Source organism: Clostridium sp. RTP31139st1_H3_RTP31139_211217 (assembly GCF_040227035.1).
In the GTDB taxonomy this organism is placed as follows: domain Bacteria; phylum Bacillota; class Clostridia; order Clostridiales; family Clostridiaceae; genus Clostridium; species Clostridium saudiense.
The window spans coordinates 1-95832 of the sequence record NZ_JBCOAB010000010.1 but is presented as its reverse complement, the minus strand read 5'-3'; the positions used below and the strand labels follow the sequence as shown (position 1 = coordinate 95832).

At 28.7% G+C, this 95832-nt stretch carries 102 protein-coding genes, 4 tRNA genes, 6 riboswitches and 1 other annotated feature; of the genes, 93 read left to right on the top strand and 13 right to left on the bottom strand.

All coding sequences use genetic code 11. The features are described 5' to 3' along the window. Positions 1-460: 460 nt before the first annotated feature. Positions 461-1483 carry an IS6 family transposase gene (locus ABUA17_RS06645; RefSeq protein WP_349824095.1) on the bottom strand — a complete coding sequence of 341 codons (1023 nt, stop codon included), beginning with the start codon at positions 1481-1483 and terminating at the stop codon, positions 461-463. 123 nt (positions 1484-1606) lie between these two features. Here ABUA17_RS06645 and fliN point away from each other — a divergent pair, with 123 nt between their 5' ends. The 16 genes from fliN to ABUA17_RS06565 all read left to right on the top strand — a co-directional run bounded on the left by fliN (position 1607) and on the right by ABUA17_RS06565 (position 19526). Beyond that, positions 1607-1870: a flagellar motor switch protein FliN gene (gene fliN, locus ABUA17_RS06640; RefSeq protein ID WP_042400531.1), complete on the top strand. Its 264-nt coding sequence runs from the start codon at positions 1607-1609 to the stop codon at positions 1868-1870. A gap of 173 nt (positions 1871-2043) precedes the next feature. Next, positions 2044-2817: an AIM24 family protein gene (locus ABUA17_RS06635; RefSeq protein ID WP_042400534.1), complete on the top strand. Its 774-nt coding sequence runs from the start codon at positions 2044-2046 to the stop codon at positions 2815-2817. An 88-nt stretch (positions 2818-2905) separates the two neighbouring features. After that, positions 2906-3214: a YerC/YecD family TrpR-related protein gene (locus ABUA17_RS06630; RefSeq protein ID WP_042400537.1), complete on the top strand. Its 309-nt coding sequence runs from the start codon at positions 2906-2908 to the stop codon at positions 3212-3214. 107 nt (positions 3215-3321) lie between these two features. Further along, complete coding sequence (gene glmM, locus ABUA17_RS06625) at positions 3322-4665, top strand: phosphoglucosamine mutase (protein WP_042400540.1); 1344 nt, start codon at positions 3322-3324, stop codon at positions 4663-4665. Positions 4666-5454: 789 nt separating this feature from the next. Beyond that, positions 5455-5967, top strand: a complete 513-nt coding sequence (gene ilvN, locus ABUA17_RS06620; RefSeq protein WP_042400543.1) for an acetolactate synthase small subunit — start codon at positions 5455-5457, stop codon at positions 5965-5967. 336 nt (positions 5968-6303) lie between these two features. Beyond that, on the top strand, positions 6304-7896 hold the full coding sequence (gene cimA / locus ABUA17_RS06615; protein ID WP_055275547.1) for a citramalate synthase: 1593 nt from the start codon (positions 6304-6306) through the stop codon (positions 7894-7896). 14 nt (positions 7897-7910) lie between these two features. Then, positions 7911-9170 carry a 3-isopropylmalate dehydratase large subunit gene (gene leuC, locus ABUA17_RS06610; protein WP_042400549.1) on the top strand — a complete coding sequence of 420 codons (1260 nt, stop codon included), beginning with the start codon at positions 7911-7913 and terminating at the stop codon, positions 9168-9170. Between the two features lie 14 nt (positions 9171-9184). Further along, a complete protein-coding gene (leuD, locus tag ABUA17_RS06605) occupies positions 9185-9676 on the top strand; it encodes a 3-isopropylmalate dehydratase small subunit (protein WP_042400553.1) in 492 nt (163 codons plus the stop codon). Between the two features lie 38 nt (positions 9677-9714). After that, positions 9715-10785 carry a 3-isopropylmalate dehydrogenase gene (gene leuB, locus ABUA17_RS06600; RefSeq protein ID WP_195951419.1) on the top strand — a complete coding sequence of 357 codons (1071 nt, stop codon included), beginning with the start codon at positions 9715-9717 and terminating at the stop codon, positions 10783-10785. Between the two features lie 125 nt (positions 10786-10910). Beyond that, positions 10911-12569: a dihydroxy-acid dehydratase gene (gene ilvD, locus ABUA17_RS06595; protein WP_195951418.1), complete on the top strand. Its 1659-nt coding sequence runs from the start codon at positions 10911-10913 to the stop codon at positions 12567-12569. Positions 12570-12604: 35 nt separating this feature from the next. Next, positions 12605-14290, top strand: a complete 1686-nt coding sequence (gene ilvB, locus ABUA17_RS06590; protein ID WP_042400562.1) for a biosynthetic-type acetolactate synthase large subunit — start codon at positions 12605-12607, stop codon at positions 14288-14290. Between the two features lie 160 nt (positions 14291-14450). After that, positions 14451-15455 (top strand): ketol-acid reductoisomerase, encoded by a 1005-nt coding sequence (ilvC, locus tag ABUA17_RS06585; protein ID WP_042400566.1) that lies wholly within the window; start codon positions 14451-14453, stop codon positions 15453-15455. 202 nt (positions 15456-15657) lie between these two features. Further along, positions 15658-16581 carry a CPBP family intramembrane glutamic endopeptidase gene (locus ABUA17_RS06580; RefSeq protein WP_055275551.1) on the top strand — a complete coding sequence of 308 codons (924 nt, stop codon included), beginning with the start codon at positions 15658-15660 and terminating at the stop codon, positions 16579-16581. Between the two features lie 452 nt (positions 16582-17033). Continuing rightward, the gene (gltX, locus tag ABUA17_RS06575; protein WP_042400572.1) at positions 17034-18695 is read left to right on the top strand and encodes a glutamate--tRNA ligase; all 1662 of its coding nucleotides are present in this window, start codon (positions 17034-17036) and stop codon (positions 18693-18695) included. 177 nt (positions 18696-18872) lie between these two features. After that, positions 18873-19067: a hypothetical protein gene (locus ABUA17_RS06570; RefSeq protein WP_042400574.1), complete on the top strand. Its 195-nt coding sequence runs from the start codon at positions 18873-18875 to the stop codon at positions 19065-19067. A gap of 255 nt (positions 19068-19322) precedes the next feature. Next, positions 19323-19526: a hypothetical protein gene (locus tag ABUA17_RS06565; RefSeq protein WP_042400576.1), complete on the top strand. Its 204-nt coding sequence runs from the start codon at positions 19323-19325 to the stop codon at positions 19524-19526. Positions 19527-19827: 301 nt separating this feature from the next. Here ABUA17_RS06565 and ABUA17_RS06560 read toward each other — a convergent pair whose 3' ends face one another. Further along, positions 19828-21489, bottom strand: coding sequence for a glutamine--tRNA ligase/YqeY domain fusion protein (locus ABUA17_RS06560; protein ID WP_042400578.1), 1662 nt, complete (start codon positions 21487-21489; stop codon positions 19828-19830). Between the two features lie 265 nt (positions 21490-21754). Here ABUA17_RS06560 and ABUA17_RS06555 point away from each other — a divergent pair, with 265 nt between their 5' ends. The 8 genes from ABUA17_RS06555 to rpsD all read left to right on the top strand — a co-directional run bounded on the left by ABUA17_RS06555 (position 21755) and on the right by rpsD (position 29199). After that, positions 21755-22075 (top strand): DUF1540 domain-containing protein, encoded by a 321-nt coding sequence (locus ABUA17_RS06555; RefSeq protein ID WP_042400581.1) that lies wholly within the window; start codon positions 21755-21757, stop codon positions 22073-22075. A 121-nt stretch (positions 22076-22196) separates the two neighbouring features. Beyond that, positions 22197-23099, top strand: coding sequence for a CPBP family intramembrane glutamic endopeptidase (locus ABUA17_RS06550; RefSeq protein ID WP_078061372.1), 903 nt, complete (start codon positions 22197-22199; stop codon positions 23097-23099). A gap of 75 nt (positions 23100-23174) precedes the next feature. Further along, positions 23175-24194 (top strand): homoserine dehydrogenase, encoded by a 1020-nt coding sequence (locus tag ABUA17_RS06545; RefSeq protein WP_195951417.1) that lies wholly within the window; start codon positions 23175-23177, stop codon positions 24192-24194. A gap of 200 nt (positions 24195-24394) precedes the next feature. After that, the gene (locus tag ABUA17_RS06540; RefSeq protein WP_042400586.1) at positions 24395-24547 is read left to right on the top strand and encodes a zinc-ribbon domain-containing protein; all 153 of its coding nucleotides are present in this window, start codon (positions 24395-24397) and stop codon (positions 24545-24547) included. A 185-nt stretch (positions 24548-24732) separates the two neighbouring features. Further along, positions 24733-25296 carry a 5-formyltetrahydrofolate cyclo-ligase gene (locus tag ABUA17_RS06535; RefSeq protein ID WP_195951416.1) on the top strand — a complete coding sequence of 188 codons (564 nt, stop codon included), beginning with the start codon at positions 24733-24735 and terminating at the stop codon, positions 25294-25296. Positions 25297-25367: 71 nt separating this feature from the next. Continuing rightward, a riboswitch (SAM riboswitch) is annotated at positions 25368-25540 on the top strand. 248 nt (positions 25541-25788) lie between these two features. Beyond that, positions 25789-27066, top strand: coding sequence for an O-acetylhomoserine aminocarboxypropyltransferase/cysteine synthase family protein (locus tag ABUA17_RS06530; RefSeq protein ID WP_042400590.1), 1278 nt, complete (start codon positions 25789-25791; stop codon positions 27064-27066). 22 nt (positions 27067-27088) lie between these two features. Beyond that, positions 27089-28309, top strand: a complete 1221-nt coding sequence (locus tag ABUA17_RS06525; RefSeq protein WP_195951415.1) for a homoserine dehydrogenase — start codon at positions 27089-27091, stop codon at positions 28307-28309. Positions 28310-28602: 293 nt separating this feature from the next. Beyond that, positions 28603-29199, top strand: coding sequence for a 30S ribosomal protein S4 (gene rpsD / locus ABUA17_RS06520; RefSeq protein WP_042400595.1), 597 nt, complete (start codon positions 28603-28605; stop codon positions 29197-29199). 155 nt (positions 29200-29354) lie between these two features. Here rpsD and ABUA17_RS06515 read toward each other — a convergent pair whose 3' ends face one another. Together ABUA17_RS06515 and thrS are read right to left on the bottom strand one after the other, a co-directional pair. Then, complete coding sequence (locus ABUA17_RS06515) at positions 29355-30281, bottom strand: M48 family metallopeptidase (protein ID WP_055275561.1); 927 nt, start codon at positions 30279-30281, stop codon at positions 29355-29357. Positions 30282-30418: 137 nt separating this feature from the next. Then, the gene (gene thrS, locus ABUA17_RS06510) at positions 30419-32350 is read right to left on the bottom strand and encodes a threonine--tRNA ligase (protein ID WP_042400598.1); all 1932 of its coding nucleotides are present in this window, start codon (positions 32348-32350) and stop codon (positions 30419-30421) included. Positions 32351-32601: 251 nt separating this feature from the next. Continuing rightward, positions 32602-32810 (bottom strand) — a binding site (T-box leader). A 322-nt stretch (positions 32811-33132) separates the two neighbouring features. Between thrS and ABUA17_RS06505 the strand changes: the two genes are divergently transcribed. From ABUA17_RS06505 to ABUA17_RS06495, 3 genes are all read left to right on the top strand, one after another. Then, the gene (locus ABUA17_RS06505) at positions 33133-33369 is read left to right on the top strand and encodes a hypothetical protein (RefSeq protein WP_042400600.1); all 237 of its coding nucleotides are present in this window, start codon (positions 33133-33135) and stop codon (positions 33367-33369) included. Between the two features lie 56 nt (positions 33370-33425). Further along, positions 33426-33509, top strand: a tRNA-Leu gene (locus ABUA17_RS06500). Positions 33510-33629: 120 nt separating this feature from the next. After that, a tRNA-Gly gene (locus ABUA17_RS06495) sits at positions 33630-33703 on the top strand. A gap of 196 nt (positions 33704-33899) precedes the next feature. Here ABUA17_RS06495 and ABUA17_RS06490 read toward each other — a convergent pair. Further along, positions 33900-34301 carry an HNH endonuclease signature motif containing protein gene (locus ABUA17_RS06490; RefSeq protein ID WP_042400602.1) on the bottom strand — a complete coding sequence of 134 codons (402 nt, stop codon included), beginning with the start codon at positions 34299-34301 and terminating at the stop codon, positions 33900-33902. 176 nt (positions 34302-34477) lie between these two features. Between ABUA17_RS06490 and ABUA17_RS06485 the strand changes: the two genes are divergently transcribed. The 4 genes from ABUA17_RS06485 (at position 34478) to ABUA17_RS06470 (ending at position 37117) form a co-directional block, all read left to right on the top strand. After that, complete coding sequence (locus tag ABUA17_RS06485) at positions 34478-35170, top strand: hypothetical protein (protein ID WP_349818007.1); 693 nt, start codon at positions 34478-34480, stop codon at positions 35168-35170. A gap of 50 nt (positions 35171-35220) precedes the next feature. Continuing rightward, positions 35221-35294: transfer RNA gene (locus ABUA17_RS06480), tRNA-Gly, on the top strand. Positions 35295-35300: 6 nt separating this feature from the next. Beyond that, a tRNA-Lys gene (locus tag ABUA17_RS06475) sits at positions 35301-35376 on the top strand. A gap of 186 nt (positions 35377-35562) precedes the next feature. Continuing rightward, positions 35563-35750: riboswitch (SAM riboswitch) on the top strand. An 83-nt stretch (positions 35751-35833) separates the two neighbouring features. After that, positions 35834-37117 (top strand): Na+/H+ antiporter NhaC family protein, encoded by a 1284-nt coding sequence (locus ABUA17_RS06470; RefSeq protein WP_042400605.1) that lies wholly within the window; start codon positions 35834-35836, stop codon positions 37115-37117. Between the two features lie 129 nt (positions 37118-37246). Here ABUA17_RS06470 and ispF read toward each other — a convergent pair whose 3' ends face one another. Then, positions 37247-37723 carry a 2-C-methyl-D-erythritol 2,4-cyclodiphosphate synthase gene (ispF, locus tag ABUA17_RS06465; protein WP_042400607.1) on the bottom strand — a complete coding sequence of 159 codons (477 nt, stop codon included), beginning with the start codon at positions 37721-37723 and terminating at the stop codon, positions 37247-37249. Between the two features lie 475 nt (positions 37724-38198). Between ispF and ABUA17_RS06460 the strand changes: the two genes are divergently transcribed. The 6 genes from ABUA17_RS06460 (at position 38199) to ABUA17_RS06435 (ending at position 44657) form a co-directional block, all read left to right on the top strand. Continuing rightward, positions 38199-38798: a class D sortase gene (locus ABUA17_RS06460; protein WP_242833263.1), complete on the top strand. Its 600-nt coding sequence runs from the start codon at positions 38199-38201 to the stop codon at positions 38796-38798. 15 nt (positions 38799-38813) lie between these two features. Further along, on the top strand, positions 38814-39818 hold the full coding sequence (locus tag ABUA17_RS06455; protein WP_042400610.1) for an anti-sigma factor domain-containing protein: 1005 nt from the start codon (positions 38814-38816) through the stop codon (positions 39816-39818). An 87-nt stretch (positions 39819-39905) separates the two neighbouring features. Continuing rightward, entirely contained in the window at positions 39906-40691 is a 786-nt protein-coding gene (gene rluF / locus ABUA17_RS06450) for a 23S rRNA pseudouridine(2604) synthase RluF (protein ID WP_195951414.1), read from the top strand. 685 nt (positions 40692-41376) lie between these two features. Beyond that, positions 41377-42105 carry a DUF3298 and DUF4163 domain-containing protein gene (locus ABUA17_RS06445; RefSeq protein ID WP_052330724.1) on the top strand — a complete coding sequence of 243 codons (729 nt, stop codon included), beginning with the start codon at positions 41377-41379 and terminating at the stop codon, positions 42103-42105. A gap of 32 nt (positions 42106-42137) precedes the next feature. Further along, complete coding sequence (locus tag ABUA17_RS06440) at positions 42138-43514, top strand: aldehyde dehydrogenase (protein ID WP_195951413.1); 1377 nt, start codon at positions 42138-42140, stop codon at positions 43512-43514. A gap of 69 nt (positions 43515-43583) precedes the next feature. Then, a complete protein-coding gene (locus ABUA17_RS06435; RefSeq protein WP_055275580.1) occupies positions 43584-44657 on the top strand; it encodes a mannose-1-phosphate guanylyltransferase in 1074 nt (357 codons plus the stop codon). A gap of 76 nt (positions 44658-44733) precedes the next feature. On the opposite strand, the gene ABUA17_RS06430 is transcribed toward ABUA17_RS06435, so the two are convergent. Then, positions 44734-45966, bottom strand: a complete 1233-nt coding sequence (locus tag ABUA17_RS06430) for a cation:proton antiporter domain-containing protein (RefSeq protein WP_172676142.1) — start codon at positions 45964-45966, stop codon at positions 44734-44736. 110 nt (positions 45967-46076) lie between these two features. Further along, positions 46077-46151: riboswitch (Fluoride riboswitch) on the bottom strand. Between the two features lie 152 nt (positions 46152-46303). Between ABUA17_RS06430 and ABUA17_RS06425 the strand changes: the two genes are divergently transcribed. The 6 genes from ABUA17_RS06425 (at position 46304) to mgtE (ending at position 55278) form a co-directional block, all read left to right on the top strand. Beyond that, complete coding sequence (locus tag ABUA17_RS06425; protein WP_042399145.1) at positions 46304-47488, top strand: chloride channel protein; 1185 nt, start codon at positions 46304-46306, stop codon at positions 47486-47488. Between the two features lie 49 nt (positions 47489-47537). Next, a riboswitch (purine riboswitch) is annotated at positions 47538-47639 on the top strand. 107 nt (positions 47640-47746) lie between these two features. Continuing rightward, the gene (locus ABUA17_RS06420; protein WP_042399147.1) at positions 47747-49099 is read left to right on the top strand and encodes a uracil-xanthine permease family protein; all 1353 of its coding nucleotides are present in this window, start codon (positions 47747-47749) and stop codon (positions 49097-49099) included. A 252-nt stretch (positions 49100-49351) separates the two neighbouring features. After that, the gene (locus tag ABUA17_RS06415) at positions 49352-49822 is read left to right on the top strand and encodes a DedA family protein (RefSeq protein ID WP_243276509.1); all 471 of its coding nucleotides are present in this window, start codon (positions 49352-49354) and stop codon (positions 49820-49822) included. 160 nt (positions 49823-49982) lie between these two features. Continuing rightward, the gene (locus tag ABUA17_RS06410; RefSeq protein ID WP_055291592.1) at positions 49983-52400 is read left to right on the top strand and encodes a L,D-transpeptidase family protein; all 2418 of its coding nucleotides are present in this window, start codon (positions 49983-49985) and stop codon (positions 52398-52400) included. A gap of 255 nt (positions 52401-52655) precedes the next feature. Then, positions 52656-52757: riboswitch (purine riboswitch) on the top strand. Between the two features lie 85 nt (positions 52758-52842). Continuing rightward, positions 52843-53412, top strand: a complete 570-nt coding sequence (locus tag ABUA17_RS06405) for a xanthine phosphoribosyltransferase (RefSeq protein ID WP_042399150.1) — start codon at positions 52843-52845, stop codon at positions 53410-53412. Positions 53413-53503: 91 nt separating this feature from the next. Then, a riboswitch (M-box (ykoK) riboswitch) is annotated at positions 53504-53667 on the top strand. A 267-nt stretch (positions 53668-53934) separates the two neighbouring features. Further along, a complete protein-coding gene (gene mgtE / locus ABUA17_RS06400) occupies positions 53935-55278 on the top strand; it encodes a magnesium transporter (RefSeq protein WP_042399153.1) in 1344 nt (447 codons plus the stop codon). Between the two features lie 64 nt (positions 55279-55342). Here mgtE and ABUA17_RS06395 read toward each other — a convergent pair whose 3' ends face one another. Next, positions 55343-55645: a hypothetical protein gene (locus tag ABUA17_RS06395; RefSeq protein ID WP_195951412.1), complete on the bottom strand. Its 303-nt coding sequence runs from the start codon at positions 55643-55645 to the stop codon at positions 55343-55345. A gap of 604 nt (positions 55646-56249) precedes the next feature. Between ABUA17_RS06395 and ABUA17_RS06390 the strand changes: the two genes are divergently transcribed. From ABUA17_RS06390 to ABUA17_RS06335, 12 genes are all read left to right on the top strand, one after another. Then, a complete protein-coding gene (locus ABUA17_RS06390) occupies positions 56250-58916 on the top strand; it encodes a cation-translocating P-type ATPase (RefSeq protein ID WP_042399157.1) in 2667 nt (888 codons plus the stop codon). A 251-nt stretch (positions 58917-59167) separates the two neighbouring features. Then, positions 59168-59527: an ArsR/SmtB family transcription factor gene (locus tag ABUA17_RS06385; RefSeq protein WP_394805632.1), complete on the top strand. Its 360-nt coding sequence runs from the start codon at positions 59168-59170 to the stop codon at positions 59525-59527. Positions 59528-59587: 60 nt separating this feature from the next. After that, on the top strand, positions 59588-61783 hold the full coding sequence (locus tag ABUA17_RS06380) for a heavy metal translocating P-type ATPase (RefSeq protein ID WP_195951735.1): 2196 nt from the start codon (positions 59588-59590) through the stop codon (positions 61781-61783). Between the two features lie 396 nt (positions 61784-62179). Beyond that, complete coding sequence (locus ABUA17_RS06375; RefSeq protein WP_042399163.1) at positions 62180-62809, top strand: redox-sensing transcriptional repressor Rex; 630 nt, start codon at positions 62180-62182, stop codon at positions 62807-62809. Positions 62810-63223: 414 nt separating this feature from the next. Then, positions 63224-64033, top strand: a complete 810-nt coding sequence (locus ABUA17_RS06370) for a short-chain-enoyl-CoA hydratase (protein ID WP_242833252.1) — start codon at positions 63224-63226, stop codon at positions 64031-64033. Positions 64034-64249: 216 nt separating this feature from the next. Next, positions 64250-65389, top strand: a complete 1140-nt coding sequence (locus ABUA17_RS06365) for an acyl-CoA dehydrogenase (RefSeq protein ID WP_042399166.1) — start codon at positions 64250-64252, stop codon at positions 65387-65389. 16 nt (positions 65390-65405) lie between these two features. Further along, a complete protein-coding gene (locus ABUA17_RS06360) occupies positions 65406-66185 on the top strand; it encodes an electron transfer flavoprotein subunit beta/FixA family protein (RefSeq protein ID WP_195951734.1) in 780 nt (259 codons plus the stop codon). 22 nt (positions 66186-66207) lie between these two features. Continuing rightward, positions 66208-67236, top strand: a complete 1029-nt coding sequence (locus tag ABUA17_RS06355) for an electron transfer flavoprotein subunit alpha/FixB family protein (protein ID WP_055275588.1) — start codon at positions 66208-66210, stop codon at positions 67234-67236. Positions 67237-67512: 276 nt separating this feature from the next. Next, complete coding sequence (locus ABUA17_RS06350; RefSeq protein WP_055275590.1) at positions 67513-68361, top strand: 3-hydroxybutyryl-CoA dehydrogenase; 849 nt, start codon at positions 67513-67515, stop codon at positions 68359-68361. A 230-nt stretch (positions 68362-68591) separates the two neighbouring features. Beyond that, positions 68592-68990 carry a PH domain-containing protein gene (locus ABUA17_RS06345; protein WP_195951733.1) on the top strand — a complete coding sequence of 133 codons (399 nt, stop codon included), beginning with the start codon at positions 68592-68594 and terminating at the stop codon, positions 68988-68990. A gap of 113 nt (positions 68991-69103) precedes the next feature. After that, positions 69104-69526: a C-GCAxxG-C-C family (seleno)protein gene (locus tag ABUA17_RS06340; protein ID WP_042399180.1), complete on the top strand. Its 423-nt coding sequence runs from the start codon at positions 69104-69106 to the stop codon at positions 69524-69526. A gap of 306 nt (positions 69527-69832) precedes the next feature. After that, positions 69833-70753, top strand: coding sequence for a DNA-3-methyladenine glycosylase family protein (locus ABUA17_RS06335; RefSeq protein WP_288160994.1), 921 nt, complete (start codon positions 69833-69835; stop codon positions 70751-70753). A 68-nt stretch (positions 70754-70821) separates the two neighbouring features. Here the strand turns inward: ABUA17_RS06335 and ABUA17_RS06330 are convergent, their stop codons facing one another. Genes ABUA17_RS06330 through ABUA17_RS06315 form a run of 4 tightly spaced genes read right to left on the bottom strand, consistent with a single transcriptional unit; the run spans position 70822 to position 73104 of the window. Further along, positions 70822-71889 (bottom strand): site-specific integrase, encoded by a 1068-nt coding sequence (locus tag ABUA17_RS06330; protein WP_133015374.1) that lies wholly within the window; start codon positions 71887-71889, stop codon positions 70822-70824. A gap of 33 nt (positions 71890-71922) precedes the next feature. Further along, positions 71923-72171: a hypothetical protein gene (locus ABUA17_RS06325; protein ID WP_133015373.1), complete on the bottom strand. Its 249-nt coding sequence runs from the start codon at positions 72169-72171 to the stop codon at positions 71923-71925. Positions 72172-72221: 50 nt separating this feature from the next. Next, entirely contained in the window at positions 72222-72647 is a 426-nt protein-coding gene (locus ABUA17_RS06320) for an ImmA/IrrE family metallo-endopeptidase (protein ID WP_243124864.1), read from the bottom strand. A 22-nt stretch (positions 72648-72669) separates the two neighbouring features. After that, complete coding sequence (locus ABUA17_RS06315; protein ID WP_133015372.1) at positions 72670-73104, bottom strand: helix-turn-helix domain-containing protein; 435 nt, start codon at positions 73102-73104, stop codon at positions 72670-72672. Positions 73105-73327: 223 nt separating this feature from the next. Here ABUA17_RS06315 and ABUA17_RS06310 point away from each other — a divergent pair, with 223 nt between their 5' ends. The 4 genes from ABUA17_RS06310 (at position 73328) to ABUA17_RS06295 (ending at position 75338) form a co-directional block, all read left to right on the top strand. Beyond that, complete coding sequence (locus tag ABUA17_RS06310) at positions 73328-73546, top strand: helix-turn-helix transcriptional regulator (RefSeq protein ID WP_133015371.1); 219 nt, start codon at positions 73328-73330, stop codon at positions 73544-73546. A 31-nt stretch (positions 73547-73577) separates the two neighbouring features. Then, positions 73578-73895, top strand: coding sequence for a transcription factor (locus ABUA17_RS06305; protein ID WP_243124863.1), 318 nt, complete (start codon positions 73578-73580; stop codon positions 73893-73895). Between the two features lie 16 nt (positions 73896-73911). After that, positions 73912-74751: an ORF6C domain-containing protein gene (locus tag ABUA17_RS06300; protein WP_349818006.1), complete on the top strand. Its 840-nt coding sequence runs from the start codon at positions 73912-73914 to the stop codon at positions 74749-74751. 137 nt (positions 74752-74888) lie between these two features. Next, positions 74889-75338, top strand: coding sequence for a zinc ribbon domain-containing protein (locus ABUA17_RS06295; RefSeq protein ID WP_349818005.1), 450 nt, complete (start codon positions 74889-74891; stop codon positions 75336-75338). 15 nt (positions 75339-75353) lie between these two features. Here the strand turns inward: ABUA17_RS06295 and ABUA17_RS06290 are convergent, their stop codons facing one another. Continuing rightward, entirely contained in the window at positions 75354-75671 is a 318-nt protein-coding gene (locus ABUA17_RS06290; protein WP_349818004.1) for a hypothetical protein, read from the bottom strand. A 64-nt stretch (positions 75672-75735) separates the two neighbouring features. Between ABUA17_RS06290 and ABUA17_RS06285 the strand changes: the two genes are divergently transcribed. From ABUA17_RS06285 to ABUA17_RS06120, 34 genes are all read left to right on the top strand, one after another. After that, complete coding sequence (locus ABUA17_RS06285; RefSeq protein WP_349818003.1) at positions 75736-75900, top strand: AbrB/MazE/SpoVT family DNA-binding domain-containing protein; 165 nt, start codon at positions 75736-75738, stop codon at positions 75898-75900. Positions 75901-76044: 144 nt separating this feature from the next. Further along, positions 76045-76173, top strand: coding sequence for an aspartyl-phosphate phosphatase Spo0E family protein (locus tag ABUA17_RS06280; RefSeq protein WP_349818002.1), 129 nt, complete (start codon positions 76045-76047; stop codon positions 76171-76173). Positions 76174-76186: 13 nt separating this feature from the next. Continuing rightward, positions 76187-76372 carry a hypothetical protein gene (locus tag ABUA17_RS06275; RefSeq protein ID WP_288218720.1) on the top strand — a complete coding sequence of 62 codons (186 nt, stop codon included), beginning with the start codon at positions 76187-76189 and terminating at the stop codon, positions 76370-76372. 3 nt (positions 76373-76375) lie between these two features. Further along, the gene (locus ABUA17_RS06270) at positions 76376-76528 is read left to right on the top strand and encodes a DUF6906 family protein (protein ID WP_288218719.1); all 153 of its coding nucleotides are present in this window, start codon (positions 76376-76378) and stop codon (positions 76526-76528) included. An 86-nt stretch (positions 76529-76614) separates the two neighbouring features. Beyond that, complete coding sequence (locus ABUA17_RS06265; protein ID WP_349818001.1) at positions 76615-77400, top strand: conserved phage C-terminal domain-containing protein; 786 nt, start codon at positions 76615-76617, stop codon at positions 77398-77400. After that, the gene (locus tag ABUA17_RS06260; protein ID WP_349818008.1) at positions 77288-78070 is read left to right on the top strand and encodes an ATP-binding protein; all 783 of its coding nucleotides are present in this window, start codon (positions 77288-77290) and stop codon (positions 78068-78070) included. The genes ABUA17_RS06265 and ABUA17_RS06260 overlap by 113 nt, the downstream gene beginning before the upstream one ends. A 240-nt stretch (positions 78071-78310) precedes the next feature. Continuing rightward, positions 78311-78454, top strand: coding sequence for a hypothetical protein (locus ABUA17_RS06255; protein ID WP_349818000.1), 144 nt, complete (start codon positions 78311-78313; stop codon positions 78452-78454). Then, positions 78433-78723: a hypothetical protein gene (locus tag ABUA17_RS06250; RefSeq protein WP_349824094.1), complete on the top strand. Its 291-nt coding sequence runs from the start codon at positions 78433-78435 to the stop codon at positions 78721-78723. Before ABUA17_RS06255 ends, ABUA17_RS06250 begins: the two co-directional genes overlap by 22 nt. A gap of 16 nt (positions 78724-78739) precedes the next feature. After that, positions 78740-78979: a hypothetical protein gene (locus ABUA17_RS06245; protein ID WP_288218714.1), complete on the top strand. Its 240-nt coding sequence runs from the start codon at positions 78740-78742 to the stop codon at positions 78977-78979. A gap of 116 nt (positions 78980-79095) precedes the next feature. After that, positions 79096-79299 carry a hypothetical protein gene (locus tag ABUA17_RS06240; RefSeq protein WP_055291720.1) on the top strand — a complete coding sequence of 68 codons (204 nt, stop codon included), beginning with the start codon at positions 79096-79098 and terminating at the stop codon, positions 79297-79299. 120 nt (positions 79300-79419) lie between these two features. Further along, positions 79420-79662 (top strand): DUF3850 domain-containing protein, encoded by a 243-nt coding sequence (locus ABUA17_RS06235; protein ID WP_288218708.1) that lies wholly within the window; start codon positions 79420-79422, stop codon positions 79660-79662. 242 nt (positions 79663-79904) lie between these two features. Continuing rightward, a complete protein-coding gene (locus ABUA17_RS06230) occupies positions 79905-80465 on the top strand; it encodes a hypothetical protein (protein WP_288218707.1) in 561 nt (186 codons plus the stop codon). A gap of 170 nt (positions 80466-80635) precedes the next feature. Beyond that, on the top strand, positions 80636-81115 hold the full coding sequence (locus ABUA17_RS06225; protein ID WP_288218706.1) for a helix-turn-helix domain-containing protein: 480 nt from the start codon (positions 80636-80638) through the stop codon (positions 81113-81115). Between the two features lie 85 nt (positions 81116-81200). Continuing rightward, positions 81201-81368 carry a hypothetical protein gene (locus ABUA17_RS06220; protein ID WP_288218705.1) on the top strand — a complete coding sequence of 56 codons (168 nt, stop codon included), beginning with the start codon at positions 81201-81203 and terminating at the stop codon, positions 81366-81368. Positions 81369-81422: 54 nt separating this feature from the next. Beyond that, complete coding sequence (locus ABUA17_RS06215; RefSeq protein WP_288218704.1) at positions 81423-81647, top strand: hypothetical protein; 225 nt, start codon at positions 81423-81425, stop codon at positions 81645-81647. Further along, the gene (locus tag ABUA17_RS06210; RefSeq protein ID WP_288218703.1) at positions 81647-82456 is read left to right on the top strand and encodes a tyrosine-type recombinase/integrase; all 810 of its coding nucleotides are present in this window, start codon (positions 81647-81649) and stop codon (positions 82454-82456) included. The genes ABUA17_RS06215 and ABUA17_RS06210 overlap by 1 nt, the downstream gene beginning before the upstream one ends. Before the next feature lie 304 nt (positions 82457-82760). Next, complete coding sequence (gene terS, locus ABUA17_RS06205) at positions 82761-83483, top strand: phage terminase small subunit (RefSeq protein WP_288218702.1); 723 nt, start codon at positions 82761-82763, stop codon at positions 83481-83483. 166 nt (positions 83484-83649) lie between these two features. Continuing rightward, positions 83650-85026 (top strand): terminase large subunit domain-containing protein, encoded by a 1377-nt coding sequence (locus ABUA17_RS06200; protein ID WP_349817999.1) that lies wholly within the window; start codon positions 83650-83652, stop codon positions 85024-85026. 322 nt (positions 85027-85348) lie between these two features. Then, positions 85349-86860, top strand: coding sequence for a capsid protein (locus ABUA17_RS06195; RefSeq protein WP_349821162.1), 1512 nt, complete (start codon positions 85349-85351; stop codon positions 86858-86860). Continuing rightward, positions 86841-87026, top strand: a complete 186-nt coding sequence (locus tag ABUA17_RS06190) for a hypothetical protein (RefSeq protein ID WP_288161205.1) — start codon at positions 86841-86843, stop codon at positions 87024-87026. The genes ABUA17_RS06195 and ABUA17_RS06190 overlap by 20 nt, the downstream gene beginning before the upstream one ends. Continuing rightward, positions 87019-88080, top strand: coding sequence for a phage minor capsid protein (locus ABUA17_RS06185; protein ID WP_349817997.1), 1062 nt, complete (start codon positions 87019-87021; stop codon positions 88078-88080). Before ABUA17_RS06190 ends, ABUA17_RS06185 begins: the two co-directional genes overlap by 8 nt. A 31-nt stretch (positions 88081-88111) precedes the next feature. Continuing rightward, positions 88112-88258, top strand: coding sequence for a hypothetical protein (locus ABUA17_RS06180; RefSeq protein WP_288218697.1), 147 nt, complete (start codon positions 88112-88114; stop codon positions 88256-88258). A gap of 39 nt (positions 88259-88297) precedes the next feature. Then, entirely contained in the window at positions 88298-88786 is a 489-nt protein-coding gene (locus ABUA17_RS06175) for a crAss001_48 related protein (RefSeq protein ID WP_288218696.1), read from the top strand. Positions 88787-88880: 94 nt separating this feature from the next. Next, positions 88881-89504, top strand: coding sequence for a hypothetical protein (locus ABUA17_RS06170; protein ID WP_349817996.1), 624 nt, complete (start codon positions 88881-88883; stop codon positions 89502-89504). A 31-nt stretch (positions 89505-89535) separates the two neighbouring features. Further along, complete coding sequence (locus ABUA17_RS06165) at positions 89536-90444, top strand: capsid protein (protein ID WP_349817995.1); 909 nt, start codon at positions 89536-89538, stop codon at positions 90442-90444. Between the two features lie 12 nt (positions 90445-90456). After that, positions 90457-90741, top strand: coding sequence for a hypothetical protein (locus ABUA17_RS06160; RefSeq protein ID WP_288218693.1), 285 nt, complete (start codon positions 90457-90459; stop codon positions 90739-90741). Between the two features lie 31 nt (positions 90742-90772). Next, entirely contained in the window at positions 90773-91156 is a 384-nt protein-coding gene (locus tag ABUA17_RS06155; RefSeq protein WP_288218692.1) for a head-tail connector protein, read from the top strand. 2 nt (positions 91157-91158) lie between these two features. Next, positions 91159-91497: a hypothetical protein gene (locus tag ABUA17_RS06150; RefSeq protein WP_288218691.1), complete on the top strand. Its 339-nt coding sequence runs from the start codon at positions 91159-91161 to the stop codon at positions 91495-91497. 4 nt (positions 91498-91501) lie between these two features. Beyond that, on the top strand, positions 91502-91984 hold the full coding sequence (locus tag ABUA17_RS06145; RefSeq protein ID WP_288218690.1) for a hypothetical protein: 483 nt from the start codon (positions 91502-91504) through the stop codon (positions 91982-91984). After that, positions 91984-92391: a phage tail terminator protein gene (locus tag ABUA17_RS06140; RefSeq protein ID WP_288218689.1), complete on the top strand. Its 408-nt coding sequence runs from the start codon at positions 91984-91986 to the stop codon at positions 92389-92391. The genes ABUA17_RS06145 and ABUA17_RS06140 overlap by 1 nt, the downstream gene beginning before the upstream one ends. Then, positions 92391-92843, top strand: a complete 453-nt coding sequence (locus tag ABUA17_RS06135) for a phage tail tube protein (protein WP_349817994.1) — start codon at positions 92391-92393, stop codon at positions 92841-92843. The genes ABUA17_RS06140 and ABUA17_RS06135 overlap by 1 nt, the downstream gene beginning before the upstream one ends. 3 nt (positions 92844-92846) lie before the next feature. After that, complete coding sequence (locus ABUA17_RS06130) at positions 92847-93161, top strand: hypothetical protein (protein WP_288218687.1); 315 nt, start codon at positions 92847-92849, stop codon at positions 93159-93161. After that, the gene (locus tag ABUA17_RS06125; protein ID WP_288218752.1) at positions 93148-93501 is read left to right on the top strand and encodes a Gp15 family bacteriophage protein; all 354 of its coding nucleotides are present in this window, start codon (positions 93148-93150) and stop codon (positions 93499-93501) included. The genes ABUA17_RS06130 and ABUA17_RS06125 overlap by 14 nt, the downstream gene beginning before the upstream one ends. A gap of 49 nt (positions 93502-93550) precedes the next feature. Continuing rightward, positions 93551-95832 (top strand): phage tail protein (locus ABUA17_RS06120; RefSeq protein ID WP_349821163.1); only part of this gene is annotated, 2282 nt, incomplete at its 3' end.

The following is a 95832-nucleotide window of genomic DNA, read 5'->3' as shown; positions in this document are numbered from 1 at the left end:
TACTTTAACATGAACGTACCCGTATGGGTTATTTTTTTTGCAATTAATTAGTGTTGCACTTGATATTGTAATTTATCTAAAATAAAAGTATACATAAGTAATTACAAATATGAATATAGTATAATACCTCAGTATAATAAACTTTAATTTATATGGCCAGATAAGAATATTACATAATTAATTTAGGGTTAATGGTAAAATAAGAGGATAACTTTATTTAGACTATGTAAATTATAATATTTATTATATTGGATAATTAAAAATTAGATAGATTAATTAATATAAATATTGTAAATTAACAATAAGGTGGAATCTGTTAAGTTGATATGAAAAAATAGCTTGATTTTTCATAGAATTGCTCGCTCTTTGAAAATTATATAAGTTTGAATTTTTTATTGTATGGTAAACAAACCTACAATAAAATTGATTTTTGCAGGTTAAATAAAGGTATTAAATTTAATTAAGCTGCTGAAAACCAAGAGTTTTTAGCTAAGCTATCGCTAGCGAAGCCAGCAACTTCTGCTGGAGTACAGTTATTTAATGAGCCATGTGGTCTAATAAAATTATAGTGAAAGATAAATAAATATATTAAGTTATTCGCCTTTTCAAAAGAGTTAAAACCTTTTTTAGCTTTATACCAAGCTTTAAAAGTCTTATTGAATGACTCAATTAAGTTGTTATTTATATCACTAGACATAGGTGCTACAGGAACGTGTTTGGTATTAGGTAATACCGTAGCGGAAGCTTCGTTATACGAAGGTAGTCTATCGGTTATGAAGTAAGTTGGTTCACCATAATTTTTAGCTTCATTTATTAAGGTATAAGCAGAATCAGAACTTCTAGACTTAGTTAGATGAAATGCTAGAATAAATCTAGTTTCAGAATCAATAGCTAACCATAGATAGTATCTTTCACCATTGATAAATACTACTGTTTCATCAGCGTGCCAATCGTCAGATTGTAAGTTTAAACTAGCTTTGAATTTATTAGCTTTCTGTTTAAAGAAAGGTGCAAATTTATTAGTCCAACTTGCTATAGTAACATGGGATACCTTAATACCAGAGTTAATCATCAAGAATTGAGAAATAGCTCTTGTTGATGAATTATTTAAAAAGTATAGTGTTAATGCAGTTAGTATTACATGTAGCGGAAAACGCATTCCTTTCATTGAAAGGGAACCACTAACTAATTCACTAGAAGCTGTATCAATATTGGTGGTGTGATGTTTTACTATTATGTGATTACACTTCTTGTTATTGCACTTATAGCGATTGTAATGTTTATATGCATGATGTAAGTAAGTTCCCTTACCGCATCTAGGACATTTAGGATTATTTAGTTTAGGACGTCCGTCACCGTCGCCTATGGCGAATTGACACTTACACTGCTTACATTGATACTTTTGTTTAGCCTGCTTATTCATACCAAACTTGTATAGTTTATCAGAATTACAGCGTGGGCATTTTATATTAGTTTTGCTCATTGTTCTTCTCTCCTTTTCGAATGGGGTATTATTTAGTATCGCAAACCTATTGTATTTCCTTGGGCTGAGAAGAGCAATGTTCATATAACTTAACAGATCGTAATTAGGTAAGGGGAGAGATTAATGAATGAGAAGATATCTAGAATTTTAGATATACCAATAGAGATAACTGCTGTTTTAGGTAAAACTAGAATGCCTTTGAATGAAATTTTAGAGCTTGGTAAAGGTTCCTTAGTTGAGCTTGATACTTTAGAAAATCAAGAGGTAGAAATACTTGTTAATGGTAAAAAAATAGCATATGGACAAGTTGTTATTTCTCAACAAAATTTTGGAATTAAAATTACAAGTGTTTTAGAGTCAGAAGAATTAGTAAATAGCTTGAAATAAGAAAAAATTTGATATAAGAGTAAAAAGTAAGAAGTAAGAGTTAGGAAAACAACTTAACTATTAATTCTTACTTTTTATTTACTCATCATCAAACATGAAGTGTTTAATGAATATTAAATTTGGATAGAATTAAGGTATAATATTTATGGAATATAAAGGTGTGGGTAGTTAAGATGAGAAGCAATATAGAAGTTAAAAATAAGCTTACTTTAGTTTCGCAAATGGGTAATGAATCTTGTTTTCAAATTTTGAAATATGCATCTCTTAATGGCGCAAGTGAGTTAAATGTAGCTAGCGCTATTAGGACGATTGAAGGTAATGGTAAAAGATTAAAGCAGGTCAGAATATTACTTAATGACAGCGCTGTTAAGATTCAACAAAATGCTCTAAGCTATATGAAAGGCTTTATCGAAAGAAGTGATGTAGTAAACGACTACAAAGGAATTAAAAAGGTTATTTTTGGTGCTACTCATATGAGGCATTTTGGATTGAAAACTGTTTTTAGTGGAAGTGGTGAAATATTATTAGAGCCTAGCTTTAATGATTTTACATTAATTGAATTAGTTGATGAAGAAATAATAATAAACGAAGATATGTTTTATGCTTGTGACAATGAGATTGATATTTCTTTAATTCCAAATGATAATAATAAAATAAAATTAAGTGGATCTGGAGTTGTTGCATTGAAGTTACCTGTACCCGAAGAAGAGATTATAAGGTGTAAATTATATAAGGATAGATTAGTAGTTAATGGTGATTTTATAGTACTAAGAAGTGCTAATATAAAATTATCTCAAGAGAAGTATGAAAGAATAATTGACGAAGAACTTGTAGAAGAAGTAAATAATGTTTATATTGGTATAGGTGAAGTATGGATTTTACCAACAAAAAGCATTTATGATAAATATATAGAAACTAATTGTTTTGAAAATGATGAAGAAAATTAATTAGCTAAAGAAAAATTTAAAGTATATCTTAAATTTATCACACTAAAGTGTTAAAATTATGATGTAGAGAGATAATAGGAGTGATAATATGAGCCTACAGAATTTAGAATTTAAAAAAGATTTAGATATGCTATTTAAAGCTGTTTTAGAGTTAAATAATATAGATGAGTGCTATAAGTTTTTTGAAGATATTGCAACAATAAATGAATTAAGGGCAATTTCTCAAAGAATATATGTTGCAAAAATGCTTACAGATAAAAAGGTATATACAGAAATAGCTGATGCAACAGGGGCAAGTACAGCAACTATTAGTAGAGTAAATAAATGTCTTAATTATGGACAGGGAGGATATAATTTAGTATTAGAAAGAATGTATCCTAAAGATAAACAAGATTAATGAATATATAGATATAAAGTACGATATATTGTAAAAAATCGGAATAAGTAATATACTATAAAAGATAATGTCTATAATTAATTATTTATATAAGCGAGGTATTATATATGAGTAGAATGTTTGGAACAGATGGTGTTAGAGGGATAGCAAATACTGAATTAACTGCAGAATTAGCTTATAGCTTAGGAAGAGCAGGAGCTTTTGTATTAACTGAGGGTACTCATAAGCCAAAGATTTTAGTAGCAAAAGATACTAGAATATCAGGAGATATGCTTGAAGCTGCTTTAGTTGCAGGTATACTTTCAGTAGGGGCAGAAGCAGTAATTTTAGGAGTAGTACCAACACCAGCAGTAGCTCATTTAACTAGAGAATATAAAGCAGATGCAGGAGTAATGATTTCAGCATCTCATAATCCAGTAGAATATAACGGAATTAAATTTTTTGATGGAAAAGGATACAAATTATCAGATAGTTTAGAAGATCAAATACAAGCTGTAATAGAGGGAGGATTCGAAGGCGTACCTAGTCCAATAGGTGGGAATGTTGGTAGATCGTACACTGAAGAAACAGCATTAAGAGAATATATTGATTATGCATTAAGTACTATAAATACAGATTTAAAGGGATTAAGAGTTGCTTTAGACTGTGCAAATGGTGCTGCATATAAAGCTGCAGTAAAAGCTTTCAGATCTTTAGGTGCAAGAGTATATGTAATAAATGATAATCCAGATGGAAATAACATAAATGAAAATTGTGGCTCAACTCATATGGAAGAGTTAATGGATTATGTTGTAAGAAAAAATTGTGATATTGGTTTTGCATTTGATGGTGATGCTGATAGATGTTTAGCTGTAGATGAAAAAGGAAACATGATTAATGGAGACTTCTTATTAACAATATGTGCTAAGGCATTAAAAGAATCAGGACAATTAAAAGATGATACTTTAGTAGTAACTGTAATGAGTAACTTAGGATTAGATATTGCTGCTAAAAGAGAAGGAATTAACTTAGTTAAAACTAAAGTTGGAGATAGATATGTTCTTGAAGAAATGCTTAAGGATAATTATGTATTAGGTGGAGAGCAATCAGGACATATAATATTTTTAGATCATAATACTACAGGAGATGGATTAGTAACAGCACTTCAAGTAGCTGCTATTCTTAAAGAAAGTGGAAAAACTTTCAGTGAACTAGCTGGAGTTATGAAAGAATTACCACAGGTATTAGTTAATGCTAAAGTACCAAATGAAAAGAAGAATATATATTTAGAGGATGCAGAAATAATTGCTGCCATACAAGAAGTTGAAGCTAAGCTAAATGGAGTTGGAAGGGTGCTTATAAGACCATCTGGAACTGAACCATTAGTTAGAGTTATGCTTGAAGGTGAAAATCAAGAAGAAATAAATGAAATGGCAAATAGAATTGCAAATTTAATATTAAGTAAAGTATAAGTATTAAATTATAATGGCGTATTAAAATTAAGAGTAAAATTAATTTTAATACGCCAAATTTTTTTGTAATAAATTAATAAAAACAAGATTAAAAATAAAGAGAAGTGTTAAAAACAAGGGATTTAAATTGTAAACATAAAAAATAGATAACTTATTAATAAATTAATAAGTTTGAAATAAATCTATTAAATTACTAAGAAAATAATAAAAATATTAACTATATGTTAAAAGTAAATGAAGTAAAATCCTAATTATAATTAATTTGGTAAATTTTAAGAGATTCTATTGACAGTGTATTAAAGTAAAGAGTAATATATTAACAATAGAATATTTTGGAAGGTCCTTTTTAAGGAATAAAAGCTGTGATAGAGACATTTATTTAGAATAAAAAAGTTTCAGAGAGTCCATGTTAGGTGTGAATGGATACTTTTACTAAATAATAATCACTCTTGAGCTGTATCCTGAACATTAGTAAATTTATCTGATGGCTAGTTTTTGGAACACTCCAACTCTTTTGTGGTGGATAACAACGGACATGCCTCTAGATAATGAATTATAACCTTAAGGTGTAGTTAAAACTAAACCTTAAACTAAGAATTCAATTTATAAGTAGGGAATTACCGGTAAGCACCGTTATATGCAAGGGTTTGTTGGAGCCTAGTGATATTTAATGATGAGGAATGTTATCCCACCGTTATGATTTTATCATTAAGGGTGGGATTTTTTTAACCTAAATTCATTCCGTTTTATTCAATAATTTGAAATTATTTGATTTTGGGGGTTATATAAATGGAAAGACATGTTTTGTCGGTTTTAGTTAGAAATTCTTCAGGAGTATTAACAAGAGTTTCGGGTTTATTTGCAAGAAGGGGATTTAACATTGATAGTTTAACAGTTGGAAGAACAGAAAATCCAGAAATATCAAGAATGACTATTGCGTTAAATGGAAGCGAAGAAGTATTAGAGCAATTTATGAAGCAATTAAATAAATTAGAAGATGTTCTAAGGGTATTAAGATTAAAACCAGAAAACTCTGTTTATAGAGAATTAGTACTAATTAAAGTTAAGGCAGATTCAGAGCAAAGAGCAGCAATTAATGAAGTTGTTAGAATTTTTAGAAGTAAGATAGTGGATATTTCGCCTGAAACACTAACGATTGAACTTACTGGAGATGAAAGTAAAATTAATGCTCATATAAAACTAATGGAAGAGTATGAAATTAAAGAACTAGTTAGAACAGGGGTCTGTGCATTAGAAAGGGGCTCTAATGATATTACAGATTACTGCGAAATCTTTAATTAGGTAATAGCGATTAATTAGTTAAAAGTTAAAAGTTAATAGTTAAGAGTTTAATGAGGAAACTTTTATGAGTTTCTAAAAATATATTTTTAAAATTCAGATCAGCTGAAATTTTTCCTTAACTATTAACTTAAAACTCGTAACTAATAAAGCTCGTAACTAACAAAGCGGTAATAAGCATTTAAATTATGACAAGCTATAGTGGCTAGTATAAGTAAGAAAGTTAATTTATAACTTTAAGATTATTGGAGTTAAGGGTTCTTCAATAAATCAAATAACAGGCAATGATTTGTCACTTACCACTTGAAACTTGTCACTTGCAAAATTGGGGGTGGAAGTTTGAATAGAACCATTGAAATTTTTGATTCTACTTTAAGAGATGGTGCTCAGGGTCAGGGAATATCATTTTCTTTAGAGGATAAGACAAAAATAGTTAAGGTATTGGATGACATAGGGATTGACTATATTGAAGCTGGTAATCCAGGATCTAATCCTAAGGATATGGAGTTCTTTAAGGTAGTAAAAGAAATAGAACTTAAAAATTCGAAGTTAGTTGCTTTTGGATCAACAAGAAAGCCAAATTCAAAGATTGGTGATGATGTTAATATAAAAAGCTTATTGGATGCAGAAACAAGTGTTGTATCTATATTTGGTAAGTCATGGACATTTCAAGTAACAGATATATTAAAGACAACCTTAGATGAAAATCTACTTATGATAAAAGAAACTATAGAATATTTAACTAAAAAAAATAAACAAGTAATTTTTGATGCAGAACATTTTTTTGATGGTTATAAAGAAAATAAAGAATATTCTATGTTAACTTTAAAAGCTGCTAGAGAGGCTGGAGCAAAAACACTAGTTTTATGCGATACAAATGGTGGAACATTACCAAGCGAAATTAAAGAAATAACTAGTGAAGTAGTTAAGAATTTTGATTGTAAAATAGGAATTCATTGTCATAACGATATAGGTATGGCAGTAGCAAACTCTATTATGGCAATAGAGTCAGGGGCGATACATATTCAAGGCACATTTATAGGAGTTGGAGAAAGATGTGGGAATACTAACTTAAGTACAATAATTCCAACTATAGCCTTAAAAATGGATTGCAATTTAAAAGCAGAAAATTACTTGCAAGAGTTGACTGCAAAGGCTAGATATATTTCAGAAATATCTAATATTCAATTAGAGGATTCAACTCCTTATGTGGGTAAATCAGCATTTGCTCATAAAGGAGGAATGCATATAGATGCAATTTGTAAAACACCACAATCTTATGAGCATATAAATCCAGAAATAGTTGGGAATAAGAGAAGATTTTTATTATCAGAGGTAAGTGGTAAAAGTACAGTTTTGCAAGAGATACACAAGATTTTTCCTAATGTCAAAAAAGATGGAGATGAAGTTAAAAAGGTAACTAAAAGATTAAAAGAATTGGAATATGAAGGTTATCAATTTGAAGGAGCAGAAGGAACTGTAGAACTATTAATAAGAAAGACAATTGGAAAGTATAAACCTTTCTTCAAATTAAATCATTTTAAAACTATGGGAGAAACTCCTTGGAACAATGGTGAATTTAGCTCAACAGCTTTAATTAATATAACAGTTGATGGAATGACAGAAATGACAGCAGCAGAAGGTGATGGACCAGTAAATGCATTAGATAAAGCATTAAGAAAAGCAGTAGAAGTTTTTTATCCTGAGATAAAAAATGTAAAGTTAGTTGATTATAAGGTTAGAGTTTTAGATTCAGAAAGCACAACAGGTGCAAAAGTTAGAGTTTTAATTGAAAGTACTGATGGTAATGAAAGCTGGAGTACAGTTGGGGTCTCTAGGGACGTAATTCAAGCAAGCTGGATTGCATTAGTTGATTCGATTGAATATAAACTTATTAAAGATATTGAAAGAAAAGCAAAAGCATATTTTTAAAGGGGGAAAAAACAATGGCAATGACAATGACTCAAAAAATATTAGCTGCTCATGCAGGATTAGAAAGTGTAAAGGCAGGGCAATTAATTGAAGCAAATTTAGATTTGGTGCTAGGTAATGATATTACTTCACCAGTTGCAGTAAAGGAATTTGAAAAGTTTGGAGTTAAAAAAGTTTTTGATAAGGAAAAAATAGCAATAGTACCTGATCACTTTACTCCAAATAAAGATATAAAAGCAGCAGAACAATGTAAATTTATAAGAGAATTCTCAAGAGAAAAAGGAATAGTTAATTTTTTTGAAATAGGAGAAATGGGAATTGAACATTGTCTATTACCTGAAAAAGGATTAGTAGTTGCAGGTGATGTTGTTATAGGGGCAGACTCGCATACTTGCACATATGGAGCATTAGGAGCTTTTTCAACAGGAATTGGTTCAACAGATATGGCAGCAGGAATGGCTACAGGGAAATGTTGGTTTAAGGTTCCATCAGCATTAAAATTCGTATTAAAGGGAAAACCTTCAAAATGGGTAAGTGGTAAAGACGTTATACTTCATATCATTGGAATGATAGGGGTTGATGGAGCTTTATATAAATCAATGGAATTTGTTGGTGAAGGATTAAAGTACTTATCAATGGATGATAGATTCACAATGGCAAATATGGCTATTGAAGCTGGTGGAAAGAATGGTATTTTCCCAGTGGATGAAAAAACTATTGAATACTTAAAAGAGCATGGAAAGAAAGAATGGAAAGTATACGAAGCAGATGAAGATGCAGAGTATGATGAGGTCTATGAAATAGATTTATCTACTTTAAGACCAACAGTATCATTCCCACATTTACCTGATAATACAAGAACTATAGATGAGGTTGGAGAAATTGAAATTGATCAAGCGGTTATAGGTTCATGTACAAATGGAAGAATATCAGATTTGAGAGTAGCAAGAGATATTCTTAAGGGTAAAAAAGTAAATAAGAGAGTTAGATGTATAGTATTCCCAGGAACTCAAAAAATTTATTTACAGGCGTTAGAAGAAGGAATAATTAAGGATTTAGTAGAAGCAGGGGCAGTTGTTTCAACTCCAACTTGTGGACCATGCTTAGGTGGACATATGGGTATATTAGCTAAAGGTGAAAGAGCTATTTCAACTACAAATAGAAACTTCGTTGGAAGAATGGGGCATGTTGAATCAGAAGTTTATTTAGCTAGTCCAGCAGTTGCAGCAGCTTCAGCAATAACAGGAAAAATAACTAATCCGGAAACACTTTAAGGGGGTAAATAAATATGAAATCAACGGGAAAAGTTTTTAAATATGGAGATAACGTAGATACAGATGTAATTATACCAGCAAGATACTTAAATACATCAGATCCAAAGGAACTAGCAAGTCATTGTATGGAGGATATTGATTTAAATTTTGCTAATAATGTTAAACCGGGAGATATAATTGTTGCAAATAAGAATTTTGGATGTGGTTCATCTAGAGAACATGCACCAATAGCAATAAAAGAAAGTGGAATTAGCTGTGTTATAGCATCAACTTTTGCAAGAATATTTTATAGAAATGCAATTAATATTGGATTACCAATATTAGAATGTGATGAAGCAGTTAAATCTATTGAAGCAGGGGATGAGTTAGAGGTTAATTTTGATACAGGGGTTATTAAAAATTTAACTAAGGATGAAGAATATCAAGGAGAAGCGTTCCCAGAGTTTATGCAAAATATTATAAATAATAATGGACTTATAGGTTATATAAAAAATAAGAATAAATAAAATAAAAGGCAATGGGCAAATTTTAAGGGGGAAGAATCATGAATTTTAATATAGCAGTTATACCAGGAGATGGAATAGGACCAGAAGTTATCGATGAATCAATAAAAGTCTTAAATAAAATTGGGGAAAAATACAATCATACATTTGAATTTGAGTTTTTACAAGCTGGAGGATGTGCAATAGATTCAATGGGAACGTCACTTCCTGAAAAAACTTTAGAAGCTTGCAAGAAAAGTGATGCAGTTCTTTTAGGTGCTGTTGGAGGACCTAAATGGGATGATCCTAATGCAAAAGTAAGACCTGAACAGGCCTTATTAGGATTAAGGGGAGGTTTAAATTTATATTGTAATTTAAGACCTGCACTTTTATATAAACCACTAAAAGAAGCATCTCCATTAAAGGATAGCATAATTGGTGATGGAATTGATATTTGTGTTGTAAGAGAGCTTACTGGGGGAATTTACTTTGGTGAAAGAGGAAGAGAAGTAATTGATGGAGTTATTTCAGCTTACGATACAGAAAGATATAATATGGAAGAAATTGAAAGGATAGTAAGAATAGGCTTTGATACTGCAATGAAGAGAAGTAAGAAGCTTACTAGTGTTGATAAAGCTAATATATTAGAAAGTTCAAGACTTTGGAGAAGCGTTGTTGAAGAAATGTCTAAAGATTATCCAGAGGTTGAAGTAAATCATTTATATATTGATAATGCTTCGATGCAATTAGTAAGAGATCCAAGACAATTTGACGTAATTGTTACTTCAAATATGTTTGGTGATATTTTATCAGATGAGGCTTCAATGATAACAGGATCAATTGGTATGCTTCCATCTGCATCATTAGGAGAAGGAACTTTAGGGATGTACGAGCCAATTCATGGTTCTGCACCTGATATTGCTGGAAAGGGAATAGCAAACCCATTAGCAACAATTCTTTCAACTGCAATGATGTTAAGATATAGCTTTAACTTAGAAAATGAAGCAAAAGATATTGAAGATGCAGTAGTTAAAGTATTAGAAGAAGGATATAGAACTGGTGATATAACAAGTGAAGGAACTACACTTGTTGGAACCAAAGAAATGGGACAACTTGTTTTAGAAAGAATTTAGATAGTTAGAAGTTATAAGTTAGGAGTTAAGCTTGAAACTCCTTAGGGAGTTTATTGAATTATATATTCTTAGTAACTACTAACTAAAAACTAAGAACTACTAACTAATTTAATGGGGTGATATAAATGAGAAGTGATGTAGTTAAAAAGGGAGTAGCAAAGGCTCCTCATAGATCGTTGTTTAAAGCATCAGGATTAACTGATGAGGAAATAAATAAACCATTAATAGGAATTGTAACATCTCAAAATGATATAATTCCTGGTCATGTTAACTTAGATAAAATTGTTGAAGGTGTTAAAAAAGGAGTATTAATGTCTGGAGGAACACCATTAGTATTTCCAACAATAGGTGTATGTGATGGAATTGCAATGGGACATCAAGGAATGAAATATTCTTTAGTAACTAGAGAACTTATTGCTGATTCTGTTGAATGTATGGCAAATGCTCATGCATTTGATGCTTTAGTATTTATACCAAACTGTGACAAGATAGTTCCAGGAATGGTCATGGCTGCATTAAGAGTAAATGTTCCATCAGTAATAGTTAGTGGTGGACCAATGCTAGCTGGTAAATTTAAAGGTAAGGAAGTATCTTTATCTACAATGTTTGAAGCTGTTGGATCAGTTGAAAGTGGATTAATGCTTGAATCAGATTTAGCAGAATTAGAAGAAAAAGTATGTCCGACTTGTGGATCATGTTCAGGTATGTTTACTGCAAATTCTATGAATTGTCTATGTGAAGTTTTAGGATTAGCATTACCAGGCAATGGAACAATACCAGCTGTTTATTCCGAAAGAATAAGACTTGCTAAGTATGCAGGGATGGCTGTAATGAAGCTTTTAGAAAAAGATATTAAGCCAAGAGATATAGTAACAGAAGATGCCATTAAAAATGCATTAACAGTAGATATGGCACTTGGATGCTCAACAAATAGTGTTCTTCATTTAACAGCAATTGCAAATGAAGCTAAATTACCTATAAATCTTGATATTATAAATGGGATGTCAGCAAAGGTGCCGAACTTATGTAAACTAGCTCCAGCATCTGATACTCATATAGAAGATTTATATGCAGCTGGTGGAATTAGAGCTGTAATGAGTGAATTAAATAAGAAGAATTTATTAAATTTAAATTGTATTACTGCAACTGGTAAAACTGTTGGAGAAAATATTGAAAATGCAAAAGTTTTAGATTATTCAGTAATAAAACATATAGAAGAACCATATAGTCAAACTGGTGGAATTGCAGTTTTAAAAGGAAATTTAGCACCAGATGGAGCTGTTGTTAAGAGATCAGCAGTTTTAAAAGAAATGTTAGTTCATAAAGGGCCAGCTAAAGTTTTTAACTCTGAAGAAGAGGCTATTGAAGCAATTATGGGTAAGAAAATTGTTGAAGGCGATGTTGTAGTTATTAGATATGAAGGTCCAAAAGGTGGACCAGGAATGAGAGAAATGTTATCACCTACATCTGCAATATGTGGAATGAGACTTGATACATCTGTTGCACTTATTACAGATGGAAGATTTAGTGGGGCAACTAAAGGTGCAGCAATAGGACATGTTTCTCCTGAAGCAGCTGAAGGTGGAAATATTGCGTTAGTAGAAGATGGAGATATTATTTCTATTGATATTACAAATGGTAATTTAGATTTGCTTGTTAGCGATGAAGAACTAGCAAAGCGTAGATCAAATTTAAAGCCAGTTGAGCCAAAAGTTAAAGAGGGATATTTAGCAAGATATGCTAAATTAGTTAGCTCAGCAAGCTCAGGGGCAGTATTTAAATAGTTATAAGTTAACTAATATAAAGGGGGTTATTTTCAATGTTATTAACAGGTGCTGAGATTCTTGTTAAGACTTTATTAAATGAAGGTGTTGACACTGTTTTTGGATATCCTGGAGGAGCTGTATTAAATATTTATGACTATTTGTATAAATACAGAGATCAGCTTAAACATTATTTGACTTGCCATGAACAAGGTGCAGCTCATGCAGCTGATGGTTATGCAAGGTCATCAGGAAAAGTTGGGGTATGTATTGCTACATCAGGTCCAGGAGCAACAAATCTTGTAACGGGAATTGCAACTGCATATATGGATTCTGTTCCATTAGTTGCAATAACAGGTAATGTTCAAAAAAGTCTGCTTGGAAGAGATAGCTTTCAAGAGGTTGATATTACTGGAATAACAATGCCAATAACAAAACATAATTTTATTGTTAAAGATGTTAATGAGTTAGAGGAAACTGTTAGAAAGGCATTTTATATTGCTAGAGAAGGAAGACCAGGGCCGGTATTAATTGATATTCCAAAGGATATTACATCTGATAAAACAGAATATAAAAATTTAAAGCCATTACCAGTGGAACCAAAAAGTAAGCATATTACTGTTGATTCATTAAATGAAGTAGCTAAATATATTAATGATTCAGAACAACCACTTATTTATGCAGGTGGAGGAGTTATTAATTCAGGTGCTACTGAAGAACTAGTTAATTTTGCAGAAAAAATTAATGCACCAGTTGCAACAACATTAATGTGTAGAGGTGCAATTCCTTCAGAACATAGGTTAAATACTGGAATGATAGGGATGCATGGAAGTAATGCATCAAATATTTTAGCAACTAAGTGCGATTTAATAATTGCATTAGGTGCAAGGTTTAGTGACAGGGTAATTAGCGATAGAGAATTTATTAATAATGCTAAGGTAATTCAAATAGATGTGGATCCGGCAGAAGTAAATAAGAATGTTAAAGTAGATTCATTTATTATAGGTGATATTAAGGTAGCATTACAAAGATTAATGCCTTTAATAGATTATAAGAAAAATGATAAGTGGTTAAAAAAAGTAGATGAATTAAAGCTTTTAGCTATTACAAAAAATAATAAGGATGATGGTGAGCAATTAACACCAAGATTTTTATTTGAAAAGCTTAGTGAATTAGATAAAGGTGATTTTATTATGACGACTGAAGTTGGACAGCATCAAATGTGGACAGCACAGTATTTTAATTTTAAAACACCAAGAACTTTAATTTCATCTGGAGGACTTGGAACTATGGGATTTGGTTTAGGTGCGGCAATTGGAGTTAAAGTTGCTAATCCTGATAAAACTGTATTTAACATTGCTGGTGATGGAAGCTTTGGAATGAACTGCAATGAATTTGCAACAGCTGTTAAATATAATATTCCAATTAAAATTATTGTAATGAATAACAATGCATTAGGAATGGTTAGACAATGGCAAAGTTTATTTTATGAGGCTAGATATTCTCAAACTACTTTAGATAGAGCTACTGATTTTGTTAAGCTTGCTGAAGCTTTTGGAGGCGTTGGATTTAGGGTAGAAAAAAGAGAAGAACTTGATTCTGTATTAGAAGAGGCTTTAGCTGTAGATAGACCAGTAATAATTGATTATAGAATTGATAGTGATAAAAAAGTATTCCCTATGGTTGCTCCGGGAGCACCAATTCATCAAATAATTAATGAAGAAGATGTTGTAGAGGAATAGGCAATAAGTAATAGATAAAAATGAATAGATAAAAAGCAAAAGCGAAAAGTTTTTACTTTACATCTATTAGTTAATAATAAAAAGTTAATTTAAATTTCTATCATAAGAATTTGGTAGTGAATTTTTATAAATAAAAATAAATAAGTCGGGGGTATAAAAAATGGCAAAGATGTTTTATGAAAAGGACACAAATCTAGGTTTATTAAAGGGAAAGAAGGTTGCAGTTATCGGTTATGGTAGCCAAGGACATGCTCACGCATTAAACCTTCATGAAAGTGGAATTGATGTAGTTGTTGGATTATATGAAGGAAGTAAATCATGGAATAGAGTTAAGGAAGCCGGATTAGAAGTTGCTACAGTTGCAAATGCTGTTAAGGCTGCTGATGTTGTTATGGTTTTAGTACCAGATGAGAAACAAGCTAAATTATATAGAGAAGAAATCGCTCCATATTTAGAAGAAGGAAATGCTTTAGTATTTGCTCATGGATTTAACATTCATTATGGACAAATAGTTCCTCCTGCAGATGTTGATGTATTCATGGTTGCTCCAAAAGGACCAGGACATATGGTAAGAAGAACTTATACTGAAGGTTCAGGAGTTCCTTGCTTAATAGCAGTTCAACAAGATTACACAGGAAAAGCTAAAGAATTTGCATTAGCTTATGCCAATGGAATTGGTGGAGCTAGAGCTGGTGTATTAGAAACTACATTCAAAGATGAAACTGAAACAGATTTATTTGGTGAACAAGCAGTCCTTTGTGGAGGTGTTACAGCACTTATCAAAGCTGGATTTGAAACTTTAGTAGAAGGTGGATATGCCCCAGAAAATGCTTATTTTGAATGTTTACATGAAATGAAGCTTATTGTTGATTTAATATACCAAGGTGGTATGGCTGCAATGAGATATTCTATATCTGATACTGCTGAATATGGTGATTACATGATTGGTAACAGAATAGTTACTGATGAAACTAAGAAAGAAATGAAAAAAGTATTAACTGAAATTCAAGATGGTACTTTTGCAAGAAATTGGTTAATGGAAAACCAAGTTGGAAGACCACAATTTAATGCTATGAGAAGAATGGAAGCAGAACATCCAATTGAAAAGGTTGGTAAAGAGTTAAGAGAAATGATGTCTTGGATTGATACTAAGAACTTAGATTAATAATCACAACTTTTTGAATTAAACAGATTTAATAAAAGGAATTACAGCTAATAATTGAGATGTAATTCCTTATTTTTGTATAAGTTCACAAAAGTAATAAGTTATGAAATGGTATATTTTTAAAATAATGATATAAATGTTAAAATTTAATAGATAAACTTAGTTTTCAAAGTATATTTAATTATTGATTGGAGGAGAAAAAATGGAATTAAAGACTAAGGTAAATGACAAAAAAGTATTTGCTAAAATTGGATTAGCTATCTTAGTTTGTATGATAGTAGTAAATGTTATACAAACAATTTATTATTCAGCTATTAATGTAATTAGGCCATCATTGTTAGAACAACCTTGGGTAAATTATATAGCTATTGCAATTAGTTTTTACTTTATAGGCTTTCCTATATTTTATGTAATGGTTAGAAAGCTTCCTGATGGTGAGAAAAAGGAAAGTAAAAGTTTAAGTGTAGGAAAAATGATTTTACTATTTTTTATGTCTTATGCAATATTATATGTGGTTAACTTTTTAACTACTATTTTACTAATGATAATTGCTGCAATAAAGGGTAGCGAGATAATGAATCCAATAGCTAATGTAGTAGGGACAAGCAATTGGATTTGGAGTTTGATTTTTGCAGGAATATTATCTCCTATTGTTGAAGAAATGTTATTTAGGGGGATAATGCTTAATAAGATAAGAATGTATGGTGATAAAGTAGCTATAATTACAACAGCAATTATGTTTGGATTATTTCATGCAAATTTTTCTCAGTTTTTTTATGCAGTCGGATTAGGAGTTATATTTGCTTATGTAACATTAAAGACTGGTACTATAAAATATTCAATAATATTACATATAGCAATTAACATTGTTGGAAGTGTAATTATGCCATCTATAGTTGGAGATGGTAGTAATATAGCGTTAATTGGAGTAGCAGGATTAGTTTTAATAGCAATTACTATTATAGGAATAGTTTTATTAATCAATAATAGAAAGAATATACATTTATCAGAAGGTGAAATAAAACTAGAAAAAGGTACAGTTGCTAAAACTATTTATTTGAATGTAGGGATGATTTTATATATAGTTCTCTGTGTAATATCAATGATATCAGTAGTATTGATGTAAAGTATAAATTAAATTTCAGGTCGATATTGTATTTATAACTATAAAGTTGCTTATTTAAGATATACTTATTAGAAGTAAAAAAATATAAATGAGGCGGTATAGAAGTTGAATTATTTTTTTATATATTCACTTTAGTATAAATACTTTACAATAATAATTGTAATCTGTATAATTAATCTGTAATTTGAAAATAATAGTTAATATAATTGTGTTGATTAGGAGCAGTAAATAGAATTCTAATTTAAAGCGATTTAGGAAGTGGTGTAAGCCTAAAATTTAGAACTATTGAAGGAAACCAGGGAGCAATAAAATTAAATAAGTATTTGAGTGGGTTAATTTATATTAACCAATTTAGGTGGTAACGCGGAAATACAGTCTTTCGTCCTAAAAGTTTAGGGTGAAAGACTTTTTATTTTGTAAAAAATAAATAAAATTAAAAGGAGAAAAATAAGATGGCATTTGAAAAGTTAGCTGAAATGATATTCCCAAATGTAGAACATGATAGAGAATATTATATAGCAAAATACCCAAAGAGAAATTTAAAAGAAGGTGCTAGGGTAACTAGATACGCACCATCACCAACAGGATTCCAACATATAGGTGGAGTTTTTGCTGCATTAATAAATGAAAGATTAGCAAGTCAAAGTGAAGGTGTTTTCTATTTAAGAATAGAAGATACAGACCAAAAAAGAGAAGTTGAAGGTGCTATAGAAGATACAATTGCAACTATGCATAACTTTGGAATGGACTTCAGTGAAGGAATGACTGGTCAAGAAACTTCAAAAGGTGAATATGGTCCATACAGACAAAGTGAAAGAGCTGAAATATACAGAACTTTTGCTAAGGACTTATTATTAAAAGGATTAGCATACCCAGATTTCTGTACTCCAGAAGAATTAGCAGCATTAAGAGAAGAACAAATTGCTAATAAGATAACTCCTGGATACTATGGAGAATATGCTAAATACAGAAATATTACTGAAGAAGAAGCTATTGAAAGAATAAACAATGGTGAAGCTTATATATTAAGATTAAAATCACCAGGAAATATTGAAAATAGAGTAGAATTCCACGACTTAATAAAAGGAGATATATCTTTCCCAGAAAACAATCAAGATGTTGTTTTAATAAAAGGTGATGGACTTCCAACTTATCATTTTGCACATGCAATTGATGATTATTTAATGAGAACTACAGATGTAATAAGAGGAGAAGAATGGTTATCATCTCTTCCAATACATGTTCAATTATTTGAAGTATTAGGATTTGAAAGACCAAACTATGCTCATATTCCAACAATAATGAAACAAGAAGGTGGATCTAAGAGAAAGCTTTCTAAGAGAAAAGATGCTGAAGCAGCTGTATCTTACTACAACGAAGTTGGATATCCAGTAGTTTGTGTTATTGAATACTTATTAAACATAGTAAACTCAAGCTATGAAGAATGGAGAGCAGAAAATCCTACTGCTGATTACCATGAATTCCATGTTGCTTTAGAAAAAATGAGTAAGAGTGGAGCATTATTTGACTTAGTTAAGTTAAATGATGTTTCTAAAGATGTTATTGCTAGAATGCCAGCAAATAAAGTATATGAACAATATACAGCATGGGCTAAGCAATATGATGAAGAAATGTATAACTTAGTAACTGCAAATGAAGCTATGTCTAAGGAAATATTCAACATAGATAAAGAAGGTCCAAAGCCAAGAAAAGATTTTGCTAAATGGGATGAAGTTAAAGATAAGATTTTCTATTTCTTCGATGAGTTATTCTATAATGAAACAGCAGATCAAGTGGAATTACCAAAGACTTTATCATTAGAAAATGCTAAAGCTATAATTGAAGAATATGCTAAGAAGTTTAACTTCAATGCTGGAAGCCAAGAAAATTGGTTTGAAGATTTAAAAGTAATTGGAGCAGAACTTGGATATTGTGCAAACAGAAAAGAATATAAAGCTAATCCAGATCAATATAAGGGAATGATTTCTGATGTTGCTGGAGCAGTAAGAAGTGCATTATCACACAGAACAAACACTCCTGACCTTTATACTATAATGCAAATTATGGGTGAAGATAAGGTTAGAGAAAGATTTAATAGATTTTTAGAGTTATAAAATAGTATTGAAAGCAGCTATATTTAAAATAGTATAGTTGCTTTTTTATTTTATATTTTAAATATAAAATAAAAAATATTTATGTTTAGCTAATAATATAACTTGGAAAAATTTAATGTGTATTATATTAACAGAACTTCATAAAATAATATCGAAATGTAAAAGGAGGTGTTTTTTATGAATAAACAAAGTCAAAATAGTTCGACTATGAGCAATAATACTCAACAAAGTATGAATAGTAGTGCACAACAACAAAGCAATATGCAAAGTAATGCAAATTCTCAAAGTGCAATGAGTAGTGCTCAAATTGATTCAAACATAGAAGCTTATAAAAAAGCACAACAAAATGCTAACCAAAATTCAATGCAATAAAATATTTACAAAATAAAAACTCCTTATAAGTAGGGGTTTTTATTTTTTATAAAAAAACTAAAGTTTTATATATTAACTACTTAATATATAATTTTTCAATATTTTAATTTAACTTCACAACTTGGACTGAAATGAAATTAATACAAGGTATCAAAGAAAATAAAATGTACAAACTATTACTGTAGCGGTGGTAGAACTAAGTTAAGACTTGGCTGTATCAGGGCTAAATTTAATAAGACACTGGAGGTAAATGTTATGGATAAACATTCAAAGTGTGGATGTCATACAAAAGAAAAAAGTAGTTGTGAATCAAGTTGTGGATGTGGATGTAATAGTGGTGCACCAAAATCTGCAGTAAATAATCAATGGGCATCACCAGCTGGTGTAAAAGTAGAAAATTATAAGAATTGTACATGTGAAAAACAAGAAAAAACAGCAACAAATAATCAATGGTCATAATTTAAAAGCTGTTTATAGAAATAAATTCTAGTATTAAATTAATAATACGGAGCAAAATAATATTGATAAGAGTGTTGGAGGAAGACTGATGGGATGAATATTAAAAAAGAAGTAAACCCTAAACAATTTAACTGGTGTTTATAGTTTTTGCATCGAAAGAAAGCTATAGAAAAATGATTATATAAGTGGCGACTCAGTGTGAATCCGATTATAAAGTATTACTGTGTATGAAACCTCAAGAACACTCACTATACCTAATTTAAATAAGAGAAAGGCATTTGCCTTTCTCTTATTTTTTCTTTTATTTTAATTTAAATGAAGATTTTAAAGATACAATTCTGTTAAATACTAATTTATCAGCAGTTGTATACTTAGTATCAACATTAAAGAATCCATTTCTAACTAATTGGAATTTATCTTGAGGTTTAGCATCCTTAGCAGCAGTTGGCTCAATAAATCCTTGTAAAACTTCCATAGAGTTCGGATTTATTTGTTCTAAGAAATTCTTACCTTCATTTTCAGGAGCATCATCTAAGATTAATGGTTCGTATAATCTAAATTCAGCAGGTACACAATTATTTGCATCTACCCAGTGAATAGTTCCTTTAACTTTTCTTCCTGTAAATCCAGAACCACTCTTAGTTTCAGGATCATAAGTACAGTGAATTTCAGTAACATTACCATTTTCATCTTTGATAACTTCATTACATTTAACAAAGTAAGCACCCATTAATCTAACTTCATTACCAGGGAATAATCTAAAGTATTTTTTTATTGGAACTTCCATGAAGTCTTCTTGTTCAACATATAATTCTCTTGAGAATGGAACAAGTCTTTTACCAAAAGATTCATCTTTAGCATTGTTGCTAACTTCAAGCATTTCAGTTTGCCCTTCTGGATAGTTAGTAATAACTAATTTTAAAGGTCTTAAGACTGCCATAGCATTAGGAGCTTTCATTTGTAAATCTTCTCTTACGAAATAATCAAGCATTTGAGAATCTACTGTAGAGTTAGCTTTAGCAACACCAATTGCAGCACAGAAATTCTTTAAAGCTTCTGGTGTACAACCTCTTCTTCTTAAACCAGAAATAGTAGGCATTCTTGGATCATCCCATCCATCAACAACACCTTCATCAACTAGTTGTTTAAGTTTTCTTTTACTCATAACAGTATTAGTCATATTTAATCTAGCAAATTCAATTTGTCTAGGTTGGCAATCCATTTCACATTCTCTTACAACCCAATCATATAGAGGTCTATGGTCTTCAAATTCTAAAGTACAAATAGAATGAGTTACTTTTTCTATAGCATCTTCTAATGGGTGTGCAAAGTCATACATTGGATATATGCACCATTTATCACCTGTATTATGATGATGTGCATGAGCAATTCTATAGATAATAGGATCTCTCATGTTCATATTTGGAGAAGCCATATCAATTTTTGCTCTTAAAACTTTTTCTCCATCTGCAAATTCTCCATTTTTCATTCTTTCGAATAAATCTAGGTTTTCTTCAACAGTTCTGTTTCTATAAGGGCTTTCTTTACCAGGTTCAGTTAAAGTACCTCTATATTCTTTAGCTTCTTCTGGAGTTAAATCACAAACATAAGCTAATCCTTTTTTTATTAATAAAACAGCTCTGTTATACATTTCATCAAAGTAATTTGATGCAAAGTAAAGTTCATCCCATTTTCCACCAAGCCATTCTACATCTTCTTTAATTGATTGAACATATTCTGTATCTTCTTTTACAGGGTTAGTATCATCGAATCTAAGATGTGTTCTACCATGGAATTCTTCAGCTAATCCAAAGTTTAAAAGAATAGATTTTGCATGACCTATATGTAGGTATCCATTTGGTTCTGGTGGGAAACGTGTAATTATTTCCTTATGTTTTCCGCTTTCTAAATCGTCAATTATTATGTTTCTTATAAAATTAGAAGAATTAATTTCACTTGACATATTTTACCTCTCCTATTAACGCTTAATTATTTAAGTTAAAAATATTCTTAAAGGAATTTAAAATTATTCTATAAAGAATAATTATGTCCTAAGTAAATAACATTTATAACATATATTTTAACTATTACTAATAATTTTAATCGAATATAACTAAAAAATAAAGTAACTTATAGAAAAAGTTAGATAATTACTTAATGAAAGTATAAAAAAGTAAGCTTATAACAATAATATATAGAGAATTATGCACTAAAGAGGAGGTATAAGAATGAATAATTTATCATGTAATGTTACTACATGTGTATATAATTCACAAAACTTGTGTAGCAAAGAAAGTATTAAAATTGCAGGTAAAAATACCATTACAGCTAATTTTACAAGTTGTGAAGATTTTAGAAGAAAAACTGGTGAACTTACTAGTAGTGTGAAATCAGCTAATACAATGTTAGATGTAACTTGTGAAGCTATAAATTGTGAACATAATAAAGATAATAAATGTGATGCATCCAATATAACAATTGGAGGAGATTATGCTTTATCTGAAATACAAACAGAATGTTCAACTTTTGTATCAAAGATTGATAAATAGATAATTAATATAAGGCTAGCTATAATATATTCTTAAGGTTTAAGAATATTAATATCAAATAAGCTAGCTTTTTTTGTATAACATTGTTTACATTAATTGGTTTTTAAAATAGAATAGATATATGAATCAATTAGAAAAGAAAAGGATTAATTTAATGAAGATTAATTATATAAAAGAATTAAATAGTAGCAAAATAAATTTAAGCCCATTAAACTTTTGGCAGGCTATAGGAATAACAATTTTATTTGATATAATAACTTTATTTTTAAATAAACCTACAGATATTTTTTATATTATATTAAATAGTTTAGGAGTTGTAACATATAGTGGATTTTGGATGTGGATATCGACAGCATTATCGGCAGCATATGAGTTTGGTGCAATATTAATATTAATTATTTTTCTAAACAATAGAAACAATAAAGTAAATAATATAAATACTGGATTTAAATTAAGAAAAAGAGATTGGGTATTAGTTCCGCTACTAATAGTTTCATATATTTTATTAACTTATGGATGGTTCGATTATATTTTATATTTCTTTCCAACAGGTAATACATATGAATATGTTATTGAATATTTAAACTCAATTCCTATAGTTATATTATTAGTAGAAACTTGCATAATGGCACCATTTTTTGAAGAACTATTATATAGAGGAATTATATTAAATGGATTAATTAATAGATATAGTAGGAAAAAAGCTATTATTTATTCAGCATTAATATTTGGAATAGCACATCTAAATTTTCCACAAGGAATTAATGCGTTTTTATTAGGATTAATAATAGGAACTGTATATTATTATACAAGATCAATATATTTATGTATGATAATGCATTTTGCTAATAACTTCTTAGTTAATTTTGTTTATTATCCAACTTCACAGTTATGGACAAACATCTTATTTGTATTACTTCCTATATTAGGCTTAGTGTTAATGATTTACTTATTTAAGACATTAAATTTAAAAGAGAGAAGTAAAGAAGCTATTAATTATATAATAAATAACGATTTTAAATAAAATGAGTGATGAAATAATTAGCATTTATCTTTAAATAGATAAGTGCTTTTATAATATAAAATTGGGGTGAATACTATGGATATTGGGTTAATTGGATTTGGAGGAGTAGGACAAGCATTAATAAAATTGTTAATAGATAAAGAAAGTTATTTATTGCAACAATACAATTTAAAAATAAACGTAAAATACATAATAAAAAGCAATGGAGGAATATACAATGCTTCTGGAATAAATTTAAGTGAGATATTAAAAGTAATTGATGAAAATATAAATATTACATGCCACAATGAGTGGAAAGATAATTTGAATATTAATGATATTATTGGTAATAATGATATAGATACTTTGGTAGAGTTAACTTCAACTAATATAGAAACTGGCGAACCAGGGCTTACTCATATTAGAAAATCATTGGAAAATAATATAAATGTTGTTACAGGGAATAAAGGTCCTATTTTATTAGATTATAAAAAATTAAAAGTTTTAGCTGATAATAATAATGTAGAGCTTAAGGTTGGATGTACAACAGGTGGAGCATTACCTTCAATTAATGGAGGAATATATGATATTGCAGGGAGTAAAATTCAAAGTATTGAAGGAGTACTAAATGGCACTACTAATTATATATTAAGTAAAATGGCTAATGATAATGTAGATTATAAAGAAGCCTTATTAGAAGCACAAAAGGTTGGTATAGCAGAATCCGATCCTAGTTTAGATGTTTTAGGATATGATACAGCAAGTAAAATAATTATTTTATCAAATGTACTTATGAATTCAGATTTAAAACTAGAAGATTTAAAAATTAATGGGATTGAAGAAGTTAGATTAGATAATATAGAAAAAGCTAAAGTAAGGGGAAATAAGATAAAGTTAATTGGTAAGGTATATAAGAAAGATAATTTAGTCAAAGGTTATGTAACACCAATAGAAATTGATGAAAATCATCCATTATATTGCGTAGATTATAAAAATAAGGGGATATATTATAAAACAGATACTTTAGGGGATATAAGTATAATTGGTGGCGCTTCAGGAACCATGAATGCTGCAGCTTCAATATTAAGAGATATAATATTACTTAGAGGTGTTTAGATAATAATATAGAAAATATTGTATGAATTTTAATTATTTATAAAAAATAATTAAAAAAGGTTGTAATTTAATAAATACTATGTTATTATAAATGAGTAGCAAAGTTGCTAACAAAAAAAAGTTTCATTTAGGTAAATAGTTTCTCGAAAATTAGAGATTATTATATCAATTTAGAATCTTTAATTTCAGGAGGAATATTTATGACAGATAAGACATTAGTATGTAGAGATTGTGGAAGTGAATTCGTATTTTCAGTAGGAGAACAAGAATTCTACAAGGAAAAAGGATTTACAAATGAGCCAACAAGATGTGTAGCTTGTAGAAGAGCTAAAAAAGAACAAAATAGAAGATAATTATAGATTATTATAGGTTGTAGTTTAAACTACAACCTTTTTTGATTATATTAAAATATAAAAATTAACTAATAAAATATGTAGTAGGGTTATAGTATAATGATAAATGAGAATATCACTTAATATAGAGATGTATAAAAGCAGGATACAGATAGATAGAAAGTAATTTGGGGAGAGTGAGACTTATGGATAAGAATTATATAAGAAAAGAAATATTGAAGACAAGAGATGATATAGAAGTAGTTTTAAAAAAAGAATATGATAGTATAATCTTTAAAAGGTTGATTAATAGTGATACTTATAAGAATGCCAATAAAATATTTACTTATATAAGCTTTGGTTCGGAAGTTGATACTAAGGAGTTTATAAAATATGCATTAAGTGATAATAAAGAAATTTATGTGCCAAAAACCGATAAAGGTAAAAGGGAAATGGTAGCTATGAAAATTAACAGTTTAGATAACATGGGTGTGGATAAGTGGGGAATACTTGAACCTAAAACTGTGAAAGAAGACAAAATTGGAGAAGAGTTTGATTTAATAATTATGCCAGGAGTAGCTTTTGATAAATTTGGAAATAGGATTGGCTATGGTGGAGGATATTATGATAAATATATTTCTAGAAAAAATATTAAATGTCCTAAAATTGCATTGGCATATGATTTGCAGATCATTGATAAAATACAGTGTGAGGAACATGATATAAAGGCAGATGGTATAATATCAAATAAAGAGTTTATAAAAATGTAAAAAATTTATAAAAAAACTATTGAAAAAATATTCCATATATGTATAATAAAGATAACAAGTTAATAGAAAATCTTTTATTAAGAACGGTGGAGGGACTGGCCCTGAGAAACCTAGCAACCTGTTATCAGTAACAAGTGATAAGTTGTAAGTGACAAGTTATATAAATTAACTGTGACTTATAGTTATAAATTTTGCTGATGTACGTTGGTGCTAAATCCTGCAGGTTTAACCTGAGAAATGAGAGTATATATTAGTAAAATAGAGTTTTATGCTATTTCTCATTATCTATAAGGATAATAAGAAATAGCTTTTTTTGTATAAAAATTTTAAATTGGAATTTATAACAATTAAGAACAAGGCTAATATTTTTCCATTAATAATTAATAAAAGAGCAATAAGTATCAAAATTTAAATGAATATAGGATTAGAGTTGAAGTTAATTATTAACTAAAAACTACGAACTCCTAATTATAAAAAAAGGGGGCTTTATTTATGTCAAATAATTTAGGAAAAGGAACAATAGGAATTCATGGGGGGTATTCACCAAAGTCAGGTGAACCAAGAGTATTACCAATTTATCAAAGTGCAACCTACAAATATGATGATCCAGATACACTAGAAGCTTTATTTGCTTTAAAAGCAGAAGGACACTTATACAGTAGAATTTCTAATCCAACAGTTGGGGCGCTAGAGGATAAATACACAAAATTAGAAGGAGGAGTTGGAGCAGTAGCAACAGCTTCAGGACAATCAGCAATACTTTATGCAGTTTTAAATCTTTGTAAAGCAGGAGATCATATTATTTCAGTAACATCTTTGTATGGAGGAACAGTTAATTTATTTAATGTTCATTTAAAAAATTTAGGAATAGAAGTTAGTTTTGTTGAACCAGATGCATCTGAAGAAGAAATATTATCACTAGCAAAAGAAAATACAAAGGCTATATATGGTGAAACAATAGGAAATCCAGGATTAAATATTTTAGACTTTGATAAGTTCTCTTCAGTTGCTAAAAAAATTCAAGTGCCACTTATAATAGATAATACGGTAGCAACACCATATCATTGCAATCCATTTGAACATGGTGCAAACATAGTTGTACATTCAACAACAAAGTATTCAGAAGGACATGCTCAAACAATTGGTGGAATAGTAGTAGATGGAGGAAATTTTGATTGGACTAATGGTAAGTTTAATGACTTTACAACACCAGATCCAAGCTATCATGGACTTAAGTATGTTGAAAGCTTTGGACAAGCTGCATATATAGTAAAGCTTAGAGTAACTTTATTAAGGGATTTAGGCGCTTGTATGAGTCCATTTAATGCTTACTTAACTAACTTAGGATTAGAAACTTTACATTTAAGAATGGAAAGACATTCAAAAAATGCTTTAGAAATAGCTCAGTGGTTAACTACTGAAGAAAAGGTTTCGTGGGTTAACTATCCATTACTTGAAGGAAGTAAATATTATGATTTGGCAAAGAAATATCTTAAAGGTGGGGCTAGTGGGCTTTTAACATTTGGAGTTAAAGGCGGAATTGAAAATGCCAAGGAATTTAGTAGAGGATTAAATGTAATTGCTTTAGCAGTAACTTTAGGAGATGCAAGAAGCTGTCTTTTACATCCAGCAACTACAAGTCATAGTCAATTAAATGAAGAAGAACTATTAGCAAGTGGAGTTACACCAGATTTATTAAGACTTTCTGTAGGAATAGAAGATGCTAAAGATTTAATTAATGATATTAGTGAAGCATTAAAAGCTATATAGGTATTTGATTGGAGGAATAGTAATGACTAAAGTAGCTATTATGGGGTATGGAGTAGTAGGCAGTGGGCTTATTGAATTAATAGATAAGAATAGAGAATACAACAGGGAAGATGATATAAAAATAACTAGTATATTGGTTAGAAATAAAGAAAAACATCTTAATTCCAGTCACAATGAGGTTATAACTACTGATGTAGAGGAGTTCTTTTCTATTAAAAGCGATGTTGTAATAGAAGTAATCGGTGGGTTACATCCTGCTTATGATTATGTAAAAAGAGCATTAGTTTTAGGAAAGCATGTTGTTACAGCTAACAAAGACTTAATAGCTACTTTTGGACATGAACTTTTCCAATTGGCGCAGGAAAATAATGTCTCATTAAAGTTTGAAGCAGCTGTAGCAGGGGGAATACCAATAATAAAGCCATTAACTGAAAGTCTTTATGGTAATGGAATTAGTAGTATAAAAGCAATATTAAATGGAACTACAAATTTCATATTAACTAAGATGGATGGTGAAAATTTATCCTATGAAGAGGCTTTAAGTGAAGCGCAACAGCTTGGTTTTGCAGAAGCTAATCCAGAATCAGATGTTATGGGATATGACTCAGCAAGAAAGCTTGCAATATTATCAAGTTTAGCATTTGATAAAAAGTTTAAGTGGGATGATATATCAATAGAGGGTATTACTAATATAGATACTAATGATTTTAAATATGCTAATAAGTTAAACTGTAAAATAAAGCTTGTAGCAGAAGCTTTTAAGTGTAAAAGTGGAGTTTATACTTCAGTAAAACCTATATTAGTAGATAATGAAAGTATATTAGCGCAAATTAATAATGAAGTAAATGCTGTTATTTTAAATGGGGATGAAATAGGAGAACTATTATTTGTAGGTAAGGGAGCAGGTAAACTTCCTACAGGAAGTGCTGTTTATAGTGATTTAAATGATATTATAAATAATAGATTTACTAAAGTTGATAGTTTTAATAAAGAAGAGGCAAATGTAATAAAGTTTGCTAGTAAAACTTGCAATTGTATATTAAGAATAAAGGCTTTGGATAAAGAAGAAGTAATAAATAGATGTAGAGAAGCTTTTAATAATATAAAAGTTATTGATAAGTCTATTGATGATGAGGTTGCAATTTTCATTGAATGTACTTCAGAAGCATATGTTGAAAAATTTATTGAAGAGATAGAAGATGAGACTTATTATGAAGGGGCTAAAAAGTTAATAGTGGCTTAAATTAATTACGATAAAATTTATAAGTAGTAGTATAGATAGTGATAAGTTGTAAGTAACAAGTTTATGACAAAATTTCGTTGAGAGATTTAAAATTGAATTTATTCAGTTAGTATAAATTTGTAATCTTAAATTCTTATCGCTATTTTTATTGCAATTAAATATTATATATTTTTTTATTATTGAAAAAGATAGGCAGAAAAATAAAATGATAATGATAATTATTATCATTTACAAAAGGTAAAATGTATGATATATTGTATTTAGGCTTAGAAATAATTTAAGGAGATGATTATATGGCAAAGATGATGGGCCCAAGGTTTAAGCAGTGCAGACGATTAGGCTTAAATGTTTGTGGACACCCAAAAGCAATGAATAGAGCTACTAAAGGCACAGCAAGAAATGATAAAAAGCTTTCTGACTATGGTACTCAATTATTAGAAAAACAAAGATTAAGAGCTTATTATGGGGTTATGGAAAAGCAATTTGCTAATTACTTTGAAAAAGCATCTAAATCAAGAGAATTAACAGGGCATGCCTTAATTAATTTATTAGAATGCAGATTAGATAATTTAGTTTATAGATTAGGATTTGCAAATTCAATAAGACAGGCAAGACAAATGGTTGTACATGGTCATTTTTTAGTTAATGGTAAAAAAGTTGATATTCCATCATTCAATGTTTCTGTTGGAGATGAAATAAAATTAAGAGAAAAGTCTCAAAAGAATGTTATGTTTAAAGAAAATTTTGAATCAAATATTCTTAATGTTTTACCATATTTAAGTAAAGATGAAGCTAATTTCTCAGGAGTTTTACAAAGATATCCTGAAAGAACAGAGGTTCCAATAGAAATTAATGAAGTTTTAGTTGTAGAGTATTATTCTAAAAACTAGTTAGTATCATCTTTCCTTTAAGGAATAAAATTTTCTCTAAAAATTATATCTTATGTTATTTATAAGCCACTATTGAATTTAAATAAGTTGTGTGAAAATGAAAATAGTTAATGTAATGTGCAGATTACATTAACTATTTTTCATTTTATATATTATCAATAAAGGTCTCCACTTCCTTCGCCTTTTACTAAAGCTCTGATTCTTTTTGGTAATATTGGATGACTGCTAACTAAATTATTACACCATACAAAAAAGCCTTTTATGTCATTACTATTATTAATATAATCATGGACATCTATTTTTTTATAAAGATGTTTCCCTGCAAATAAAGAAAACATAGCTTCAACACCGTTGTTTCCTGTAACTTTTTGAGCTAATCGATCGCAACTATATTCTCTAGCTCTTGAAGCAGTGCTTCCTATAATAGGAAGTACAGTTGAAAACATTATAAATAAATTATAATAAAAAGTAGCATGCTTATATTTAATGTGAGCTAATTCATGAGCTATTATAAAATTAATAGATTCTAAATCATTATATTCTCTATAAGCAATTTCAAATAAATCACTATCAATTTCAATGTACTGTTTACGAACTATAAAAGCAGAAAATGCATTCATAACACCATTTTGTTGAATTAAAAATGCTTCAGGAACCCTTTTTAGTCCTAACTTATGAGAATATTTAGCTATATTATAATAAACTTCTGGAAAGTTGTTTTCGGTAATTTTTATAGCTCTTGATCTGTATTTAGCATAATAAAGATTTACTCCAAAAGGAAAAGCAATTATTGTTACAATACCTGCTAGTAATAGTTGAAGTTCGGTTGGAAAACTACTTAAAGCAGAAGTAGGAGATATTACTACATTTGCATATGAAGAAGGATCTGAAAAAGATTCTTTTAATGTATCAGGTAATGTATTATAGTTATGTATATTTATAATACAAAATGCTATAACTGTGATTATTATAGCAAAATTAATAAATAGTAATATCCCATACCATTTCTTTTCAGATTTATGTCTACAGTTTTCAATTTCTTCTTTAGTTAATTCAATATTATCCTGTTCATAAAAACTCAAAATTCTCAATCCCTTTCAAAAATATATTAAAAAGTATATCATTAATATACATATATTTTACAATTTTTATGTTGTTTATAATATAAATTCATGAAAAAAACATGGTAAACTAATTTGTTTACCATGTTTAAATAAAATTATCTTTCTTTATTAGCTATTTCATTAGTTATTCTAGAAACAAAAGCATCTAAAGCCATTGCACCTTCATCATCATTCCTTCTGCTTCTTACAGATACTTCGTTGTTAGCAGCTTCTTTTTCACCAACAACTAGGATATAAGGAACTCTTTCAAGTCTAGCTTCTCTGATTTTGTAACCAATCTTTTCAGTTCTGTGGTCAACTTCAACTCTAACACCATTTTTTCTTAAAGTTCTAACTACATCATCAGCATAGTCAGCATACTTATCAGAAAGTGGAAGAACTTTAGCTTGAACAGGTGACATCCATGTTGGGAAAGCTCCAGCATACTTTTCAATTAAAGTAGCGATAGTTCTTTCATAACATCCAATTGAAGATCTATGGATAACGAATGGTACTTTCTTTTCACCATCTTTATCGATGTAAGTCATACCAAGTCTTTCACCTAAAGCAAAGTCAATTTGAACAGTAATTATTGTATCTTCTTTTCCATGAACATTTTTAGATTGAATATCAAGTTTTGGTCCGTAGAATGCTGCTTCACCTTCAGCTTCAACATAATCAATTCCAAGGTGATCTAATATAGTTCTCATTTGGTTTTGAGTAGCTTCCCAAGCTTCTGGGTTATTTATATACTTTTCAGTATTTGTTGGATCCCACTTAGAGAATCTGTAAGAAATATCTTCAGATATTCCTAAAGTTTCCATAACGTAATTTATTAAATCAACAACTTCTTTGAATTCATCTTCTAATTGTTCTGGAGTACAGATTATGTGACCTTCAGATAAAGTGAATTGTCTAACTCTAGTAAGACCGTGCATTTCTCCTGAAGCTTCTTTTCTGAATAGAGTAGAAGTTTCAGCATATCTTATTGGAAGATCTCTGTAGCTATGTTGTTCTGCATTATAAACAGTGAATTGGAATGGGCAAGTCATTGGTCTTAAAGCCATAACTTCAGCATCTTTTTCTTCATCACCTAATACGAACATACCATCTTTATAATGGCTCCAGTGTCCAGAAGCTACAAATAAATCATTCTTAGACATGAAAGGAGTCTTAGTTAAAACATAGCCTCTTTTTTCTTCCTCATCTTCAATCCATCTTTGAAGAGTTTGGAATAATTTAGCTCCTTTAGGCATAAATAATGGAAGTCCTTGACCTACTTTTTCATCAGTAGTAAATAGTCCAAGTTCTCTACCTAATTTATTATGATCTCTCTTTTTAGCTTCTTCTAAAGCTTCTAAATGAGCATCTAAATCAGCTTTCTTTAAGAATGCAGTTCCGTAAATTCTAGAAAGCATTTTATTCTTTTCGTCACCTTTCCAATAAGCACCAGCGCTTCTTAAAAGTTTGATAGCTTTAATATTCTTTAATGACATTACGTGTGGTCCAGCGCAAAGGTCTGTAAAATCACCAATTTTATAGAATGATATTATTTCATCTTCTGGAAGGTCATTTATTAATTCAACTTTATAAGGTTCATCCTTCATAAGCTCTAAAGCTTCGTTTCTTGGAAGTTCGAATCTTTCTATTGAAGGATTTTCCTTTATTATTTTTTTCATTTCAGCTTCGATTTTATCTAAATCTTCAGATGCAAAAGCTTTTTCTACATCGAAATCATAGTAGAAGCCATTAGCAATTGCAGGTCCTATAGCAATTTTAGCTTCAGGGAATAATCTTTTAACTGCAGCAGCAAGTACATGAGAAACGCTATGTCTTACAGCATCTTTTCCTTCTTGAGAGTCAAAAGTACAAATTTCTAATTCACAATCTTCATTTAAAGTTGTTCTTAAGTCAACAACTTTTCCATTAACTATTCCACATTGAGCAACTCTTGCTAAACCTTCACTAATAGCTTTAGCAACATCTAAAACTGATGATCCATTTTCAACTTCTTTAATAGACCCATCTTTTAAAGTAACTTTAATCATTTTAGTATCTCCCTTCATTTTAAGTGAAATTCAAAATATTTGATTTTTACTCATCAAATTTAATATGGTGATGAGTTCTCTTTAATATTAATTTAGAATTAAGTTTTAATTTTAAGTACGAGTTAAATATGTATGTGTAGCGTCTTATTGTTAACCCAAAATTAAATTTAAACTCAATTTTAATATAATAATAAATAAATTTATGTATAAAAAAAGCTCGTCATCACTTTTCTTATACAAATCTAGTATAGAAAAGGGACGAGAGCATTATATTCCCGCGGTTCCACCCTTAATTGCCTAAAATAGGCCTCTTAAGTAAACATCGTAACGTGATGCGACGGACTGGATTAGAGTCTCTCAGAGGTAGTCTTCAATTAATTTCATTTAAAAATACTTTCAGCTACTGTATTTTCTCTCTGAAAATGAAGGTTTAATTTACTCGTCTCTTCATCGATTTAAATTTTTAAATAATTATAAAGTTATAAATATAATTTAAAAGTAATATAAATTATATCACTCCGATTTTATAGACTTACTATAAGTCGAAATTGGAGTTTCATTTAAGAATAATTATAATTATCCGAATTAATTATGTCAATAAACTGTTTTTTTTATAATTTAGATTCTAAATTTTAATTTAGTCAATCAAGCTTACTAGGTGATAAGAAAAGTCAATTTTATTTTAAAATATAAAAATTTTAGAAACAGTTATTTTATTACGTAAAGGTGAATATAAATATATTAATTATAGATATAACAATTTAATTAGGGGAGTGAAGTTTATGGCTAAATATATAAATAATGAGTTTTCGTCTAGTGATTGGCTTCGATACTTTTCAAATAAATCTAATCATTGGATTTTAAAATATTGGCGTAATAATAAAGATATATTTTTTAATAGATTTATGATAATAGGAGATAAAAGACTATTAATAATAGGAGATAAGGAGAGAGGAAATACCTATGAATTTTTAAAACCACAAGGGGAATCTTTCATTCAATTAGACATGGAAATTTAGTATAAAAAATATATTGAAAATATTTTACAAAAGTTGTAAAATTTATTTGTGGGTATGCAGATGTGGCGAAATTGGCAGACGCACTAGACTTAGGATCTAGCGCCATCGGCGTATGGGTTCGACTCCCTTCATCTGCACCATTTTTAAATATATATTAAAAATTTATAAAAAAATTTAAAAAATAGTTGACAAGCTTTTAATGAGGGTATATAATATTAATTGTTAAAAGGAGCTCGGATGAATCGAGCAAAAATAATTATGCGGGTATCGTATATCGGTAATACTCCAGCCTTCCAAGCTGGAAAGGTGGGTTCGATTCCCACTACCCGCTCCATGTGAGACTGTGTTTACACAGTCTTTTTTGTTATATAATTATTAAACTATGTTTATGAGTTTCACATGGGAAATGAGATCAAGATAGAGTATTCGTAAATAGAAAATATAAAAAATTGCCTGCAAAATTATCACATATAATAATTTTGCAGGCAATTCTATATACTTAAATAGGTTTTGTTATATTCAATATAGTTTTATAGTACTTCAGTTAAACGATCTAAAGCAAGCTCTTCTAAAGTTTCTATGCTATATTTAACGCAACCCATAAGTGTATAGATTATATCGTCACGCTTATATCCTTCTTTATATCTCTTTAAGTTCTTTAATAATCTTTTTAAGGAATTATTATGAATACCTAAAATTTGAGAAATCTCCTTTGGAGAGTAATATTCCTTTTGAAGAGTATTGTACAATTTATTTTGCATTTCGATTTTGTATTGAAGATCTACAAATTGGTTTTGATGTGGACCATTTTTCCCACGGTGATGATAAGCGCATAAATACTTATAATTTAACTCAATATCAAAACCACCCTCGCTTCTATGAACTATATGATGAACATCAGCTTTGTTTCCACATATCTCACAATTGTACAATAGATTGCCCCCTTTATTTTTTTTCGAATATTATATGATATAATATAATATATTTATATTCATATTATATTCTAAATAATGTGAAATATCAAATTTACATAATGAAAAACGTTTACTGTTGATTGTTTTTACCATAAAGTGGTATATTAAATATATACTATATTATATTTAAATTTATGAAAGAAGGTGATTATATGAGACAAAAATATAATTCTTTTGAGTATTGGAAAAATATTATTGTTGAGAATAGAACTATTAGAGGTCATGTGTTTATGAATGAATTACCAACAGAAAAGAGTGTTTATATGCATACTTTAATTTATTCTAGGGGAAATGGGTTAAATAATATATGGAGTTATTTCCCAAATATTAAGGCGTTTATAGGATATATACAATATTCATTTTTACAAGAGGCCTTCTATATATGGATAAATTGCAAAGATGATTCTGTTTCTTATATACCATTAAAGCCTGTTGAAGAAGTAATAAGAGATGGTGAGGTTAGTAAAAAAATTACTAAAGAAGAAGCAGATAAGATGAAAAAATATATAAATAGAGTAAAAAAGTGTTGGGATTTACCTTCTAATAAAGCAGTGATAGAGATGAAAAAAATTATAAGAGAGTTTAATAGAGATTGGTATGGAGATAGTAAAGAGTTTTTATATATAAAGTTATTTGATAAACCAGAGGACTTAGGTAAATTTGTTTTAGAATCTAATTATATGGCAAGTAGCGAGGAGGAGTTTAAAAGTAAGACTCATGAGGATTTAACAACATGGATGGATTTATGTTGCCGTGCTACTAAGGATAAAAAAGCAGGTGAAATCTTTAGGAAAATATTACAAAAGAGTCTTACAGAAGTTATTTAAAATTTATTGACAGTATAATTTGTATTAGTTATAATTATATTGTCAAGTATGCGGGTATCGTATATCGGTAATACTCCAGCCTTCCAAGCTGGAAAGGTGGGTTCGATTCCCACTACCCGCTCCATTTTATGCGCTATTAGCTCAGTTGGTAGAGCACCTGACTCTTAATCAGGGTGTCCCCGGTTCGAACCCGTGATGGCGCACCAAAAAAGAAGTAACTTTTGTTACTTCTTTTTTTATTAATCTTAATTGGATTTTGTTTACAGTTGACAGTGATATATCAACTTGTTAATATGAATAAGGAAATATATTTTTAAAATATAAAGTTTCAATTTGCGAGTAATAAAGTTATATTATTTAAATAAAACTTTAGAATCACATTTTAAATTAATATCTTATCAAGAGTGGTGGAGGGACTGGCCCTATGAAGCCCGGCAACCTATTAGCAGTTAAGAGCTATTAGTTAGTAGTTGATATAAAAACTTAAATAGTTTTTATATTTTAGAAATTCAGTAGAATTTCATCAATAACTATTAATTATTAACTATTAATGATGGTGCTAAATCCTGATAGATGAGAAATTATATGTAGTTTTGATATTTAAGCTCCTGAGTTTCTCGGGGGCTTTTTTTATTTGAGTAAAATACCAAGGAGGAGAGAAAGATGAACAAAAAAGGAAATGGATGGGCGTTGTTACCATTATTAGTTTTTATAATAGTTTATGTATCGTCAGCTTTATTAGCAAAAGACTTTTATGCAGTTTCGGTAATAGTACCATTTTTAGCTGCAACACTAGTTGCATTATTAATGAATAGAAAAGTTAAATTTGATGAAAAAGTTGAAATTTTTTGTAGGGGTGCTGGGAATACCAATATAATATTGATGGTATTAATATTTATATTAGCTGGTGCATTTGCACAAGTAGCTAAATCTATGGGAGCTGTTGATTCTACTGTGAATTTAGGGTTATCAATACTTCCAAGTAATATAATGATTGCAGGAATATTTGTAATTGCTTGTTTTATTTCATTATCAGTTGGGACATCAATGGGTACTATAGTTGCATTAGTTCCAATTGCTGTTGGAGTTGCAGAAAAAACAGGAATAGTTACAGCAATTGCAGTTGCAGCAGTAGTTTGTGGGGCAATGTTTGGTGATAACTTATCAATGATTTCAGATACAACTATAGCAGCAACAAGAACTCAAGGTTGTGAGATGAAAGATAAATTTAAAATGAACTTTAAAATTGTGTTACCTGCAGCTATAATTACAGCTTTAATTTTTGTTTTAATAACAAGAAATTCAGGAGTAACTAGTGTTGAAGCATTAGATTATAGTTTAATAAAAATAGTTCCTTATATAGCAGTTATTGTAGGAGCTTTAGTAGGGTTAAATGTTATTGTAGTTTTATTAGGTGGAACAGTAATAGCAGGTATTATTGGATTTGCAACAGGAAGTTTTGATATATTAGGATTTTTTGGTGCAATTGCTGATGGGATAGGTGGAATGAGTGAACTTATTATAATATCTATTTTAATTGCTGGAACTATTGAGATTATAAAATATAATGGTGGAATAGATTTTATTATAAATAAAGGATTAAGGGGCTTTAAGAGTAAAATGGGAGCAGAGTTTGGAATTGCGGCTTTAGTTAGTTTAGTAGATATTTGTACAGCAAATAATACTGTAGCAATTGTTACTGTTGGACCTATAGCTAAGGATATATCAGATGAAGTTGGATTAGAGCCTAAGAGAGTTGCCGGAATTATGGACATGTTTTCTTGCGTATTCCAAGGTGTAATTCCTTATGGTGCACAACTTATATCTGCAGCTGGACTTGCTGCACTTTCACCATTTGCAATAATGAAATATTTATTTTATCCATATTTAATGGGGATTTCAGCAATTATTGCAATAGCTTGGTACCATAGAAAAAAGGCAAATTAATAAATGATATGGTAATAAGTACGTAGAGTTTTAAAATAATTAAATACATAATTTTAAAATATAATATAAAAATCAATAGTGTAGGAAATAGATATAATCCTACACTATTGTTTTTTTTATTATAAATTATTATTTGTTCTTTTCTATTAAACAAATTGATTGTGATGATATTCCAAGGCCTTCTCCTGTAAAACCAAGACCTTCCTCAGTTGTTGCTTTAACATTTATTTGGTCGATTGATATGTTTAAAGCAGTCGCTATATTTTCACGCATATTAGGTATGTGAGGTGCCATTTTTGGCTTTTGAGCAATTATTGTAGCATCAATGTTTCCAATTATATAATTATGTTGATGTAATAGTCTTCCAACATGCTTTAATAACTCAATGCTAGAAATTCCTTTGTATTTTGGATCGGTATCAGGAAAGTGTTTACCGATATCACCTAATGCAGAAGCGCCAAGTAAAGAATCCATTATTGCGTGTAGAAGTACATCCGCATCCGAATGACCAAGTAAACCTAATTCATAAGGTATTTTCACTCCGCCTAAAATTAAATCTCTATTTTCTACTAATTTATGTACGTCATATCCCATTCCTATTCTCATTAAATCACCTCATTAATTTTTGTATTATAGCTTAGTCATAATAGTGACTTTAGATAATAATTTTAGCAAACAGGTGAAGTAGAAGCTTCACCTGAAGCTAATAGTTCGATATATATATTTTAACATAAAGATGTATTTTGAAAATAAAAATGGGATAATAAAATTAATAGTTCGAAGTTTTTCTACTATTATAAGAAGCTTGTTTTTTGTTTTTGTTACGATTAATTCTGAATGGAAAAATTCTTAATAGCTTAGAGTAAAGCCTATATAATAATAAAAGAGATTTAGAGTTAATTCTTTTTCTTTTGAATATGAAATCGATATAAATCACATTATCTTTATTATATTTCATAAACTCCCCCATATACTTTACATTAAAAGGTATTAATGTTTTAAGTGCTTATGTTATAATATATGTAGAAAAAATCATATATGTACAAAATTAGAAAAATAAAAAAAGAAATTTAATATAGGGGTGGAATTGTTGGAAAAGTTTAGAAAAATTATTGGGGTATTACTAATACTTATAGGGGTCGGAATAATTGGAACTGTAGCATATAAGAAGATAGTTACATCCCAAAAGCAAAATGAATTATTAGAAGCCTTTGAAAGTCAATTAGCAGAAGGGGATAATGAGAATACTGAGGAAGAAGTAAATTTAGATTCAATAAATGGATATACTCCTATAGCAATTATGGAGATTCCTTCAATTAAATTAAAACAGCCGGTTGTGGAAGGAATAACTGAGGATGTAATTAAATATTTCTTAGGAAAGTTTCCAGAATCAACAATGCCAGGAGAAGTAGGGAATTTTGCAGTTGCAGGACATAGAGTTTCTGATTTTACAGATGCATTTATAAATTTATATAAAGTAAAACCTGGTGATAATGTAATTGTTACTACAAAAGATGGGAAATATACATATGAAGTTGAAGAAAGCTTTATTGTAGAACCTGAACAGGTTGAGGTTTTGGAAAATGCAGATTATGAAAAAATTACATTAATAACATGTACAATAGGGTCAAAAAGAAGAGTGATAGTAACAGGAAAACTTATTGAGAAAAATGAGGCATAAGGGTAGGGGGAGTAAATGGACAAGTTTCAAAAGAATAAATATCGATTTTCATCAACACAGCCGTTGATTTTAATTGGTAATGATATAGTAGAAGCAAGAAATGAACAAGTAAATCAACTTGTATCAGAATTAATAAAATATAAAGTGCTTATAAGAGACTTAGTAAATTCAGAAGTGGATTATTCTAAAAGAAATGAGCTATTAACTATAGCCATGTTCATTATAAATAATTTTGAATTGTATGATGCTTTTGTGAAGAATGAGGATGTACCAATTGATGTTTTACATAGATTTACAAGAGTAGATAAGAAATTCTTACAAAAATATAGGGAGTATATAGTTGCATATACATTAATATTTGGAAATCCAATATATAAAAATATTCAGGATTATGTACAAATAGTTGAAAATAGTATAGAAGATGAAGAGGAAAAAAATAAAAAAGAAATTATAGAGTATGAAGAAAAAATAGGTGTTAATGGCATTGTAATAGGGAAAAATAAAAAGAATGCAATTATTCTTACATCTATTGGTGAGTTTAAAAAGGTTAAGTTAAACCAAGATGTAATAAATGGAGAAGAAGTTAAGGCAAATGAAAAGAAGACATTAAAGGATTTTAAAATATATATATCAATTGTATTAATATTTTTAGTGGTATTTTCAATTTCAATGCTTTATAAGTATAACAATGTTGTTCGAACTATTGTTGTTGAAACAACTTCACCAATTAGATTAGAGATTAATGGATTTAACAGAGTATTAAATATTACATCATCAACAGAAAAGGGACAGTTGCTAGTAGAGGAAACTAACCTGTTAGATCAAAAGCTTGACAGAGCAATATATAAAATTATAGAATATGCTAATGAAAATGAAATGGTAAAATTCACGGGAATTACAGTAACAGTAACAGGTAAAGAATTAAGATATAATTCATTACCTGAAACAGAAGAGTATATTTATAAGAAAGACTTGAAGGTTAGATTCAATAATTCTGGTAGAGAGCATAAGTTTAATTAATAATGGAGAAATGGACCTCGAAATCCAAAAGAAATTGGGCTTTGGAGGTCTTGAATTTTCCAAATATAATATATAAGGAAGGTACATATGCAACAAAAGTCAAGAAAAAATAAGAATGTAATTGTTCATAATGATAGAGGAGATACTGTTAGATTAAACAAGTATATAAGTGAATCGGGCTTTTGTTCAAGAAGAGAAGCCGATAAGTTAATTGAAAGTGGTTTAGTTACTATTGATGGGGTAAAAGCTCAAATGGGAACTAAAGTTTCAAAGGGGCAAAGGGTTAAGGTTAATGGAAAGTTGATTTCTAAGGATGAAGAATTAGTATATATAGTTCTTAATAAACCTGTTGGAATTACTTGCACAACAGAGCATAAGGTAAAAGGTAATATTGTTGATTTTGTAAATCATAAGAAGAGAATATTTCCAATAGGAAGATTAGATAAAGATTCACAAGGATTAATATTAATGACTAATGATGGAGATATAGTTAATAAAATATTAAGAGCTGGAAATAATCATGAAAAAGAGTACATAGTAACTGTTAATAAGCCTATTAATGAAGAATTTGTTAGAAGAATGAGCAACGGAATTAGAATTTTAGGGCAAGTTACAAAAAAATGTTATGTTAAGAAAGAAGGAAATAATACTTTTAGAATAATATTAACTCAAGGATTAAACAGACAAATAAGAAGAATGTGTGAAGCTTTAGGTTATGAAGTTGTAAAGCTTAAAAGAGTTAGAATTATGAATATAAATTTAGGTGAATTAAAAATAGGAAAATGGAGAGATCTTACTTATAAAGAGCTTAAAGAATTAAATTCTCTTATTTCAACATCAGGAAAAACTAAAGAGGTTGATGAAGAGGAATAATAGAATAAATGCTTTATAAGTAATGAAGTTTTAATAAAATTAATACAAAAGTCATAGCTAAAAGCTGTGGCTTATTTTTTTGAAAAAATTATCTACAGTTTCTGAATTAAGATAAAAAGTTAAAAAAGATATCCACACACAGTAAAAATAAAATGATTACTTAATAGTATAACAAATTAAATATTTATATTTTAAATTATAAAAATGAATTTTAGAATTTAAAATGAATAAAAATAATATAAGAAAATGATGATTAATGATGTATATTGAAAAAAATGGTAAAATTGATTGCATGTGTGATAAATTAATGAAAATAGCTAAACTTAAAAAGTGAATCTATATTTTCTAATGTCTATAAAATGTTAATAATTAGAATGGGGTGTTGATAAGTTAATAAAAATTAAATAGTCAATTTTATGCGTATAAAATTAAGATATTATCAGAAAAAGAGCAATAAAACAGGTAATAAAAATTAAATTAATAATAAATTTAAAAACATGCATAAAATAATTTTATGAAAAAAATTATAAAATTAACAAAAAATAGAGGTTACACACATAATCCACAACAGGGTGTGGATAACTTGTTAAAAAAATGTTGATAGATATGTTAATAATTATTAACAATATTGTAGATAATAATAAAAAGAGTATGAGTATTATCGAAATAAAAGGAGGATTGTTTTATGAAGTGCCTAAAAATGTGGATTTTAGTAATGTTGATGTTACTAACAGTAATCACAAATTATCCACAGGCTATGTTGAAAAGTGAATGCTTAAATGAGGATAATATGAGTGTTGAGATTGTGGATAAAATATATAAATCAAAAAATAATTATTTAGATATTAACGTGATTGTTCCGCAAATAAAAGGCTTAAGTAATGATAAAAAAGAAGCTGAAATTAATGATAAGATTACAAAGTGGACAGAAAAGTGGATTGATGAAGTTAAAAGTATTGCTGATGAATACTTTAAAGATTATCCTTCACCATTAATTTCTTATCAATTATATGTAAGATATAAAGTAACTAATAATTCAGATATTATAAGCTTTTACATAGATTATTATCAATTTACAGGTGGAGCTCATGGAATTACTAATAGGGTAGCATATAATATAGATTCGGTAACAGGAAATGAGTTACAGTTAAAAGATATTTTTAAAAGTGATTTTCCTTATAAAGATGTATTAAATAAAGAAATTAATAGACAAATAAGTAAGGATCCAGATAGGTACTTTCCTGGAAAAGATGGCTTTAATGGTATAAGTGATAATCAAACTTTTTATATTAAAAATGGAAATATCGTAGTTTACTTTGGATTATATGAAATTGCACCATATGCATCAGGAATATCAGAATTTGTTATACCAAATAAACTTATACAAAGTAATGTGAATTATGGTAAGATTTAAATATTGATTTAAAATAAACGAGGAGTTCGGTAATGGAACATATAGAAATGATTTTTAAAAAGCAAAAGAAATTTTTTAGTACTGGTAAAACTATAGATATTAATTATAGAATTCAAAATTTGAAAAAGTTAAAAAATATAATTAAAAGTAATGAAGATAAAATATTAGAAGCATTAAAAAAAGATTTAGGAAAATCAGGGTTTGAAGCATATGCCACAGAAATTGGCATAGTATATGATGATATTAATCTTCATATAAAGAACGTTAGAAAATGGGCAAAAGAGGAGAAAAGGAAATCACCTATAATTTACTATCCATCTAAAAGCTATGTTTATAAGGAACCTTATGGAGTAACGCTTATTATAGGTCCCTTTAATTATCCATTTCAATTAGTTATATCACCGCTAATAGGGGCTATTTCTGCTGGAAATACTGCAATAATAAAACCATCAGAAAATACTAAGAATGTAGCTTTATTTCTTGAAAAAATGATTAATGAAAATTTTAATGAGGCATATTTAAAGGTTGTAAACCCACTAGGTGGAAAAGAAGTAGTATCTACTCTTCTAGACTTACCATTCGATTATATATTCTTTACAGGAAGCGTGAGAGTAGGAAAAATAGTTATGGAAAAGGCTGCAAAATATTTAACACCTATAACACTAGAGCTTGGTGGAAAAAGTCCATGTATAGTCGATTCCGATGCAAAATTAAATTTAGCAGCTAAGAGAATTGTGTGGGGAAAATTCTTAAATGCAGGTCAAACTTGTGTAGCACCTGACTATTTGTGTGTACATAAATCAGTAGCAGAAAAGCTATTAAAGTTAATAGTTGATGAAATACATAAACAGTTTGGAAGTAATATTAGGTTAAGTAAAGATTATCCTAGAGTTGTTAACAAAAGCTCCTTAGAGAGATTAATGAGCTATTTAATGGATGGTAAAATTTATTTTGGTGGAAATATTGATAAAGATGATTTGTATATGGAACCAACTATTATAACTAAGCCAGATCTTAAATCTCCTCTTATGACTGATGAGATTTTTGGGCCAATTCTTCCAGTGTTAGTTTATGAAGATTTAAGTAAAGTGGTTGAATTTATTAATAATAGAGAAAAACCGTTAGCTTTATACTATTTCTCAGAAAACAAAAAGAAAATTAAGTATATTTTAAGAGCAACAACTTCTGGAGGAGTTACTATAAATGATACTATCATTCATGTTGCTAATTCTAATTTGCCTTTTGGTGGAGTTGGAAATAGCGGAGTTGGTAAATATCATGGAAGAGAAAGCTTTGAAGCCTTCACACATAATAGGGCTGTAATGGATAGAGGAACATTTGCAGAGTTTAATGTAAGGTTTGCGCCTTATAAAAATAAATTGAAATTAGTAAAGAAAATAATGAAATAATATTATAATTTCACAATTGGGAAAAAGCACTCATATAATAAACCATAGTACTACATGGAGTGGAATTTTGTGATATACGCGCTAATTTTAGCTGGGGGAAAAGGTACAAGGCTATATCCTTTATCAAGAGCAAATCAACCTAAACAATTTTTGAAGGTTATTAATAATAAAAGCTTTTTAGTAAATACTGTTGAAAGAATTACTCCTTTAATTAAGAAGGACAATATTTATGTAGTAACTAACCAAGATTATTTAGATAAAATAAGAGGTGAGTTATCTGACGTTAATTCTGAAAATATATTTACTGAGCCTGAAAATAAAGAAACTGCTACTTGTATAGGATTATCAGCTATTAAGTTATTAAAAAAAGATAATGATGCTGTAATGGTAGTATTACCTTCTGACCACCATATTGAGGGCCAAAAGGATTATTTAGATACACTATCAGAGGCTATTGAAATAGCAAATAGACGTAGAGGGATTGTAACTATAGGGATTAGTCCAACAAGGCCTGAAACAGGATATGGATATATTGAAATGGGTGAAAGGATACCATCAGCAACTCAAGCTTATAAAATAGCTAGGTTCACTGAAAAACCTAATATTGAAGTTGCAAAAGATTTCTTATTGAAGGGAACTTATTTATGGAACTCAGGAATGTTTGTTTTTAGAGCAGATGTTATATTGAGGGAAATTGAAAAGTACTTGCCTAAGATGTATAAATCATTAATGAATATATATCAACATTTAGGAGAAGAAGATGAGGAGCAAGTAACAAGGGAAGAGTATGGTTTAATTGATGGAATTTCTATTGATTTTGGAGTAATGCAAAGAACAAGAAAGGCTTACGTAATCAAAGGTGATTTTAAATGGGACGATATAGGTAGTTTCAATGCATTAAGTAGATATTTAAATCAATATAGAAATAACAATAAAATAAGTAATAACGTATATATTCAAGATTGCGAAAATTGCTCTATATTTGGAGGCGATGAAAAACTGATTATTGGTTTTGGAGTTAAAGATTTAGTAGTTGTTGATGCGGGAGATGTTATTCTTGTTATGGATAAGGATAAAGATCAGGAAATTAAGCATTTACTGAATGATATTAATGATAGTCCTGAATTTGGAGCGTTTATTTAATGAAAAGTTAAAAGTGACAAATTGAGTTTTAATAATAAATTCAATTTGTCACTTTTATTTTATAAGAAGATTAATATTATACTACTAACTCTTCATATTCATCATTTTGTTTTAATAGTTTAGGTGAAGTGAGATTAATTCCGATAGCACCAATAGGAGCAGTAATTAATACACTTAAGATAGCAATAGCTTGCATAACTTCACCACCTACAACACCCATTTGAAGAGGTATTCCAGCTTTGGCAGATTGAACAGTTGCTTTAGGTAAATAAGCTATAATACAAAATATTCTTTCCTTAAAAGATAAATTAGTTCCAATTAAAGAAATAGCAACACCTATAGATCTAACAGTTAGAGATATACTTAGCATTAATATTCCAATCCATAAATACTCTCCAACTAGAGAAGGGTTAATGGCCATACCAACAAAAGCAAATAAATATATCTTTCCATATTTCCATACAATATTTATTCCATCTTGAATTTTAAGAGCTAATTCATCTAAAAATGCTCTTAAAAAGAATCCGTAAATCATTATATTTAATAAAGAATTAAACAGCTTTAAGTGGAAAGTATTTTCTACCAATCTAATTAGTAAACAAACTGTAATGGCGAAAATAACTCTTAAACTATTATGATTAATTGATCTTAGTAACTTTTTTGTTAAAACGGAAAGCAATAAACCAGTTAAAATACTTATAACAATAGTAATAGGAATTGTTATAAGTTCATTTACAATAGAAATAGAACTTCCATTAACAGAAGACATATATACTCCTAAAAAGGTCGTAAATAAAGTTATTGCAACAGTATCATCAGCAGAAGCACCAACTAAAAGCATTTGGGGAATTGCTTTATCTTGTCCTATTTTTCTTTTAATTAAATCAACCATTGATGGAACTAAAACAGCTGGACTTACAGCGGCAATTATAAAACCTAAAATTGATCCTTGAACAAATGTGAATTTTAGAAATATCATGGATAAAACTGCAATTGTAAGACCCTCTAAGGTTGCAGGAATTATACTTAATAAAATAGCAGGTCTACCAATTTGTTTCATTTGAGTTAAACTTATTCCAAGACCACCTATAAATAATACAGTTATTAAGGCAAGATCCTTAATATAGGGTGATATACTTAAGGTTGATTTTGGAACTAAATCTAAAAATGATGGTCCTATAAGCATTCCAAGTAGAATCATTCCTATAAGTGATGGTAATTTTATAAACTCTACTAATTTTCCACTATAATTAGCTAATATTCCAATAAGTATTAAGCTAATTATAATTACTAAAACATTAATTAACATAAATAATCCTCCAAAAATGAAATTAAATTTTAATATTAAAACTTTATAATTACAAAATAGAAAAAATAAAGTTAAAAATTAAAAAAAAGCTAATGATTTCTACAACAAAAAAAGTTGTAGAAGTCATTAGCTATAATAAGCGGTTTTGATAATTATCAAGGGAGAACTTCATTCCCTACAATTTTTGATTATATCAGAGTTGGACATGAGGCGCAATATGTGAAAGCTTTAATGTTTAGCATTATTATAATATGAATGATACTATCAGCAATTAAATAAATATATTTCTATACTTAGGGAATTTTAATAAGTATAAAATATAAATGGAGTGAATAATATGAGCAAGCTAAGTATATTAAAGCTAGCATTAGTTTCAGTAATAATTGGTGGAATTTCAGGGTTATGTATTGGAGTATTTTTGATATTGTTAGAAAAAGCTATAGATTTAAATTTAGCTTATAAATCATTAATATTTGTACTTCCTTTTTCAGGAATGTTTATGACTTATCTTTATAGCAAGTATGGTGGTAATTCACAAAAAGGAAATAACATAATAATTGAAAATATAAATGGAAGTAAAGAAAAAATTGAATTTATTATGGCACCCCTAGTTTTTCTTGGAACTATATTAACTCATCTTTTTGGTGGGTCAGTAGGAAGAGAGGGGACTGGGGTTCAAATAGGTGGAACTATAGGAAATTCATTAGCTAAAGCTTTAAAAAGTTCAGAAGAAGAGAAAAAAGTATTATTAATAAGTGGTGTAGCAGCTGGTTTTTCATCTGTTTTTGGAACTCCACTTACAGGAACTATATTTGCTTTAGAAATTGCAAATATAGGACGTTTAAGTTATAATTCAATGCTACCAGCTATAGTTTCAGCCTTAGTGGGAAATTCTGTTGTGAAGTTTTTAGGTGTTAAACATAGTCACTATAAAATACCAGCACAAGAAGCTGTTGATATAATTAATGTTTTAAAGGTAATTGCATTAGCAATTTGTTTTGGATTAATTAGTAGATTATTTGTTTATATGACACATTGGTTTAATGAAAAACTAATAAAGTATTGTAAAAATAAATATTTAAAAATATTTGTTGGTGGTACTTTAATGGTAATAGCTACGTTGTTTTTAAGAAATAATTTATATAACAATTTAAGCTTAGGATTATTAAATGATGCTTTTTATGGAAAAGTGCCCATTTTAGCATTTATTATTAAGCTTATATTAACGGCATTGTGCTTGGGAGCTGGATATCAAGGTGGAGAAGTTACTCCTTTATTTGTTATAGGAGCAACACTTGGAGCAACTTTATCACACATACTTGGTTTGCCATTTGCATTTTGTGCAGCTTTAGGGCTTGTTGGAGTATTTTCAGGAGCAACTAATGCACCAATAGCATGCTTTATGATGTATTTAGAACTTTTTAGAGCAAATAACATTGTATTTGCAATGTTGGTATGTATAATATCATTTTTTATTTCTGGACATAAAGGAATTTATAAAGCACAGTTATGGAATGAGTAAAACACAAACAATGTTTGTGTTGACCATAAGTAACATTCGCATTATAATGAATTTATATAGTAAATAATCTCGTATATAATCGGTAATATGGTCCGAAAGTTTCTACCTGCTAACCTTAAATTAGCAGACTACGAGGAGTTGCATATGATGAATAGAATTTTATTTTTTTAAGCAGCACCTCAAATTTAATTTGAGTGTTGCTTATTTTTTTATAATTTAAGTCTGTAAATTACTCCATGAAAGAAAGGAAGAAAACAAATGATTAAAGAACAAAGTCCTATAGGGGATATTAAACTAGCTTATGGTGTAGATGATAATCCTAGTTTATCTAAAAAATTTATATTTGGAATTCAGCATATATTCGCGGCATTTGGAGGAATAATAGTTGTTCCATTAGTAATAGCAAGTGCATTAGGATTTGATGCTAAGACTACGACAACATTAATAAGTGCAACGATATTAGCATCTGGATTAGCAACAATAGTACAAGCTAGGGGAATTGGAAAGGTTGGATCTAGAGTAGCTTGTATAATGGGAACTGACTTTACTTTTGTATCACCATCTATTTCTGTTGGTTCAGTTTTAGGGTTACCAGGAATAATAGGTGCAACTATTTTAGGGGCATTTTTAGAAATAATTTTAAGCTTTTTTATAAAGCCATTAATGAAATTGTTTCCTCCACTAGTAACAGGAACAGTTGTATGTTTAATAGGATTAACTTTATTACCAGTTGCAATAGATTGGGCTGCTGGTGGATCAGGTTCTGCTGATTATGGAAATTTAAAAAATGTAGGAATATCAGGAATTGTATTAGTAATAACTCTTATATTAAATAGATATGGAAAAGGTATAGTAAGTAGTGCTTCTATACTTATAGGAATGATTATTGGATATATAATTTGTATTCCATTAGGAATGGTTGATTTTAATGCAGTTAAAGAAGCAAGTTGGATTTCTATTCCTAAGATATTTGAATATGGTGTTAAGTTTGATTTTAAGGCAGTAATAGCATTTTTACCAGCATACTTTGTTACAACTATTGAAACAGTTGGATGCTTAAAGGCTGTTGGTGAAAGTTCTAATATAGATATGAAAGAAGAACAAGTTGGTGCTGGAGTATTAGCAGATGGTGTAGGAAGTATTATTGGTGGAATAGTAGGTTCTTTCCCAAATACATCATTTAGTCAAAATGTTGGAGTTATATCGTTAACAAAGGTTGCAAGTAAGCATGTAGCTGTTATGGCAGGTATAATATTAGTTGCACTTGGATTCTTACCTAAGATTGCTGCATTAATAACTCAAATTCCACAACCAGTTTTAGGTGGAGTTGGTATAGTTATGTTTGGTACTGTAGCAGCTGCAGGAATTAAGACATTAAGCAAAGTAAAGCTTACAGAACGTAATTTATTAATAATTGCAACTTCTTTTGGATTAGGATTAGGAGTTACATTTAGACCTGATTTTATAGGACAATTACCAGAAGGAATAAAAATGGTATTCTCATCAGGAATTTCTATTGGAACTATAGTAGCTTTAGTATTAAATATAGTTTTAAAAGAAGATAAGATTAATGATGAAATTGAAGAAGAAAATAATATCGTAACTGCATAAAAGTATTAAAATTAGAGATTCTCTGTAGAATAAAAGTTAAAGTTTTTTATTCTACAGGGAATTATTTTATTTTAAAAGAATTATTATATAAATGAATATAGTATAAATTTAATGGAAAAGATAAGGTTTAAAGAGATTTTTTAGAATATAAATTAAAAATTTTTTAGTAAACTTTACTAAAATTTCTTGTTCTGTATAATTATATAGAAGGGATAGGGGAAAATGATTAATATTAATGATATATTATCATATATGGATAAATATGGTTACTTATTTTTGGCTGGAATAGTTTTTTTAGAATATTTAAATTTACCAGGATTACCAGCAGGGATTATAATGCCAGCAGCTGGAATACTTATAAAATCAAGAGGACTAAATTTTCCATTTACACTTATTACATCAGTGATAGCAGGACTACTTGGAAGTTGGTGCTTATATGCAATAGGTTATTATTGTGGAAATCCCATTATAGATAAGATTGAAAATAAATTTCCTAAAATGAAAAAGCCTATTGATAAAACATTTAAATATATAGAAAAGTATGGAGATTTAGGTATCTTTTTATCTAGACTTATTCCTGTAGCTAGAACACTAATATCTATAGTTGTAGGTACATTTAAAGTAAATTTTTTTAAGTTTTCATTATATTCAACAATAGGAATTACAATATGGAATTTTGCATTTATTTATGCAGGTTATGCTTTTAGTCATTTATTTTTTTAGAGCTAAATAAGTTTAAATTAAAATATTGATACCAATTAATTAACAAGTGTGTTAAAATTGTAATAAATTAACAAAAGAATAATATTATTATGAAAGGTGAAAAAATAAAAAATGGGGATAATGCATTAATAAATTTGGTGCTAAAAGTATGGGAGGCAGTATGAACTTTAGGATATTAAATGGGGATATCGATTTTTCAAGCAAATTTGTTAAATTAAATGAGATAAGAGAAAGGTTTCTTCAAGAAGCATTTAAGTCAGTTGATACATTTAAAAATGAATGTATAAATAGGTTTAATGATTTAGATCAGTTGAAGAAAGATGGAGAAACTTTTGGGTATAATTATTTAAATAATTATATCAAAATAGCAGTAAATATTATAAAAGAATTTGAAATAAGCGATATAGATAATGATACCTTTTTTAAGGAATATTATTTCAATAAGTACTGCACTTGGGGAAAGACTTTAGATGAAATTAAAAATAAACATGATGAAGATAGCAATGAGAATTTAATATTATCTAAATTAAATATTAATTCAGATTTAATAAAAACACCTTTCGAAATAAAGGAAAAGGATATAGAAACAGATAATAAAAATGATAGATGCACAATTCCAAAAAAAATATTAGACAAGCTTATAAACTCAATGATAGAAAGTATATTTAATATTAATTTTGCAATTATTGATTTTTTAAATGATAATAATGTTGATTCTGTAGATAAGTATAGTGAAACAGAAGATATAAAAAAATCCAATGAGTTAATAAAAGCTTTGCTAAAAGATGAGATTCCTAAAGATGAAGAAACTAACACCATAGAAGAAATAATAAAACTTAATCCATATAATGAAAATATATATAAGGCATTACTATATAAATATGGTGATGAAGAAAATCAAATAGAACATTTGGGAGAATTTTTAGGATATAATAATATCCATGAATATAAGCATAAATTATTAGATGAATATTATGCAACATTAAGTATAGATACAAATGAAGATATAATTAAAGCAAAAGAAAGTATTAAGAACTTTGCAAATAAGATGAATATTAATGATTATGAAAAGTATATAAATGAGATAGACAAAATTTTAGAAGATAATAATACTTTCAATAAAGATATAGAAAGTAAAGAGATAGAAAATAACCCTAAAATGGCAACGGTTGAATTAGATAAAGAAATAAAAACACCAAAAAGTAAAGTTAAAAAGAATAGCGATAAGGGATTAATTATTGCTGCAAGTATTTTAGCATGTATTTTAGGAGTTTACTTATTAATGGCATTATATTTTAATAGTCATTTCTTCTTTAGAACATCAATTAATAGCGTAAGTATTTCAGGAAAAAGTAATAAATCAGCTCAAGAATTAATGGCAAATAAGGCAAATGAATATGTACTTACTTTAGAAGAAAGAAATGATAAAACAGAAACAATAAGTGGAGAAGCTATTAATTTAAAATATGATTTTACTGAAGCTATTAATAATATTTTAGATGAACAAAATCCATTTTTATGGATAGCATCAATATTCCAACATAAGAATTATGATGTGTCTGAAGGAGTTTCTTATGATGAAAGTTTATTAAATCAAGCTATTGGAAATTTAGAAGCTCTTAATGAAAGTAATGTAACAAATCCTGTTAATGCTAGTCTTAATTATGCAAATGGAGAGTATGAAATAGTAAAAGAAGATATTGGTAATAAAGTTAAGATTGATAAATTAAATTCAAAGATATTTAATAATATTCAAAATGTAAATTCTATATTGAATTTAGATGATGAAGGTTGTTATGAAAATCCAACTTATACTTCTAAATCAAAAGCTGTTACTAAAGCGAAAAAAACTGCTGACAAGTATGTAAATGCTAAAGTAACACTTAATATTAATGAAAGTTCAGAAGTTATTGATGGAAGTATGATTAATCAATGGATCACAATTGATGATGATTTTAATGTATCTTTAAATGAAGATAGTATTAGAGAGTATGTAAATCAATTAGGGGACAAGTATGATAATATAGGTAGCACAAGAACATTTACTAGATGGTCAGGAGAAACAATAAAAATAAGTACAACACCAGGAATTTATTATTTAGATAGAGATACAGCTATAGCTGATATTACTTCTGCTATAGAAGGTGGTGGTACAGATACAAAGGAATTAACATTTAAAACACCAAAAGCAACTGATGAATATGTTCTTAATACATTTGTTGAAGTAGATTTAACAAATCAAACAGTAATATATTATAAAAATGGTGAAGTTATTACTCAAGGAGATGTAGTAACTGGTAATGTTAGTCAGGGCCATTCAACACCTGCTGGTGTATATAAATTAGATTGGAAAGCTAAAGATTATGTACTAAGAGGAGATGGATATGCTTCACCAGTAAGTTTTTGGATGCCGTTTAATGGAGGAATAGGACTTCATGATGCAAGTTGGAGAAGTAGCTTTGGAGGATCAATATATAAGACAAATGGTTCTCATGGATGTGTAAATATGCCATATAGCGTTGCTAAAGCTATTTATGAAAATATAGAAGATTATACAACAATTATTTGTAGATATTAAAATAAATAGACCTTATCAAATTAAGATGTGATTAAGAATTACATAAATAATTTGATAAGGTCTTTTAGATAAAATTCTATGTTTTTAATTTAGAAATTAAATTTGTGAAAAGTATTAAATTATAGTTTTTTTAGGTGAAGTTAAAAAATAATATATTTTTAGAGTTAAAAGGAATAGTATAACTCTTTTAGAAACATTGATGAATACAAATTAAAAATATATTTACAAAATTAATGTTCGTGGTATAATACGAATAAGTGAATTTATTAAAATACTCGTATAAAATCGGTAATTTGGTCCGAAAGTTTCTACCTACTGACCGTAAAACAGTAGACTACGAGGTGTTGTTATTATATTTGAATTATATGTATAGAGAATGTACAACACTTCTAAATATTTAGAGGTGTTATTTTTTTTAAGTAAGTTTAGGAGAGGGAATGCAATGGAAATTTTAAAAGAGCGTATATTACAAGATGGAAGAGCATTAAGTGAGACAGTATTAAAGGTTGATTCATTTTTAAATCATGGTGTTGATGCAAGATTAATGTATGAAATAGGTACATATTTTAAAGAATACTATAAGAATCATGGAATTACAAAGATATTTACTATTGAAAGTTCAGGTATTGCACCAACTGTAATGACAGCTATGCAAATGGAGCTTCCAATGGTTACATTAAAAAAGCAAAGTTCTAAAATATTAAATGGTGAAGTATATCAAACTACTGTACATTCATTTACAAAAGGGACAGATTATGAATTAACTTTATCAAAAAATTACATATCAAAGGATGATAATGTATTAATAATAGATGATTTCCTAGCTAACGGGGAAGCAGCTTTAGGAGCAGCAAGATTAGTAGAAGAAGCTGGTGCTAAAGTTGGAGGAATTGGTATTGTAATAGAAAAATCATTCCAACCAGGAAGAGCAATTTTAGATGAAAAAGGATATGATGTGTATTCTTTAGCTAGAATTGGTAAATTAGGAAAAGGTATAATTGAATTTATATAAGATAATTAATATTCTATAAATTTTTCAATAAACATTTTAAAAAATTGACAAATTGAAATTATAAGAATACTATATAAGTATAATGAAAGTTAATAAAGATTGTTAGGTGAGGCTCCTATAAAGAAAAATGCTGCTGCCCAGAAAAATCCAGAGATTCCAATGGGTCAACAGAAATCATCGCGAAGGTGATTTTTAATGTAGCTGACTGAAGAATATGTCTACGCTTTATAGTGCTAAAGCTCTACAAATTGAGAAGTAAGTGAGTAGCAGGCTTTTTGTTGTAGAGACAAAAAGTCTTTTTTATTTGTATTTTTAGGAGGTGGTATTAAATGGACCCTTATCTGAGTGAAAATTTAATTATTGAAAAAACTAAATATAAGATACATTGGAATATAGTCATTTATACCACAATCTTATATAGTTCTAATGATATGTAGCTAATAATCTGAATTGGATATATATCATTAAAATTATAAGTAAAGATGGCTTTTTTCCTATGTATAAAAACTAGGAGGAAATGCTATGAAATTAAATATGAATAAAGATGAGTTAAGAAAATTTTTATTACATGCTCCACAAGCAAGTATTATTAAATATGTGGAAAGCATACACCCGGTAGATATTTTAGATGTTTTACGAGATTATCCAGAGGATAAAGAGGATATTTTATACAGATTACCAGAAGGTTTAATTGCAGATATAATTGATGAAGCTGATGATGAAGAGAAGTATTCAATTTTAATGGAGTTCTCAGAAAATAAACAAAAAAATATTGTAGAGGAAATGTCATCTGATGAATTAACGGATTTATTAGGTATGTTAGATGAAGAAAAAGCTAACAAAATATTAGAAAAGATGACAGATGAAGATGCAAGAAAAGTACGTCAATTATTAAGTTATGATCCAGATACTGCAGCAGGTATCATGGCAACAGAATTTGTAGCACTTAAAGAAAATATGACAGTAGAAGAGACATTGAAATATTTACAAAAATATGGTGAAGAAAATGAAAATATTTATGATTTATATGTAGTAGATAATTTTGATAAGCTTAAAGGTGTAATATCATTAAAGGAGTTAGTTACTAAAAACTTTAATACTAGAATATCCGATGTCATTCATACAAAGATAGAAGGAATACCTTATAATACAGATCAAGAAGAAGTAGGTCATAGATTTGAAAAGTATGGTTATTTAACTATGCCTGTAGTTGATAATTCAAATAGATTACTTGGAGTAGTAACATTTGATGATGTTATGCAAATTTTAAGAGATGAAACTACAGAAGATATACATCGTTTAGGTGGTGTTGACGAAGGTGAAAAGGTTGATGGATCATTAAAAGATTCAGTAAAGAGCAGATTACCTTGGCTAATTGTAAATTTAGTAACTGCAATTTTAGCTGCAGCAGTAGTTGGAATGTTTGAAGGAACAATCCAAGCAGTTGTATCTTTAGCTACATTCATGCCAATAGTTACAGGAATGGGCGGAAATGCAGGAACTCAAACACTTACTATCATAGTTAGAGGATTAGCTTTAGGAGAACTTAATTTTAAGAATATGAAAAAGGTATTCTTTAAAGAAATTGGAGTAGGGGTAGTAACTGGAGTAGTTATTGGATTCATAATTGGTGTATTAGGATATATTTGGGAAGGAAACTTCATGTTTGGAATAATTATATCAGTAGCAATGCTTTTAAATATGATAGTAGCGACTATTACTGGATATTTAGTACCAGTTGTTTTAAAGAAATTTAAAGTAGATCCAGCACTAGCATCATCAATATTTGTTACAACATTTACTGATGTTTTAGGATTCTTCTTCTTCCTAGGATTAGCAACATTATTAATTCAATATCTTATGTAATTAAAAATAAATGGACCCTTCTGAAGCAGTAAAAGCAACAGAAGGGTCAGTTTATTAGAAATTATTATTGGATAAAGCTAGCTATTTTATTATATCGTTCTGAATCTTCATTTAAATTAATTTCATTTTTTACATTTATAAATCTTTCCACAAGGCAGCAAGCAGCATTTCTATCTGCTGTATGAAGAGTTCCATTAATTTCTACTAATGGACGATTATATTTATCGAAACCTTTTAAGGAAACTGAAAAACCATTATTTTCTAGGTATTTTAAAACCTTTCCTAAAAATTCATCTGTATCTGTTGTAGTTCTATCATTGATGTAAACATCGAAACAATCTTTATTGTGTTTATAAATACCTTCCATATTAAATCCCTCACTTAAAAATTTTTAATACACCCTAAATACCATAAATAAATGTATTTATACATATATATTCTATAAAGAATTTAAAATTCCTTTAAACGTTTACAAAAATAAAATTAAAACTTAAAACTATTTTGAGATAAAAAGAAAAAACAGAGGCACTAGCAGACTACCTCTGTTTTAAACCTATTTTTGCCTGGTAGGTTTATGAATTAATTGTACCATAAAAATACAATATATTAAATATAATATATTCATAATTATGCAAAAAGAATATTTTTATGAATATTCACAAATAAATATTTATAAATAGATATAAACTAGTCATAAAATATATAAAAATATTATGTGGGAATTGTTGACAATAAATGATAAGAGGTATATAATAACTCATATAGAAATTAAATAACCTGTTAAAGGGGAGTAGTATAAAATATAACATCAACAATCGCGGCATAGGCCTGGTGTTATATACCAATTTGGTTACGAGACTTTTAATATAATCCTTAAGTAAAGAATAACTTAAGTTGAGGATTATATTAAGAGTCTCTTTTTTTATTTATAAAAAAGAGAGATATATTATATAAATAAGGGAGGATGTACAATGTCAAAATATTTTTCAATTGAAACAGAAGAAATATTAGAAAAATTCAATGTTTCAAAAGATGGACTAAATGAAAAGCAGGTAGATGAAAATATAAGTAAGTATGGATTGAATGAGTTAAATCAAAAGAAAAAGAAGAGTGTATTACAGGTATTTATAAGTCAATTTAAAGATTTATTAATATTCATTTTAATTGCTGCAGGAATTATTTCTATGTTAAGTAATAATGTTGAAAGTACTATTGTAATCTTTGCTGTAATTATATTAAATGCAGTATTAGGAACAGTTCAACACTTTAAAGCTGAGCAGTCATTAGATTCACTAAAAGCATTATCAGCACCATCAGCAAAGGTTATAAGAAATGGAAGTAAGATTGAGATTCACTCAAAAAATGTAGTGCCAGGTGATATTTTAGTTTTAGAAGCTGGAGATTTAATTACAGCAGATGGAAGAGTAATTGAAAGTTATTCGCTTCAAGTAAATGAAAGTTCACTTACTGGTGAATCATTAAGTGTAGATAAAATTACAGAGAAAATTGATAAAGAAGAAGTAGCATTAGGTGATCAAAAGAATATGGTGTTTTCGGGATCATTAGTAACTTATGGTAGAGCCTTAGTACTTGTTACAAATACAGGAATGAAAACTGAAATAGGTAAAATAGCAACTCTTATGGATGAAACTCAAGAAAAGAAAACTCCACTTCAAGTTACCTTAGATGATTTTAGTAAAAAACTTGCAATAATAATATTAGCTATTTGTGCAATTGTATTTGGGTTATCACTATATAGAAAAATGCCAGTACTTGATTCTTTGATGTTTGCAGTAGCACTTGCAGTTGCAGCAATTCCAGAGGCATTAAGTTCTATTGTAACTATAGTTTTAGCATTAGGAACTCAAAAGATGGCAAAAGAAAATGCAATAATTAAAAAAATTAGAGCGGTTGAAGGATTAGGGTCTGTTTCGATTATTTGTTCAGATAAAACCGGAACATTAACTCAAAATAAGATGACTGTAAGAAAAGTTTATGTAGATAAAAAATTAATTAATGGTTCAGAAATTTCCTTAGATAATAAGGTTCAAGAATATCTAATTAAGAATTCAATTTTATGTAATGATTCAACCTCAAGAGAAGGAAAAGAAATAGGAGACCCAACAGAAGTTGCATTAGTTAATTTAGGGCATGATATTGAAATTGATGAATTGAACTTAAGAAATGAGTATAATAGATTAGCTGAAATTCCATTTGATTCTGATAGAAAGCTTATGAGTACACTTCATAAGATAGATGGTAAAAATATTATGTTTACAAAAGGGGCTCTTGATGTAATTTTAGATAGAGTTAAATATATTATGACATCAGATGGGGTTAGGGAATTAACATTAGAAGATAAAAATGAAATTTTAGATGTAAATAGAAGTTTGTCTGAAAGTGGATTAAGAGTTCTTTCTTTCGCTTATAGACAATTAGATGAAGTCAGAGAATTAACATTAGAAGATGAATATGATTATACTTTTTTAGGATTAATTTCAATGATTGATCCACCAAGAGAAGAAAGTAAACAAGCTGTTGCTGATTGTATTACAGCTGGTATTAAGCCAATTATGATTACTGGTGATCATAAGATAACAGCATCTGCTATTGCTAAAGAAATTGGCATATTAAGAGATGGAGATAGGGCAATCGAAGGATTAGAAATAGATAAAATGTCAGATGAAGAATTGAGAGAAAATGTTGAACATATATCTGTTTATGCAAGAGTATCTCCAGAGCATAAAATTAGAATAGTAAAGGCTTGGCAAGATAAGGGGCAAATTGTTGCTATGACAGGTGATGGTGTTAATGATGCACCAGCTTTAAAGCAAGCTGATATAGGAATTGCAATGGGAATAACAGGTACAGAAGTATCTAAAGATGCTGCATCTGTAATATTAACAGATGATAATTTTGCAACAATAGTTAAATCAGTTTCAAATGGTAGAGGTATATATAATAATATAAAGAATTCTATTAAATTCTTATTATCAGGTAATACTTCTGGAATAATTGCAGTTTTATATTCTTCAATAATGGCTTTACCAATGCCTTTTGCAGCTGTTCATTTACTATTTATAAATCTTTTAACAGATAGTTTACCTGCGATATCAATTGGTATGGAAAAATCAAATAGAGATTTATTAAAGGATAAACCAAGAGGGAAAAATGAATCTATATTAAATAAGGATTTCTTATTAGGAATTGGATTTGAGGGATTATTAATTGCGATATTTACAATGGTTGCTTTTTATATAGGAAATCCAAAGGAAACTCCATTAACAGCTTCAACTATGGCATTTGCAACATTGTGTTTAGCAAGATTATTTCATGGATTTAACTGTAGAGGTAAAGGTTCAATATTTAAATTAGGTGTATTCTCTAATAAATATGTGTGGTATGCATTTGGAGTAGGGTTAGTATTATTAAATGCTGTACTATTTGTACCTTTCCTTCAAAATTTATTTGAAGTTGAAAATTTAGCGTTTAATCAATATGTATCAATTTATGTACTTGCATTTATTCCAACTTTAATAATTCAGTTGAAAAAAGTAATTTTTGAATTTATAGAAAATAAAAAAAGTAAAAATAATGCAAATATAAATAGATCTGGTGAGTTAAAAGATATAGCTTAGATCATATTAATTGAAAAGGTAGGTGATTTCCTACCTTTTTTTATATATTAAACCTTAAAAAGACTAATAGATTTCAAATAAAAATCAAGAAGTCCTTAAATTTACAAAAAAAGTTGACTAAATTACTAGGATAAGCATATAATAGAAATATAAACATATGAACAATTATTCATATGTTTGCGTTAAAGAAAGAGTATTAAAATCAATAAAATAATTTTAAATACAAATAATATAAACTAAGGAGTGAAATTATGATGGAAAATAAAGTTGAAAGTTGTTCATGTAATATTATTCATAAAGATGTAGTTGAAGAAGTTAAAGATAAATTACCACAAGAGGAAATATTATATGATTTAGCAGAACTGTTTAAGGTATTTGGAGATAGCACAAGAATTAAAATAATATGTTCATTATTTGAATCAGAAATGTGTGTATGTGATTTATCAGCTTTATTGAATATTAGTCAATCGGCCATTTCACATCAGTTAAGAGTATTAAAATCAGCAAGACTTGTTAAATTTAGAAGAGCTGGAAAGGTAATTTATTACTCATTAGATGATGAGCATATAAAACAAATTTTTGATGCAGGATTACACCATATTACTGAATAAATAAGATTAAAATCAATAAAAAATAAACTTTTTAAATTTATTTAATGGGAGGATAGATACATGGAAATAAAATTAGTTTTAAATGGATTAGATTGTGCAAACTGTGCTAATAAAATAGAAGATAAAGTTAATAAAATAAATGGTGTAAAAGAAGCAACAGTAAATTTTTCTACGACAGTATTAACTGCTGAAATAAAGGAAGAAAACTTAAAAAGTGAAATAATAAATGAAATAAAATCAATAGTAAAAAAATTAGAACCACATGTAAAAGTTGAAGAAAAAATAGATAATAAAGAAATAAAAAATAAGACAAAAGCATGTACAAGTAGTTGTTGTTCAAAAGATAATGATCATCATGAGGGTAGTAAAGATAAAATTCATGAGCATAGTCATGAGAAAGAAGAGAGTTCAAATGGGAAAATAGAAATTCTAAAAGATAATTGGCTATTAATAGTTGGAGCAATTATATATGCAATTGCTTTATTATACAATGAAAATAATAAAATTTCTATTATACTATTTGTAGCGAGTTATTTAGCAATAGGCGGAGAGGTAATTTTAACAGCTATAAAAAATATTCTTCGTGGAGAAGTATTTGATGAGAATTTTCTTATGAGCATTGCTACTATTGGAGCGTTCTTCATTGGAGAATATCCAGAGGCCGTAGCAGTTATGCTATTTTATCAAATAGGTGAAGTATTCCAAGGATATGCTGTAAATAAATCAAGAAAATCTATTTCTTCTCTTATGAATATTAGAGCTGATTATGCTAATGTTCTGAGAAATGGTATTGAATTTAAAGTTTCTCCTGAAGAAGTAAATTTAGAAGAGATTATCGTAATTAAACCAGGTGAAAGAGTTCCTTTAGATGGTACAGTTATAGAAGGTACAAGTTTTTTAGATACTTCAGCATTAACAGGTGAATCTGTACCGAGAGAAGTTAAGACAAGTGATGAAATCTTATCAGGAGCTATTAATGACAATGGTGTTTTAAAGGTTAAAGTCAATAAAGAGTATGGTGAATCGACAGTTGCAAGAATATTAGAATTAGTTGAAAATGCGTCAAATAAGAAAGCACCAACAGAAAAATTTATAACAAAATTTTCAAAAGTATATACTCCAATTGTAGTTTTTATTGCAATAATAGTTGCTATAGTTCCTCCTCTTTTGATTAAAGATGCAACATTTTCAGAGTGGCTTTATAAAGCATTATCACTATTAGTTGTATCTTGTCCATGTGCATTAGTAGTTTCAATTCCACTAGGAGTTTTCTCTGGTATAGGAGCAGCTTCTAAAAAAGGAATACTAGTTAAAGGTGGAAACTATTTAGAGGCACTTAAAGAAAGTGAAATAGTAGTGTTCGATAAGACAGGAACTTTAACTAAAGGAGTATTTAAAGTAACAAATATAAACGCTAAAAATATAAGTGAAGATGAGTTATTAGAAATAACAGCTATTGGTGAATCAAATTCGAATCATCCAATTGCCTTATCAATTGCCAATGCATATGGTAAAGAAATTAATAAAAATGAAATTGAAAGTTATAAGGAAGTTGCTGGTCATGGTGTTGAGGCCATAATAAAAGGTAAAAAGGTGCTATTAGGAAATTCTAAATTAATGAAGAGTAACAATATTTCTTATGATGAGGTTGACACTATTGGTACTATAGTTCATATAGCAATTGATGGAGAATATAAAGGTAATATAGTTATTTCTGATGAAGTAAAAGAAAATGTAAAAGAAGCATTAACTGAATTAAAGAGTGTTGGAATTAAGAAAACTATAATGCTTACAGGGGATAGCAAAGTAGTTGCAGATAAGGTTGCTAAAGCTATTGGTATTGATGAGGTTCATGCTGAATTATTGCCAAGTGATAAAGTTAATAAAGTAGAGGAAATACTAAACAAAAAATCAGCAAATGGAAAAGTTTTATTTGTCGGAGATGGAATTAATGATGCTCCAGTTCTAGCAAGAGCTGATATAGGAATTGCAATGGGTGGTGTAGGATCAGATGCTGCTATTGAAGCCGCAGATGTAGTATTAATGAAAGATAAAGTAGAAGCTATTTCAGAAGCCATACGAGTATCAAGAAAAACTAGTAAAATATTATGGCAAAACATTATTTTTTCTTTAGCAATTAAGGTAGCTGTTATGATATTAGTTATCTTTGGATTAACAAATATGTGGGCAGCTGTATTTGCAGACGTTGGGGTAACTTTACTTGCGGTATTAAATTCAATGAGGATAATTCGATAAATATTGACAAAAGATAAAGCTTTAATTATAATATAATAAGTCCAGAAAATTTTAGGCAAAAGGGAATGGCGTACAAGATCACTTTGATTCTTGTTGCAATATCAGAGGTGTTTAAAATCTGATATAATGCTTATGAGACTTATGTATAACGCATCTGCTACGTTATACATAAGTCTCTGTTTTTAGGTCAAAATAATAAATGAAAAATTAAAATTTCATTATATAATTTGTTATGATAATATTAATATAATTAAATAAAATAAGAAAATGAAATGTGAATAAAAAATTTCAATAATTATTAAATTAATAGAAAAAATGTTAAAAGTATGTTATTATATTATCAAAGTTTAAATAAATGGGGAAATTATTGGAATAAATTAAGGAGATTCATATACTATGGAAAAGAAGAAAAGTGTCTCTATGGCAGTAATTAAAAGATTACCAAAGTACCATAGATATTTGAAAGAGTTGATGAGAAATGATGTAGATAGAATTTCATCAAAGGAATTAGGTGAAAAGATAGGATTTACAGCATCTCAAATAAGACAAGATTTAAATAATTTTGGTGACTTTGGACAACAAGGATACGGATATAATGTTAAAGAATTATATAAACAAATTAGTTTAATTTTAGGATTAGATAAAGACTATACTGGAATCATTATAGGAGCTGGTAATTTAGGGCAAGCAATTGCAAATTATAGTAGATTCTCCGAATTAGGGCTATCTATAGAGGCTATATTTGATGCTAATCCAAAGCTTATCGGAATGAAGATAAGAGATGTAGAAATAAGAGATATTGATACATTAAATAGTTATTTAGAAAATAGTAATGTTAACATTGGAATTATTTGCGTGCCAAGAATTAATGCACAAAAGGTTTGTGATCTTTTGGTGAAGGGTGGAATAAAAGGTATTTGGAATTTTGCACCTGTTGATTTAGTTGTACCAAATGACGTTAAAGTTGAAAATGTACATCTTTCTGAAAGTTTATTAACATTAGTATACTTAATGAAAGATGAATAAAATAATTAAATAGTTTAGACGAAATAGCAAATCAAAATTTTATTATAGCTAAAATTTTGATTTGCTATTTCATTATTATAAATCCAAGTATTTTTTCAATTCAAAATTTATACTTTATTAAAGATAAATTTATATATTTTTTGCATGTTAACAAATGAACAAAGAGAATAAAACTCAAATAGTAAACGTATGCTAAGAAAAATATTGAAAAAGTGGAATTTATATACCAAATAGTAAAATATTAATTGCAAATGAGAAAATTAGATATTATAATTATAAGTAGGTTGTGATTATTCAGAATCTTCTAACCAAAGAAAAGGGAAAAAGAGAATTTTTTTTAATTAATTTGTTAATTATATAACAAAGAACAGGGTGTTTATGAGGAGTTATGGTATAAAAAGGGAGGAAGGATTTGTGGAAATTAAAAATGTAATTTTAGAAGAAGAGTTGAAAAATGTGACTCTTGAAAAAGACGGGAATTTAGCAATAGTTACAATAAATAGACCTAAAGCATTAAATGCTTTAAATTCTGATACATTAAGAGAATTAGATCTAGCAATTTCTAATATTGAACAAGACAGCAATGTATATTGTGTAATATTAACTGGAGCTGGTGAAAAATCTTTCGTAGCAGGTGCAGATATTGCCGAGATGAAAGATTTAGATGCCAAGGGTGGAGAAGAATTTGGACTTTTAGGAAATAGGGTATTTAGAAGAATAGAAAATTTAGACAAGCCTGTTATAGCAGCAATATCTGGATTTGCTTTAGGCGGAGGATGTGAGCTTGCAATGGCTTGTGATATAAGAATTGCTTCAGAAAAGGCAAAGTTTGCTCAACCAGAAGCTGGTCTTGGGATTACACCAGGTTTTGGAGGAACTCAAAGATTGCCTAGAATAGTTGGATTAGGTAAGGCAAAGGAAATGATTTATACTTGTGCAATGATTAAGGCAGATGAAGCTTTAAGAATTGGTTTAGTTAATAAAGTTGTTCCATTAGAAAACCTAATGGAAGAAGCAAGAAAAATGGCTTCAGTTATTTGTGCAAATGCACCAATAGCAGTTAAGTATTGTAAAGATGCTATTAATAGAGGAATGCAAGTTGATATAGATAAAGCAATTGAAATCGAAGCAAATGATTTTGGAAAATGCTTTGATTCAGAAGACCAAGTTGAAGGAATGACAGCTTTCTTAGAAAGAAGAGAAAAGAACTTTAAGAATAGTTAAGAGTTAATAGTTTTGGTAGGAACTCCTTATGGAGTTTCTTAAATATATTTTTAAAATTTGGCCTATGCCGAATTTATTCCTTAACTATTAACTCAAAACTATTAACTATAAAAAGGGTGTTATTTAATAAATTTTAAATATATAAGCTAAGTGTATTTTACATATTTACTTGTAACTATACACATAAACAGGGTATTGCAGGGAGGTAAAAAAGCAATGAATTTTGGATTAACTAGGGAACAAGAGTTAGTAAGACAAATGGTTAGAGAATTTGCAGTTAATGAAGTAAAACCAATAGCTGCTGAAATTGATGAAACAGAAAGATTTCCAATGGAAAATGTAAAGAAGATGGCAGAGCTAGGAATGATGGGAATACCATTTCCTAAAGAATTAGGTGGCGCTGGCGGAGATGTATTATCATATATCATAACTGTTGAAGAATTATCAAAGGTTTGTGGAACAACTGGAGTTATTGTTTCAGCTCATACTTCACTTTGTGCTTCTTTATTATATGAAAATGGAACACCAGCACAAAAAGAAAAATACTTAATTCCACTTGCAAAAGGGGAAAAGATAGGTGCATTTGGTTTAACTGAACCGGGAGCAGGAACAGATGCTGCGGGACAACAAACTACTGCAGTTTTAGATGGAGACAATTATATTTTAAATGGATCTAAAATATTCATTACTAATGGTGGAGTAGCAGATACCTTTATAGTATTTGCAATGACAGATAAGTCTCAAGGAACTAGAGGCATATCTGCTTTCATAGTTGAAAAAGACTTCCCTGGATTCTCAATTGGTAAGAAAGAAGATAAGTTAGGAATTAGAGCATCTTCTACAACTGAGCTTATATTTGAAAATTGTGTAGTTCCAAAGGAAAATCTAATTGGAAAAGAAGGTAAAGGGTTTGGTATAGCAATGAAAACTCTTGATGGAGGAAGAATCGGTATAGCTGCTCAAGCTTTAGGAATTGCAGAAGGAGCTTATGAAGAAGCTGTTAAATATATGAAAGAAAGAAAACAATTTGGTAGACCTTTATCAGCATTCCAAGGATTACAATGGATGATTGCTGAAATGGAGACAAAAATTGAAGCTGCTAAGCTATTAGTATATAAGGCTGCATGGCTTAAACAAAACAAGCTTCCATATTCAGTAGATGCTGCTAAGGCAAAATTATTTGCTGCTGAAGTTGCTATGGATGTGACAACTAAGGCTGTTCAAATTCATGGTGGATATGGATACACTAAGGAATATCCAGTTGAAAGAATGATGAGAGATGCTAAGATAACTGAAATCTATGAAGGAACTTCTGAAGTTCAAAAGATGGTTATCGCAGGCGCTGCATTAAGATAGAGGGAGGCTTTTAATAATGAATATAGTAGTTTGTTTAAAACAAGTACCAGATACAACAGTTGTAAAAATAGATCCAAAAACAGGAACTCTTATAAGAGACGGTGTTCCTTCAATAATAAATCCAGAAGATAAGCATGCTTTAGAAGCAGCTTTACAATTAAAAGAAAACTATGGAGCTCATGTAACTGTGGTTAGTATGGGACCTCCTCAAGCAAAAAATGCATTAAGAGAAGCTCTATGCATGGGAGCTGATGAAGCTATCCTTTTAACAGATAGAGCATTTGGGGGAGCTGACACATTAGCAACTTCAAAGACTATTGCAGCAGCAATTAAACAATTAGATTACGATATAATTTTTGGTGGAAGACAAGCTATTGATGGTGATACTGCACAAGTTGGTCCTGAAATAGCAGAACATTTAGGTGTTCCACAAGTAACATATGTACAAGGTGTTAAAGTTGAAGAGGATGGATTGTTAATAAATAGAGCATTAGAAGATGGATATGAATTAATAAAAGTTCAAACTCCAGTGCTTTTAACTGCAATTGAAGAATTAAATCATCCAAGATATATGAATGTTCAATATATCTTCGATACAGTAGATAAAGAAGTGAAAATTATGACTGCGGCAGACCTTGATATACCTGTTGAAGAACTAGGATTAAAAGGTTCTCCAACAAAGGTTAAGAAATCTATGACTAAAGAAGCTAAAGGTGCAGGAGAAATTATTAAAGAATCAGCTCCAGAAGCAGTAGCATATGTTTTAGGAAAGTTAAAGGAAAAACACTACATCTAAGATAATAGGAGGGTAATTGGAGATGAATATATCAGAATATAACGGCGTTTGGGTATTTGCTGAACAAAGAAATGGTGAATTACAAAAGGTTTCATTAGAGATATTAGGAGAAGGTAGAAGATTAGCTGATGAATTAGGAGTTAAACTTACTGCAGTATTATTAGGAAATAATGTTGCTTGTTTAGCAGATATTTTAGGAGAACATGGTGCTGATGAAATATTAGTAGCTGAACATGAAGCATTAGAAAATTATACAACTGATGGATATACAAAAGTTATTTGTGAATTAGCAAATGAAAGAAAGCCAGGAATATTATTTATAGGAGCTACTTTCATAGGTAGAGATTTAGGTCCAAGAGTTGCAGCTAGACTTTCAACTGGATTGACTGCAGATTGTACATCTTTAGAAGTAGATGTTACGAATGGTGACTTACTTGCAACAAGACCTGCATTTGGTGGTAACTTAATGGCAACTATAGCGTGTCCAAATCATAGACCACAAATGGCTACAGTAAGACCTGGAGTTTTTTCTAAATTAACTGAAAAGAAAGAAAACTATACTATAGAAAATGTTTCTGTTGAATTAGAAGCGTCAGATATTAGAACAACAGTTGTTGAAGTAGTAAAGGCTAATAAGGATATTGTTGACATAGGAGAAGCTAAAGTTATAGTTGCTGGTGGTAGAGGAGTTGGAAGTAAAGAAAACTTCGCACTTTTACAAGAATTGGCAACAACTTTAGGTGGAGTTGTTGGAGCATCAAGAGGTGCTGTAGATAAAGGCTGGATTGAAAGAGATTATCAAGTTGGACAAACTGGTAAGACAGTAAGACCTACAATTTATGTTGCTTGTGGTATTTCAGGAGCAATCCAACATGTTGCTGGTATGCAAGAATCAGATATGATAATTGCTATAAATAAAGACGAAACTGCTCCAATAATGAAGGTCGCAGACTATGCAATAGTGGGAGATTTAAATAAAGTTATTCCAGAAATGATAAGTAAATTAAAAGAATCTGTTGATTCTGAAGAACCATTAGTGTGCAGAATCTAGTTTGATTTATTCGGGGAAAAATATAAATATATAAACATTAAAATTATAAAAATATAAGTGGCCAATCATATTTTTATAATAATGTATAAAGTAAAATAGCCTAGGATTTTTTTACTTTAATAAAAATAATGTTGATGAAATAAAGAAATTATGGTGTAAAAAATTTGAGAATTAAATAATAACAGAATCAAGATAAAATGGTAATCAAATGGTCATATAACAACTTGTAATTTACCAATTATCACTTGTCACTGTTAAAAGGGGAGAGGTTTAGATATGGAAAAGATTTTTGTTTTAGGTGCAGGAACTATGGGTGCAGGAATAGTTCAAGCTTTTGCTCAAAAGGGATATGAAGTAATAGTTAGAGATATAAAAGATGAGTTTGTTGAAAGAGGACTTGCTGGAATTAATAAGAGTTTATCTAAATTAGTTGCTAAAGGAAAAATGACTGAAGAAACTAAGGAAGATGTTTTATCTAGAATTTCAGGAACTACTGATATGAATTTAGCTGCAGATTGTGATTTAGTTGTTGAAGCTGCAATTGAAAACATGAAAATTAAGAAAGAAATATTTGCTGAGTTAGATAAGATCTGTAAGCCAGAAACTATTTTAGCTTCAAATACATCTTCTTTATCAATAACAGAAGTTGCTTCAGCAACTAGTAGACCAGAAAAGGTTATAGGAATGCATTTCTTTAACCCAGCTCCAGTAATGAAGCTTGTTGAAATTATCAGAGGTATGGCTACTTCTCAAGAAACTTTTGATGCTGTTAAGGAATTATCTTTAGCAATTGGGAAAGAACCAGTAGAAGTTGCAGAAGCTCCAGGATTTGTAGTTAATAGAATACTTATTCCAATGATTAATGAAGCTTCATTTATTCTTCAAGAAGGAATTGCATCAGTAGAAGACATAGATACAGCTATGAAATATGGTGCAAATCACCCAATGGGACCTTTAGCTTTAGGGGATTTAATTGGATTAGATGTTTGTTTAGCTATTATGGATGTTTTATATAATGAAACTGGAGATACTAAATATAGAGCTAGTAGTACTTTAAGAAAGTATGTTAGAGCAGGATGGTTAGGTAGAAAAACAGGAAGAGGATTCTACAACTATAATGCTTAATTGATATTAAGATAATTATAAATTTTTAAAATTAATTAATGATATATTTAAAAAGATATAGTATATTTTAAATAATATATTGGAAATAAGCGTTTTAATTTAACTTTAAAGGGCAACTATCGACGGGTAGTTGCTCTTTATTGTATTATGGTATAATTATCATAATAAAGTACTAAGGTTTATAAAAGGATATGTAAATATTAGCATAGTAAAAGGAGTGGGGTTAATACATGGAAGATCAAACTAACAATAATAAAAGAGTGTTTAATTTTTATGGAGAAGTAGAGATACCAAAATCATTACTTTATTTTGTAAGTAGAAATGAGCAACCACTATTTGCAGTAAAGACTGTTAGAGATGCAGCCTTATTTACAGATAAAAAGATTTTGATATGTGATAAACAAGGGATAACTGGTAAGAAAACAGAATATTATGCGATTCCATATAGCAAAATAGTTACTTATGCAATAGAAACAGCAGGGCATTTTGATATGGATTCAGAAATAAAGTTATTTTTAACTGGTGGAATAGAAATCGAAATGAACCTTTTAAGAGGCAAGAATATGGATCAGTTACTTAAGAAAGTTTTTAATGTTATAAATGAGTATGTAACTTTATCTAATGGCTAGTCTTTGTAAGACTTTACCCTGTTTATATAGGAAATAACAATTGGAATGCTATAGGATAGGTGCCATTGGTATATAACTAATGAAAATGTGAACTATAGGGAGAGATTAATTAAATGTTAGTAGAAACTACAATGAAATATTATGATAAAAAGTATGATTTAAATTGTGCAGAATGTATGCTTGTAGCAGTTAATGAAGTTTATGATTTAAATATTTCCAAGCAGACTTTAATGACAATGGCATCTTTTGGTGGAGGAATGGCAATAGGAAGTGTTTGTGGTGCAGCAACAGGAGCAATAGCAGCATTAGGGATAATGTTCACTACAGAAAGAGGGCACCAAAGTCCACATGTTAGAGAAATGACTTCTAAATTTTTATATGAATTTAATAGAAGAATGAATTCATTAGATTGTATATCTTTAAAAGAAAAATATTATGAATGTGAAACAAGATGTTCAAAAATGATGATAGTATCAGCTGAAGTTCTACAGGAATTAATTGAAGATTATAAAGATTATTATTCAATTAATAGATAGGGAAAGAAAAGAATTATTATAATATAAAGTATAGTAATCAAATTTGTTAAATAAGCCGTTATAGTTTTAGTATTTTAACTATAACGGCTTATTTAATAAAATGATGATATTAAAGTGAATTTTTATTAAATGTATATGGATAATAGTATTTTGAAATATATTGAAAAATAAATTTATTTAATATAGCATAATAGATAGAATTTATTAATTAATAATATTTATCTTTAGAATATAAAAATATGAACTTAGAAACAATAAAAATATAAATGATAAGATTTAAAACTTATTATAGTAACGAGGTGTGAAATGAACTATACAAATATAATAGAAAAAGAAAATTCAATAATATTAGAAAATGTGAAAGATTTTAATATAAAACAAATATTAGAATGTGGTCAATGTTTTAGATGGGAGAGAATGACTGATACAGACTACATAATTGTTGCATATAGAAGAGTTATAGAAGTAATTCAAGAGGGAAGCACAGTAACAATACTTAATACTAATATGAAAGACTTTAACGAAATATGGAAACAATATTTTGATTTAGAAGTTAATTATGGAGAAATAAAAGAAGAATTATCTAAAGATGAACTTTTAAGAAAAAGTGTTGAGTTTGGTTATGGTATAAGAATATTAAATCAAGATCCTTTTGAAATGTTAATAAGCTTTATAATATCAGCAAGAAATAGTATTCCTTCAATAATGAAGACTATTAAAAAGATATCTGAAAGATGGGGAGATAAAATTGAGTATAAAGGAAATATATATTATGCATTCCCAACTCCAGAACAATTAAAAGAAGCAACATTAGAAGAAATAAAAGAAACAGGAGCATCTTTTAGAAGTAAATACATAGTAGATACAATAGGAAAGGTTAATGCTGCAATTGAAGCTAAAAATAATGGAACTTTAAATGAAGAATTACAACAGTTTGATTTAGAATATATAAAGTCATTGCCAACTGATGAATGTCATAAGGCGCTTCAAAACTTTATGGGGGTTGGAGCTAAGGTTGCAGATTGTATAATGCTTTTCTCAATGGCTAAAAAATCAGCTTTCCCAGTTGATGTTTGGATAAAAAGAGCAATGATACATTTCTATTTAGCACCAGATGTATCATTAAATAAAATAAGAGTATTTGGAAGAGATAAATTTGGAGAGTTATCAGGTATGGCTCAGCAATATTTATTTTATTATGCAAGGGAAAATAATATAAAAATATAAAATATAGCTAAAATCAATGGTTTAGAGTGATAAAATATAAAACGTCAAAAGAATCGTCAAAAAAACTTTTAAAAAATTTTAGTCAATAAATTAGTTGCATTATTCAACATATTATCTGTAACGTGAGAATATGTTTTCATAGTTTGTTCTATATCATGCCCCATAAGTTTAGCAACGGTCTTGAAATCTACACCATTAGAAATTAATGTTGTTGCATATGTGTGTCTAAATTCATGTATTGATAAATTGTAACCTATTTTTTTAGTATAGTTTCTTAACATATTAGTTAATCCAGATACACAATTATAAACAACAACTCTATCACTTGAATTCTCATAAGAATAGTTTCTCCATTCTAATAGTATTTCCTTTGCTTTAGGAGGAAGAGGAACTATTCTATATGAGTTTTTTGATTTCAATTCTCCAAATCCGACTTTATTATTTTGAATGTTCTTCCACTGTATATTAATATTAATAGTATTCCTATTGAAATCTATTTTATCCCATGTTAAACCAAGAATTTCACCGATTCGAAGACCACACATACCAGCTAAAGAAAATATAACTTTATATTTAAGATTAGCAGTTTTATCTATTAGGTCTTTTAATTCATACTCTGTTAATGCTTTTTTCTTGTTTGGATCTTTAGAGGTTTTAATTTCTAAATTAATAGCAGGGGACTTTGGAATAATATTATATTTATTTACAGCACTATTAAAGATGGAATTTATTCTATTTTTGTAAGTTATAATAGTACCATATGATAAACCTTGCTTTACCATTGAATCTAAACAATTTTGTATATGGATTGTGTTTATTTTTGTAATTTCTAATTTGTATAATGGTTCAAAATGTTTTAATGCCATATTATATAATCTTATTGTATTTTCTTGCATATATAAACTTATATGAGAAATATACATATCTTTAAATTCTTCAAATGTTAAGTTTTTAAACTCTTGATTTAGACTTAAGGTATCTTGTAATTCTCTTGCAGCTAACTCAGCAGCTGGCTTAGCTTCTTTTTTTGTCTTAAACCCTTGCTTTGATTTTTGTTTCCACTTACCGTTGACCTTATAACTTATTATATATTGCCAACCTTTATCTTTTTGTCTATAAGTAATGTTATAATCCATTTAATAATCCCTCCCTAAATTTATTATCTAATATTAATCTGAATAAATATTTTTTTTATATTTTGATGGGGTAAACTTTTCTTTATTTATACCCTTAGCAATCCAAAATATAGAAATGATTGATTTGTGAATTATCTCTATATCATCTTTTGATAAATTATTCATTTTATTTAACAAAATCAATTCATCATTCCAGAATTTTTTGAATTGTCTTTTATCTCTTTCAGTAACTTTAAATTTATCTGTATATTCTTTTGGTATTTCATATTTATTAAAATCCATAGCAAATCTCCTTTTTCAAGAATGTATGTTCGTATAAAATTATAAAAAAATTAATAAAAATAATGTATTAATTCATTTACTCTTTTAGGCAAAGAAACTTCTTCTAAAGAGCAAGAGGTATATGCTTCTATGTAATGTAAATACATATATGTAGCATATAGGTCTGCTTGAAACTCTTCTTTTAGCGTAGATGTAAAAGAAGAGTTTAAAAGTAGTGTATTTTTATGTCCTAAAAAATAATGAGCTAATTCATGAAATAAAGTAAAGTTAAACATTTCTTCTGATAGATTTTCGTTTATAACAATCATTTGTCTATTTGGTGAAATATATTTATAAAATCCATTTATTGAATTTGTTAAAGGTAAGACTTTAAATTCAACTCTTTTTAGGTTTTTAACTATATCTAAAGGTCTTACGCTATCATAAGTATCTATAACGTTATCTGCAACGTTTTGTATATATCTATAAATACTCAAGTTCTCATCCCCTTGGCTATTTTTATTTATATTTGTTTGGTGTAAATTTCTTCTTATTTTTTATTTTTATGGACTCAAGAGTAATTTTCAAAGCATTTTCTATAGCAAAGTAATCTTCATCTGTTAATATATCTTTATTTTTAGAAAATGACATTGATAATTCATCAAGTATTTTTTGTGCTTCTACATCTATATTTTTTTGTTCTTTTTCATTTAAAGAATAGTCTCTTTTCTTTTTCGTCTTATTTTCTAATGAAATTGATTTATCGCTAATTAGCTCATTTACAGTTACACCAAATGTATCTGCTAGTAATTTTAAGTTTTCAATACTTGGGTTACGCCTTTTATTTTCTATATCTGATAAAAAAGATATAGATAATCCAGTTTTAGTGTGTAAATCCTTTAGTGTAAAAGAATTTTGTTTTCTTAAGAATCTAATTTTATCACCTATACTCATATCAAAACCTCCTGTTTTAATCAGTATATTATATTACGCTATTGGTGTAAAACTTCACTAAAAGCGTAATTATTTGAAAAATAGAGAAATTTTAAGAGAATAGAAGATTATCTCGTTTATTCTTAATATTTAGGCTGATAGCGTAAAAAATGAACCTTGAATATACTCTTGTAGCGTAATAAAATATTACTCGTAAAGCGTAATTGTTAGTAAGGAGGAAGAAATGACTTATTTGGAAGAATTCAAAAAAGAAATGATGAGAGCACGAAGTGAGATTAATTTATCTAAGAGCGATTTAGCTAGGAAAATTTCTAAGAGTCCAAGTTTTATATGTGATATTGAGTGTGGAAGAAAAAAACCAAGTTTAGAAACTGCTTTTGATATATCAAAAGAGTTAGGAATATCTTTAGATGAAATATTAAATAATACTCTTATAGAGTAAAAATTAGTAGTAGATTAGGAGGGGGATAATAGTGAGTTTACATAACGAAAAAACATTGTTAAGTAGACAAAGCTTAGCGAAAAGATGGGATTTTACATCTAGTAAAGTTATTGAGAAATATGAATCTTTAGGGATATTAACAAGAGTTTCTGGCTTGCAAACTCCAAGATATCACATAGATGAAATATTAAAAATTGAATCATTAGGTAATACTAATCCTCTTTCACCAATAGAAAGAAGAAAATTAGAAAAAAGAGCCGAGAGGTTGGAAAAAGAAAACGAGAAATTGCGAAACTTGTTAAGAGAATACCAGAGTATTACAACTAAGAGTTTGAATTTAATAGTTTAAAAAGGAGAGATAACAAATGGAAAATTTAAAGCACGGTTCAAGAAAACCAAATGTAAAAGTTAATGGATTAGTAAATGTTTATGGAATGAAATTTCACAATATAGAAGGTGGATTTGGAGAAGGTAAGAAGGCAATGTTAGCTAAAGAGATTGCTAATATACACGTAAGAGAGTTAAAGGTTATTAATCAATCTATAAATATGAATAGGAATAGATTTTTAAATGGAATTGACATTGTGGATTTAAAAGGAAGTGGATTCGAGGTCAATTTGATTGACCACGGAATTTATACTCAAAATGCAATAAACAGAAGTGATAACATCTACCTACTATCAGAAAGAGGATATTCAAAACTTCTTAAAATTCTAGAAGATGATTTTGCTTGGGAGCAGTACGATAAATTGGTTGATGGATATTTTAATATGAGAGAGCAAGTTAATAGTGGACAAGCTAAACCGCTTACTACAGAAGAAATGCTAGAACTTCAATTTAAATATGCCAAAGAGGTTAAAGCAGAAGTAATAGAGCTTAAAGAAGATTTAAATTCATTCAAAGAAGATTTACCGCTTATAGGTGATGAACCAGATGAATTAGTGGCTATAGTCAAAAGTAAAGGGACTCAAGTTTTAGGTGGTAAAGATAGTTTAGCATATAAGGATAAATCGTTATCTAGGAAAATTTACAGTAATATTTGGAAGTATGTAAAAGAGCAATTTAATGTAAAGAAATATAAAGCTATAAAGAGAAAGTATCTAGAAAAGGCTAAAGAAATTGTACAAGCTTATGAACCTCCATTTTATTTAAAAGAAGAAATTATAAGAATAAATAATCAAATTAATTTTGAAGAGGTGATATAAATGATAGGCAATATGGTATGTGCTGTAATACCGTATAAAACGTTTAAAGAAAAGATAGCTTTAACAAAGAAATATAAAGATAAACATATAGAGGTTTATAAAATTATATATTAGTGATTTATTAGGAGGAATTAAGAATGAATAAATGTCCAAGATGTGAAAATGAAAAATTAAAAGAAGAGTATAAATATTGTCCAATATGTGGAGCTATTTTAGAGTATGAGGTAGTAGAAGTATCAGTAGAAATATTAAAGGCTATGTTAATTAAATATAAAGCATATAGGTGTGAAGATGCAGAAGAAGAAACATTAATACCATCGGTAATAGGTGCTTTAGTTGTTGCCATTAATGCGTTAGAAAGAGCTGCTCAAGAAGTACCAGTTCAAGAGCAGTTAATTTTAAAAGAAGCAGAAGAAATTATAGCAACATTAAGTTGGAGAATGGGAGGGATAAATCCCAAGTCAGCACTTAAATTTGATAAAGAAACAAAAACAATTTTGATTGATGAAGAGAAATTGATGGATATTTTACAAATGATAACTCCAACACAAAAAAGAAGAAGCTTAAAAATTGTTAAGCAAAAGTAAATGTATACTCAATATTTAAATTAACTGTGTTAAGAATTTAATAATATTTGTAGTATTGTTTTTAAATTTATGTTCCATGAAGGCGATTGCATCACTAGTAAGTGATATTTCATTAGCTAAATCATCACCAGGATAGCAATCTATTAAGTCTTTAGATTTTAGGTTCCAACAAATATCTGACATTTTATCAGATGATATTTCTGGAAAAAATTTATCGACAATATCATTTGAATTATCAATATATAAGTTATTGTCATTGCTTAAGTACTCTTTATATAGAGTGCAGAATACTTTTTTATCAATATTAGGTATTTCATCAAAATTTTTAATCATAAATACACCCCCTTTCAAGAATATTTTACCATAAAAATATTATCAAAAAAAGGAGAAAAAATGTATGAAGAGTTTAGGGTTGGTTAGAAAGTTAGATGATTATAAGAGAGTCCCTATACCAAAGGAAATTAAAGAAATACTAAATCTTAAAAAGGGAGATTCAGTAGAATTTTTCAAATGTGATGAAGGGGTGATAATAAGAAAACATAATCTAAGTTTAAAGGAGTGAATTTATGGAAGGCTTAAATATATGGGGTATATGCACCTTTGTAATTCCAATAGTATTATCAATTATTATTTTGTTAATAATTATAATTGTATCAATTTTATATGCAATAGATAAGTTAATAATAAATAGGTTTAGGAGGCAATTATGGAAGAATTAAGAGAAAAGCTTTATAAAGCTATTGAGAAGTATGGAATAAGTGATAAAAGGACTATTGCTATTAGTGAAGAGTTGAATAAGTTTATTTGTAAATCTCAAAAACAATACTGTTATTAAAAGGAGAATTGTTGTGACTAAATCAATAAGTCAATCAATGATAACAGAAAGAAAAAATATTATAAATGAAAGGATATCTAAGTTAGAAAGGTTTGTTTTAGAAGAGAATATACCTAATCTAGCAAAGAAAGCATTTGAAATTAATTTAAAGCACTTAAGAGAAGAATATAAACAGTTAGAATTATTAGAAGGAGTTTAGAAAGTGAAGAAACTTAAAAAGTTAACAAGAGAACAAAAGAAATTTTTATTAAATGAAGGGTTGGATCCTAATGACTTTTTAGTTGAAAGAGCAACTCCAGATGAATTTGTATTTTATAACATTCATACAAAAGTTTTATGGAATTTTAGGAGATAAAAGAAAATGGACATACCTCACCGACCAAAGTAAAGGTGTGTCCTAACACAAAAAGATATTTTATATTATATCAGAAAGGATAAAAAATGAAAGAGGCAAATTATTATTCAATAATTCCTGCAAATGTAAGATATGATGAAATTCTTTCAGATAGAGCGAAGTTATTATATGGAGAAATATCAGCATTATCTAATAAAGAAGGTTATTGCTGGGCAACTAATGCTCACTTTGCAGAACTATTCAAAGTAAGTAAAAAAAGTATTTCACGTAATATTCAGGAATTAGTTGATAGAGGTTATATAATTTCTAAAATTTTATATGAAGATAAAGTTGTTACAGAAAGAAGACTATACATTAATAGTTATTATGGTGAAATTCTCACCCCTATGGACAAAACTGTCCATACTCCTATGGACAAAACTGTCCATACCCCTATGGACAAAACTGTCCAATGTAATAATACAAGTATTAATAATACAAGTATTAATATATATAGTCGAGTTATTGATTATTTAAATAAAAAAGCTGATACAAGATATAGAAGTACAACTAAGAAAAATAAAGATTTAATTAAGGCTAGAATAAATGAAGGATTTACCGAAGATGATTTTATCAAAGTTATTGATAACAAAGTTAAAGAGTGGGTCAATACAGATATGCAAAAATATTTAAGACCTGAAACATTGTTTGGTACAAAATTTGAAGGTTATTTAAATCAAAAGGAGGTTGTAAGCAATGGACAATATAGTAACGGGAAACATGGTAATAGATGGGGTTCTGGAAAGAATAAGAGCAGCTTCAACATCGAAACAAACAGCCAATTCGGAGAGCTTAGCGATGAAGATAGGAGAAGAGCCGAAGAACTCATATAATTGCAATTTATGTAAGGATACAACTTGGATACTTGATAATACAGGCAGAGTAGTAGAAAGATGTAAGTGTTATGAGGTTATGAAAGTTAGAGAGCAATGGGAAGCATCGGGATTAAAGACAGATGATTTAGATAAAACATTTTCAACTTATGAGAATTGGAGTAATTTAAGTAAAAACATGAAGAATGCTGCAACAAATTACTACTTAAGGTTTAAGGAAATAGAAAAAACAAAGTATAATTCGATAATGTTTTGTGGACAACCAGGTTCGGGAAAAACTCATTTGTGTATAGCTTTAGCAAATAATTTTATAAAGAAAGACGGCAAGAGAGTTGTTTACATGCCATATCGAGATGTTATTACTAAGTTAAAACAAAATATTTTAGATAAAGAATACTATAAAAGTTTAGTTGGTAAATATCAACTAGCAGAAATATTGCTTATAGATGACTTATTCAAAGGAAAAGTTAATGAAACTGATATTAACATAATGTTTGAGATTATAAACCATAGATACATTAATAAATTACCTATCATAGTTTCAACTGAATATTTGATTGAAGAAATGTTGAATTTTGATGAAGCTATTGGAAGTAGAATTTATGAAATGGCAAAAAATTTCATAGTAGAAATTAAAGGTCAAGAAAATAATTATAGACTTAGACAATAAAGTATTTGCATAGATAAAAAATATTAAATGAAAGGACCTTTGGACAAGCTGTTAAATGTAGTGGGGATTACAAATATAGAATGTTTTAAGTTCCTTTCGCCAATATTTATTAGAGGTGGATCATGGATGAAGAGAGTTTAGAGAAAGCTTTAGTAAAAGCAGTTAAGTATTATTTTAAAGGATTAAGTGCTAAAGAAGCTGTAAATAAAGCGTTAGAAGAAGTAAAGGAAAGGTGAAAATATGGAGTTAACTTATCTATATATAGAAAGATGGAATGGAGAATGCAAAGAAAAAAAGTTTGATAGTTATGATAGTTTAGGGAAATGGATAGCAGATAATGCTACTGAAATAATAAATGTAGATTGCATCCAAGAAGAAATATGAGTATTAATATTAAAGAATTGTTAGAATTGGCAAAGCAAATAATTAAATATGCAAGAGAGAAAACTTACAAAAATCATAAAGATTATGCAGCTATTATTGAGTTGAATTATTTTATATCAGTACATCAACAAAACATAGAAACTATAGAAAGTAAAAAAATATTAGAAAAAATACAAAGCGGTTATTATGATGATGTTCACAAAATAAAGGTAGTTAAGGAGCAAAAGTATAAATTAGCTGATGATAATATGCAGTATAGTTTTTTCTAAGGAGAATTTGAAATTAATGGGAGATAAAATGATAGTTTATAGGTTTGATAAAGAGAGGTTCAATAAAAATGCTGATAAAGGTATTAAGAGAATACTATCTAAACATCTAGATTATATAGATAACTTAGAAGTTAAATTTATAGATGGGGAAGAGTGGGGAACAGTAGAAAATTATGTTGTAGGACAAGAGAGATATTGTTTATATCCAGTAAAAAAAGAATGGTGCAGCATAGAAGAGCAGTTAAGAATAATTTGAAATTATTGCGAACTAAGTGATATTTGAAAATTGAATAATACGGTTATGAAAATATATGTTACAATATACCTTATAGTATTAGATTAATAATTAAGTATGAAAGGTGTGAGATTTATATGATATCAGTGTTAATTGGTATAGGTGTTTTTATTATAGGATTCATAATATCAAGTACTGGTTCAAGTTTTTTAAATGGTGGTAGTGCTGAGTTTTCTTATTATAGTGCAATTATATTTTCAGTATTATACCTTTCAGGAGTTGTGGGAGTAGCTACATCACTTATTCTAAAGGCCTTAGAGAAAAATTATAAGGATAAATAAATTATTATTTTATAAAACTAGATAACATATTATAAAGTGCCGTATTATTCAAAATGAATATGCGGTATTTTTTATTTAGTTCGCAATTCAAAACTATTGTGAAGTAAATGGAGGGTGAAAATGGTACATGAATTAAAAACAGAAAGTAAATACTTTAAGGCAGTATGCAAAGGAAAGAAAACATTTGAGGTTAGAAAAGATGATAGACCATTTAAGGTTGGAGATACTTTGAAATTGGTTGAATATGAAAATGGAAGACTACAATATGCTGAGTGTAATGTAACTATAACTTATATTTTAGGTCGTAATGAAGATGAAAAGAGATATGTTCCAGAAGGATATGTAATATTAGGGATTAAATAATGGAGGTAAAGAATTTATGATATATGAATCAAATAAAACTAAGAAGAAAAATGGATTTGAGTATAAAGAGCAAAGAATGATGATAGATACAGGAGATAGAGTTAATAAGAATGTAATTAATTATATAGAAAAATAATAAAACAATAGGGAATGAGTATTTATTTCAGCATAGTTTTAAGTGCTTATTCTCATATAAAAATCAATATCAATAAAAAGATGACAAGGAGGTTAAAAGTAAGTAAATGGGTAGAGCAATTAATAATCCAGAAAAGTATACAACAAAAGAATTAAAAGCTCTTATGCTATTGGAATTATTAAGGGAATTAAAAGAAAATGGGAGTGTTAATTATATAGAGTTTACAAGAGATTATGGATTTAATCCGCAAAAGCGTTTTTATTATTTGGAAACAATAAAAAAATGGGGTTTAGATATAGAAATAAAGCTTGAAAAAGGGAGATATCCTAATACGATTATAATAGCTAAAAGCCTTAATAATTTTGATAAAGTGGTTGAAAATTTAAATAAGAAAATAAAAAATGTTAATTTATCTGAAGTTTATGTAACGGAAATAGAGAATGATGAAATTGAAGATAAATTTAATATAGAGAATATAATAAACGTAATAATAAAAATGGATTTAACCACTTGTGTTAAAGATAAAGCCATACATAGGCTTACAATAAAGTTAAACCCAAAGAATAAAAAAGAAAGGCAAGCAATCATTGAAGCGTATGAAATGTGGCGCAAAGAATATGTAAAAATATTCAAATATAATATTAAAACGAAAAAACTTGCCAATTAAATAAAAACATATTAGAATGACATCGTAGAATAACTAATAAGCACAAAAAACGCCAGTAATTAGTTGTTAAGAGTGACACAAAAATAAATAAAAAATGAGACGTTTTTAATAAAATGAGACGTTTTGGGGTTGGGGCGAACTATATATTTTTTTAGAAAAGGAGGATTTTCATGAGTAAGTTAAACAAGACGAAGGTTGAAGAATTATATATTAAAGGGTACGGAGCGAAAGATATAGCTAAACAATTAAATTACAGTCCAAGTACTGTAAGAACTTGTATTGAAAGAAATTTCAAATCTTTAAAATTAACTCATGAAAAAGCTAAACAGGCAAGAAAAGATATAGCAAGAATAGCTAAAGAAGAAACAAAAAAATATATGCCCGATAGTACCTTCGTAAAAAAGAATAGATCAGCCTATAAAACTAATAAAGAAACTGGAGATATAGAGTTAAGAAAAGACTTAGGTTATTTAATGCCATACGATGTACCAACAATATTAAAAACAGAAAAGTGTACAAGTATGAAAAAAGAAGCTGAAAGATTAGCAAGTATGATATTTAAAACTTTAGAAGAAAGAGAACTACCAAAAGCAGTATTGGATGATGCAGTTAAGATAATAGATGAAAAATATATATTAGACACATTATAAATTAAAAACTAAAAATAGATTAAGAGAAGAGTTATCAAGTAATTTGGTAGCTCTTTTTATTTTACAAAAAAGGAGTGTTTCAAAGATGATAATGGAAGAAAAAGAAGACGTGGTTATCAGAAGAGAAATGGAATCTGAGCTGATAAGTAAATTCTATGATTTATCAGATGAGGTAGAGACTTGCGCTACATCAGATACAGAAAGTTTAATAAATGGGATGATAAAAATTTATCAAGTTCTTTTCCCTAATTAAATGTTTGGAAAAGTACAGCTAACAAGAATTAAATAATAAGAGAGGACAAAGAAAATGAAAATATCAGAAATTTTAAAGGAGACACAGCAAGATGTTTATGTTAATTTAGAAAGATTAAAAAGAAAAGCTGCAGCAAGAACAAAAGCAAACGACAAAAGCAGATCATCACGAAAAAATAAATCTAAGAAAATAAATATAGACAATGTAAACATAGAAGAATTGATGTCTAATAGATGTTATAGACGTAGTCGTGGTGGAGCTATAAAACAGGTGAGATAATGGCTAAGAAAAAGAAGAGAATTAAAAAAACATTGTTAATAGAAAGTAGTTGCCCTTATTGTAAATTTAAATGGCAAAGAAAAGTTGGTTTAAAAAGAATACAGTGTCCAGCGTGTAAAAAAATTATAGAAAAAATTAATTGCAAAGCAAAAGAAGAATCTAGACCTATTCCAGAGGAAAAATATGAAATATTTAAAGATAGATTATATGAGTTAAGTGGAGAAAAAGAAAAGGAAAGAAATTTAGTTTTATTTCACTTGGGTGTATCGACTGGATATAGATTAGGCGATTTGGTTACTTTAACGATTGGAAATATTCTAGATGCTTTAGTTGAAGGATCATTTTATATACAAGAAGGAAAGCAATATAAACTTTGGGAGTATAGAGAAAAGGAAAGAAAAAAGAAAAGCTTAAAAGGTGAAAAAGTATATAGTGAACAACCGCCTAAAGCGAGAGTGGAACCAATATCAGATAGTTTAAGAAAAGTGTTGGTTGAATATTGCAAAGGCAAAAAAAGAAGTGAGTATGCTTTTGTATCAACTACAAACGCACCAAATCATATACAAGCAGGGACATTTAGTAAAATTCTAAAAAAGGTAAGCGAAGATAAACAGCTTCAATTAAAAAATATTACAGGGCATAGTTTAAGAAAAACATATGCAACGAGAGTATATGAAGAAAGTGGAGGAAATATAGAATTAACTAGAAAAAGGTTAGGACATAAAAATGTAATGACTACACAGTTATACTTAGGATTAGATGAGATATTGAATGAAAAAGTTACAATTGCAGTTCAAAATAGGGCATAATAACTAAAAAAGTAGACTATGTGTTATTAGAAAAATAAAAATTAGAAAAATAAAAAATTCTTACTAATATATGCACTAAAAAAATGACATTAAAAATTAATAACTAATTCTTACAGTAATTAAGTATTACCTAAAATACACTCTAAGATAGATATATCAATAGTTTAAGTATGATTTAAAGCATTATTTAAAAAAGTGAAAATTTAAGATGTGATAAAAAATAAAGAAGATACAAACGGATATATACGATTAAACAAGTAAATAAGAGGGTTTACGACGTATAAATTGTAAGGGGGGTGTTAAGGTGGCAGGAAAAGAAGAAGCATTTAAGTTATTTAAAGATAGTGGAGGAAAAATAACTTCAAAAGAAATAGCAGAAAAGCTTGATATAAGTGTAAATACAATAAATTCATGGAGAGCTAAGGAAAAGTGGAGAAATAAGATAAAAGGACAGTTTGAACCAGGAAATAAAAAGGCGGTAGGACATGGAGCACCAAAGGGTAACTTGAATAGTCTTAAGCATGGAGAATATTGTGATCCTTCAAAATTCTTAGATAAAGGTTTTTTGGCTAAGTATATTCCAACTGCTACGAAAAATATAATTAAAGGTGTTTTAGAGAATGGAGTAACACACCTAGATATGCTATGGGATAATATAGTATTACTTTATTCTTCGATAATAAGATCTCAAAAGATAATGTATGTTAAGAATAAAGATGACATCACTAAGGTAAAGACCAAGGAAGCATATGGAGAAAACTCATCTACAGAAGAATGGGAGTATCAATTTGCTTGGGATAAACAAGAAAAGTTTATTAAATCTCAATCAAGTGCAATGAAAACTCTTAATTCTATGGTTAAGGATTATGAGGAATTATTACAGAAGAATTGGGATTTAGCAACAGAAGAACAAAAATTAAGAATAGAAAAACTTAAGTTAGATATATCTAAAATAACTGGTGAAGAAAACACAGATAAGAACAAAAACACTAAGCTTGATTCTATATTAGAGCAGTTAAGTGAATAGGATAAAAAATTTCGTTTAAATTTTATTTAGCGAAATAAATTTTAAAATAAGAAATTTATTCAACGAAGTTAAGCCATTTGTAAGGGGTAAAAAGAGGAGGAAAGTTTACTTTAACTAAACATTTAATAAGAAATAGAATTTATTAAAGAAAAAAGTTGGAGAAAATATGTCAAATGAATATAAGTTATCAAAAAAATATAAGGATTTTATAAAATATAATGCACCAGTAGAATGTTTAGAGGGAACAACTGCAGCAGGAAAAACTACAGTAGGAATATTAAAGTTTATGTTGCAAGTTGCTAAGTCTAAAAAGAAACAACATGTTATAGCGGCTAAGACTACTGGGGTAGCTGAAAAGAATATAATACAGAAGGAATATGGAATTACTGATGTATTTGGAGAGTTTGTAAAGTATAACGGTAATGGTGATAAAGATGATAAGATACCACATATCAGATATAGCACTCCAAATGGTGAGAAAGTAATATATATTCTAGGTTATGATAATAAAGAAAAATGGAAAATGGCACTAGGTTCACAATTTGGATGTGTTCTTATAGATGAGGTTAATACAGCTAATGTTGAGTTTGTTAGAGAAATAAGTACCAGAAATGATTACTTAATGATGACACTTAATCCAGATGATCCAAACTTACCAATCTATAAAGAATTTATAAATTGTGCTAGACCATTAGAAAAATATAGAGATGATGTACCAGTAGAAATATTAGAGCAACTCAATTCAGAAGAGAAGCCTAATTGGACCTACTGGTTTTTTAGTTTCTATGATAATGCATCTTTAAGTGAAGAAGATATTGAAAAGAAAAAGTTAAGTGCTCCAAAAGGTACTAAGCTTTATAAAAATAAAATCTTAGGCTTAAGGGGAAGAGCAACAGGAATTATATTTAGCAATTTTGAAAGAAAGAATCATGTTGTTAGCAAGGAATATGCTAAGGGATTTATTAGAGATAGAAGCAATAAGTTACAAATAGAATGGTTTGAAATATTTAGTGCTGGATTAGATACGGCCTATTCTAGCAATAGTCCTGATACTATTTCTATGAGTTTTATTGGAATAACTAATAAAGGTAATTGTTTTATATTAGATGAAAAAGTATATAACAATGCTAATTTAGATACACCAATAGCTCCAAGTGATACAGTAAAAAACTTTATAGATTTTCTAGAGAGGAATAGAAAAGAGTGGGGATTTGCTAAAGATGTATTTATAGATTCAGCGGACCAAGCAACTATAACAGAGTTTGCTAAATATAAAAGGTTAAATGGTACAGTATATAATTTTAATAATGCCTGGAAGAAAACAACTATTATAGATAGAATAAATCTTCAGTTAGGTTGGTTTGCTCATAATCAATACAAGATTTTAAATCATTGTGCAAATTATATATCTGAACTAGAAACATATAGCTGGATGGAGGATAAAGACAATACTCCAGAAGATGCTAATGACCATATGGTTAATAGTACTCAATATAGTTGGTTGCCTTACAAAAATCGCATAGGAATTTCAAATAATTTATGATATTTAAAAGAGAAAAATAACTTATTTTTCATAAAACTGCGCGTTTTACCACAATAAAACTGCGCAAAATGTAAAAAAGTAATATTTATACTTTTATAAAACTAAGTAAATAAGCCGATTCAATAAAAAACTGCGCGATTTCATTATTCTGCGCAGTTTTTAAAATTAAAACAAAAGCTATAAAAATAACTTTATGAGTAGAAATAAAATTATATATATGATATATGGCTTTATAATCAAATTTAAGGTTAGTTTTAATTAAAAAGTATAAAACATTGTTAAATAATAAAAAAACGTTATATAGAGCGAATAGAGGTGAAAAATGAAGATAACAGAGAAAGTGAGGAATTTTATGAGAAGCTTTTTAAGAATACAAGAAGCTCAAACCACTAGTTTTAATATACAGGAAAGTATGAACTATGAAACAAATGTATTTAAAAATAAGATTTGGTATAGGGGCGATAGTTATGAATTAGAGCAGTTATACAAGCAGTTGCAAAATAATAATTTCTCATTTTGGGGGAGTGTTCCAACGGTAGGTATGGAAATAAGAAAAATACATACTGGATTACCTAAAATAATAGTTAATAAATTAGCTGATATTACATTAACTGATTTAAATGATATATCTTTTGAAGATAGAAGTTTAAATGAAACATGGGAAGCTATAGTTAAGGAAAATAAATTTTATAAATTATTAGATAGATCAACAAAGAAAGTTTTAGTAGCTGGTGATGGTGCTTTTAAGATATCTTTTGATTCAAATATATCTAAATATCCTATTATAGAATTTTATGATGGTGATGATATTGAGATAGTATATGAAAGAGGGCGTATGAAAGAAATTATCTTTAATACCGTTTATAAACATAATACAAAAGTATACAACTTAAAAGAAACTTACGGTTATGGATATATAACATATAAACTATTCATAAATAATAACGAAGTACCATTAAGTAGTATTCCACAAACAAGTGATTTAGCAGATGTAACTTTTGATAAGAGTTTTAATATGGCAGTTCCATTTATGATATATGAATCAGAGAAATGGGAAGGTAGAGGGCAAAGTATATTTGACTCTAAAACCGATAACTTTGATAGTTTAGATGAAACCTGGAGTCAATGGATAGATGCATTAAGAGCAGGAAGAGCAAAAACATATATACCAGATGATTTATTACCTAGAGATATTAAGACTGGGGAAATAATGAAACCTAACTACTTTGATAATAGGTTTATTCAAACCGATAAGAGTATGAAAGAAAATGCAGATAGTAAAATCACTACTGAACAACCGGGTATACCAACAGAATCTTATCTTCAAACTTACGTTACAGCTTTAGATCTATGTTTACAAGGATTAATTTCTCCATCAACATTAGGAATTGATAATAAGAAACTGGATAATGCAGAGGCTCAAAGAGAAAAGGAAAAGACAACCCTTTATTCAAGACAAGCTATTATAGATGCATTAACTGAAATGTTAGCTAGATTAGTTGATGTAATATTTAAGGCTTACGATACTTCTTTAAATCAAAGTATTAGTGATTTAGAAGTAGAAATAAGTTTTGGAGAATATGCATCACCTTCATTTGAAGCAGTTGTTGAAACACTATCTAATCCAAATACACCAATGTCTATAGAAGCAAAGGTTGAGGAAATGTGGGGAGATAGTAAAGATGATAAATGGAAAGAAGAAGAGGTTAGAAGAATTAAAGAGCAAGCAGGAATTATTACTATGGAAGAACCATTTGTAGGAGGGGATATAGATGAAGATAGTGAAGGTGATAATAAACAATCGAGTATACCAGATGGAGAGAAAGAATATTAATGGGTTCCTCGAAAGTATCAAAGAATATGTGGTGTTAGGTATATATGCAGTAGAAAAAAATAATATTGTAGAAATTAAAAGAGATGTACTACCATCAAAAACTAAATTAAAAGAAGAAATAAGAAAATATAAAGCACAAGGCTATAAGGTGTATAGTAATGGCTAAAGATTATGATATAGTTGCAGCATTTCAAAAGATAGAAGAAGAATTAATAAATTCTATGATTGGGAATATTAAAAGACATACTGACTGGGAAAAAACAGAAGGTTTTGAATGGAGTATGTGGCAGGCTGAACAACTTAAGGCATTAGAAAAGTATAGAAGCGCTAATATAAAGAAATTCAAAGGATATTTTTTAACTATTAATAAGCAAATAGAAGAAGTGTTAGAAAAAGCCTATAAAGAAGGTAATATGCAACAAGAAATTGAAATATTATCAGCCTTAAGAGAAGGATATATATTCAAAAAAAGAAAGAAAAAGAATATTACTTTAAATGCTAAGTTTTTTAGAATAAATGATAGAAAACTTAATGCATTAATTAAAGCTACTAAGAAAGATTTCAAGAAAGCGCAATTAGCAATGTTGAGAATGGCTAATGATCAATATAGAAAAATAATATTTAACGCTCAAGTATATGCTAATACTGGTGCTGGAACTATAGAAAAAGCTATTGATATGGCGAGTAGGGATTTTATGGCAAGTGGTATTAATTGTATTGAATACAAAAATGGTGCTAGAGTTAATGTTACAAGCTATGTTGATATGGCTATTAGAACAGCAAATAAAAGAGCTTACCTTCAAGGCGAAGGAGATAAGAGAAAAGAATGGGGAATTAGTACGGTTATAGTGATAAGTAGAGGTGGTGGTTGTCCTAAATGTGTTCCACATCAAGGTAAAATATATATTGATGATGTATGGAGTGGTGGAAGTTCTAAAGATGGATCATATCCATTGCTTAGTTCAGCTATAGCAAAAGGATTATATCATCCAAACTGTAGAGATACTCACACAACATATTTTGAAGGAATAACATCTAAACCTAAAAGAACTACTAAAGAGCAACAAGAAGAAAATATAAGACTATACAATGAGCAACAAAGGAAAAATTATATAGAAAGACAAGTTAAAAAATACACTAATCTTGAAAATAGAAGTTTTGATAATGAAAATAAGATAAAGTATAAGAATAAAAAAGAAATTTGGAAAAAGGAGAGATAATTAGCACTTACATAAGTAGGTGCTTTTATTTATGCCTAAAGTTGGAGGAGTTATGAAAATAATAGAAAAGTTAAAACAAGTATTTAACACTAAAAATCATAAACATGAAATAGAGTATCAAAAAGGCTTTGGTTACAGGTGCAAACGGTGTGATAAACCTAAATCACAATGTAAATAAAGTCTTTTATTATGCTTAAAATTAAGGAGGAATTTAAAAATGGAATTAAAAGAGACTGTTCAAATGATGGGAAGTTCAGATTATAAAGAAAGGTTTAGAGCGGAGTATTTACAATTAAAAATAAGAATAAATGGATTAAGAAATATGCTTGAGAAATATAAAGATGGTACTTTAAAATTTAAACCATCTTGTAGTTATGATTTATTAAATGGTCAATTAAAATCAATGGAAGTGTATGCTCAATATTTAGAGGAGAGAGCTGAAATAGAAAATATAGAATTAGAAGAAAAAAGAAAAAATTGTGGATCCGCAAATAATGAGAAGATAAATATAATTATTATTATGTGTGATGGTGAAGAAATTATTATATACACGCCAAAGGAGATTGAGGATGTAGTTGAAGATATTCATAATAGTGTTGAAGAAGGGTGCGATATATTTTTTATAGAAGATTATTATAGAAAAAGTAAAATCTATTTTAACCCTTACAAAGTAAGTTCAATAAAGTATTTTAGAAAATGGAATTAAGTCTTAGGAAACTAAGGCTTTTTATTATGCCCAAAACTTGCTTAAGGCTTAAAACTGTGGAAGTAAATAAAGTTAATATTAGGAGGCGAAAAAGTTGAAAAGAAAGTTAATTATGAACCTACAGTTATTTGGTTTAGGTCAATTTTCTAGACCATTTTTAAATGCAGATAATGGAGCTGGTAATGGAGGAGAAGGAAATCCGCCAGCGAATGAAGGTGCTCCAAAAGGAGAAGATGGGAATCCAACAGGAGAAGAACCTAAAACTTTTACCCAAGATGAATTAGATGCAATTGTAAAAGATAAAATTGCTAAAGCAAAAAAAGGTCAGCCATCAAAGGAAGAATTAGAAGAATTTAAACAATGGAAAGAAAGTCAAAAGACAGAAGAGGAGAAAAGAACAGAAGCATTAAATAATGCAGAACAAGCAAGATTAGCAGCAGAGGAGAAAGCAACAGCTTTAGAAGCAAAGGTAACTTGTTTAACTAAAGGAGTTACAGCTAATAGTGTTGATGATGTTGTTATATTAGCAAAAGCTATGGTTACTGATGATGTAACTATGGAACAAGCTATTGATAAGGTATTAGAAAAATACCCTTCTTTTAAAGGGGAACAACAAAAGCAAGAGCAAAACCAAAATGGTTTTATAATTGGTGCTAATAATACAAAACAAAAAGCAAATCCAAATGATGCAATAGCAAGAGCATTTGGAATTAAATAATTAACTAAAAATAAGAAATGGAGATGAAATTATGGCAGTATACAGTTATGCAGAAAAATTTGAACAAGCATTACAACAAAAATATGCGAAGGAGTTAACATCTTATGCATTAGAGCAATCTAATCCACAGGTGAAATTTATTAATGCTCAAACTATTAAATTACCTAATATCACAGTAAGTGGATATAAGGACCACAATAGAAGTAATATGGGATTTAATACTGGAAGCATATCTAATGAATGGGAACCAAAGAAATTAGCGCATGATAGAGATATAGAATTTGCTTTAGATCCAATGGATATAGATGAAACTAATTTAGTTATAGAAGTAGCAAATGTTCAAAATGTATTTGAAACAGAACAAGCTATTCCGGAAAGAGATTCTTATAGATATTCTAAGTTATATTCAGAAGCCAAGACTTACACTACAAATGGAGCAGTAATAGATACTACTACAACATTAACTACAGCTAATATTTTAGACTGGTTTGATGACCAAATGGAGAAAATGGATGATGCAGGAGTTCCGAGTGAAGGAAGAATACTTTATGTTATTCCATCAATTCACAAGATGCTTAAACAAGCAGAAGGATTAACAAGAAATATTGATGTTAATTCAAATAATGGGAAAATTGATAGAAGAGTTTACTCTTTAGATGATGTAACTATAGTAAAAGTTCCATCTAGTAGAATGAAGACTAAGTATAATTTCACTAATGGATGTGTTGCTGCAGATGATGCAAAGCAAATATATATGATACTTATTCATCCATCATGCCAAGTAACTAGAAGTAAATATGCATATATGAAGTTATTTACTCCAGGTACAGATTCAAGAACAGCAGATAAGTATGTATATCAAACTAGAGAATATGGTGATACATTCTTAATTAAAAATAAAGCTTGTGGTATTGCTATTAATGCAGAAGCAGAAGATTAGGAGGAATAATATATGAAGGCAACAAAAGGAAATAAGGTTTATACAATAGATGAAACACAAAAAGCTATGTATCAAGCACAGGGTTATGACATAGTAGAAGATGATGGAACAGTAATTCAATACGGAGCTGGCAAAACTGTTTCGTATGAAAAGTATGCAGTTTTAATGAAATGGAAAACATCTTTGGAAGAAAAAATAGCAGAGCTAACAAAAGAGAATGAACAATTAAGAACTAAGTTATCTGCTATTGATACTCAAGATAAAGAAGAATCTAAAGCAAAAGGTAAGGGGAAATAATCCCCTTATTTTTATATAAGGATGTGAGTATATGTCATATGTAGATAAAACATATTATACAGATATCTTTAAAGGTAATGAGATAGATGATAATGATATAGATAAATTATTAAGAAAGGCAAGTAGGCATATTGATACATTAACTTTTAACAGAATTAAAGGGTTAGGATTTGAGAAATTAACTGATTTTCAAAAGGAAATTATCAAAGAAGTAACTTGTGAATTAGCAGAGTTTGAATATGAAAATGCAGAGCTTATTGAAAATGTATTATCTAGTTATAGTATTAATGGAATATCAATGAACTTTGGTGGTAGTTGGAATGTACAATTAGTAAAAGGTGTTGCAATACCAACAGAGTTACATGAAACATTAAAACAAACTGGATTATGTTCATTAAGTTTTAGGAGGGTTTGATCATGAAATATCCATGTTTAGTACCTAAAAAATTTTGTAAAACTCCAATTAAAGTTACTATTTTTCAAGAAGGAATAAGTGAAGATGGTGAGCCTTTAAAAGCTATTGAAATTGATACTAAAGGTAATTATCAAGATAAAGCAAAAACGGTTTTAACAGCAGAGAAGAAGTTTGTGAGAATAGAAGGAACAATATTGATACCAGGAGATATTGCTCCTGGTATTTCTTCTATATCATCTGGAGAAGTTGAGGTGCTTGGTATTAAAAGAAATATATACAAAGGTGAAAAAGCTCGTAATCCAGATAGCACAGTAAATTATACAAAGTTGGAGTTGAATTAATAATATGGCAAGAGCGACAAGTACTGTAATAATAAATCAACAAAGAATTAGACAATTAACACAAGCACAAGTACAAGCTTTAGAAATGACAGCAGAAGCTTTACACACGGAAGTTGTCCAAGCACAAGTGATTCCATTTGGAGAAACCAAGAAAGAAACATATAAAGAATATGGAGTTAGAGGGCAATTTGCTAAAAATGGAAGAGAGTATAAAGGTAAAACAAAAACTAGAGTTATTTATCAAGGAGGTACTTTACAAAATGAAAGTACTTTTGTTGATTATAGTAATAGTTCAAAAGGGACTTGTACGTTAATATCATCAACTCCTTATGCAAGAAGGCTTTATTACCATCCAGAATATAATTTCAATACTAGTGAAAATAAAAATGCAAAAGGTAAGTGGTATGCAGATTGGATTGATGGAGAAGAAAAGGACTTCTGCAAAAAGACTTTTAAAAAGTTTTATAAAAGATTAGGAGGAGTTTAATGTTAGGATTAGCAGATATAAGGGATTGGTTAAAAACTCTTAATAATAAAGCTGATAATTACTATATAGGAAAGCTTGACAATAAGAATGATAAATCAATCGGAGTATATCAAGGTAAAAATACTATATCTCCTAGAATAACTCTAGGAGGTTGTGAAAACTCTTCTTATGAAGTAAAGGCAATTACTATACTTATACATTGGAATTTAAATGCAAGGGAAACAGAAGAGTTTTCGTATAAGTTATATGAAGAGTTATTAAAACAAAATAGTGTAGTTATTAATAATCATAGAATCAAGATGATTAAGTTAATAACAAATGAGCCTATTGATATAGGAACGGATGAAAAGAACGTATATGAAAGAGTTATAGATTTAGAATTTTATTATGAAAGGAATGAAGGATAATGGCTACGGTAACAAGTGGAGTTTATCCAGTGCACCAAAATAAATTTAAAATAGGTATAAATGGGTCTACTAGTACCTCACCAACAAATATGAAAGAAATTAAAGATTTAGAAACATTCTCATTATCTATGGACAATAATATTGAAGAATGGGCTGCTTTAGATCAAGAAGGCTGGACTAGAAGAATGGCAACAGGAAAAGGATTCTCTATTTCACTAAGTGGTAAAAGAAGTGTTGGAGATCCAGGAAATGATTATGTAGCAGGATTATTATTTAAGAATGCACAAGATTTAGAGAGTAAATTTGAATGGATATTTCCAGATGGAACAAAAGTATCATTTGATTGTATAGTTAATGTTACAAATGTAGGTTCTGGGGATGCAACAAATGTCGGAGCATTAGAGTTTGAAGTGCTTTCAAATGGTAAGCCAACAATTAGTACGGAGGAATAAAAAATGAGTATGATAGATATTTCAAAGAAATTAAGTAATGATAAACCGGTAATAAAAATTGCAGAAGGAAAGGAATATAAAATTAATAATAGCAAAAATACTATGTTATTAATTAATCAAGAAATGCAAAATAATAAAAATGAATTAGAAGCAATGGATAAGGCTGTTAAATTAGCATTAGGACAAAGTGCTTTTGAAGAAATTGAAAACATGGAATTATCTTTTGCAGATTATAAAGTTTTATTTATAGGTATTATGGCTGGAGTTTCTGACCAAAGTTATGAAGAAGTAGAAAAGAGTTTTAATACACCCAGCTAAAGAGAAGCAAGAATCTTGGTATGATCTATTAGATGATTATGACTTAATAGAAGCAAGTTTTGCAAAGCAATACGGAATAAGATTGAGAAATGAGCCGGATATGACATGGAGTGAGTTTGCTACTTTACTTAGTGGCCTTATGCCAGATACACCATTAGGGCAAATTATTTCAATTAGAGCCGAAAAGGATAAAGAAGTAATAAAAAGATTTACTAAAGAACAAAAAAGAATACAAAGTGATTGGAAAAGAAGACAATCTAAAAATATTGATAAAGAAAGTTATGACGATGCGATGAATGCATTTAAAAATATGTTTATCTCAATGGCTAACAGTAAGTAAGCACCTAGTTTATTCTAGGTGTTTTTATTTTTCATTAGGGAGGTGAGATATGTCAGCAGAAAGTGTAGGTCAAATTGGTTTAGATTTGGTTGTCAACCAAAATCAATTTGATAGGCAAATGAGAGGAATAACTAATATAGCAAGTAAAGCTGGTAAGGTGTTAGCTGGAGCATTTGCAATAAAAAAAATAACTGAATTTACATCTGCATGTCTTGATTTAGGAAGTGATTTAGCCGAAGTACAAAATGTAGTTGATGTTGCTTTTAGTAAAATGAATGAGCAAGTAAATAATTTTGCTCAAAATGCAGTTTTTCAATTTGGTTTAAGTGAAACAATGGCTAAAAAGTATACTGGAACATTTGGAGCAATGGCAAAAGCTTTTGGATTTGCAGAAAATGAAGCTTATGCAATGTCAACAACACTTACTGGATTAGCTGGAGATGTAGCTTCTTTTTATAATATTACACAAGATGAAGCATATACAAAACTAAAATCTGTATTTTCTGGGGAAACCGAAACATTAAAAGATTTAGGAATAGTAATGACTCAAACAGCATTAGATCAATATGCATTAGCCAATGGGTATGGTAAAACAACTAGTGCTATGACAGAACAAGAAAAAGTTGCTTTAAGATATGCATTTGTTCAACAGCAATTAGCATTGGCGCAAGGTGATTTTGCTAGGACAAGTGATTCATGGGCCAATCAAGTAAGGATATTAAAATTACAATTTGATAGCTTAAGAGCAAGCTTAGGACAAGGATTTATTGCAGCATTAACTCCAGTAATTAAAGTGATAAATACAGTTATGGGGAAATTAGTTCAATTAGCTAATGTATTTAGTGCATTTATGAAACGGTTATTTGGTGTAAAAAGTGATTCAAGTTCAGGAATAGGAGCAGTAACTTCGGATGTATCTAGTGCAACTACTGCAATGGATAACTTAAGTAATTCAACTAGCGGAGTTGGAAGTGCTGCAAAAAAAGCAGCTAAAGAAATAAAAGGGTTAATGGGAATTGATGAAATAAATACTATTAGCTCAACTGGTTCAGATAGTGATAGTGGAAGTGGTTCCGGTGGTTCTTCTGGTATAGGAGACATAGGAATGGGTGACTTGGATTTTTCACAGCAAGAAGATGCAATGGATGGAATGCTAAGTAAAGCCGAAGAGTTTGCAGATAAGGTTAAAAATTTCTTTGGTCAGATAAGAGATTTTATTGTGAAAAATAAAGATGTAATAATATCAGCTTTAGCAGGAATAGCAGCGGCATTCACAACTTATTTCGTAATTTCAAATTGGTCTCAAATAATCGGTGGGATTACTGGTGCATTTTCTGGGTTAGCTGGTGCTATAGGATCTATTAGTTTACCGATACTTGGAATATCTGCATTAATAGGATTATTAGTCGGAAATATAGTTTATTTATGGAGAACTAATGAACAGTTTAGAAATTCTGTAATTGAGGTATGGAATAACATAAAAGATTTTATCAATACTGTTATAACTGATATAGGGAGTATATTAACTAATCTATGGAATAAATATGGTCAAACTCTTTTGAATAACTTAAAAGGATTTATGAAGAGCATCCAAGACTTAATAGTGGCTGTGTGGGAAAATATAATAAAACCTATAATAGAAAATGCATTGGAAATGCTTACATGGTTATGGAATGATCACCTTAAAGGATTAGTAGAAGAATTAGGCGAATTTATTATGAAGTTAACTAATGGAGCTCTTGAGATATGGAATAAATTTATATCTCCTATTGTTGATTTTTTAGTAAAAACATTAGGTCCGATTTTTGTTACGGTATTTAACTATATAGTTGATAGTATAGGTACAGCAATAGCAACTATATCCGATATAGTAAAATCTTTATTAAAGGTATTCGGAGGGATAATAGATTTTCTTGTTGGTGTTTTTACTGGAAATTGGAGCAAAGCATGGGAAGGTGTTAGAAATATATTTAAAGGAATTTTCGAAGGTTTAGTGAGTATAGCAAAATGGCCATTAAATCTGATAATAGATATGGTTAACGCAGCTATTTCTGGAATAAATACTATGATAAAAACAATAAATAAAGTTCCAGGAGTTAATATATCAACTGTACCTAAAATTCCTAAGTTAGCAAAAGGGGGAATTATAGATAGTCCAACAATTGCGATGGTAGGAGAAGCTGGGAAAGAAGCTGTAATGCCACTTGAAAATAATACAGGATGGATAACTGATTTAGCTTCAAAGGTTGCTGATAGATTACCTTCACAATCAAGTACTAATAATAACAATGACCAGCCTATTAATTTTACTATTCAGGTCGGGCAAACTAC

Coding starts and splice junctions, on each gene's coding strand:
- ABUA17_RS06365 (WP_042399166.1), top strand. CDS start 64,250: ATGAATTTTGGATTAACTAGGGAACAAGAGTTAGTAAGACAAATGGTT.
- thrS (WP_042400598.1), bottom strand. CDS start 32,350: ATGATTAAAGTTACTTTAAAAGATGGGTCTATTAAAGAAGTTGAAAAT.
- ABUA17_RS06235 (WP_288218708.1), top strand. CDS start 79,420: ATGGTACATGAATTAAAAACAGAAAGTAAATACTTTAAGGCAGTATGC.
- ABUA17_RS06425 (WP_042399145.1), top strand. CDS start 46,304: ATGAGCAAGCTAAGTATATTAAAGCTAGCATTAGTTTCAGTAATAATT.
- ABUA17_RS06135 (WP_349817994.1), top strand. CDS start 92,391: ATGGCTACGGTAACAAGTGGAGTTTATCCAGTGCACCAAAATAAATTT.
- ABUA17_RS06360 (WP_195951734.1), top strand. CDS start 65,406: ATGAATATAGTAGTTTGTTTAAAACAAGTACCAGATACAACAGTTGTA.
- ABUA17_RS06160 (WP_288218693.1), top strand. CDS start 90,457: ATGAAGGCAACAAAAGGAAATAAGGTTTATACAATAGATGAAACACAA.
- ispF (WP_042400607.1), bottom strand. CDS start 37,723: ATGAGAATAGGAATGGGATATGACGTACATAAATTAGTAGAAAATAGA.
- ABUA17_RS06380 (WP_195951735.1), top strand. CDS start 59,588: ATGGAAATAAAATTAGTTTTAAATGGATTAGATTGTGCAAACTGTGCT.
- ABUA17_RS06390 (WP_042399157.1), top strand. CDS start 56,250: ATGTCAAAATATTTTTCAATTGAAACAGAAGAAATATTAGAAAAATTC.
- ABUA17_RS06540 (WP_042400586.1), top strand. CDS start 24,395: ATGACAGATAAGACATTAGTATGTAGAGATTGTGGAAGTGAATTCGTA.
- ABUA17_RS06645 (WP_349824095.1), bottom strand. CDS start 1,483: ATGAGCAAAACTAATATAAAATGCCCACGCTGTAATTCTGATAAACTA.
- gltX (WP_042400572.1), top strand. CDS start 17,034: ATGGCATTTGAAAAGTTAGCTGAAATGATATTCCCAAATGTAGAACAT.
- rluF (WP_195951414.1), top strand. CDS start 39,906: ATGCAACAAAAGTCAAGAAAAAATAAGAATGTAATTGTTCATAATGAT.
- ABUA17_RS06565 (WP_042400576.1), top strand. CDS start 19,323: ATGGATAAACATTCAAAGTGTGGATGTCATACAAAAGAAAAAAGTAGT.
- ABUA17_RS06420 (WP_042399147.1), top strand. CDS start 47,747: ATGATTAAAGAACAAAGTCCTATAGGGGATATTAAACTAGCTTATGGT.
- ABUA17_RS06225 (WP_288218706.1), top strand. CDS start 80,636: ATGAGTAAGTTAAACAAGACGAAGGTTGAAGAATTATATATTAAAGGG.
- ABUA17_RS06470 (WP_042400605.1), top strand. CDS start 35,834: ATGAACAAAAAAGGAAATGGATGGGCGTTGTTACCATTATTAGTTTTT.
- ABUA17_RS06535 (WP_195951416.1), top strand. CDS start 24,733: ATGGATAAGAATTATATAAGAAAAGAAATATTGAAGACAAGAGATGAT.
- ABUA17_RS06310 (WP_133015371.1), top strand. CDS start 73,328: ATGACTTATTTGGAAGAATTCAAAAAAGAAATGATGAGAGCACGAAGT.
- ABUA17_RS06230 (WP_288218707.1), top strand. CDS start 79,905: ATGGGTAGAGCAATTAATAATCCAGAAAAGTATACAACAAAAGAATTA.
- ABUA17_RS06375 (WP_042399163.1), top strand. CDS start 62,180: ATGGAAAAGAAGAAAAGTGTCTCTATGGCAGTAATTAAAAGATTACCA.
- ABUA17_RS06505 (WP_042400600.1), top strand. CDS start 33,133: ATGGCTAAATATATAAATAATGAGTTTTCGTCTAGTGATTGGCTTCGA.
- ABUA17_RS06335 (WP_288160994.1), top strand. CDS start 69,833: ATGAACTATACAAATATAATAGAAAAAGAAAATTCAATAATATTAGAA.
- ABUA17_RS06415 (WP_243276509.1), top strand. CDS start 49,352: ATGGATAAATATGGTTACTTATTTTTGGCTGGAATAGTTTTTTTAGAA.
- ABUA17_RS06440 (WP_195951413.1), top strand. CDS start 42,138: ATGGAACATATAGAAATGATTTTTAAAAAGCAAAAGAAATTTTTTAGT.
- ilvD (WP_195951418.1), top strand. CDS start 10,911: ATGAGAAGTGATGTAGTTAAAAAGGGAGTAGCAAAGGCTCCTCATAGA.
- ABUA17_RS06260 (WP_349818008.1), top strand. CDS start 77,288: ATGGTAATAGATGGGGTTCTGGAAAGAATAAGAGCAGCTTCAACATCG.
- rpsD (WP_042400595.1), top strand. CDS start 28,603: ATGGCAAAGATGATGGGCCCAAGGTTTAAGCAGTGCAGACGATTAGGC.
- ABUA17_RS06545 (WP_195951417.1), top strand. CDS start 23,175: ATGGATATTGGGTTAATTGGATTTGGAGGAGTAGGACAAGCATTAATA.
- ABUA17_RS06210 (WP_288218703.1), top strand. CDS start 81,647: ATGGCTAAGAAAAAGAAGAGAATTAAAAAAACATTGTTAATAGAAAGT.
- ABUA17_RS06190 (WP_288161205.1), top strand. CDS start 86,841: ATGGAGAGAAAGAATATTAATGGGTTCCTCGAAAGTATCAAAGAATAT.
- ABUA17_RS06165 (WP_349817995.1), top strand. CDS start 89,536: ATGGCAGTATACAGTTATGCAGAAAAATTTGAACAAGCATTACAACAA.
- ABUA17_RS06315 (WP_133015372.1), bottom strand. CDS start 73,104: ATGAGTATAGGTGATAAAATTAGATTCTTAAGAAAACAAAATTCTTTT.
- ABUA17_RS06430 (WP_172676142.1), bottom strand. CDS start 45,966: ATGTTAATTAATGTTTTAGTAATTATAATTAGCTTAATACTTATTGGA.
- ABUA17_RS06215 (WP_288218704.1), top strand. CDS start 81,423: ATGAAAATATCAGAAATTTTAAAGGAGACACAGCAAGATGTTTATGTT.
- ABUA17_RS06145 (WP_288218690.1), top strand. CDS start 91,502: ATGGCAAGAGCGACAAGTACTGTAATAATAAATCAACAAAGAATTAGA.
- ABUA17_RS06550 (WP_078061372.1), top strand. CDS start 22,197: ATGAATCAATTAGAAAAGAAAAGGATTAATTTAATGAAGATTAATTAT.
- ABUA17_RS06240 (WP_055291720.1), top strand. CDS start 79,096: ATGATATCAGTGTTAATTGGTATAGGTGTTTTTATTATAGGATTCATA.
- ABUA17_RS06350 (WP_055275590.1), top strand. CDS start 67,513: ATGGAAAAGATTTTTGTTTTAGGTGCAGGAACTATGGGTGCAGGAATA.
- ABUA17_RS06445 (WP_052330724.1), top strand. CDS start 41,377: ATGAAGTGCCTAAAAATGTGGATTTTAGTAATGTTGATGTTACTAACA.
- ilvB (WP_042400562.1), top strand. CDS start 12,605: ATGTTATTAACAGGTGCTGAGATTCTTGTTAAGACTTTATTAAATGAA.
- ABUA17_RS06175 (WP_288218696.1), top strand. CDS start 88,298: ATGGAATTAAAAGAGACTGTTCAAATGATGGGAAGTTCAGATTATAAA.
- fliN (WP_042400531.1), top strand. CDS start 1,607: ATGAATGAGAAGATATCTAGAATTTTAGATATACCAATAGAGATAACT.
- ABUA17_RS06280 (WP_349818002.1), top strand. CDS start 76,045: ATGGAAGAATTAAGAGAAAAGCTTTATAAAGCTATTGAGAAGTATGGA.
- ABUA17_RS06570 (WP_042400574.1), top strand. CDS start 18,873: ATGAATAAACAAAGTCAAAATAGTTCGACTATGAGCAATAATACTCAA.
- ABUA17_RS06405 (WP_042399150.1), top strand. CDS start 52,843: ATGGAAATTTTAAAAGAGCGTATATTACAAGATGGAAGAGCATTAAGT.
- glmM (WP_042400540.1), top strand. CDS start 3,322: ATGAGTAGAATGTTTGGAACAGATGGTGTTAGAGGGATAGCAAATACT.
- ABUA17_RS06295 (WP_349818005.1), top strand. CDS start 74,889: ATGAATAAATGTCCAAGATGTGAAAATGAAAAATTAAAAGAAGAGTAT.
- ABUA17_RS06325 (WP_133015373.1), bottom strand. CDS start 72,171: ATGGATTTTAATAAATATGAAATACCAAAAGAATATACAGATAAATTT.
- ABUA17_RS06155 (WP_288218692.1), top strand. CDS start 90,773: ATGTCATATGTAGATAAAACATATTATACAGATATCTTTAAAGGTAAT.
- ABUA17_RS06485 (WP_349818007.1), top strand. CDS start 34,478: ATGAAAGAAGGTGATTATATGAGACAAAAATATAATTCTTTTGAGTAT.
- ABUA17_RS06245 (WP_288218714.1), top strand. CDS start 78,740: ATGGGAGATAAAATGATAGTTTATAGGTTTGATAAAGAGAGGTTCAAT.
- ABUA17_RS06630 (WP_042400537.1), top strand. CDS start 2,906: ATGAGCCTACAGAATTTAGAATTTAAAAAAGATTTAGATATGCTATTT.
- ABUA17_RS06255 (WP_349818000.1), top strand. CDS start 78,311: ATGGAGTTAACTTATCTATATATAGAAAGATGGAATGGAGAATGCAAA.
- ABUA17_RS06525 (WP_195951415.1), top strand. CDS start 27,089: ATGACTAAAGTAGCTATTATGGGGTATGGAGTAGTAGGCAGTGGGCTT.
- ABUA17_RS06560 (WP_042400578.1), bottom strand. CDS start 21,489: ATGTCAAGTGAAATTAATTCTTCTAATTTTATAAGAAACATAATAATT.
- ABUA17_RS06395 (WP_195951412.1), bottom strand. CDS start 55,645: ATGGAAGGTATTTATAAACACAATAAAGATTGTTTCGATGTTTACATC.
- ABUA17_RS06285 (WP_349818003.1), top strand. CDS start 75,736: ATGAAGAGTTTAGGGTTGGTTAGAAAGTTAGATGATTATAAGAGAGTC.
- ABUA17_RS06345 (WP_195951733.1), top strand. CDS start 68,592: ATGGAAGATCAAACTAACAATAATAAAAGAGTGTTTAATTTTTATGGA.
- ABUA17_RS06180 (WP_288218697.1), top strand. CDS start 88,112: ATGCCTAAAGTTGGAGGAGTTATGAAAATAATAGAAAAGTTAAAACAA.
- ilvN (WP_042400543.1), top strand. CDS start 5,455: ATGGAAAGACATGTTTTGTCGGTTTTAGTTAGAAATTCTTCAGGAGTA.
- ilvC (WP_042400566.1), top strand. CDS start 14,451: ATGGCAAAGATGTTTTATGAAAAGGACACAAATCTAGGTTTATTAAAG.
- ABUA17_RS06185 (WP_349817997.1), top strand. CDS start 87,019: ATGGCTAAAGATTATGATATAGTTGCAGCATTTCAAAAGATAGAAGAA.
- ABUA17_RS06555 (WP_042400581.1), top strand. CDS start 21,755: ATGAATAATTTATCATGTAATGTTACTACATGTGTATATAATTCACAA.
- ABUA17_RS06530 (WP_042400590.1), top strand. CDS start 25,789: ATGTCAAATAATTTAGGAAAAGGAACAATAGGAATTCATGGGGGGTAT.
- ABUA17_RS06140 (WP_288218689.1), top strand. CDS start 91,984: ATGTTAGGATTAGCAGATATAAGGGATTGGTTAAAAACTCTTAATAAT.
- ABUA17_RS06150 (WP_288218691.1), top strand. CDS start 91,159: ATGAAATATCCATGTTTAGTACCTAAAAAATTTTGTAAAACTCCAATT.
- leuD (WP_042400553.1), top strand. CDS start 9,185: ATGAAATCAACGGGAAAAGTTTTTAAATATGGAGATAACGTAGATACA.
- ABUA17_RS06195 (WP_349821162.1), top strand. CDS start 85,349: ATGAAGATAACAGAGAAAGTGAGGAATTTTATGAGAAGCTTTTTAAGA.
- ABUA17_RS06455 (WP_042400610.1), top strand. CDS start 38,814: ATGGACAAGTTTCAAAAGAATAAATATCGATTTTCATCAACACAGCCG.
- ABUA17_RS06300 (WP_349818006.1), top strand. CDS start 73,912: ATGGAAAATTTAAAGCACGGTTCAAGAAAACCAAATGTAAAAGTTAAT.
- ABUA17_RS06355 (WP_055275588.1), top strand. CDS start 66,208: ATGAATATATCAGAATATAACGGCGTTTGGGTATTTGCTGAACAAAGA.
- ABUA17_RS06410 (WP_055291592.1), top strand. CDS start 49,983: ATGAACTTTAGGATATTAAATGGGGATATCGATTTTTCAAGCAAATTT.
- leuB (WP_195951419.1), top strand. CDS start 9,715: ATGAATTTTAATATAGCAGTTATACCAGGAGATGGAATAGGACCAGAA.
- ABUA17_RS06385 (WP_394805632.1), top strand. CDS start 59,168: ATGATGGAAAATAAAGTTGAAAGTTGTTCATGTAATATTATTCATAAA.
- ABUA17_RS06130 (WP_288218687.1), top strand. CDS start 92,847: ATGAGTATGATAGATATTTCAAAGAAATTAAGTAATGATAAACCGGTA.
- ABUA17_RS06580 (WP_055275551.1), top strand. CDS start 15,658: ATGGAATTAAAGACTAAGGTAAATGACAAAAAAGTATTTGCTAAAATT.
- leuC (WP_042400549.1), top strand. CDS start 7,911: ATGGCAATGACAATGACTCAAAAAATATTAGCTGCTCATGCAGGATTA.
- ABUA17_RS06340 (WP_042399180.1), top strand. CDS start 69,104: ATGTTAGTAGAAACTACAATGAAATATTATGATAAAAAGTATGATTTA.
- ABUA17_RS06265 (WP_349818001.1), top strand. CDS start 76,615: ATGAAAGAGGCAAATTATTATTCAATAATTCCTGCAAATGTAAGATAT.
- mgtE (WP_042399153.1), top strand. CDS start 53,935: ATGAAATTAAATATGAATAAAGATGAGTTAAGAAAATTTTTATTACAT.
- ABUA17_RS06290 (WP_349818004.1), bottom strand. CDS start 75,671: ATGATTAAAAATTTTGATGAAATACCTAATATTGATAAAAAAGTATTC.
- ABUA17_RS06220 (WP_288218705.1), top strand. CDS start 81,201: ATGATAATGGAAGAAAAAGAAGACGTGGTTATCAGAAGAGAAATGGAA.
- ABUA17_RS06200 (WP_349817999.1), top strand. CDS start 83,650: ATGTCAAATGAATATAAGTTATCAAAAAAATATAAGGATTTTATAAAA.
- ABUA17_RS06330 (WP_133015374.1), bottom strand. CDS start 71,889: ATGGATTATAACATTACTTATAGACAAAAAGATAAAGGTTGGCAATAT.
- ABUA17_RS06635 (WP_042400534.1), top strand. CDS start 2,044: ATGAGAAGCAATATAGAAGTTAAAAATAAGCTTACTTTAGTTTCGCAA.